Origin of the sequence: Sphingobacterium bambusae, assembly GCF_033955345.1 — a bacterium.
Classification (GTDB): Bacteria; Bacteroidota; Bacteroidia; order Sphingobacteriales; family Sphingobacteriaceae; genus Sphingobacterium; species Sphingobacterium bambusae.
Genome location: NZ_CP138332.1, coordinates 3689927 through 3805269 on the forward strand (window position 1 = coordinate 3689927; position 115343 = coordinate 3805269).

Sequence of the window (115343 nt, forward strand, 5' to 3'; positions counted from 1 at the left end):
TACCTTGCTTGCATTGGGAAAAATGACTGATGAGCTGCGCGGAATATTTTTAGATTCATTGGCCCGGCAATCGCTTGCTCAGCGCGAACAAGAAATGGCGCTGAAAAAAAGTGTACCTAGCGGGGCTGAAAAAAAGAGACCAATCGCAGAATATGCCGCTGTTCAACATACGCTACCCAATCAAAACACGGATCTACCGGCCTCTATTTTTTCGGATAGCCGATTTTATTTCAATAACCAAGATGCTTTGTTGTTGGGCGCCTCGGAGTTTAAAAGAAAATGGGGTAATAGGCAATTGAAAGATGATTGGCGCTTCGCTGGCGATCTCGCCCCACAGCAAATTGCCACGCAGCCGGTATACACGGATAATATCGTTCCTGCCGAGAAAAATGATGAGTGGGATGCTGAGGGATATCTGCTGCAATATCCCCAAAAATACCTTGACGCCATGCCGATTACCGAAGTTGATGTTACACGGCTGCAGCAGGGTATCCATGACCATATGATTGCGATTGGGAATATCTATCGAGCATATATCAGAGATGACGATAAAGCTATTGTTCTCTACGAAGAAATTTTAGAGCGTTTTCCTCATTCAGCAGAAGCACCGACCGTCCTGTATGCGTTGTTTCGAATGTATGAAGAGCGTGATCCACAAAAAAGTAGTTTATACAGGAATCGCTTGATCAAGGAGTTTCCGACCAACACGCTGGCCATGCTTGCACAAGATCCATACTATATGGATAAGGTTGCCCGTGATAAACGGACATTGGATAGGGCCTTTGAGCGTTTGTTTACCCTGTATGCTCAGGGCGATCATGTTGCGGTAATAAGACAGGCCGACGCGGATCTTCAAGGAGCGTTTCGCGAGCAAGCGATGGCTGCCCAGATTGCTTACTTAAGGGCATTGGCGATAGGGCGTGTGGGCTTGATCGACGCGTTCAAGACTGCTCTTGACGATATTATTGTAAGCTATCCCTCGGATAGTTTGGTTGTGCCCTTAGCACGTGCCAACAGGGCGTTTATGGACGAACATCCCGCTATGTTTGTTAACAGGGTAAATGCCTTGCAGGACAAGGATAACCTTCGTGTATCTTTTTTGGATGAACCTGATATGACGCCTTGGCCATCGTTACATATAAATGGCGATTACAGAACTGCGGTCGCGATATCGCAACCTCCAAAAAAGGAAGATCCACAACCTAAACAGGTGGAGCAAAAAACGGAGGAAGCAAAGCGGAATGAGGTAGTGGCATTGCTTGAACAACAAAAAGCGAAAGCTGCCAGCATTAAGGGACAAGTCTTGGACAAGAGACAGCAGGTTTTACCAACGGTTGCTGGCGGCGTGCTGTCGGCAAATATTCGTTCGTCTGGATTGGATTCGGCAGTGGTGGAAGAGTTGCTGGCAGAGGAGGAACGAGCGGTGCGGCATATTGATCCTGCCAACGGCTCTACTGCGGTGAAAACAGGACTGCAGCTTTCGAAAACAACAAGCTTGGAAGGTAGGAAGTTGGATGTAGGGGGGGCTACTATTGATTTCGGTGCAAATGACTATAGGGATAAAAAGTTGTTCCCCGATACAGCTACCTACTATTTTGCCATCAATGTGATGGATCCTCGCGTCAATCTAGCGCCAAGCCGATATGGTATTGGTCAGTTCAATAGATCACGCTATGCGCGGAACGCAATCAACCATCAGCTCAATTTGGTGAACGCCGAAAACCAGTTATTATTCGTTGGGCCCTTCGAAACTTTTGAAGAAGTTAAAACTTATGAAACGAGAATCTTACCTTTGTTACCTGAAATAATGAAAGTGCCACAAGAAGATTACAACAGCTTTATCATAACAAGAGAGGCAATTGGCACGTTAACTGATGGGATACAAATCAGAAATTACCATCAGGTATACAAAGAGCAATAAAATCGTATTTTAAAATACAATGAAGAGAGAATCAAAGCAAAGTAAATTGACCGCAGAAGATATCAAGCGATATACCTTCAATTTTTGGAAAATATTGGCTGTCGTGATCTTGGTGGGTGTGGTGTTTATCGCGAGTGTTCGTTTCGGTGTTTTTGGCAAGCTGCCTTCTTTTCAGGAGTTGGAGAACCCGAAGAGTAACCTTGCGTCGGAAATCCTTTCCGATGATCTTCAGGTTTTGGGGACTTACTACAGACACAATCGTTCCAACGTAAAATACAGTGAATTGTCGCCTTATTTGATCCAGGCACTGATCTCGACAGAAGATAAGCGCTTCTACGACCATTCAGGAATAGACTATTCGCGTACCATCACCTCGGTGTTCCATACCTTGTTTGGCAATAAGCAGGGAGGAAGTACGATTACCCAGCAGCTAGCGTTAAATCTGTTCTCCGAGCGCAGGGAGCGGAATACCTTTAAGCGGGTGATGCAGAAATTTCAGGAATGGATCACGGCAGTGCGTCTTGAAAGAAGCTACACCAAGGAAGAGATCATTACCATGTACTTTAATACAGTTGATTTCGGCTACAAAAACACCTACGGAATTAAGTCGGCAGCACGCACGTTTTTTAGCACTACTCCCGATAAATTGTCTCCAGAGGAGGCGGCTATCTTGGTGGGTATGTTGAAAGGCCCGTCGGTGTACTCTCCTGTGCGATTTCCTGATAATGCGATGTCGCGTAGAAATACGGTGTTGAACAATATGGCCGATCAGAATTTTCTTACGGCGGATCAATTAGCAAAAGCAAAAAGTAATCCCATTAACTTGAAGCTGAGTATATCCAGCTATGGCGAAGGATTAGCACCTTACTTTCGCGCTATGTTGAAAGACGAGATCAAAAAGGCATTTAAGGAACTCTCAATCACGAAAGCAGATGGCACGCCTTATGACTTAGATCGGGATGGCTTGCGTATATATACACCCATCAATTACGCCATGCAGCAATATGCGGAGCAGGCGCAAAAAGAATGGATGACGAAATTGCAACGGGATTTCGATCGGCAGTATAGAAATTCTGATCCCTTTCGTGGGGATAATGCGAAGTTGCTCGTGAAAGGTATGCGTAATTCTGATCGTTACCGTGCGCTTAAAGAGTCTGGTTTCTCCGAGGAGGATATTAAGAAGGAGTTTCAGAAGAAGGTGCCGATGACCATCTTTACCTACAGAGGTAATGTAGATACGGTGATGACACCGATGGATTCGATCCGTTACAACAAGCTTTTCTTACGAAATGCGGTAATGTCTATGGAACCGAAGACCGGCCATATTAAAGCTTGGGTGGGAGGAATAAATTTTGAGCATTTTAAATTTGATCATGTTAAACAAGCTCAACGACAAGTCGGCTCTACTGCGAAGCCTTTTACCTACGCTACGGCTATTGACAACGGCTATTCACCTTGTTTTACGGTGCCCAATCATATGCAGACCTATGGCAACTGGACGCCTCGTGGAACGACACAGGGAGGCGACCCTATTACGCTGAAAGATGCACTTAAGTATTCGCAAAACTTTGCCAGTGCATATGTGATTAACGAAGTGTCTGCGCAGAATGTAGCGATGCTGACTAAGAAAATGGGGATTACCTCAGAAGTTCCCAACTATCCTTCTATTGCCTTGGGATCATATGAGGCAAATGTTTTCGATATGGTAGGCGCCTATTCGGCGTTTGTCAACCAAGGTACGTGGATCGAGCCAACGATGATTTTGCGTATCGAAGATAAGAATGGTACAGTTATCTACGAGAAGATGCCAAAAGTAGTGAAAGCACTGAATAGCGAAACCGCTTACATCATGGTGAATATGCTTAAAGGAGTCGTTGATGGTGGAACAGGATCGCGGGTAAGAAGAGCGGAGTATGGCGGGCTGACTAATCCGATGGGCGGTAAGACGGGTACCACGAACGACAACTCGGATGCTTGGTTTATCGGTATCACCCCAGATTTGGTTACCGGCGTTTGGACCGGAGCGGAAGATCGCGGTATTCGATTCCATAGCATGGCCTCCGGCCAAGGTGCTGCGGCGGCATTGCCGATTTTTGGTTTGTATATGCGAAAGGTGTATAACGATAAGCAACTGCACTATACACAAGAGGATTTTCCGTTGCCACCAGGCGGATTAACGCGAGAACTAGATTGTAGCAAATATCAGCCTTTCCACGGAACATCCTCGGAAGAAGGTCAACTGGATGACGATAGGCTAGGTTTTTAATAATTGATATCATAGTTGCCGAACAATAAATTTTAACGAAATTTGTTGTTCGGCATTTTGTTTATATGGAGTTATTTGATTACAAAGAAGAGCTAAAGAGGATACCGCATAAGCCCGGTGTATATCAGTATTTTGATAAAAACAATGAGCTGATCTATGTGGGTAAAGCAAAGAATTTGCGTAATAGGGTAGGTTCTTATTTTGTGAATGATAACCAACTAAACAGCAAAACTAAGGTGTTGGTGCGTAAAATCAATCGTATCGCTTTTACGATCGTGGATACGGAGATTGATGCTTGGTTATTGGAAAATAACCTGATCAAAAAGCACAAACCGCGCTACAATGTGATGCTGAAGGATGACAAGACCTATCCTTGGATCGTGATTAAGCAAGAGCATTTTCCACGTGTCTTTTGGACGCGAAAGTACATCAAGGACGGCTCGCGCTACTATGGACCTTATGCTTCGGTGAGCATGATGCACATTATCTTGGATATGATCCGTGAATTGTTCCCTTTGCGCACCTGCAACCTAAATTTGGCGCCCGAGAACGTTGCAAAAGGGAAGTATAAGGTTTGCCTAGAGTATCAAATAGGGAATTGTAAAGGTCCTTGCGAGGGCTATCAGGCAGAGGAAGACTACAATCAGAATCTTTCCGATATCAAGGATATCCTCAATGGCAAGATTTCAGTGGTGACCAACCGGCTGAAAGCCCAAATGAACGATGCGGTAAGCGGATTGAATTTTGAGGCGGCACATATCTTTAAAGCCAAGCTGGATAAGCTCTCCAACTATCAAAGTAAATCTACGGTAGTGAGTTCTTCCATCACCAATGTAGATGTATTCAATATCGCCTCGGATGATAGTTATGCCTTTGTGAATTACTTGAAGGTGGCGCATGGTGTTGTTATCCAAACGCAAACACTCGAGATGAAAAAACGTCTGGACGAATCGGAGGAGGAACTGCTTGCCTTGGCGATCCCGGAGATCAGGAGTCGTTTCAAGAGCACGTCAAGAGAGATTATCGTGCCGTTTGATATGCATATTGAGGAAAGGGAAGATATGAAGTTTACCGTGCCTAAAATGGGCGATAAACGTAACCTATTGGATCTTTCCTATAAAAACGTTGCCTACTTTAAGAAGGAGCGTATGCTGCAGTATGAACGCCTGAATCCGGAAATAAAAACGGAACGTGTGTTGAAGCAGATGCAAAAAGATTTACGCATGAATGTTTTGCCTCGGCATATTGAGTGTTTCGATAACTCCAATATACAGGGGAACTTTCCCGTTTCGGCTATCGTTGTCTTCAAAGATGCGAAGCCCTCCAAGAAAGATTATCGACATTTTAACGTGAAAACCGTTGTTGGACCCAATGACTTTGCTACGATGGAAGAAGCTGTTTTCAGGCGCTACCGACGCTTGTTAGACGAGGATCAAACATTGCCGCAGCTGATCATCATTGATGGCGGTAAAGGTCAGTTGGGAGCGGCGTTAAAAAGTCTAAAGTTGCTAGGAATAGAAAAACAGGTAACGGTAATCGGTATTGCCAAAAGGCTGGAAGAACTTTATTATCCAGGCGACCAATATCCGCTCTATTTGGATAAAAAGTCGGAAACTTTACGCATTATTCAGCACCTTCGTGACGAGGCTCACCGTTTCGGGATCACCTTCCACCGTAACCAACGTAGTAAGAAGACCTTTGTTTCTGAATTGGAGAATATCCCAGGTATTGGGAAGACATCGGTAGAAAAGCTATTGAAGGCTTTTAAATCTGCCAAGAAGGTGCAAGAGGCAAGTGACGAAGATTTAGGAAAAGTGCTTAACCAAAAGCAGGTTAAAGCACTTCGCACCTATTTCAGTAGTTAATCGTCGTAACCAAATTTTTTCAGGTAGTTTTTCTTGCTTCTCCAGTCGGGGATCACTTTGACAAACATTTCTAGAAACACCTTGCCGCCGATAAATTCTTCCATATCTTGACGGGCGTATGTGCCTACTTTTTTAATCAGGGCACCAGCCTTGCCGATAATAATATTTTTCTGTGAATCGCGCTCGACTATAATTTCTGCCGCAATTCTAGTAAGGTTCTCTTCTTCCTTATAGGCGGTAACCACAACTTCTGTACTGTAAGGAATTTCCTTGTCATACAATTTAAAGATCTTTTCCCGAATCATTTCGGCAACGAAGAAACGCATGTTTTTATCCGTCAATTCATCTTTCTCGTAGTATGGCGCATGTTCAGGAAGCTTCTCCTTGATATATTGCATGATTCCTGTCACTCCATGATCTTTCAATGCTGAAATGGCGAAAATGGAATCCGGATTGAGCTTCTCTTGCCAAAAGTCTATCTTGCTTTTGACCTCTTCTTCGGAAGATTTGTCGATCTTGTTGATCAATACAGCCACAGGCGATGAGGTTTTTCGTAACTTCTCTATAACGTCGTTCTCATCATATTTCTCATGGATGTCGGTCACAAAAAGGATGATATCGGCATCGATCAATGATCCCTGCACGAAATTCATCATGGATTCTTGTAAGGAATAGTTCGGTTTTATGACCCCGGGAGTATCCGAGAACACAATTTGATGATTCTCATCATTCACGATTCCAATAATTCGGTGCCGCGTAGTTTGGGCTTTTGGTGTGATAATGGACATCTTCTCACCTACTAATGAGTTCATTAGGGTGGACTTGCCCGCATTGGGTTTTCCGATAATACTTACGAATCCTGCTTTGTGCGACATTTTATCTTTATTTTATTTGGAATACAAAGAAACAAATAATATCTTTGTACTCCAATTAAACGGAATGTTATCTTGCGCTAACGATACAAAAAAGCGCAATTTCAATAAAAAAACATAACGAGTTGGGACGTCGATATAACGTCGAAATCTACGATCTTTTAAGAGAGATTGTTGGAAACTGAAAAATTAAGCGCGATGCTTTATTGCTATAAGTGAAAAAAAGCCGGTAATCTTTGATAGTTCGTAATCGGTAACAAAATATATTGCGTGATGGAGCATTTGGTAGCTCGTCGGGTTCTTATCCGCCAGTTGGCGGACATCAGTTCGAGTCACTGAAGTATGATTAGGCGCGATGCTTGATTGATTAAAGAAATATTGCGGGGTGGAGCAGTTGGTAGCTCGTCGGGCTCATAACCCGAAGGTCATCAGTTCGAGTCTGGTCCCCGCTACTAAAGAGCTAGACGTAAAGTCTAGCTCGAAGAAATTAAATACGCTAAGCGCGATGCATAGCTGAACAAATAAAGAAATATTGCGGGGTGGAGCAGTTGGTAGCTCGTCGGGCTCATAACCCGAAGGTCATCAGTTCGAGTCTGGTCCCCGCTACTAAAGAGCTAGACGTAAAGTCTAGCTCGAAGAAATTAAAATTACATTGCGGGATGGAGCAGTTGGTAGCTCGTCGGGCTCATAACCCGAAGGTCATCAGTTCGAGTCTGGTTCCCGCTACATTAGAAGCCCTGAGGAAACTCGGGGCTTTGTATTTTTAGAACTTTTAGCTGCTGGTCGTGCTCATATCCGCCAGCTGGCGGACATCAGTTCGAGTCTTGTTCCCGCTACATTAGAAGCCCTGAGGAAATTTTTGTTTATATTTATTTAAAAATGCTTACCGAATTATAAACTACAGCAATTATGCTATTTACCGTTTATGTGCAATATGCTTCTGTTCATCATAAAATTTACATTGGGTACACTTCCAATTTAGCAGCGCGTCTGTTATCGCATAATAAATTAGCAACGAAAGGGTGGACAATAAGATTTAGACCTTGGAAAGTGATCTACAAAGAAGAATTTGATAGCAAAGTTGCAGCTATGGTACGAGAAAAGGAATTGAAAAGTGCGCGAGGACGTTTGTTTATAAAAACCTTGATCAACTGCTACGAATGATCGGAATGCATTTTGATAGTTCACAATTTTATGGATCTTTCGTAAAGAAAGGCGAAAAAAGCGCAATCGTTTGATTATGATTCCTATTTCGGGATGCGGATTTTCCTATTTAAGTTTATCGAAATAAACTTAAATATGTACACGAACATCTTCAAGAAAAGCCTAGGGCTGTTGATCTTTTTATTTATAGCATGTATATCTCTAGCTAATCAAGTTGGTGAAAAGCGTGTAGCTGACAGGTCGCATTATGCCGTTCCGCTGGCTGGTAATGCTTTTTTAACAAATAAACCAGCTGCTGCCACCGAGCAAATCAGAAATAATGGTCTTATCAACTGGAGCAACCCTTCGAGTATTGTCAGTGTGTATTTTCGCGTGAAGGATGCGAGGACGCTAAACCTCAAGCTGAGGGCAAAAGCTCCCTCAGCAAATAGCTCGAGTAGAATCAGAATTACTTTAGGCGGTACCTCCAAAGAGATCGAACTCTTTGGGGCGGAAGTAAAGGACTATGAAGTTGGTGTTTTCTCTGCGCAGTCGGGTTACGTGCAGGTTGATTTGCAGGGCATTTCAAAGACCGGACAATATTTCGGCGATGTATCACACCTTTTGATTGGGACGGAGCTTGATTCGAGCGATTTTTTGTATGCCAATGATCCCGCTTATTACTATTGGGCTAGAAGAGGCCCGTCTTGCCATATGGCATACACCATCCCTAGCAGTGATCCTATTGAGTACTATTATGGAGAACTTACAGTCCCACAAGGTCAAGATGCGATCGGCTCCTACTTTATGAGCAACGGCTTTTCGGAAGGCTACTTTGGTATCCAGGTGAACTCGGTCACAGAGCGAAGGATACTGTTTTCGGTGTGGAGCCCGTTCGCCACGGACAATCCTGCGGACATACCGGAGCATTTGCGCGTAACCCTTAATCGAAAAGGCGAGGGGGTGCATACTGGCGAGTTTGGGAATGAAGGCTCTGGTGGACAGAGTTTTTTACGGTACAATTGGACTGCCGGAAGCAGTTATCGGTTTTTGTTAAAGGGTAAACCAGACGGAAACGGTGCGACAGACTTTACCGCGTGGATCTACTTATCGGATCAGGACGGTTGGTCATTGATCGCTAGTTGGAAACGCCCCGAATTATCAAAAAACCTAACCGGATTCCATAGTTTCCTTGAAAACTTTGATCCGAACAATGGGCATTTAGGACGTAAAGTGTTGTTCTCCAATAGATGGGTTCGGACCGCGTCTGGTAACTGGCTGCCCATTCAGTCGGCGAAGTTTACTGTAGATGCTACCTATCATGCAAAACAACGTATAGATGCTATCGGCGGTGTGCTTAATGATGAATTTTACCTGCAAAATGGTGGTTTTTTCTCGACGATCGTTGCTCCCAATAGTGTTTTTTCTATTCCTGCTGCTCAGGATGCTCCCAAGATAAATTTCGACGCGTTACCGTAAGCTCTGATGGTGAATTTCGATCTTTAAATGGCCGGATCAATATAAAGTTGCTGAAAGTTGTTATGCAAACGTTTGTGTTATTTTGCGCAAACGATTTCGTTTCACCTAGGATTTATGTTTAGGTTACTTTAAGTTAACTTGGCACCAACTAGATTATGGTAATCTACTAGTTGAGCAAAAAACCTTAAAGTAATTTTATGAGAAAGAGATCTACAAATCCTTTGTTCATCGGTAAGAGTTTTCGGTTGGCTTCGATGTTGATGATCGGTACTTTGGTCCACTCGGGCTCGGTATGGGGAAGCAGCATGGGGTACTACGGAAATACGCTTTACCAACAAACGGTAACCGGTCAGGTTACGGCATCGAATGGGCCAGTGTCCGGCGTCACAATATCCGTACAAGGGAAGCCTACCTTAAAAACGTCGACAGACGAGCGCGGAAATTTCTCCATAGCAGCGGCCCAAGGAGATGTCCTTTTGTTTACAGCTATTGGCTTTGAACAGCATACGCAGGTTGTTGACGGGGCGGCTATACAGGTCTTGTTGAAGGCTGTTGACCAAGCTTTGGAGGAAGTGGTGGTTGTTGGTTACGGAGCACAGAAAAAAGAGAGCTTGACTGGAGCTTTAACATCCGTTAAAGGAGATGAGCTACGGGATATTACGACAGCCTCAGTAGAGAATATGCTGAATGCAAAGGCTCCAGGGGTTTATGTGGCTCCGGGGTCTGGTCAGCCCGGCGCGCGCGGTGCGGTAGTAATCCGAGGGCAGGCAACGCTTAGTGGTACCACGAGTCCTCTTTGGGTAATAGATGGGGTGATTATCGGGACATCTGCTGGTGATCTAAATCCCGATGATGTAGAGTCGATGACGGTACTTAAGGATGCCGCTTCCACAGCGATTTATGGATCGCAAGGTGCTAATGGTGTGGTTGTTGTTACCACTAAAGGAGCAAAGAGCGGAAAAACAACCATCGAACTGTCCACTAAAGTAGGCTTCAACCAGCTGACGAATGGGAACTTGGAGATGATGAATGGCGAAGAGCTCTACGACTATTATAGCTCGTTTGCAAATGCAAATACAATCGCCTTTCCCCGATGGAACGAAGAACTACGAAATACTAATTTCGATTGGTGGAAAATAGCGACGAGAAATGGATTTACCCAAAACCATAACGTTACGCTCCAAGGTGGTACAGAAAGCCTTCAATCCTTGCTATCGATTGGCTTGTATGATGAAAAAGGTGCTGTGAAGGGGTATGATTTTACACGATACAACGTCCGCTTCCGGCAGACTTATAAGCCATTTGAATGGCTGACGATAAAACCATCATTTGTTGGAGCGCGACGTGGTGTGGCGGATAGGCAATATTCTACAACAGCGATGTATTCGAATTTTCCTTGGGATAGCCCATTTGATAGCGATGGGAATTTGGTGCCACATCGTTACAGCGGCTGGGTGAATAGTGCAAGCACAAATTATCTTTACGATTTGCAGTGGAACAATTCTACAAATACAAATTATGAATTGATGGGGAATCTTGATTTTGATGTAAAGTTGACCAATTGGTTGACTTTCTCATCGGTCAACAACTATCGTTACAATAATTATTCTTCCAGCGGTTATGCAGATCCCCGTTCGAATGGAGGGGAGAGTGTAGGTGGAAGGCTAGCGGAATATCGAACTGAATTTGCGAGGCGGTATACTAGCCAAATTCTTCGTGCTAACAAAACTTGGGGTTTACACGCCTTAAATGGTGTGTTGGTATACGAATTCAATGACTACACGGCCAAAACGCTGGATGTGTACGGAACGGGATTTATTCCCGGTTTCCAAGTATTGGATGTCGTGAACAGACCGGAACGTACGCGTGGTAAGATTAACGAATGGGCGGTGCAGTCGCTGTTATCTAATATGCATTACTCCTATGATAATAGATACTTGGCACAAGTTTCTTTTCGTCGAGATGGAGCATCCAACTTTGGTGACAACGCAAAATATGGCAATTTCTTCTCGGTGAGTGCTGGTTGGAATGTAAACAATGAACAGTGGTTCAAGGCGGATTGGGTGGATGCCTTAAAGCTAAGGGCAGCATATGGTTCAGTAGGGAATCGTCCTAGCGCATTGTACCCACAGTATAATCTTTATTCCGTATCTGCGACGTCGGGGTATAATGAAAGTCCTGGGGCGCTCATCAGTCAAAAAGGAAATCCTGACCTCACTTGGGAAAAGACATATACTACGGGTGTCGGAGTTGATGCCTCGGTTTTAAATAATCGTGCTCGCGTGACGCTAGATTATTACATTAAGAATACGGATAATATCCTTTATCAAGTGCCTGTTACGGGTACTGTGGGTATCACGAGTATTTGGCGAAACATTGGTGAAATGCGAAATACAGGTTTAGAGCTAGCTATTGGTGGCGATATCGTTAGAAACACCGACTGGTTATGGAGTGTCGACTTGAATGTTGGCCACAATCGTAATCAGCTAACGCAGCTTTATCCGACGAAAGACGCCAGTGGTAATTTTGTTGTACGTCCAATTATTGTGGGCGATGGTTTGGGGATTGCGGGATCGTCGCAACGTATTCTTGAACCGGGGCTTCCTGTGGATACCTATTATCTAAAGGAATGGGCCGGAGTTAACCCCGAGAATGGAGCGCCCATGTGGTATAGGGTGCAACGGGATGCTGATGGAAATGAAACTTCCCGCACGACGACTTCAAATTATTCTGAAGCGACATTCGAAAAATTGGGCAATGCGGCGCCTAATATCTTTGGGGGATTTTCTACGGCATTACGCTATAAAAACATTGATTTAGGTGCTGTTTTCGGTTATTCTATCGGTGGTCAAATCTATAATTATGCTCGTCAAGAATATGATGCCGATGGAACGTATACGGATCGAAACCAAATGAAATTGATGCCTGATTGGAGTCGTTGGGAAAAGGAAGGAGACATTGCTACACATCCTATAGCAAAATACAACAATCGTGATGGTGGTAATCAAGCGTCTTCCCGTTTTATTGAAGACAGCGATTTCTTACGCCTACGTTCACTGACCGTAGGTTATAATTTTAAGTTGAGTCAATACAATATTAGAAATTTGCGTGTGTATTTTGCAGGTGAGAACTTGTTTGTCTTGACCAAATATTCAGGCGTAGATCCAGAATTGCCAATAAGAGAGGCTGATGAAGCAAGTTTAGGCGAACCTGTTGGCGCTTTACTTGGATCGACTGGGCCATCCGTTTATCCAGCTACACGTCGTTTCATGCTGGGCTTTAATCTTTCATTCTAAAATTACAAAACAGATGATGAAAAAAATATATATAGCACTGCTGACTTGTGCCAGTATTGCTTCTTGTGATATCGATCGTTTGCCTTATGGATCAATGGATACGGATCGTATAGAAAATGATCCAAACGCATATATTCAGTCTTTATTGAATGGTACTTACGCGCAATTAAAAGCATGGTCTGACCCGATGCATCGCTGTGGTGAATACGCTGGTGATAATATGATGATTCGAGGATCATCGACAGATGCTTTCTATGAATTTATATCTTTTTCCCGTACACCCAATAATGGTCGACTCAACCAATTTTGGAATGCGGGATATAAAGCTATTGCACAGGCATCTAATATCATTGATATGTTTGAAGAAGGGCAGAATGTCGAATTTGACAACAAATTGGGAGAGTGTTATTATATCCGCGGTCTCATGTATTTTTATTTAGTTCGCGCTTATGGAAGACCATTTTATCAAAATCCTAGTGTCAATTTGGGCGTTCCGATCGTTAATGGAACACCAGAAGACGTTGTGAATCTCGAATTGCCCGACAGAGCCACTGTACAGCAAACTTATGAACAGATTATTGCGGACTTGTTGAAAGCGGAAGAAATGTTGACGATCGACAATGGAGCAATATATGCTTCAAAAGGAGCTGCACAAGCCTTGCTTTCGCGAGTATATCTTTACATGAGTGGTACTTACGATTCTCCAAACTTGCAGTACGCACAGTTGGCGGTTGACTATGCGGACAAAGTGATTAATTCTGGGGATTATGCGCTGCTTCCTCGAGATCAATTTATGCGATATAACACCTATACCCCGGAGAATAATGCAGAAACTATTTTTGCAGTGAAACGCGTAGCATCTGAGTTTTCAGGCGATGATCATTTTTATGGTGTTGGCGGTATGTACGCAAATATTGGGGGAATGGGCTGGGGAGAGATGTATGCTAGTGCGAAATACATTGATTTGCTAAACGAAACCGGTCGCAATGATTGGCGCCCAGAGAAATACAGGATCGTAGATGCACGTGCTGCTTTTATCGAGCCGACCTATAGTCGAAACGCGAGCACAGGAGCTTTTACAGAAGTGTTCCGTTTTATTAAACAGGATGCCGCAAATGGGTTTAATTATGTTCAGGCACCGATCACGCGTAACGGTAATGTGATAACTTGTCGTGATGGAGATCAGACCTATACATTGTCTGCCGTTGACGCTGCACAGGAAATTTACAGCATCAACTATAATGATAACAGGACCTATACCGGAGTACTTGATAATTTTATTACGCTGAACAGAGTTTATCCACAATTTTACATCACCAAAGCTTCACGAGAGGGAGAAGATTCTCATTTACATTCACCCGTTATTAGCCGTTTGGGCGAGGTTTATCTAAACAGGGCGGAAGCGTATGCGAAACTTGGTAATTATAATGCCGCCCGTACAGATTTGAATCTTATCAGGACACGCTCTATCGTAGGTGGTGCTTATGCAACGCTAGATGCATCCAATGCTAGTGTACGGATCGACAAGGAACGTCAATTGGAACTGGCTTATCAAGCGGAGCGAAGTTATGATGTTTTTCGTAACGGCGGATCACTTAGTAGAGCTTATCCCGGTCCGCAGGTGCAAAATGAAAATATTGCGGCGAGTGATTTCCGGGTAATATATTTTATACCGCAGGACGCGATAAACTCCTATCCTGGAACATTAACGCAAAATCCGACACAATAGATCTTTACGGGATCACTGTCCGTCGATCAGCAACAGAAATGGCTTTGCAACACGGCAAAGCCATTTTTGTGTGAGCGCCTAAATAATCGGGTAATTTATTGTAACTTTGTGGGCTTGAATAAAAAGTAAGTTGCCGTGAGGTAACGTTTTTAACACCGAATATAGTTATGGCAAATATCGTTGCAATTGTTGGTCGCCCCAATGTGGGGAAGTCCACGTTATTTAATCGTTTAACAGAGAGTAGAAAAGCTATTGTTGATGACTTTAGCGGGGTTACTCGCGATCGTCATTATGAATCGGCGGAATGGATCGGTAAGAAATTCACCGTCATTGATACGGGTGGATTTGTTCACGGATCAGACGATATTTTTGAAGAGGCTATACGGGATCAAGTTCATATCGCTATTGAAGAAGCATCGGTTATCGTGTTTATGGTTGACGTAACCACAGGCATTACGGATTTAGACGACGAGATCGCTGATTTATTGCGTCGTAGCTCAAAGCCGGTGTATGTTGTTGCCAATAAGGTGGATCACGCTAAGCTTCACCATGAGTCGGCCGAGTTTTATGCCTTCGGTTTAGGAGAAGTGTTTAATATCTCGTCGGCTACCGGATCGGGTACCGGTGAACTTTTGGATGCGGTTGTTTCTCACTTCCCAGAGCAGGAAGAAGAGGAAGAGAACAGCTTGCCGAAGTTTACGATCGTGGGACGTCCCAATGTTGGTAAATCGTCCTTGACAAATGCGCTTCTCGGTGTCGATAGAAATATCGTTACTGATATTGCCGGAACGACTCGCGATTCTATTCGTATACATTATAACCAGTTTGGTCACGAATTTTTATTGATCGACACAGCGGGGTTGCGTCGTAAATCTAAGGTTAACGAAGATATCGAGTTTTATTCGGTGATGCGTACGATCAAGGCCTTGGAAGATTCGGACGTGGTTATCCTGATGTTAGATGCCAACGATGGTATCGAAGCACAAGATATTAATATCTTCCATCTTGCAGAGAAGAATAAGAAAGGTATTATGATTGTCGTGAACAAATGGGACACGATCGAGAAAGATCATAAAACGGCGAAGGAGTTTGAAGCGAGGATCAGAGAGAAGATTGCACCATTTACGGATGTGCCGATTGTGTTTACGTCCGTAACAGAGAAGCAGCGTATCTTCAAGGTAGTGGAGACGGCTATGGAGGTCTATCAAAATAAGACCAAAAAGATATCTACGTCCAAGTTGAACGATGTGATGCTTGAAATCATTGAAAACTATCCGCCGCCGGCAACGAAAGGAAAATACATTAAAATCAAATACGCAACACAGCTTGCAGGCAGATCACCCATGTTTGCCTTCTTCTGTAACTTGCCGCAATACATTAAGGATCCGTACAAACGTTTTGTGGAGAACAAGCTGCGCGACAACTTTGACTTTAAGGGCGTACCTATTCAAATATTCTTTAGACAAAAATAAGCTGTTTATTTAAACAAATTCATGGAAAACAATCTTGTCCTTTATAATACGTTAACCCGAACAAAAGAGAAGTTTGAACCTTTAAATGCGCCTTTCGTAGGGATGTATGTCTGTGGACCTACGGTGTACAGCGATGTGCATTTGGGGAATTGCCGTACCTTTGTTTCCTTCGATCTTATATTTCGTTATCTATTGCACTTAGGATTCAAGGTTCGCTATGTGCGTAACATAACCGATGCAGGGCATTTGGAAGGGGATCGCGATGAAGGGGATGACAAGTTTGCCAAAAAAGCCAAATTGGAACAATTGGAGCCGATGGAGATCGTACAAAAGTATACCTTAGGTTTTCATGATGTTTTACGCCTGTTTAATACCTTGCCGCCTAGTATCGAGCCTACGGCTACGGGACATATCTCGGAGCAGATCGAGATGGTCAAGCAAATCATCGATAATGGATTTGCTTATGAGGCGAACGGAACGGTGTATTTCGATGTGGAGAAGTATGTGCAGAACCATGATTATACCATATTGACCAACCGTAAGTTGGAAGATTTGCTCAATAATACGCGGGAACTGGGCGGACAAGATGAGAAACGTGGACGTTTGGATTTTGCGCTTTGGATTAAGGCTAAGCCCGAACATATCATGCGTTGGCCTGCTCCTTGGAGTGTCGGTTTTCCGGGATGGCATATCGAATGCTCGGCTATGAGCAGTAAGTATCTGGGAGCACAGTTTGATATTCATGGCGGCGGTATGGATCTTGCTGCGACTCACCATACGAACGAGATTGCGCAGTCAGAAGCTTGCAATCATGTGCACCCCGCAAAATACTGGATGCATACCAATATGCTAACGGTAAATGGCGCTCGAATGTCTAAATCTGCTGGAAACGGCTTTCTGCCACATGAATTGTTTACCGGTGAACATGCGCTGCTAGATCGCGGCTACTCGCCTATGTCTGTACGCTTCTTTATGATGCAAGCACATTACCGCAGTACTTTGGATTTTTCTAACGAGGCATTGGAAGCGGCGGACAAAGGCTATAAACGGCTGATGTCTGCTATCGCGTTGCTGGATAAGATAAAGGCGGCGGATGGCGTTGCGGTAGATTTTGATAGTAAAGCGGTAGAGGCACGATGTTATGCTGCAATGAACGATGATTTTAACAGTCCTGTGCTCATCGCGGAACTGTTTGAAGTGGTTCGTTTCATTAATGCTGCTTATGATGGAAAGGCGAAAATCAATGAGGAAACGCTTGCCGCAGTAAAATCGCTGATGCAGGTTTTCGTTTACGATATCTTGGGTTTGAAAGACGATTTGTTAGCGCAGGATACCGGTAACATGGACGAGTTGATGCAGATTATCATCAAAATCCGTAATGAAGCGAAGGCTAATAAGGATTTTACGACGTCCGATCGTATTCGTGAAGATCTTAATGCTGCAGGTATTCAGTTAAAAGATAGCAAGGACGGAACACTTTGGAATAAGATTTGATTGTAAGACGACAAAAATGCGTAAATGAAATTAAGTAAAGTTTATTCGCTTGTCGTGCTTAGTGCCCTTGTGGTATCGGCATCTTCTGTACAGGCGCAGCTTCCAGATAAGGTGGGCGGCTTGATACGTGCCGACCGTACGGCGGCGAATATCTCCAAGACCACTAGTCCGCACGAAGCGTTGATGTCTGTGGTGGACAAGGAATCAACCCTGTATGTGCCTTCACCGGTCAACGCCGTAAATTATCTGAACAATAGGCCAAATCTGCCGGATGTGTTGACTTGGCAACCGAATTTTGCATTGGTGTCCAAGAGTTTGGATTGGGGCGTTACATCGGGGCCGATGGAGTTTCAGAAAATTGGCGTGATCAAGCGTTATGGACAATACCTTACGGTGTGGCGTAGAGACAAAAAAGGAAATTGGAAAGTGCATGTTCGCGCAGAGGTAGAGAATTTCGGAAAAGGACCTAAATCCGATTTGGTGTTTTACGAGCCCGATGATTCTTGGTATTTGAAACACCGTTCCAAAGTGCGTCTGCAGCAACGTGAAGAGGTGGTTACGCAAAGTGACGAACTCTTTTCTACCATCCTGAAGGCAAATAATGAAGCGGCCTTTAACGAATTCCTTTCCGACGATGTGCGTTACTACTATCCTTGGGAGCCTGAAATAGAAGGCAAGAAAAATGTATTGGCATTCTTAAAGAAGAAACGTATCGAAATCACCACCGATCCTTCTGGCGTAGGAAGAGCCTATAGTGGAGAGTATGCCTATACTTCTGGTACTGCAAACGTGCGTTCAAAAGAGAAGGTAGTGAAGTTTAATTACATCCGTATTTGGCAATTGAAGGATGATTACCAATGGCGTGTACTTATTGAGATGATGTTCGAGCGTTAGTAGACCATATCTTGTCCAATGAAAAGATAAACTAAAAAGGTGTAATCAATTATGGTTACACCTTTTTTTGGTTGTGGACCAGACCAAAAAATCTATCTATCATGCTGCTCTGTTAGCGGTCGACGTGAGAAAGCGACGCTAACAAATCGTCTTTAAAACAAAGGGCTAATCACGTCGATGATTAGCCCTTTATGTATATTGTTGAATGACTCTTCTACTTCTTAGCTAAGCTTTCTTCGTTTGTTATCCACAGCTTTAGTTCGTCGCAGGTAAGGAAGTCTGGATTAATATCAATAAATGTATTGTCTTTACGCGCTTCGAACCACTCGCTCAGGCTCCGATTTACTTTATCCTGTTTTGCTGCTTCTTGGATTTTTGCAAAGTCCTGCTCAAGATTAGCCTTGTGTGGTGCAATACGGGATTTAAGATACATGAACTTGTAAATCTGATTTCCGGTGCGATCTTTAGATAGGAAAGACTTAGAATACTGCCCCACTTGTAAAGGGTCAATCGCCGTAAAGGTCTCCCGATCTAATTTGTCCATCGCAATTAAAGCCGAACGGTCTTCTTCATTGACCAACATACCACCCGTATATTTTGTTTCGTTGTTATCCGAGTATGTGGAAGCAGCGAGGTGAAAACCTAATTTTCCTTGCTCTACTTTATCATAGATGCTGTCTATTTTTGCTTTGGCGCGTTGCAAACTAGCGTTGGTCGGTTTGCTTTTGATAAGTACATGGCGCACATTGACTTCTTCGCCTCTGCGCTGAAGCACTTGCAGGAAGTGAAATCCGTACATGGTTTCAAATACGGGTGAGACCTCACCTTCCTTTAGTTTAAAGGCCATCGCAGAAAATTCTTTTACATAGCTGTCTCGTGTTGCAAAGCCCAACTCACCACCATAAGGTGCTGAGCCATCTTCAGAATAAAGCCTTGCCACGGTACCGAAATCAGATCCATTGATGACCTGCTGACGGTAGCCTTCCGCTTTTTGTCTGAATTGTTCTTTTTCCTCTTTCGTCAGCACTGGATTGATCACAATTTCACCGACCTCAACCTCTGTATTAAAGTAGGGGAGGCTATCTTGGTTTAATCCTGTGAAGTAGCTCTTCACTTCTTGCGGCGTTACGTTAATGGTCGTCACAATATTTTGCTGCATTTTTTGGGCTTTCAGCTGTTCGCTGATGCTTGGGCGCATCTCTTCCTTATACTGTAACAAAGAACGGTTTAGGAATTCTTCCAACCGCTCTTTACCACCAGCTTGGCGCACCATCATCTGCATTCTTCTGTTTAGATTGTCATCCACTTCCGATTCAGACACCTCAATCGAGTCAATGATCGCTTGTTGGGACAATAATTTTTGCGTAACAAGCTGTTGTAGTAAATAACATTTCATGTTGTCGTTCGGCTTTTCGCCCTGCGCGAGGTATTGTGCATATTGCATCTCGATATCGGATTGCAAGATAATACCGGAACCCACTGTGGCTACGACACGATCCACCAATCGGCTTTGTGCACTAACCGTTTGCAAACAACATACAGCAATAACGATTGCTCCTAGTAAATTTATGTATTTTTTAATCATAGAATCTCTGCCTTTACGCTGTGCAAAATTATCAGAAATTATGGGAATAACATGCTCTTTCTGTGATAATTTTGTCGCCACCTATACGCTTCAAATGTACTAAATCTTTGCGCGCTAAATTATTAAAAATGTACAAAAATCATTTTTCTTTAACCATATTTAACAGCTCGGTTGTTATTGTAATTGTGGTAATAATATGTAACTTGGAATATTTACTACATGTTGATCAAAAATGAGAACGTTAATCGCTGTTTTATTGAGTTGTTTTATGCTGGAATCTATCGCGCAGGAGATCCCCATGTTTGTTGGAACGTACACGAACAAGGGAAGTCAGGGAATTTATTTATACATGTTTAATACGGAGGATGGCGAGGCTACGCTTTATTCGGCTACGGCAGCGCAGGATCCTTCCTTTTTAGCGCGTTCAAAAAACGGAAAAATGCTCTATGCTGTTCGCGAGCAGGAGAAAGAAACGGCCGAAGTGTCCGCTTATACCTTTGACGGGGATTTACTTTCCTTTGTCAACAGTCAACCCACCGAGGGTGGAGCACCTTGCCATGTTGCAGTGGGGCAGAAGCAACCTTTAGCGCTTGTGTCCAATTACGGCGGTGGCTCGTTGGCAGTCTTTAAACTTGACGAAAATGGCGCGTTGGGCGAGAAGATCCAACTTATTCAGCAGGAAGGGCAAGGCCCCGATAAAGATCGCCAAGAAGCTTCCCATGTACATTCTGCATTTTTCAGTGCCGATGAGAAGCATGTCTTTGTACAGAATTTAGGAACCGACCGCGTGACGATTTACCGCGTAGCGCATGAGAAAGATCAGTATAAGCTCGTGGAGGAATCTGTTATATCCACGCCTGCGGCGGGAGGACCAAGACATTTGGTGTTGGATCAAAAAGAAAAAAACCTATACGTGCTGTTGGAGATGAAAGCGCAGATTGCGCATTATACAAAAGAGAAAGATACTTGGAAACTGATCGATACGCTCTCCATCAATGCTGATGGCTTCACGGGCGAGAATGGCGCTGCTGAGATCAAGTTCTCACCAGATCTCAAATTCCTCTATGCCAGCAACCGTGGCGAGGCAAATAGCATTGCCCTTTTCTCTGTAGATAAATCTGGGGCCTTGCTCAAAAAATCGGTGTATAGCACGGAGGGAAAAGGGCCTAGAAACTTCAATATCAGTCCTGATGGGCGTTTTTTATTGGTCGCCAATCAATCAACAGACGATATCGTCGTCTTCAAGCGCGACCTGAACAGCGGTGAGATAATTGATACCGGTAAAAAAATTGAGGTATCTACACCGGTGTGTATTATTTTTTAAAATCGTCGAAATTTCCGTTGTAGCGTACATGAATCTATAATATTGTGCGCTACTCGGTTTCTTCATCGGTTTTTGCAATGTTCGGCTTGGAGGAGTTTTCACTCTCGATCTCCTCTTCTTCACTTTCCAGTTCGTGTGTTTCCTCATTATACATGCCCTCGAGCTCATCAATAATGGTGTCCTTCCAAAGTGGGGTTCCTGTAAAATAGGCTGCCCGTCCGATCATATGTGCAGCTATGGGTGCCGTGATAATGAGAAAAAAGATGATGGCGATGGCTTTGGTCGTTACGGAAACATCCGGGAACATGATGGCAGCGCAGATAAGTAGAAGTCCAACGCCCAAGGTGGAAGCTTTCACAGTAACCGACAAGCGTAAATAGAAATCGGGCATGCGTAAGATGCCAATCGCTGCAAAGAGAATAGATAAAGCCCCTATTGTGCTAAGTATTGCTAAAATTATATCAATCATCATTCTGTTTTTCTATATAGTAAGCAAAAGCTACCGTTCCCAAGAAGGCAATCAGCGCAAGTATGATCGCCACATCCAAAAACACTTCTTGGTTAGAGCGGATACTGTAAACGGTAATAATACCGATCCCAGTGGTAATAATCAAATCCAACGATATCACGCGGTCAACCAATGAAGGACCCTTGAACAGCCGAATGAATACCAACATAACGGCGATGGCTAGGATTGGCAGAATAACGTAATCAAAGTATGTTTCAAGTGTAATCATCGTAAAATCGCTAATAATCTTCTTTCCAATCCAGTTTTGGTTTGCCTAACGAAGGTCTCGGGATCCGTTAAGTACATCACATGGATGTATATGGTTTTTTTGTCATCGCTGATATCCAAAATCAAGGTTCCAGGTGTGAGTGAGAGCATGGTCGTTAGCAGGTTGATTTCAAAATCTGTCGAGGCATTCAGCGGATATTTGACAATCCCAGGTTTGAAGAAATATCTAGGCGTCACCACGTCAAAAGCAACCTGCACATTGGCTTTGATCACTTCATAGAGAAAATAAAAGATAAAGCTGATGATCTTAGGGACGCGATAAAAATAGCGTTGATCCGTTTCATTTCTGTTCATGATCCACAACACAAAGAAACCAAGCATAAAACCGAATAGGAAATTGGTATAATACATGGATCCGGTGAGGGCTACCCAAATGCCTGACAACAGCAGGTTCATTAAAAAGTACTTAATCATATGCTAGTTCGTTTTGTCTCCCAATACCGCTTCAATATAGGCGGAGTTATCCATCAATTGGGATGATATTTTATCTGTTACGTTGATAATAGCTTCTGCATTTAAACCGATATAGAGCGTGACGACACCCAAGATCACGATCGGCAAAACCATCAACAATTTTCGGTAAGGAGGCATCGGCGCAAAGCGATCGTCAATGATATCCTCCTGTGGCGGGTTTTTCCAAAATACTTGCGACCACATTTTCGCAATAACATATAGCGTGATAAAGCTACCGATAACCAAGGCCGCGACGAAAAAGTATTGCTGCGTTGCAAAAGCGCCCTGAAAAAGGAATATTTTTGGCCAAAAGCCCGATAATGGTGGAATGCCGACCAACGAGAATAGCACTAACGCTATTAGCAGCGAAATCTTAGGATAGTCTCGATAGAGGCCTCCTAATTTCTCCATGTCAAGAGTGCCTCGCAGCTGCCGGATCAAACCGGCGATCAAAAACATATTGGTCTTGACCATGATATCGTGGATAAGGTAAAATACCGTACCCATCAACGCGACTTTGCTAAACATAGCGATACCGCCTACCATAAAGCCGATGTGGCAAACGATAAGGTAGGAAAACAATCGGCGTACGTTGGTTTTTATCAAGGCACCAAAGGCTCCAGTGATAATGGTCAGTACGGCAATGACCATCAACAAGGTTCGTGTAAAATCATCGGGAATGAAGATCAAGCTTAATACCCGTATAAGCGCGTAGATACCCACTTTGGTCAACAGACCGCCGAAGGTTGCTGCAACCGCAGATGGCGGCGTATGATAAGAAGATGGTAACCAGTAATACAAGGGGAAAACGGCCGATTTGATGCCAAAGCCGATAATGAAAAAGCAGGAGGTAATGCCCACTAATGTCTTGTTTTGTACCAATTGAATCTTCAAAGCCAAATCTGCCATGTTTAAGGTGCCGGTAATGCCGTACAGAATCCCAATGCCGGTTAAGAAGAACATGGATGCCAAAATGTTCATCGCCATGTATTTCACCGCTCCCTCCAGCTGTGCCTTGCGCCCACCTAGGGTCATCAGTACAAAGGAAGAAATGATGATCACCTCGAAATAAACATATAGATTAAAAATATCACCGGTGAGGAAAGCGCCCTGCAGTCCCATGATCAGGAAATGGAAGATCGGGAAATAGCCATAGAGCATGCGCTGCCGACTTAGGCTTACCGATGAAAACAGTGCAACCGCCACCGCGGCAATAGAGGTTAGGAGCACTAAAGTCACACTAAGCGCATCGGCCACGAAAACTATACCGAACGGAGCGTCCCAGTTGGCGGCATTCATGGTTAAAATCCCATCCGTTTGCACGCGGCTAAAGAGCCGAATGGCAACAAGTAAACCGATGATGCTTCCCCCCACACTTATAAAGCGCTGTGTCACCGTTTTTCGCCAAAACATCAGCTGTGCAATGGCCGTGAACAGCTGCACAAAAATAGGTGCAAGAATATGGTTGTCTATCATAAATCTTCTTCTTCAGGAGTGTTTAAATCGTCTAGATCGTCGGAGTCAACCAATGCATATACCCTTTTTAAAAGGACAATGGCAAAGGAAGTCAAGGCGAAGCTGATCACGATGGCAGTTAAAATTAGGGCTTGAGGTATGGGATCGGCATAGATATCCTGAAATACTTTATACGCTTCGTTGATCACGGGCGGACTTCCTTTGGTGATCTTCCCCAATAAGAAAATCAAAATGTTGGTACCATTACCCAAGAGCATGATGCCCAGAAGTAACTTCACCATGCTGCGACGAAGGATCAGGTACACACCGCCTGCATACAATAAGCCGATTACGATAACCAGTAGTAATTCCATATTATTCCTCCAATGCTATGGTAAACAAAATGGTCAAGACTACGCCGATGACCACCAAGTAAACACCCAAGTCAAAAAATAATGCCGATCCGATCATGCCAATTACCGGAATCGGCTCTTCAAACCATAGCCCAGTCATCGGAGGCAAACCTAGCAGGAGCGGTGCGACCACGCTCAACGTGGAAAGCGCTAAACCGATGGGGATGAGGGATAGTGGTTTATACCGTAAAATTTTCATTGTGCTGGCGGTGCCATTGGCGAAGCTGTGCAGCACGAAAGCGATGGAAGCCACCAAGCCTCCCACGAAGCCTCCTCCGGGATAATAATGCCCGCGAAGGAGCAAAAAAAACGAAAATAATAACAGGATCGGTAAAAGATACCGCGTCGCTGTTTGTAATATGGCACTCTTCATAAATTTTTTCTTTATAGCGCTGCTACGTAAATAGTGTATAGCACCTGTTTCTATTCTTTTTCAGATGATTTTAACCGCAACCGTATCAAGCTGTACACACCTATTGCGGCGATGGACAATACAACCGTTTCAAACATGGTATCAATACCTCGGAAGTCTACCAATATGGTATTTACCACATTCTTGCCTTTAGCCAATAAGTAGGAATTTTCGCCGTAGAAACTGCTTATTTCGGTGCCATTAGGCTCTTGTAAAACGCGCAGCGCAATAAGCGATAGTATAACGCCAAAACCCAAGGCTACAATTGCATCGCGGATCTGCAGCCATCGGCTGGTGATATTGATAAAACTTGGAAGTTTATACAACACCAATACGAAAAGAACGGTTGTAAGGGTGTCTATCGTAAACTGCGTCATGGCTAGATCTGGGGCGCTATAGAATACGAACATCAAACAGATGCAGTAGCCAATAACGCTGGTCGACACTACAGAGGTGAGTCGGGAGCGCGTCGTCACGATAATGTATAGTGCACCCAGAAGCATGGCAACGATGCCTACTTCGTACCAAGATAAGGGGGTTAAGCTTTCCCAGTTAATATGAATCGGCCCACTGATCCATAGTTTATAGCCCAAAAGAAGTTCCGCGAAAATAATGATCTTGATATGATAGGAGCGCAGGTAGCCATTGTGGAAGGTTTGCGTATACCAAGTGGACAGGCGCATCATGGATCGACCTATTTTCAGGAAGATCCGTTGCGGCGCAATACTGTTGAAGCGCTCAACGAAAGCTAGTTTCTGCTCACTAGGTTTATTGAGGAAATAAACAGCAACGCCAACGAGCAACGTGGCGACACTCAACAGCAATACGGTGTTTACACCGTGCCATATCTTAAGGTGCATCGCTGTGTCGCTTTGTGTTATCGCATTTGCCGCCTGATAATTGAAAATCCCGCCGACATAGCCCGGAAAAAGACCAAACAGTAAACCTAATATACCCAAGAGCAATGGCGGAATCCACATGGAAGGATAGGGCAGATGTACCTTTTCAAACGTTGGAGATATTTTCCCAACGAACGGCTTTAAGCCCGCCATGAAACCTGCCGCCACCAATCCAATATTGGTGACCACGGCTAAGGCCGTCAGCAAAGTAGCCCAATTGGGCTTATAATGTAAAGTCGCTTCGTATATAAGATCTTTACCGATAAATCCAAAAGTTGATGGCAGCCCAGCACTCGATAATGCTGCGAGCAGTGCGGCAATAAACACCGGGAAAAGAACTTTGCGTAGACCGCTGAGCTTCGTGATATCACGTGTATGCGTTTCATGGTCGATAATTCCAGTGACCATAAAGAGTGTTGCCTTATAAAGGGCATGCACCAAAATAAATACAGCCGCCGCAATAATAGCTTCCTGCGTGCCCAAGCCAAGTAGAAAAGTCAATATGCCTAAAGCCGAGATGGTCGAATAAGCTAGGATTCCTTTTAGGTCAACACGAAATAAGGAATGTATGGCTGCATAGAGCATCGTGAATCCACCCACAATAAGCAGGGTGTTGTTCCACAGTTCTGTATGTCCAAATACCGGCGTGAATCGTGCAAGGAGGTAGATCCCTGCTTTCACCATAGTGGCCGAGTGTAGGTATGCCGAAACCGGAGTAGGCGCCTTCATGGCGCCGGGCAACCAAAAGTGGAAGGGGAATTGAGCCGACTTCGTAAAAGCACCAATGAATATAAGTCCGGCAATTAGCGGATATAAAGGATGGCTAACGATCACATCATGCTTCGCAAAAAGCTCGCTGATGACGAAGGTGTCAGCGATATGCCCGGTAAGAATAAGCCCCGCCAATAAAAAGAAGCCACCTAGGCCGGTAATGCTCAAGGCTGTTAAGGCACTATCGCGCGATGCCTTGCTATCGTTATTAAACCCGATGAGAAAGAAAGAACTGATGCTGGTTAGTTCCCAAAAAACAAATAGTGTTAGGATATTGTTCGAAAGTACAACGCCCAACATAGCGCTCATAAAAAGAAAGAGGTAAGCAAAGAATCTGTCGAAGTAAGGATGTCCTTTCAAGTACGTTCTGCCATAGAAAAAGATAGCGGTACCAATCCCCGTGATGAGGAGGGCAAACAAGAGGGAGAGCCCGTCTAAGCGGAAGTCAAGGTTGACGCCTAAGCTCGGAACCCAATCCAAGTGCTGCACTAAATTTGTTCCCCCAGCGATGGTGGGAATATGTAGCAGGTAAAATATAAAAAGAAGTACAGGTATTAATGGTAGCAATAAACTCCATTTTGTCTTAATAAGCTTGCCAAAAGGAATGAGAAGGCTCGATGTTATTAATCCTGTTAAAACAGTAAATAGCATGCAGTCTTTAAATTGTAATTGTTGGAAATGTTATAAAAATAGTAAAAAATCGGGAGATTTCCGCGTTAATTTTAGACTTTGCTAAAAAAGGATTGTTGTTTTAGATGTAATCAAGACAGTAAATAAAAAATCGCGCTTAGCGCGATTTTTTATTTACGAAACTCCTCAGCTCCTTTGATGATGGATTCCACGACTGTAGGATCCTGTAGGGTAGAGGTGTCGCCTAAACTTTCTGTTTCACCTTCGGCTATTTTGCGTAGTATACGGCGCATAATTTTTCCGGAGCGTGTTTTTGGCAAATCCGCGACAAACTGAATAATATCTGGTTTTGCAATAGCGCCGATAATACGTGTGATCGTTTGTAGGATATCTTTACGCGTACTTTCTTCGTCGATATGGTGGTTGGCGATCACGTAGGCATATATTCCTTGTCCTTTAACCGGGTGCGGATAGCCTACGATGGCGGATTCAACCACATCAGAGTGCATGTTGATGGCATTTTCAACCTCTGCGGTACCTATACGGTGGCCGGAGACGTTCAATACATCATCTACGCGTCCTGTAATTCTGTAGTATCCTTCCGGGCTGCGGTAGCAACCATCACCCGTGAAATACTTATTTTCGTACGTCGAGAAATAGGTCTGCTTACAGCGCTCGTGGTCGCCCCACGTGGTGCGGAGCATGCCCGGCCAAGGGAATTTAATGCAAAGATTACCCGAAACGTCATTACCTTCGATTTCTTGTCCGTTTTCATCCATAAGGCACGGCTGCACGCCGGGTAGTGGCAGCATAGCATAACCGGGGATTGTAGGCGAAATGCCGGCCAATGGCGAGATCAAAATGCCTCCATTCTCGGTTTGCCACCAAGTGTCGGCTATTGGAGCCTCGCCTTTGCCCACTTTGTCGTGGTACCAATGCCAAGCTTCTTCGTTGATGGGCTCGCCCACGGAACCCAGCTTTTTGATGCTACTCAAATCTTTACCATCGATATATTCATCGCCGAAGGCCATCAACGAGCGTATAGCTGTTGGTGCGGTGTAAAGCGTATTGACTTTATATTTCTCCACGATATCCCATAGACGTCCTGCGTCGGGGTAAGTCGGGGTGCCTTCAAATAAAAGCGATGTTGCTCCTTGGGAAAGTGGACCATATACGATATAGCTATGCCCGGTGATCCACCCGATATCGGCTGTGCAGAAGTAGACCTCACCGGGTTGATATTGGAATACATTCGAGAAGGTATAGCCGGTGTACACCATGTAGCCGCCTGTGGTGTGAACCACGCCTTTGGGTTTTCCGGTAGATCCGGAAGTGTAGAGAATAAAAAGTGGATCTTCCGCATCCATCTCTTCTGCTGGGCAAGGTGGGTTTCCTTGTGTTTCCACTTTTTTGATTTCATCTTCCCACCACACGTCACGGCCTTTAATCATCGATACCGGTGTGCGTGTACGTGTCAATACGATCACGCGCTCCACTGATTTACACTGCATTAGAGCATCATCCACAATGGATTTCAGCTCCAATACTTTGCCGGCGCGGTAGCCGCCATCCGAGGTGACAACAAGCTTGCACTCAGCATCTCCGATGCGGTCGGCAATCGACTGCGCAGAAAATCCACCAAACACGACGGAATGTATGGCGCCAATGCGCGCACAGGCCAACACGGCGATAACAAGCTCCGGTACCATCGGTAGATAGATGCATACGCGGTCGCCTTTTACCACCTTATTATTTTTCAAAACGTTGGCAAAGGTTTCGACCTTATCTAATAGTTGTTTATACGTCAGGATTCGGTGTGCTTCATTCGGATCATTGGGCTCCCAGATAATGGCAGGTTTATCGCCGTTATTATAAATGTGACGATCCAAGCAGTTTTCTGTGATATTGACGCGAGCACCTTCAAACCATTTGATATTTGGCTCCGTAAAGTTCCAGTTCAGGACATTTGTCCATTTCCTTTTCCAAAAGAAGTGTTCCGCAATTTCTCCCCAAAATGCTTCTGGGTTTTCGACGCTATGCTTATAGGCGTCTTGATATTCCTCAAAACTTTTAATCTGTAGGTTCATGTTTTTTGGTAAAAATATTATCTCACTTATCCGATGCGGACATTTTTTTATTTGATGCTGTCTGTATCGAATACTCTTGAGCTAATTTAGTTTTTTTTGCCATTAATGTCAATCTTTTTAGCCGATAATTAAGGGAGGAGAAACAGAGGACAGGCAAAATTACTATCTTTAAAAGAAGATGAATCTATTGCGACAAGGCTACTACTTTTTGATCTATACGAACCTGCTAATCGCTGGCGCAGCGATGGCACAATGTGCCTTGACCTATATTTTCTTTCAGGCCGATTTTGATTATGCTATGATTGGAATTGAAGGAGCAGCCACGCTGTTGCTCTATAATTTTAGTCTCCTACTATCGCGCCCAAAATACCCGCAACAGTCAAAGTATAGAAGAACACGCTGGGTATTTAAAAATGAGTGGATATTATGGCTGAACAGTGGTCTTGCAGCCCTATTGCTTGCTTTCGCCATTTTTCAGATACATCTTTACAGCTTGTTGCTCTTGGCAGGGATAGGCCTATTCAGCGTAGCCTATTCTTTTCCTCTATTTCCCTATCGCGGGAAATTGGTGGGTTTGCGGCAGCTCCCGGCTGTTAAAATTTTCCATATCGCACTTGTGTGGACATTAAGCTCCGTGCTGCTACCTGCTTTTGAGCTGTATCTAGATGGCTCCGCTATCGATACGCATCGTTTGCTGGCGTTATTCTCCTTAAAGTTTATCTTCTTGCTGATTTGCACCTTGCCATTCGATATTCGGGACATAGAGCAAGACTCCTATTATCACTTGAAGACTATTCCCAATATGATTGGTGCGGAGCGAGCGATCACCCTATGTTATGTACTGCTCGCCTTACATAGCAGCTGTGTGCTCCTTGCCGCATTTCCTTGGGCTCTGAAGATCGGAATCCTTAGCACGAATTTGTTGATTGCCATCGTGTTGCGAACGGTTGTTTTTCGACATGCTAAGCGCTACCACAATGCCTATCTACTTGATTTTGCTTTAGTGATGCAGTTTCTCGTCGTACTTTTGTCTGTTAATCTTTTTCCCGCTCTGCGATAATCTTATCAGCCAACACAGCTGATAACTTATAGTAGCTTTCAAATGTCCAACCGGCAACGTGTGGGCTCAGCAATACGTTATCCCTGCTGATGAGGTCTTTATACCAATCTTGCTGTTCCAAGGCGGGAAACTTCTCGACAGGTAGTACGTCAAATGCGGCGCCTAATATCTTTCCCTGATCTAGGTAATGCAAAACAGCCGGAATATCGACAATGCCGCCGCGTGCACCCATGAGGAAGAAAATCGGTTTGCGGAAATGATAGAGGTATTCCTTGTCGACCATAGCTTTTGTTTCTCGGGTCAGCGGAATATGAAAGCTGAGTACATCGGCGTGCTTCACGACTTCTTCCATAGATACTTCACGGGCATACTGATCGGAAAAGCCTGTTTTGTATTTATCGTAAGCAATGACATTCACCTCAAATCCGGATAGCTTACGTGCCATAGCTTGTCCATTGTGGCCGTAACCAATAAGAGCCACTGTGCGTCCTTTAAGTTCATAACCTCGGTTCTTTTCGCGCAACCATTGCCCTGCGCTAATTTCTCGATGTCCACGGTTGAGGTTATTCATGAGGCTGAGTAACATGCCGATCATATGCTCGCCCACGGCATCGCGGTTGCCTTCATTCGCCGGCAGCAAGCGTATACCTTTGCTTAGGGCATAATCTTCATCAATATTGTCCATGCCAGCACCAGCCCTTGCAATAAACTTTAGGTGGGGCGCTTTATCGATAAAGTCTTGGTCTACCTGAAATTTGGAACGTATGATCAAGCCGGTATAGCCGGCGATGAGATCTTCCGCTTCGGCCCTATTTGATTTGGGTAAATAGGTAAAGGCAATTTCGGCCTCGCGCAGCTTTTCTAACAACACGTCATGAATGTCGTCAACAATTAAAATAGCCTCTTCCATTATTTCTTATTAATAGCCATAAAATCTTCGTTCAATAGTTTGCGCAGCTGCAGCTGCTTAATTTTCTCCGGCGTAATGCGCATCAACATATTTCGGATGGTGATTAGCAAAGGGTTTTCCCATTGTGAAACTCGACCAATCTGCCAAGATGTGTTGGTAATGTATCGTGTGCGTGCTAACCGGCGACGGTTAACCTGTTTAAAGGCTTCGCTAGGAGTAGGTGTTTCTCGAAGCGTATCTACCAAGACGGCGACGTCTTCAATAGCTTGGCAGGCCCCTTGTCCCAAATTGGGCGTGGTGGCATGCCCAGCGTCACCAATAAATAAAATACGACCATCGTGAAGGCGGGGCAAGGGCTTGATATCAATGATGTCATTCCATAGCAGCTCTTGATCCGTAGTTTGCGCTAATACCTGTTGGATAGTATCGTGGTAGCCTGAAAAATGCGCCTGCAAATCCTTGACACGAAAATCGCGATACAGCGGGTTATCCGCTTTAGAATTGATGCAGGCATACCAATAGATCTTGCTCCCTACCAATGGTGTCATCCCGAATCGTCCTTTTGCGCCCCATGTTTCGGATCCATGGCTAAGTTGTATGTCGCTGTTGTCTATTATGGCACGCCAGCAGGTATATCCCGCATAACGAGGCGAGGTATCAGGTAATAACTGTTGACGAAGACGGGATCTAACGCCATCTGCAACGATCAGTGCATGGGCTTCTATGCTGTTGCCATCGCTGAAATTTATCCGGACGAAGTCATCTTCCTGCTGTACATCAACTGCTTCTTTGCCGAGCACCACCGCCTCGTTGGGAAGTTGGCTCAATAAAAAGTTATGCAAGTCGCCACGATGTACGGCAAAATTTTTCTGCTGCAGGTTCGCCGCTATACTGTCTGTATCTGGTGCCGCGAGTACCACACCATATTGGTCAAGAATATTGTACGAGTTTAAAAAGTGGCCAATGCGTTCTACGCCCTCGCGCAGGCCGAGGTAATCGAAGGCCTGCATGGCATTTGCCGCCATACCGAAGCCGGCACCAATGCCGCGTAAAACAGGCGACCGCTCGTAGACGGTGGTATCTATCCCTATTTTCCGAAGACCAATTGCTGCCGTTAAACCGGCAACGCCACCGCCAATAATCGCAAATCGTGTCTTCATGATGATCGTTTACAGCGCTGCGCTTATTTCTCTTGTCAATAACTCGAAATCTTGCACCGATAGGCGTTCAGCACGCAGATCGTATAAGGGGTTTTCGCTCATCCGCTCTTTAGGAATTACGGCTGAAAGGGAGTTGCGTAATGTCTTGCGCCGTTGATTGAAGGAGGCTTTTACCACTCGCCAAAATAGCTTTTCGTCGCAGTCCAGCGTCACGCGTGCATTTCGGGTCATTTTCATCACACCGGATAACACTTTAGGTGGCGGGTTAAAGGCTCCTGCCTTGACCGTAAACAGATATTGTACATCATAGTAGGCCTGCAGAAAAACACTAAGGATACCATATTCTTTACTTCCGGGCTTAGCGACACAGCGCTCGGCAACTTCCTTTTGAAACATACCCGTCATCTGGACGACGCGATGGCGCTCGTCCAAGATCTTAAAAAGGATCTGCGAGGAGATGTTATAAGGGAAGTTTCCGATGATAGCCATCTTTTCTCCGAAGTGTTTCTCGAAGTCCAACGTTAGAAAATCACCGTGGATAAGTCGATGCTCCAATTGTGGATATTTATCCGCTAGATAAGCAATGGACTCATCATCCACATCGATCAACCAAGTTTCATAAGCTGTTTTCTCCAGTAAAAAATCAGATAAAACGCCCATTCCAGGCCCAACCTCCAAGACTTGGGTGAATCCGAGCGATGGATCTAATGCTTCGACGATCTTTTGGGCTGCATTTTTATCATTGAGAAAATGTTGTCCTAGATGTTTTTTTGCGCGTACTGTACTCATATCGGTGATTTATGCAAAGATAGTGTTTTTCGAATGTTATCGGTACACGGCTTGGAATGTGATGTGTAGCATCCGTAATTATGTCGACGTAGGGATCCTGAAACCGCATTTGCAGGATGGAGGAACGCTAATGTGCGCCGACGATACTTTATTTTTGCGCCAAATTTTGTATTTTTGGTGTAAAGCTTTGATAAAATGAGTGAAAAATTAAAAATAGGTATTAGCATCGGCGACGTCAATGGGATTGGCTTGGAAGTGATTATCAAGTCGTTGATGGACAATCGCGTTTTAGAATACTTTACGCCAATTGTTTATGGTAATACAAAGGTTGCCTCATTTCATCGCAAGGCTATAGGCATACAGGATTTTAGTTTCAATGTGATCAATAGTGCCGAGCAGGCAAATCCCAAACGTGCTAACATGATCAATTGTTGGCAGGAAGATGTTAAGATCACCTTAGGCGAGCAAAATGAAATAGGCGGTAAATATGCTTTTCTTTCGTTGGAGAAAGCGGTAGACGATCTCCGTGCCGGAATTATCGATGCTTTGGTGACAGCACCAATCAATAAACATAACATACAGCAGGAGGGTTTTAACTTTCCTGGACATACGGAGTTTTTACAAGCAAAAACGGAAGCAAAAGATGTGCTGATGTTTATGGTTGCCGATGAACTGCGCATCGGTGTTGTTACTGGGCATATCCCTGTTAAAGATATTGCTGGTTCGATCAGTAAAGAAGCTATCGTACAGAAGTTGAAAATGATGAATGATAGCTTGCGTAAGGATTTTTGGATACAGAAGCCAAAGATCGCCGTCTTGGGTTTGAATCCACATGCTGGCGATAATGGGCTTATCGGTACTGAGGATGAGGAAATTATTAAACCAGCCATACAACAGGCTGCTGAAGAAGGCGTTTTTTGTTTTGGCCCTTATCCGGCTGATGGTTTTTTTGCTGGCGACACCTACACTAAGTTTGACGGCGTATTGGCGATGTATCACGACCAAGGGCTGATCCCGTTTAAACATATAGCCTCGCGCAAAGGAATCAATTTTACGGCAGGTTTACCCATTGTTCGCACCTCACCAGATCATGGTACCGGTTACGATATTGCGGGGAAGAACGTCGCTTCGCACGATTCTTTTCTTGAAGCTATTTTTGCAGCCGTACATATCGTGGAACGTAGAAGGGAGCAGGCTGTACTCGCTGCCAATCCATTAGCATTCCGCCGTCTATCAAAAGATCGCGATTAGTCTGTTTCTATTCGCTTTCGCGTTAAGGATCTGTAAATAGGTTTTTATCAAGACATAGATTTGATCCGCACGGCGGATCTTTTTTTGTTTAAGAATAATTATGCCTGAACAGGATGAGGCGTTTATCTGTATCTCGAGAAGCTTAGTGAAGAAGATAATGGGGTAGATTTGAGTTTATTTGAATTTTTCGATCTCTTTGAGTGGAAGGCCAGTGATATCGGCAATCAGCTTGCTCTCTAAGCCGTTCTCTAGCATTTTTTTTGCCATTTCTATTTTTTCGGCGGCTGCTTTAAGACGGGCATTACGTTCTCCTTTAATGATGCCCTTTGCAATCCCCTCCTTGGTCGCTTTATCCAGTAGGTATTCCCGTGTTCCCATTGTGCTGTTTTTTCCTGTTTTATCTCTGACCTCTTCTTCAAAGATAGCAAAAAATGATTTGTTTTTAAAACTGATATAGCGCGATAGAAAATCGTAAATGCCTTGACGTACAGGTTTATCCATACTTCGTGTCATCATTTCGTCGTAGAGATCGTGCTTGATGTTCATAAGTTGTGCATCGCTTACATCGCCCTGCTGTATGGCTAGCAAGGCCGTTAGTACGACTACAGCAAATGGGTTCCTATCAGCTCGGAGTTTTGCTTCGTTTTGGTTAAGGATTTTGTAGCTATTGAACCAGTATAATAGGCCCGTACCCATAAATTCCAGTGTGTAGCTTGCTGGTTGGTACTGTATTTCTGTATCGGCCAGAATGGCTATGGCTGTGACAGGAACTTGATACCGATCTTTAATACGGTAGTAATATTGGAACATCCGTTTTGGAAGATCACCTTTCCCCTTGCTGGATTGTATCTCTATATGACAAAGTATAAATTGCGCATGGCCATTAAGGAGATAAACTTTAACAAGTTTGTCAACGAAGCGAACACCTTTATTATTAGGAGCAGGGGGAAAGAGTGTTTCGAATTCTTTATCCAAGTATTCGAAGCCACGAGCGAAATCGAAGACGTCTGCCGCCGTAGGGAACATGAAAGTAAGAAAATGGACAAAGGTCTGTTCAATGACACTTTTCCATAAAGGGTCATCGACGCGCGGATTAACTCGGGCCATAGCAGTTTGTTATAAATGGTTATCGCACTAAAGATAATAATTATAGCGAAAACCAGAGAGCCATTTGTAATACCCGTTCAACTTTATCCCCTCTTTTATTAAATAATCATTATTTTTGCCCTTTGATAGGCGAAAGCCTAGAGATGATTGCTATGCGAGAAAATTTACAACACCCCATATTTCAGATAATCAAAGATTTAGCGGATCGTGAGCAGATAGCATGTTATGTTATTGGTGGCTATGTTCGTGATCGGATAATGGGCAGACCGTTTAAAAACGATGTGGATATTGTCGTTGTAGGAAGCGGTATTGATTTCGCAAGTAAAGTTGGTGAAGTGCTACACACCAAAGTGGCGATCTATAAAAGTTTTGGTACGGCCATGTTGGTTCACGATAACATCAATATTGAGTTTGTTGGTGCACGCCGAGAGTCCTATCGCTCGAACTCTCGCAATCCTATCGTCGAAGATGGAACATTGGAAGACGATCAAAATCGACGCGATTTCACGATTAATGCAATGGCCTATGGCCTAAACTCCGAGAACTACGGCGAATTGGTAGATCCTTTCCAAGGCCTGCAAGATATTGAGCAACGCATTATTCGCACACCATTAGATCCAGATATTACCTTCTCAGATGATCCACTACGCATGATGCGTGCCATCCGTTTTGCATCTCAACTGGGCTTTAAAATAGACGCACGGGCCGTGACGTCAATTGCGGCTACGGCGGAACGCATCAAGATTATATCGAAGGAACGGGTTATCGACGAGTTGAACAAGATTATTCTTTCGCCGAAGCCTTCCGTCGGATTCCATTATCTTTTTGATACGGGGCTTTTAAAACTAATCTTCCCAGCCATGGAAAATCTGCATGGGGTGGATGTTATTGAAGGGCGAGCGCACAAAGATAATTTTTACCATACGTTGGAGGTGCTCGATAATGTTGCTGAAGATTCTGACGATCTATGGTTGCGGTGGGCAGCAATAATGCACGATATAGCTAAGCCGGCGACTAAAAGGTTCGATAAAAAGGTGGGATGGACTTTCCATGGGCATGAAGACCGTGGGGCCAAGATGGTACCCAAGCTTTTTGGAGAGTTGAAGCTTCCGCTAAATGAGAAGATGAAATTCGTCCAAAGGTTGGTGCAGCTGCACCTTCGTCCTATTGTTTTGGCACAAGATATCGTCACGGATTCTGCTGTAAGACGGCTGCTTTTCGATGCGGGAAATGACATTGACGCGTTGATGGCCTTATGCCATGCCGATGTGACCACCAAAAACGAGTACAAAAAACGCAAGTACCGAGATAACTTTGAGTTGGTCAAGCAAAAGCTACGGGATGTCGAGGAGCGTGATCAGATACGAAACTGGCAGCCTCCTGTGACGGGAGAAGACATTATGGAACTCTTCGATTTACGACCCGGACGTATCATTGGTAAGATAAAAAATGCTATGCGGGAAGCTATATTGGAAGGAGAAGTGGCAAATACAAGAGCAGATGCCTTGGAATTTGTTATTCAACAGGGTGAAAGCTTGGGACTTGTCCGTAAGAAAAACACTGCACTTTAATTTTTTTTAAATTTATTGTATTTTTATCCCTCGGTAAAAAACTAAACGATACAACAAAGAATGGCTATTTACAGATTTCGAGTGACTTTTGAGGATTATGAAGATATCTATCGTGAAATTGATATGCCCTCAAAAGGTACATTTTTAGAGCTTCACGAGGCTATCCATAGTTCAACAGGCTATAAAGCTGATGTTTCTTCCTCGTTTTATGTCAGCAATGACCAATGGAAAAAGGGAACAGAAATAGCGCTTCTTCCATCGTCTCGAAAAGCCGATGCGGGTGTTCTTCTTATGGAAACCATACGCCTGAGTAAGTTTATCGATGATCCACACCAAAAGTTCTATTACATCTACAATTTCGATCGTCCATACGATTTCCATGTGGAATTGGTCAAGATCCTTAAAGAAGAAGATGGGAAGGTGTATCCATTGGTGTCTCGGGTAGTAGGTGACGCTCCTAAAAATGCATCGGCGGCAAATTTCCCATTATCTACCGGAATTGATGATGAGGATGACGATGAAGAAGTAACCACAGACGAAACGGAATATGGCGTGGATGATGAGGAAGAATTCGATATGTTCGATGATGAGGAAAGTGAAAGTGGAGAGGAAAGCGAACAAAAATCAAGCGGATACGAAGATGAGTTTTAACCACTGATCGAAGTGGAACACGTTATACAAATACCTTAAGTTGATCGCTTAAGGTATTTTTTTCATTGTAACATGACAGGAAAGAAGAAGCGACTCCTTGTAGTGGTGGGGCCTACGGCGGTAGGAAAGACAGCATTGGCTATCCGACTAGCGCAGTATTTTAAAACGGAGGTACTGTCTGCCGATTCCCGACAGTTTTATCGGGAGATGACTATTGGAACAGCAAAACCCGACGCAGCGGAGCAGCAACAGGCTGTACATCATTTTATCGATTCACATTCCATCGCGGAAGAATACTCTGCCGGCGATTTTGAACGGGATGCCTTAAAGCTATTGGCTGATCTATTTCTTCATCACGACGATGTTGTGCTTGTTGGCGGATCGGGGCTTTTCGTTCGCGCCCTTTGTGAAGGTTTGGATAACTTGCCCAAGGCGCCCATAGAGGTTCGGGAGAAATTGAATAGGCTGTTGCAGGAGAAAGGATTGGAGGCGCTGCAGAAAAGGTTGCAGGAGGTCGATCCAGCCTATTATGCAACAGCAGATATCCAAAATCCACAGCGTGTTGTCCGCGCACTGGAGGTTTTTGAAGCAACGGGAAAACCTTTTTCATCCTTCCGCCAACAAGAGTTCCTAGAACGGCCCTTCGAGATTAGTACTATCGGTCTTAACATGGAACGACCAGAACTTTATGATAGGATAAATCGACGTGTAGACCATATGATGGATAGCGGCTTATTGGAAGAAGTGAAATCGTTATTGCCCTATCGCAACAAGCCGGCTCTACTTACCGTTGGTTATGCAGAAATATTCGATTACTTAGATGGTCAATGCAGCTTGGAGGAAGCAGTTGATCGAATTAAACAAAACTCTAGACGTTATGCCAAGCGACAGATAACCTGGTTTAAGAAACATGGAAATACGTGCTGGTTTTCACCAAATGCTTGGGACGAAATTTTAGCCTATATCGAGCAATAAAAAAGGGACTCTTTTAAAGTCCCTTTCATTATGTGTTATACAATAAAGTTCCATCCAAATGGATCTTCGATTTTACCGTAACGTAATTGATTTAAATAATCCAACACTTTGTTTGAGAACTCGCGACCTTCTACTGCAGGCAGCTCATAATCCTGTCCTTCGAATCCGATCTTGGAAATATGGGTAATCGTTGCTGCGGTTCCTGCGGCGAAAGCTTCTGTGACGCTACCATCTTTAATCCCGTCGATCAATTCTTGAACTGATACCTTGCGTTGCTCCGCTTTAAAGCCCCATTTTTCTGCGAGTTCCATTATTGTACGTCTTGTTACACCATGTAGAATTGTGTCACCATGTGGTGTGATAATGGTATCTCCAATGCGGAAAATTAGGTTGGCCGTGCCAGCTTCTTCAATGTATTTGTGCTCTGCGGCATCCGTCCACATGATTTGATCGTAACCTTCATCATTGGCCAACTGCGTAGGATAGAGCGACAACGCATAGTTGCCCGCATTTTTTGAGAAACCTACACCACCTTCTGCCGCACGTGTATAATGTGTTTCGACCTTCAAGCTGATGGGTTTGCTGTAGTAGGCCCCCACAGGGCAGGTAATAATAATGAATTTATAGGAAGCAGATGGGTGTACGCCCAACGCTGCTTCGGTAGCAAACATAAATGGTCGAATGTACAAGGAAGTTCCGTCGACGGAAGGTACCCAAGTTTGGTCTACTTGCAACAATTCCTTCAATCCACCCAAGAAGATTTCTTCAGGCACTTCCGGCATTTGTAAGCGTTTTGCTGATTTATTAAAGCGTTCCAAGTTTTTATCGGGACGGAATATACTCACTGTTCCATCTGCAAATTTATAACCTTTAATTCCTTCAAAGATAGATTGACCGTAATGCAAGGAAGACATGGAAGGGCTAATGCTCAGCTCGCCATAAGGCACAATGCTGACGTCTGTCCAGGTACCGTTATCATAGTTGGCAACCAGCATATGGTCAGACATGATTTGACCAAACTTCAAATTGTTGAAATCTACTTGCGAGAGTCTTGATTGTTTTGTCGGCTCTACGCGAATTGAATAGGTATTCGTCTCGCTCATCACATTAAAAATTAAGAATGTGCAATTTAGAAAAAAGAATCAATAGATTCTTACGTACATGCCGTAAATTGTCTATTGGTTCATCATTTTGAGGAGCTCGTCCAAGTAGGAGCGGTCATTGGCCAGTCGAGGAACTTTGTTTTGCCCGCCCAATTTTCCACGGGCACTCATCCATCGGTAGAAAAGATCTTTGGATGCGTTGTGCACGATCGGGAAGGATAAGGCCATATCTTTATAACGTTTGGCATCGTAATCCGAATTGATCTCACGTAAAGTATTGTCCAAGATTTCACAAAACTGTTGGAAATTTTCGGGTGCTCTTTCAAATTCAATGATCCACTCGTGAGCCCCGGCTTTGCCTTTGTCAAAATATACGGGGCCTGCCGTATAATCCTTAATTATGGCTTGGGTAACCTGACAGGCTCGCTGCAGCGCATGTTCGGCATTATCGACAATGACCTCCTCGCCGAAGGTATTAATGTAATGCTTGGTTCTGCCCGATATTTGGAATCGGTAGGGGGAGAGCGATGTAAAACGAATGGTGTCCCCAATTTTATATCGCCAAAGGCCCGCATTCGTAGAAATAATTAGTGCGTAGTTCTTGTGGAGTTCTACTTCATACAATCCCAACGTCTTAGGATGCTCGTCGTGCATACGTTCAACAGGTAGGAACTCGTAATAGATGCCATAGTCCAGCATGAGCAACAAATCTTCGGAATCCGATTGATCCTGCAAGCCAAAATAACCTTCTGAGGCGTTGTAATTCTCTAGGTAATACATGTTTTCAGAAGGAATCAGCTGCTTAAATTGTTCTCGGTAAGGTTTGAAGCTGACTCCTCCATGGCCGTAGAATTCCAAATTGGGCCAAACTTCCAGCAGGTTTTGCTTGCCGGTAATCTCAAGAACCCTCTTGGCCATGACGATATTCCATGTAGGCACGCCAGCGAGGCTGGTCACATTTTCTTTGATCGTGATCTCCGCAATCTGATCTATTTTCTTCTCGAAGTTAGGGTTTAGCGTCACCTCCAAGTTGGGTGTGCGTTTAAACTCGGCCCAAAAGGGTAGGTTTCGAATCAGGATGGAGGAAAGGTCGCCGTAATAAGAGTCGGGACTAAAGTTGTTTATCTGCGAGGAACCGCCGATCACCACCGACTTACCCGTAAAAACCTTGTTCTCCGGTTTGTTGTGGCAAAAGATCGAAAGCATGTCTTTTCCGCCTTGGTAATGACAATCTTCCAGCGCCTCCATACTTACAGGAATGAACTTGGAGCGGTCGGAGGTGGTTCCCGAAGATTTCGCAAACCATTTGACGTCGGTAGGCCACAAGAGGTTCTGTTCGCCTTTGATCATTCGCTCTACATAGCCTTTAACATCATCATAATCCTGGATAGGCACCCTATTTTTGTACTCTTCGGGAGTAAGAATACTCGTGTAGTCGTATTTTCTGCCCCATTCTGTTGCCTCGGCAGTAGCTATAAGGCTTTGAAACCACTCTTCTTGCACATCATGGGGATACTTCATGAAAAGCTCAATCTGATGAATGCGCTTTTTCATAATCCACGTGAAAAGAGAATTGAGTAATTCCATAGTTGTGTACTGTATGTAGACTTTAGGTTATAGCTTTTTTCTTCTTAACTCGAAATGACGTCCGAGGTAGAACTTGCGAGCAAGTTCATTGTCTGCAATTTCTTCTGGTGTGCCGGTAAGCATAATTTTCCCTTCGGTCAAAAGATAGGCTCTATCCGTGATGGAAAGCGTTTCCTGCACGTTATGGTCGGTAATGAGCACGCCAATGTTCTTACGCTTCAATTTCGAGACAATGGTTTGGATCTCTTCCACAGCTATGGGGTCAACACCAGCGAAGGGTTCATCCAACAGGATAAAATGCGGGTTGGCAGCCAGTGCACGTGCAATCTCCGTTCTTCTGCGTTCTCCCCCTGAGAGAAGATCTCCACGGTTTTTACGCACCCTGTTCAGACTAAATTCAGCCAGCAGTTCTTCCAACTTTTCTAAGCGTTCCTGCTTGTTTGGGTAGTGAATTTCCAACACCGCTAGGATGTTATTCTCTACCGAGAGTTTGCGGAATACCGAGGCTTCCTGTGCCAGATAGCCGATACCTTTTTGTGCACGCTGAAACATAGCATCCTGCGTGATCTCCTGATCATCCAGAAATACATGGCCGTCGTTCGGCTTGATCAAGCCCACGATCATATAAAATGAAGTGGTCTTTCCAGCTCCATTAGGGCCGAGCAATCCAACGATTTCTCCCTGTTCCACATGAAAAGATACGTCGTTAACAACAGTACGTTGTTTGTATTTTTTGATTAAATGTTCGGCCTTTAATATCATCTACTCCTTAATCGTTTGATTACAAATATATTTTAATATCGAATTGCTTTGATATTTAATTGTAAATTCTTTTTGCCTCTCCAGTTGTTCTCTTCGATCGTGTAACACATATCAAAAGGCTTTCCCGCATTGATGTGATCGATGGCACTAGCCAAGCCAAAGCCGATACACTCAAAACTAAAGCCCCCTTCTTGGCGTACCGTGATCTTAATATGGTTGCTGCCCACAATATAGCCGCTTCCAAATACTTTACTGGTCAATAGTATAGGGGCCTCATTGTGTGGCCCGAAGGGCTCAAATTGACGGAGCAAACGGTAGAACTTAGCATCGATATCTTTGAAGCCCAATTCGGCCTCTATGAGTACTTCCTGTTGCAGCATCTCCGGTTTTATGCTGCTGCTCACTACCTGTTCAAATTTTTCTTGAAAGGCTGGCACGTTTTCCAAGCTCATGGTTAAGCCGGCAGCGTATTTGTGTCCACCATACTGCTCCAGCAAATCACTACATTCGCTAAGCGCTTCATACAGGTCGAAGCCGATCACCGATCGTGCTGACCCTGCAATATGTCCATTGGTTTGTGTTAAGATGATCGTCGGGCGGTAGTATTTTTCCGTTAAACGGGATGCTACGATGCCAATTACCCCTTTGTGCCAATCTTCCTTAAACAAGACCGTGGATTTTCTAGCTTTTAATATTTCATCGTTATTGATGATGTCCAGCGCTTCCTCGGTTATCTTTAGGTCGAAGTCCTTACGCAGATTGTTTTGATCATCAACCGTAACGGAATAGTCCTTCGCCTCTTGCAATGATTTCGAAATCAGTAATTTTACGGCATCTTTGGCGTGTTCAATTCTGCCGGCGGCGTTTATGCGTGGTCCGATCTGGAAAACAATATCGTTCACCGAAAACTGCCCCGTTTTATTGGAGGAAAGATTGATCAATGCCTGCAGGCCACAATTAGGGTTGGTATTCAGCTTTTTTAGTCCGAAATGCGTAAGGATGCGGTTTTCACCGGTTATGGGCACAATGTCGGACGCTATGCTCACGGCAACAAGATCCAAGTATTGGTAGGCCAACTGCATGTCCATCGCGTTCTTTTGGATAAATGCCTGGATAATCTTGAAGCCAATCCCACATCCAGAAAGCTCTTTGTAAGGGTAGGAGCAATCCACACGCTTCGGATCAAGTACGGCAACGGCATCCGGAATGGATTCACCGGGCAAATGGTGATCGCCAATGATGAAGTCGATCCCTTTCGCTTGTGCATAGTTGACTTTATCGATCGCCTTGATGCCACAGTCCAACGCAATGATCAATGTAAATCCGTGTGCTGCGGCGTAGTCGATACCAGCGTTTGATATCCCGTAGCCTTCCAAATATCGATCGGGAATATAAAATTCTAACCCCGAATGAAAATCCCGAAAGAAACTGTAGACAACGGATACGGCTGTAGTTCCATCAACGTCATAATCGCCGTAGATCAGTATTTTTTCCTTATTGCCAATAGCACGTTCGATTCGGGATATCGCTTGGTCCATATCTTTCATGAGAAAAGGATCATGCAAGCTATCCAGCATCGGTCTGAAAAAATACTTGGCGGCGTCAAAGCTCTCGATGCCCCGGTTTAAGAGCAACTCTGCGATAATCGGACTTACACCCAGTTCGTCACGCAGTTTGTTCGTTTTTTTGACATCATTTTTTGGCTTTACTACCCACCTTTTTTGCATATCTTTGCGGCTGTATTAACGTGTAAATATACGTTTTGTAAATTGGTTTACCTAATAGATGCCCCGTGGGCAGGGGGAAGGCCTTGTGGCTTACCGCATTACAAAAAAATAAAAAATGATTCAAGCATACTCTCTGTACGAAGGCTCTTTTTCTGTCGACGCTTCAAAAGAATTTGTTCCCTTTGACTCCCGAAAAGATGATCCATTAAGCCGTAAAGGCTCCATTTTTGTTCATGTTCATCCCTTTCTAATCGTTGCTGATGATGGACTTATCCTTTGTGATACAGGTCTGGGCTTCACGGACGAGCAAGGTGAGCTGTTGCTTCATCAGCACATTCGACAGTTGGGCTATGAGCCGGAGGATGTAAAATATGTGTTGATGTCTCATCTGCATAAGGATCATACCGGAGGGATGGTTGATTTCAAAGGTGGTAAGGCGCGTATCGCCTTTCCCAATGCGGAATATTATGTGCAGCGTGGTGAATGGGAGTATGCTTTTAGTGGCGAAAACCCTTCCTACAAAACTGAGATTTTCGATGTGATTCAACGCAGCGGTAATTTGGTTCTGTTGGATGGTGAAGGGCAGATCAATCACCAGATTGCATACGAAGTTAATGGTGCACATACACCTTTTCATCAAGCGTTCCATATGCATGTTGGCGGCGAGCATTATTTCTTTGGCGGTGATGTATTGCCTGAGCCCGAGGAGATCTTTAAGAATTTTATCGCCAAGTATGATTACGATGGACGTGCTGCGCGCGACTTGAGGAAACAATACTGGGAGGAAGGAAGAGCTGACAATTGGACTTATCTTTTTTATCATTCTAAAAGTATTGCTATCGGCAAAGGAGAACAACGTGAGGATGGATCCTTCAGGATTGTCGATGTTTCCGTCAAGTAGTTTATCATAAAAACAAAAAAGCGATTCTGTCCAGAATCGCTTTTTTTGTGGGTATAGTGTCGTTACTTCACAGCTTTGATCTTCACATCTAACGTGAATTCATCTTCGATGGCACGATTGCCTAAGTCGGAGAAAAAGCTTGCCGAGCGATACTTGATGTCAAAGTCAAGGCGGTTGATCTTTATGCCTATGGCTTCAGCCTCTAAGCCGTTAGCCGTTGCGTTTGTCACCTTCACGGGAAAGGAGATCGCTTTTGTTTTGTCTTTGATGGTCAGGTTGCCCGTGATTACCGGATTAGCCTTGCTGTTGTCCACCTTGGTAATGACAAGCTTTGCTGTTCCGTATTGAGGTACGTTGAAAAAATCTTCGTTTTTCAAATGGTCTGTTAGTTTTGGAGCGTCGGGGCACAGCATGGAATTCATGTCGATAACGAATTCTCCGCCAGTAATCTTGTTTTTTTCGGTCTGTAACGTTCCATTTTTGATGTTGATGGTGCCTTCATGTCCACCGACAACTTTTTTTGCTACCCATTTTATGCTGGATGCTTTGCTATCGATTTTAAGTGTTGTCTTTTGCGCGAATACGGATGTTATGGCGAAAATTAGAGCCAAAAATAGAATTGGTTTTTTCATTATGCTAAATTTTATAACCAAACTTAGGGAAAATTTATATGCAATTATAACGCTACGATGATAAAAAAATAAATATAGCTATGTAGTTTTATAGTGCTATGTTTTCGTTACATGCGGCGCTCTAAACTGGTTGTTGCGCAGCTGTAGCGGCTTTCCATGTTTCTGTAATATTTTTAGTAATTTTGTGCCTAATATTTGTGGGATTATAATCTACAAAATCAACTAAATTTTTTTGCTATGTCTATAGTTAGAGAAAGTGACTTGATTGGTATCGGGAAAAAGTACCAAATCGAGACGGAAGCAGGCGATAACATGGTCGTTGTGATTCATGATGACGGAAGACGCGAGCTTTATCGTTCGGAAGATGATGACAGTGAAACGCATTGTGTGATGACCCTGTCAGACGAAGAATCTCGTCAGGTTGCCGGAATAATTGGCGGACTATCCTACAAACCCAAAGCTTTGGAAACCATGGAGGTCGCTTTAGACGATCTGCGTATAGAATGGTATAAAGTAGGGGCTTCCAGTGATGGTGTGCACAAGACTATCGGTGAGTTGGGCGTTCGTCAGCGTACTGGCGCTTCTATTATTGCCGCTATACGAGAAGAAGAAACGATCATCAACCCAGGTCCAGAATATGTGATTACGCCGGACACAACCTTAGTTGTCGCCGGGAAAAAAGCAAATATTAAACTGTTAAAGGAAATTCTAATTTAATTATATGTTGTCACCTACCTTAGTATTGGAAGTCGGTATTGCTGTGTTTTTGGTTGCCGTGGTTGGCCTATTGGCCAATCGGTTACGCTTTTCGGTGATTCCGTTTTTCATTATTATCGGTATGGTGGTGGGGCAGCATGCTCCACAGTTTTGGCATATCGACCTCACTTTCACCGAAAGCAAGCCCTTCATTGATTTTATGGGTCGTTTGGGTGTCCTTTTCCTCTTGTTCTACTTGGGCTTGGAATTCTCCGTTGGTCGTCTGATGAAGTCTGGCAAGGCGATCGTGACAGGTGGGTCAATCTATGTAGCGCTCAATTTCGTGTCCGGACTGTTGATCGGTTGGTTGATGGATCTGCCCTTTAAGGAAATTATGGTGCTTTGTGGGGTGATGACTAGCTCTTCGACGGCTATTGTAGCCAAGGTTTTGACAGACTTGAAACGGACCGCGAATCCAGAGACGGAGATCATCATGGGGATGATCATGTTTGATGATTTATTTATCGCCATGCATATTTCCTTTCTGTCGGGGTTGATCTTGACTGGAGGAACGTCCTTTTGGTCGGTGTTGGGAACCTCGCTGATGGCCTTGGGTTTTATCCTCGCCTTTCTTGTGCTGGGTAGAAAACTTGTGCCCGCAATAGACAAGCTACTGCAGGATAAGTCTTCCGAGTTATTTATATTGATTGTGTTCAGTCTTTTGTTCATCATTGCGGGCTTTTCCGAGACGATTCACGTGGCGGAGGCTATTGGCGCATTGATGGCTGGACTGGTCTTTGCCGACTCCAAGTACATCAAGAAGATCGAAGGTATGATTGCGCCTTATAGAGATTTCTTTGGCGCGATGTTCTTTTTTAGCTTCGGGTTGTCTATTGATATGTACACTTTAGGCGGTGCCGTGGGGTGGGCTGCTTTGGCGGCTGTCATCACCATCTTCGGAAACTTAGCCTCTGGCTACTTCGCCGCGAAATTTTCGGGCAGGAAACCTAAGGCCTCTTTTGATATTGGCTTTACCTTGTCAGCGCGCGGAGAATTCTCGATTATCATGGCTAATATAGGCAAAGCAGGTGCTTTGATGCCTATTATACAGTCTTTTGTGGTGGTGTATGTATTGATCTTGTCTATTGTCTCCCCCTTGTTAACAAAGGAATCGAGAAATCTGTGGCATCTGCTATTCGGAAAAGACCAAGCACCTGTTAAGGTCAAAAAGACACTCGAACAATTGGAAGAATCTGTCAAAAGATCTTCTTAGAAATTTAATCGATACCTAGGTTTGAAAATTTTATAATGGTGAAGCACCGTATTGCTAATGCAACCGTTGTGGCTCACCATCAGTATTACATCGAAAATTGATCCGCATCTTTTAGAAAAGGCAATTGCTCGCGCGATTTTATCAGATCGGCAGGATTCAGTGTAAATGTATATAGATCCTCATCTTCTGGTTTGTAATACACCACATCACCCATGGGGGAGATACACATGGATCCGCCAGAGTAATAGATTTCGTTGCCATCATATCCTACACGGTTCACGCCAATCACATAAGCTTGGTTTTCTATGGCTCGCGCAGGGATTAGCGATCGCCAATGGGACGAGCGTTTATCTGGCCAGCTAGCCGTATACACTAAAAGATCGTAGGCTGCTCCCAAATTGCGGGACCAAACGGGGAAGCGTAGATCGTAACAAATCATTGGACATACCTTCCAGCCTTTGAGGTTCAGCACAATGCGTGATGTTCCCGCCGTAAAAACTTTATCCTCATTGGCCATGCCAAAGAGATGCCGCTTGTCATAATGCACAAAGCTACCGTCGGGCGACATCCAGATGAAGCGATTGTAATAATGGCCTTGTTCTTCAATGATGAGCGTCCCTGCAATAACGCAGTCGTAAGACTTTGCGTGTTCATATAACCAGTGCATGGTGCGCCCATTCATGGTTTCGGCACACTTTTCGACATTCATGGTGAAGCCCGTGTTAAACATTTCCGGTAAGATAATTAAATCCGTCTTCTCCTTCAACCCCGACAAACGTAGTGATAAATTCTGCAGATTCTTCTCTACGTTTTCCCAAAATAAATATGCTTGAAATGTTGTAATCTTTATCGGTTCCATACCTGCCATGCGCAATCGCTCTAATATTTAAACTTGTTGTTTTGACAATTTACTAAAAAACTAGTATCTAAGCAATGATTAGTCCAAATTACTATTGCTTACGATTCATTAACGCATCTGCCAAAGCAAAAAGAGTTGTTTTCTTGGCCTCATCTACTCCAATAGCCCTTAATTGCTCGTAAGCCACGGCTGTAAATTTTTCTTTTAATGCTTCAGCAAAGTCTCGGATATCGTGTTTCGCATAAAGCGCTTTCATTTTTTCAACTTTATCGGGTTCCTGCTCCACATCGCTGCCCAATAGGTGCTCGAAAAGCTGTTTGTCGCTATCTTGCAGCCGTTCCCGTAGCTGGATGAACAAGATAGTCTTCTTGTTGGAAAGAATATCTCCACCAACCTGCTTGCCAAAAGTTTCGGGATCACCGTAAACGTCGAGCAGGTCATCTTGTAATTGGAAAGCAATACCCAAATTTACACCAAAAGCGTAGAGCTGCTGCTGTGCTGCGATGTCTGCACCGCCGATTATGGCCCCCATCTGTAATGCACAGCCGAGGAGGACGGAGGTCTTCAAGCGGATCATATCGATATATTCATCTTGGCTGACATCGGCACGCAATTCGAAGTCCATGTCATACTGTTGACCCTCGCATACCTCCAGCGCTGTTTGGTTAAACAGGCGTAGCAGCGGGACTATCTTATCGCTGGGGCATTTTGCTAGCTCTTCATAGGCTTTGACCAGTAGAGCATCGCCAGATAGGATGGCTACACTCTCGTTCCATTTCTGGTGTACAGTTTCCTTACCGCGGCGTAGCGGAGCTTTGTCCATGATATCGTCATGAATAAGCGAAAAGTTGTGAAAAAACTCGATGGCCGTGGAAGCCGGTAGGGATGCTTCCAACACAGCTTCGTCAAACAAGGCGGCGCCCAAGGTCACCAACAGCGGTCTGATACGTTTGCCCGATAGGGAAAGGATATATCGGATGGGGTCGTACAGGTTGGCTGGAGCCGTGGGAAATTCGGATTGCTCGATATAGTCTTGGAAAACTTTTGCGTGTACTAGATTTTGGAACATAGCTAAAAAATGTTAGGCGAAGATACGTATTCTCGCTTAAATAGTATCTTTGTAGAAAGCCTTAGCTTCATGCGTATTTTTGTAATTCACAATTTTTATCAACATGCCGGTGGCGAAGATCAGGTTTTCGAACAGGAGGTACGTGAGCTGTCGAAAGAGCATGACGTACGGGTGTATACGAGTAGAAATGTGAAAGGTGTTAAAGGATTGCTGCAGTACTTGAGCTACCCTACCAATTTGGGGGAAGCGCAGCGCATCTTGCAACAGGTGCGGGCTTTCTCTCCCGATATTGTACATATCCATAACTTGCATTATGGCATTGGTCCTTGGGTGGTTAGGCGACTGCGCCGCGCGGGCATTCCGGTGCTGATGACCTTGCATAACTTCCGGCTGCTGTGCCCTTCGGCAAGCCTTTTTGTTGGTGGAAAGATTTTCACGGCAAGTCTGCACGAAGATTTTCCTTGGACGGCCGTTAGGCAAGGTGTTTTGGATCGTTCCGTGCTGAAAACCTTGCTTACCGGATTCACATATTGGCTACACCGAAAGCTAGGTACCTGGAATAGCGTGAACCGTTTCATGGTGCTGTCGGATTTTGCGAAGCATCTTTTTCAAAGCAGTAGCTTTCCGGTAGCTGGGGATCGTTTTGTTGTACGCCCAAATAGCATCGATTTGCAGCCTGCGGAACTAAGAAAAGTGGGGCGACTATTGTATATCGGAAGGCTAGCAGAAGAGAAAGGCATCCTTCCTCTGCTTGACGGCCTTGTAGATATGGATGTTCCCTTGGATATTTATGGCACGGGGCCGCAGTTGGAGCAAGTGCAGCAGCGGATTGCCAAGCAGCCGCAAATTCGGTATATGGGTTATCAATCCCGCGAGGTGTTGACAAAAGCTATTGCGGAGGCAGATGCCTTGGTTGTTCCTTCGGTTTGTTATGAAGGTATGCCCATGACGATTATAGAAGCTTTTGCACAAGGTACGCCTGTCTTGGCGAGTGCTGTTGGTATTTTAGAAGAAATGGTGGTACCTTTGTATACGGGTATGCATTTCAATCCGTTTGAAAAGCAAAGTATACAAAATAGTATCAGCCAATGGATGGCACTTGATGAAGCCGAGAAGAAGCGCATGGGAGAGCACTGTAAGCATGAATACGAGGAACATTATACCCTGAAAAAAAATATGGAGCTTTTGCTATCGATTTACGAAGAGGCAATAGCAGATAATAGGAAATAGACGTATGAGTATAATCATTATGGATGCATTGAATCTTGCAGACAAGATTCAGGAACAGCTAGAGACAGTGTATGACCCGGAACTTCGGCCGGCAAACATTGTAGATTTAGGTCTCGTGTACGAGATTATTACCAAGCAGGGGGGCACAGCTAAAATCGTGATGACCTTGACGGCGCCGGGATGCCCTGTTGCTGGCGAAATCATGAACGAGGTGCAGGAAAAAGTTGCGGCTATCGACGGTGTTAGTGAAGCCTTGGTGGAATTGACGTTTGACCCACCGTGGACGAAAGATATGATGACCGAAGAGGCTAAATTGGAGCTTGGTTTTCTTTAAAAAAACGCTTAAAAGCGTTTTGCTATCTTTTCCTTAGCTCTCTTTAACAAGAGGGCAAGGAGATTTGAAGAACTTAATCTTTATAAGGTCTTTCCAGTATAACCGATTGAATAACGGCCTGGCGCAAATCAAAATGTAGCGCCGGCTCGGGAAGAACCTCTACTTGAGGTGTTACCAATACTTTTCTGCGCTCCTGCGTTTCTTTTTTCTTATTTCTAAGCTTTTCCACTTCGGTAGGTACCGCTTCGCGGATCACTTGTTTTGGAAGAGGTGGTATAGGCTTCGATACGGTGGGTATCGGGTTCGACTTCCGCTGTGTGGCAACAGGCGCAGGGACAGGAACCGCTGGAGGGACTGGTCTGTTGGGTTGTCTTTTACGTGCTTTTTCCTGTTCCTTTTGGAATTCGGTGTATATCTTATAGACCACACCAGCAATAATCAGCAATACAGGTAAAAAGCTCTCCATGTTGGAAAAATATATAAAAAACACATAAATGTCAAATTTAATTTGCTTTATAGTTCGTTTTTTATTTTGTTTGTATAGACAACTAACCTAAATATTGTCCAATATGGCTGGAAATTTTGAACACGCAGATGAATTTTTTTCATTTTTGACCGGTAAAGCCACCGCCGCACTAGCGAGAAGGCTACAACGCAATTTAAAAGAAGAGGGGATCAACGTCACATCGGAGCAGTGGTCGCTGCTGTATTACCTGTGGATCGAAGAGGGACGAACGCAACAGGAGCTCGCTTGCCTGACATTTCGGGATAAGCCTAGCGTTTCGCGTTTGATCAATAACTTAGAGAAGATCAAATTGGTGATGCGCGTCAACGACAAGCAGGATAAGCGCTCCAATCTTATTTTTTTAACGAAACAGGGGCGACAATTGCGGGAAGCATGTATGCGTCAAGCAAAACGTACTATCGGCCAAGCATTTGATGGGTTGCCTTATGAGGAGATGCTCAGTGCAAAAAATACATTGGATGTATTGTATACAAACTTGAAGTAAACAGAGGAGACAAGCCTGTTGTTTTATACTTGTCTCCTGTAGGTGTTAAAATTCTTGTGCTTCGAAGGCGCTGTGACTGTTGACAAGCTTTCCGGTATCCCTGAAATAGATATCTTGAAAGCTGAGTGTGTTTATGGTATCCACTTTCCGGAAGAATTTATCAGCAGATACATCATCTAAGGTTTTAAAGCCGCAGGCTTCCATGATTTCTACGGTTGCACGTAAGGTGTTGCGGTGGAATTGTGCTACGCGCACGTATTTGTCTTGGACATCCAGTGCTTTGTAAAGCTGTGGGCGTTGTGTCGCTACACCGACGGGGCAAACATCTTCATTACATTTTAAGGCCTGTATACAACCGAGGGCAAACATCATACCGCGTGCACTGTAGCATGCGTCGGCACCCAATGCAATGACTTTGAGTAAATCGAAGCCGGTAATGATACGGCTGGACACAATCAGTTTGATGTGTTTTTTGACACCGAATTTGATAAGTGTAGTCGTTACGAAGGTTAAAGCGTCGTAAAGCGGCATACCCAAGTTATCGGTAAATTCTAGTGGCGCTGCACCGGTACCACCTTCAGATCCGTCGATGGCGATAAAGTCCGGAAAGATCTGCGTGCTTAGCATGGCGTTACAGATGTCGATAAACTCTTGCTTGTCGCCGATACACATCTTAAAACCAACAGGTTTGTAGCCCGACAGCTCACGCAATTGCTGGATGAAATGCATCATTTCCTCTGCAGAACGGAAAGCACTATGTGCTGGTGGTGACATCACGTCTGTGCCAGGCACCACGTGGCGTATTGCTGCTACTTCGGGTGTATTTTTTGCCGCTGGAAGAATACCTCCATGCCCCGGTTTTGCGCCTTGGGAAAGTTTGATCTCGATCATTTTGACATAGGGACGTGTAGCCTTCTCGGTAAAGAGTTCCGCATCGAACATCCCCATCTCATTGCGGCATCCGAAATAGCCTGTACCAATTTGCCATATCAAATCGCCACCGCTGATATGATAAGGGCTTATTCCTCCCTCGCCAGTGTTGTGCGCAAAATTCTGTAGGGCAGCACCTTTGTTCAGCGCACGAATAGCGGTTTTACTTAGGGCGCCGTAACTCATTGCGGAGATATTGAACACACTAAGGCTGTAGGGTTGCTTGCACAGGTGGTTGCCAACTGTGGTACGTAGGTCGTGGTTTTCTATGTGACACGGAAATACCGAATGCGCCACCCATTCGTTGCCGATGGCCTGTGGATCGGATTGCATACCGAAGGCAACAGTTTCGCGCTCGTTTTTCGCACGCTGATAAACAATGGATCGTTGCCGACGATTGAAAGGTCTGCCATCGGTGTCCGATTCCCAAAAATACTGACGCATCTCTGGACGTATGCTCTCAAAGAAAAATCGGAAATAACCGACTACAGGATAGTTGCGAAGAATTGCATGCTTCGTTTGTGTGCTGTTGATGACGGCTAAGATTAACAAAGGAAACGGAACCAAAAGGAGCCAAAACCAACTCGGGGTAAATATAATTCCAAAGGAGACAATGATCAGGTTGATGAGAACTATTGTTCCAAGAATTAGTTTTCTAAGTGCCATATATAAAAATGTTGTCTAATCTATCCGCTGTTATAATCCCATTGCATATACTACGCTACTTAAAGCTAGCAAAAGACGAGCCAGTAGCCATTCTCCATGCTGCATATACCGTTACCATAATCTTGCGGTCGATGCAAAATTAGGAACTAATTACATCATTAAGAAAAAAGAACGTTGTTCGGTGAAGATTTGTTTATTTGATAATATATTGGTTACTTATCCTTTTTACTGCTGATTTCTTCGGTTAGTTGTTGATATATTTTAACCCAATTTGGCATTTCGCTAATAAACTGTAAATGTTTTTCTATTGTCAATTTATCACCACGCTGTGCTGGTCCCGTTTGGACGCTCCGTGGTTCCTGCTGCAGGGCTTTTTGTACGGTCTCCAGCATAATAGGATGGATCAGATCGAAGGGTAGGCCCTGCGCTTGCAGGAGCTCAAAGCTGATTTGGAAGAGGCTGTTGGTGAAATTATTGGCAAAGACTGCTGCGACATGCAGCGCTAGGCGCTGCTGGCTATTGCAGGAGAAAGATTTCGGTGCAATCTTTTGCATCAGCTGCAGGAGTATATTTCCCGTTGCAAGGGGATATCCCTCAACGCCAAAGGGGATTGCTGAGACGGCGCTATCATTTTCTTTTCGAAGGCTTTGTGGTGGATAGATCACCCCATACTGTTGAAAATGAGCTAGGGATTCTATGGAGGTGGCGCCCGAACAATGCACGACAATGCCACGTAGACTTTGCGGAAGTGCAGCGGCTATCGAGCCGATTGCTTGATCGCTTACCGCAAGCAGATACAGATCAGCATCTGTTTGTATCATCTCTAGGCTGTTGACTGCGGTGGCGTCTAATAGCAAGGCCAATGCTTGCGCATTGGCCAAATTTCTGCTGTATACCTGTTGGATGCGATGGCCAGCCTTTAGGAAAGCTTTTCCAAGATGCGTAGCGACATTGCCGCTGCCTAAAATCGTGATCTTCATCGAACTCCAAAAATTTAAGTACCAGAATTTACATGCTAACTACTCCCTGCTATATGCTAGCTGAATTTACCATCTTTCAAGCGACGGTAGATGGACATTCCAAAGCCGATCGTCATGATGATGGTTCCGGCCCAGAAGAAATTGATAAATGGAAACTTGATGGCCTTAAACACCACCCATTTTTTCTCCGGAAGGGGTTTCTGATACAGCATGATTTCCAATTTATCTTCTTTCGGAAGGATATTGGTGAAACGGAAACGTAAGCCTTGTTCGGCAACGTCTTTGTTGAAATCGTAGCTGTTACCATCCTTAATTACAAATACGGGCTCTACGGGATAGGTTTTGTTATCTGCGGTCACAACCTTGATCTTCAGTCCTACAATAATGTCGTCTGGTCCTTTCGGAATATTGTTGAGTTTGGCATCCCTATTAACGCCTTCGATAACGTAATAGCCACTACGGTAGCGTAGCGTATCGCCAATATTGACTTGGTAGGTTGCAGGTTCATCATAATCTTCATAACCTGTTTTCTCTTCTTCTGGCACGCCAGCGGCTTTTGCTTGAGAGTCTGATGCCGCCGCTGTAATCAGCGTATAGATGTCATGTGTTATGCTATGGTGAGTGCCCGGTGTCCCGATTAAACCACCCATATCCGGATTGTTTTGTGCGAAAGGACGTAAGATAAACGACTCTTTTACTTTGCCGCTTTCTTCATCCAGTTGCTCATATTTTATCTTGTAATATACATTGGGAGGAGCAACGCTGTCGCCAATATAGGTGACGCGGTAATCCCCCATTTGTACGGGCTCGTCTTGTGTCAAGAAAAGGTTTTCTCCCGGATCGGAGAACTTATCGCCTTCTTTTCCGAAGTTCTGAACGGCAATATATTTGCTTTCGTTGACCGACATGACTTCATTCGTCGCCGCAGCGATCAACGCGCCCAATAGTAATAGGGCAAAGCCAATGTGTGCTACTGCAGATCCCGCCAATCGCCATTTACCCTTGAATGCATCCCCAAGTACACGCAGGTTGGCCAACAAACAGAATACACAGGTAAGCGTTAAGAGGATATACATCACGTTGCTGTATACTTTTGCAAAGTATACGATCAAGCCTGCGATAATCAAAGCCATCACGAACGATGCCAAGGTCGCTGCCCAAAATTTACGGCTATCCGTCTTCTTGTATTTGAGGAATTGGGTAAAGGCCGTCAGCAACATCACGACAACGGCAAAGGCACCTTGATATTTATTGTAGTGTGGTATAGGATCTATAGGCGGCGCTACTTTCGTCCCGAATATCGCATTGAATACGGGGATGGACGTTGTCGCAATCATTTGCACACACGCTACAGTCAGCACTAATCCGCCGATAAACAGCCAAAATTCCCTGGAATAAATGTCTTCTTCTTTTTGGGTTGAGGGCATTTCTTTATTGCGCAGTACTAAAAACAGGATGGTCACGAGCAGAAAGGTCACATTGAAAGTGATGAGCTGTCCCTGCATTCCCAAACTCGTGAAAGAGTGTACAGAGGTTTCGCCCAAGACGCCGCTTCGTGTTAAGTAGGAAGCGTAGATCACTAGCACAAAGCTGATCAAGGCGAGGAAGGTCGCCGTAAAAAATCCGTGTCCGGAGTTTTTGTAAGCTACCATAACGTGCACCGCAGCGATCAGTGTCAACCAAGGGATAATGGAAACATTTTCCACGGGATCCCAAGCCCAAAAGCCACCGAAGTTAAGGGCTTCATAGGCCCAGAACGAGCCCATAATAATACCGGCTCCGAGCACCATCACGGCAAAAAGCGCCCAAGGTAAGCCCGGCGTGATCCATTCTTTGAATCGTTTTGTCCATAAACCTGCCGCAGCGTAAGCGAAGGGGACAATCATGGATGCAAAGCCCAAAAATAGGGTGGGTGGGTGAATTACCATCCAATAGTTCTGTAGGGTAGCATTCAATCCACTTCCATCGGCAATCATCGATAGGTAGTTGGGATCTTTAAAGATCGGTGCAGCTAGCGCATCCCGTAAAAGAATAAAAGGCGAACTACCAATTCTTGATCCGAAAACCTCGATGCCGATCAGCATGGAAGCCAGAAAGGATTGGCTTAGCATCACGAAAGTCATCACAGGCGACTCCCAGCTTTTGGCTTTAAATAGCAATACCGAGCCTAGAACCACCTGCCAAAACATCCAAAGCCAAAAACTACCTTCTTGTCCTTCCCAAAAGGAGGAAATGATAAAATGTGTGGGCAAGGACCGCGAAGAGTGAGCCCAAGCGTAATGATATTCGAAAAAGTGGTTGTAAATAATGTAAAAGAGCAGGGAACCAATCGAAACCACCGATAGGAGATTGGTCCAAAAACCGATACGTCCCATGGTGCGCCAAGCGCTGTTCTCAGGCTCTTGTGTAGCGAAAAAGTAACTGATACAAGATAGAATAGCAGAACCAAAGGCCAGAATCACAAAGAATTGCCCTATTTGTCCCGGTAGAAGATGCTCGCCAACGTAATTAACGTCCATTATTTAAATTAAAAAGTAAAAATTAAAAAGTAAAAATGCGATAGTGCCATTGTTGCTACGTGCACAAATGGATGCTCCATCGCTGTGCTACAAAGAGGCTGTGGTCTCGATCACCTCGACTTGATCTTTGTTATATTTTGAAGGACATTTCATCAAGATCTTACTCGCATGGAAAATGTTCCCGTCCATCCTTCCGGTCAATACGATCTGCTCCGAGCGTTCGATATCTTGCGGCTTGGAACCGTTAAATACGACCTGACATTCTGTGCTATCGTTGTCGTACATAAAAAACGAAAAATGATTAGCATCCTTCACCGGATCATAATGTAAGGCCTTCTCTTTATTCAATACCCCTACCACATAAAGCTCGGTTTGCTTCTCTTTTGCTTCTGTAAAAGTGGAATACGTACTCGAGTCTGTATAGATCACCAATATCATGGAAATCGCTACGGCAATAATAACAATTAAGATAATTGAGCTTTTCTTCATAGTGCACTATCTCTAAATAAAATACAAAATTACGAAATGCTTTCACAAGGAAGGAATTTGCCAAATTTTGCTTATTATTTAGAATTGTTCTATAGAGTGCGGCACTCTTGTTTTAAGTCGTTGTTTACGAGGTTTTTGTTTCTTTTGCTGTGGCGAACTTCTCGTATAGTTCAGGTTGTGGATATCAAAATTACACAAGGCTAACAATATCAGCTTATTTCTTGAGGTTGGAAAGGCTCTTTGGAGAGCCGTGTAACGAGCATGGCCGCGACGGTATCGCCTGTTGCATTCAGGATTGTTGCCAGTGGATCTACTAAGGTACCGATGATCATTACCGCCGGAATGGCTTCCGTTGGCAATCCATAGACGGAAATCATAAGCATCTCGCCCATGTAACCACCGTTGGGGATGCCTCCGGCCACAATGGTAACCAGCACCGTGATGCCTATTGCGGTGATGATTGTGCCCCATTCAAAGAAGTTCCATCCCAGCATGGCAAAAGCGACATAAATCTTGAGTATCGACGAGATAGCCGAGCCATTTTTATAGAGCGTATTTCCCAAGGGAATCACCACATTGGCAATGGCTGCTGGAATACCGATCTTCTTGGCGGCACTTAAGTTGGCGGGCATTGTGGCTAGGCTGCTGCAGGTACTCAATGCGGTTAGGGAAGGCACGATGTTGTTTTTCCAAAAGATTGCAGGGCCTTTTTTTCCGTAGGCCAAAAAAGCATAAAGACTAAAGAACAGCAGAAAGAACAGCGTGCCGAAGCTGTAGTAAAGGGCCATGGGCTTAGCATAGAAGCCGAAAAGTTGTGGACCAATGGTCTTTACCTGGAAGGCGAAGTAGGCGCCCAAGCCTACTGGGGCAGCCTTCATCAGCAGCAACAGCAGCTGCTTCATTACTTCATTCCCCGCTTGCAGGAAATTTACGAATGCGTTAGCGGCAGTGCCGGCGCGTCGAGCAGAAATACCAACAAGGAAAGCGAATATCACAAAGGCCAACATGCTTTGTCGCGATAGCAGATCGTTGAACTCGGATACGGTTAGAAAACTTACGATACGGTCGCCCCAACTGCTGTTGTCGGCCATGGGATTTTCCACCCCGCCTGCTGGTGCGATGCCTGCATTAACCGGAAATAAGTACAGTGCGACAATGGTTGCGATCGACGCTAAAACGATCGTCACCAAAAAAACGACACTCATTAATCCGATGATCTTACCTAGTTTTTGTTCGCCCTGTATATTGGCTACCGACGAGGAGATTGCGAAAAACAACAGCGGAATAATGGATACGAATAGTAGGTTCAGGAAAATGTCACCTAGTGGTTTGATGTAGTCGACCACGTTTGGAATCCATAACCCGACAATGCTCCCTAAGCTAATACCTAAAAGAAGGAGGAGTATACTTCCGTAATTTTCTAGAATCTTACCCATGCTCAGGCTAAAATACTTGTTTTTTATTTAGTTTTGTGATAAAAAAATCTGCAAGTATGGAATTCGTTATTACGGGAGATGGGTCGTCTACGCTCTACCATCCAGAGGTAGGGGAGCATTACCATTCTAAGCATGGGGCGCTGCAGGAAAGTCGTCATGTGTTTTTGGAGACAGGACTGGCTTTTTTCTTGCAAAAGGAGGATATCAAGGAGGCTGCCGTGCTGGAAGTGGGTTTTGGTACAGGATTGAATTTCCTGCTGACGGCAGATTACGCCGCTAAAGCGGAGGTTGCTATCAACTACTGCGGTATTGAAGCTTTTCCTTTAGAAGAAGCGCTAATTTTCGCAACAGGCTACGATCAATTCGTGCATGCAGACCTGTGGCACACATTCACCGAACAGTATGGACCCGCTTTACAGCAGAAGGTGATGGTATCACCACAGGTACAGTTGCATATTGCCCATGAAAAGTTGTTGAATTTTACAAGTGACGATAAATTTGACGTTATTTATTTTGATGCCTTTGCGGCTATTCATCAGCCCGAAATGTGGACAGATGAAGCGCTGGCCAAGGTTTGTTCCTTTTTGAAAGTCGGTGGTGTATTCGTCACCTATGCAATTACTGGCAATTTGAAGCGTTCCATGAAAGCGCTTGGCTTTGCTGTGGAGAAAGCTCCCGGCGCACCTGGAAAACGGGAAATGTTGCGTGCAATAAAAATGTAATAGTCAACGAGGGATGGAGGGGCAAGGTGACTATCGCCATATTGGTAAAAAGACGAGGTGACAAAAAATATTTTTTGTCACCTCGTCACTTTAGGTACTTTATATCTATTCGTGTCCTGAGTGGCCATCAGCACCATGCGCATGTCCATGTGCCAATTCTTCTTCTGTTGCAGGACGTACTGCTAGAACTTCAATATCAAAATTTAACGTTTTACCAGCCATCGGGTGGTTTAAGTCGGCGATAACAGCTTCAGGAGTTACCTCGATAACCACAGCACGGAACTGATTGCCTTGGTTGTCTTGCAAAGGCAATACTTCACCTACTGGAGGAAGTCCGGTTTCGTTGAACATATCTGCAGGAAGTTGTGCTACTGCGCGATCGTCTTTCTCGCCATAAGCATCAATAGCTTCAAGCGTGAAAGATGTTTTGTCGCCTTCACCCAAGCCAGCGATATTTTCCTCAAACTTAGGCAACATCATACCTACGCCATATAGAAAAGTTAAAGGGTTTTCATTTGTCGTTTCTTCCACAAAAGTTTTTTCTCCGTTTTCTTCGATTGTGTGAAGTTTGTAATTCAACGTGACTACGTTGTTGTTTTCTATTGCCATTTTGCTTAATTTATTTGGGATGAATCCCAGTTATCATTTAATAACTGCAGCAGGTCTACCACAGATGTTTGCGGTAAGCTACAGGTCTTATTTCGACAAAGGTATGCTTTTGATTGCAAACCTTCTTTATCCTTTAACAAAGGTAGGCTACTTTTTGTTCCTCCCATGGTGATTTTATTAGGAATATAGCTTTTGTCCAGTGTTTTGCGCCAGGTAAGCGCTTCCTCGCCGGTGAGTGCAATCTCATTGTTGCCATACACATGCTCCAGCAGCTGTATGGCCCAATTTGAATAGGCGGAGCCGTATTGTTTGATGTGCGGAAATACATTTGCGAAAACCTGATCGGCGATGGCGAGGTAATCATCCTTATCCCACATCTCCGCAAGGCGATAGAGGTTGCGCACCATCGTGGAAGAAGAGGCAGGGATCACATTATCCATGATCTCGCTTTTGCGACTGATCAACTGTTCGCTGGCGGCTGTAGAGGTGTAATAAAAGGTAGCTTCGTCACGATCGTAAAAAAGGTTTATAGCCTGATCGCTGAGGCGAAGGGTGTCGTGTAGCCATTGCTCGTCGAAGGTTGCTTCGTAAAGGGCAATAAAAGCTTCGATGGTGAAAGCATAGTCGTCTAGAAAGGCCGTAATTTCACGGTTTTGATCAGCAGGCTGATGGAGCAAAATGTCTGCCGCAAAACAGTGGTTGCGAATAAAATTAGCCGTTTGTTGGGCAAGCAGCAGATAATCGTCTATTTGGAACACGCGATAGGCATCGACGAAGCCTTTCAAGAGCAAGGCATTCCAACTGGTCAATTGTTTATGGTCCAGTCCCGGTCTAATTCGTTTTTCACGATATTCGTACAGCTTCTGCTTAGTTTCTTGAAGATAAGCCTCCCATTCAACTTCGCTAAAGCCACTTTCCAAGGCGAGGCGGTCTGCATCCATGCTACAGTTTAAGACGTTGGTGCTTTCTTCTTCCCAATTGCCCGCTTCGCTGATGTTATAGTACGCAATAAACAATGCCGCGTCGTCGCCCAATACTTCTTCGAGTTCTGCCTGTTGGAAACTGTAGTATTTGCCCTCAACGCCTTCGCTATCGGCATCTAGGGCCGCGTAAAATCCGCCATTTGCTGCTTGCATTTCGCGTTTTGCCCATCTGATCGTTTCGGCCACCACGCGTTGATACTTTGCGTTGGGGCGTTGCTGATGAGCCTCGGCATAGAGCGATAGCAACTGCCCATTGTCATAAAGCATTTTTTCAAAATGAGGGATGTGCCATTTCCCGTCTACAGAATAGCGAGCAAAGCCACCACCGATATGGTCGTAGATACCACCGTTGGCAATTTTTTCCAAAGTGAAATGTACATGCTGTAGGATATCATCGTCTTTCGCCAGCACGCCATAGCGCAAGAAAAATGACCAATTGTTCGGTAAGGGAAATTTAGGAACACGATTGTATCCAGCATCCTCTCTGTCAAATTGTGCTTTCCATGGCGCAACGACCGCTTCTAGGTCATCTGTTGTGTAAGCTGCGGGAATACGGGCTATCGGAAGGCGTTCGGCTTTGTGAATGCCTTCGGTGAGGCGTGCCGCGTAGTCTATGGCTACCTCTGGCGTATCTTCCCACATTTGGGCGATTTGCAATAAAACCTGCTGCCAGTCGTGCGGCCGGAAGTAGGTGCCTCCGTAAATTGGTCGCCCATCAGGCAAGCAAATGCAGTTCAACGGCCATCCACCAGCATTGGTCATCAACTGCACGGCAATCATGTAGATCTGATCGATATCAGGTCGCTCTTCGCGATCGATCTTGATAGATACATAAAATCGATTCATCGTCTCGGCAATAGCCTCATTTTCGAAACTCTCCCGCTCCATAACATGGCACCAATGGCAGGCCGAATAACCGATACTTACGATGATCAGTTTGTTTTCGTCCTTGGCCTTTTGTAGTGCTTCCGATCCCCAGGGCATCCATTCTACTGGGTTTTCCGCATGTTGCTGTAGATAAGGGGAGTTTTCTTGTTGAAGTTTATTTGCCATAGCAACGAAGGTACGTAAATTTTAAAAACTAGGAATTACAGCTATCGCCTCCAACTAATACGCTCGTGTACAAGATTAGATCGACTCGTCAACAATCGCATCCAAATGAGCGGTATTTGCGGATAATGTCGAGTAGTCAAGTCCTTCTTCTAAGGTCAAGCAGGCAACATGAGCCGTCTTTAGGTTGATATAGTCGTCGGCAATATAATCAACCAAATCGGAGAGCCCCGGATTATGTCCGAACAACAATACGCGATCATATTGTGCTGGTATATCATTTAGTCGTTTTAAGATTAAGAGATAATGGGCCTCATAGATGGATGGCTCCCACATGATCCTGTCTTCGGGATAGCCGAGCGTGCGTGCAAAGATTAGGGCGGTTTGCGCTGCACGGTTGGCCGTAGATGAAATAATTAACGTACGCTCATCCGCAAGGGAGATTTTCTTCTTTATCTTTTCTGATACCAAATGAGATCGTGCAATTCCTTTTTCTACGAGATCACGGCTAAAATCATCCTTCGTAAAAGAATGTTCTTCTGCCGTTCCATGTCGGATGATATAGAGTGATTTTGTTTCCATAGCTAAATATAAGGAAGTACACTATTTAATGCCAAATTTTAATTATCACTAGCTGATTACGCTTCGTTTAAATATCTTTAAAATGTTATAAATGAGGGTAGGATTAACCCTGACGTGTCTACCGAATCGTCATTTACCCATTTTTTAGGTGATATAACAATCTTATCTGGGCTAGCTTGCAACCAAGCCCCCCACCAGCTAAAACTACTGTTCGCTATAATGAAATGTTTGCACATGCTCATCAATTGCATGTCAATGTAGCTGTCGCGCCCCGTATTCCAATCGACAAATACGGCGTTTAGATTTCCAAATTGTTCCTTGCACCAAGCAATATCATTCGAAAAAATAACGAAAAGGGGGGATTCCACTTGTTCATTGATGTAATCAATACTTTTCTTATAGTATTCCTCGTCGCAAAGCCCCCCTAAGATCGGATGTTGTATATAATCTCCTCTGCGGACGTGTAATGCTACGCTGCTGTTTTCCTTTATACGTTTTGCTAAAGAAATATTTTTCTCATCGCTCATTTCTGGAAAACGAAAGGCGGCTCGAATGTCTTTTTCTATTGCTTGGAAGTAATTGATATGTTGCCAGTATCCCCAGTAATATTTGCTTTTTGTTTCTTCGAGCACCTGTTTGTGGAATACAAATTGAGGGAATTCTTCCCAATAAGCATCTTTTGCATTATATAAACGTCGAAGCTTTCGCCATATCCATTTTCGATTTTCTGGGAGTAACAATCGTAGGTCGAACGTTGATGCAGGCTTTAGATGAATGTTGAATATTTTCTCCAATTCAAAACCATTGTGTAGGGCGTAGGATTCAAAATCACTTAGATCCGCTTTTACATTTTTAAAATGTTTTTCAAGCGATAGGTAAAATGCGTATTGGAACATCTGGTTTCCTAATCCACCGAGAAACTTTACAACTTTCATTTTTTGAAGATACTTTTTAGCGATTTTTTAAAGGTTTTTCTGAACTGCTTGAAGGTCGAGTACTTCCAGCTAAACATGGGTTTAGATAGGAAAAGCCCAAATGATTTCTCTTTTCCTAATTGAAACACAACATCGTACCATTTATTAAAGATATATTCTTCCAATAATTCCTCATTAAATCGTGTAATTCTCTTGTTTTGATTTAGTATTTTAGCATATAAATCTTTATACTTTTCCACGGATACTTCCTGCCATATATAGGGCAAGGTCATTATTTTTTGATAATCACTATCAGCCGGGAGTCCCATGCTTGTCAATAGCTTGCCTTTGATTGGCAACAGACGGTTTATAATTTCTACGCCTTTTTTACTCGATACATTTTGTCCATGCGTCCGATAAGAAACCAGAAATGAGGATGAGTTGGCAACATGGTATTTATTTGAAATCCTTAAAAAGAGATCATAATCTTCCGCAAAGGGTTCTTGATATCCACCCATTTCTCTAAAGACAGCTGTTCGCATCATAACGGAGGAGTGTACGAATGTGTTATGAAAGAGCAATCGAATCTTTAAAAGATCGGGATTAGTCTCTGTTTCGTGTATTGCCCCTATCACATTGTTCTTTTCATCAATAACCTTTGCCTGACCGCCATAGAGTGCAAGGGCAGGATTGTTATCGAACGCTGCTACTTGTAGAGCTAGCCTATCATGAGAAGCTATATCGTCACTGTCCATTATAGCCAGCAATTCACCCTTGGCTTCTAAAAGTGCTCTATTTCTTGTATAAATTAAGCCCTTGTTATCGCCATTATCAATTGTTCTGATTCTATTGTCGGTAAAAGCAGCAACGATCTTCGCTGTTGTATCTGTGGAACCATCGTTGACAATAAGTAGTTCAAAATTAGCATACGTTTGGTTTAAAATACTGTTAATAGCCTCTTCGATATGTTCACTGGCGTTATATGCTGCCATAAAAACGGTTACCCGCGGCGAGTTTTCCTCCATTTAATCTTTATTATAATAAAAAACATTTTTGAATAAAATGTCTTTCTTTTTTGATTAATCAAAGATAGCAAAATAAGCTCTTTTAGAATCTTTAAAAAAAGGTTAGATTTGAATTTTTAAAAATTTTATTTGAATAACGGTCTTCAAAGGGCTTTTTTAGATTTCAAAAACGAATATTTTTTCAAAATTTTTCCGGTAATTTTTATCTCTCGATAGATAGTGAATATACCATTGATTTTATTTTAGTAGCGATGACAAAACGGAAATATATTGCATTTAGTCTTTGGGGGAATTCAGCCTTATATACAATTGGGGCTATTCGAAATGCACAATTGTTACCTTCGATTTATCCAGATTGGAAAATGGTGGTTTACCACGATGATACTGTACCCAAGGAGATACTACTTGAATTACGGGAGAACAATGTCGAACTAATATGCATAGAAGATAAAAATGTTCATCCACTTTTTTTGCGTTTTTTCATAGCTGATAGAGGCGATTGTGGAGTAGCTATTTTTCGGGATGCAGACTCGAGAATTACGCTACGGGAGGCCTTGGCCGTTAAAGAGTGGATTGAGGAGGATACTGTATTGCATGTTATGCGTGATCATCCGTATCATCAAATTCCATTTGGAGCTGTGAAGACGGGCATACTCGGGGGTATGTGGGGAATTAAAGGAGGTACGCTGAAGATGGAAGAATCGATTAGAGCGTTTGTTGCTGATAAACGAGAGCAGGCGTACGGGATAGATCAGGCTTTTCTTGCTTCTGTTTATGAACAATATCAAAAAAATAGCACTACACATGATGAGTTTTTTTCAACAAAGAAATTTCCGATTCCGCGTGACGGAGAGCAGTTTGTCGGCGAGCGAATAGATGAACATGAAGAACCTGTTGGTGATGATCGCGCGGTAATTGCTGAATATTATAAACAGCACAGTAGCGTCTTTTTCACCATTATTATCCCTGCTTATTGCGCTGAAAAAACTATTGAGCGCTGTGTGAATAGTATTTTAATGCAGTCGTTTTCAGATTTTGAGATCATTATTCAAGATGGAAATTCTAGTGATCGAACTGTTGACGTTATAAAGCAGCTTAAAGACACACGGATTAAAATTTTTAGCGAGGCAGATAGTGGTGTCTACGATGCGATGAATAAAGCCCTTGATCGAAGCGGTGGCGAATGGATTTATTTCTTGGGTAGTGATGATCTACTGTTTGACGGTGATGTGCTTAAAGAGATGAATAACCAACTTGTAGGTAACCAAGCTAAACTTGTTTACGGTGATGTGTTAATGTTGGACAGAAATGTCGAGGCTGATAAAGGCTATGTGTATATGGGGGCAGTGAGTAAGGCGATGTTGATCGAAAAGAATATTTGTCACCAATCTATATTTTATCACAAGAGTATCTTCGAGTCTGGCTATCGATACAACACGAAATATCGAATCTTTGCGGATTATGATGCCAACCTTTATCTATCGTCGCGCTATGAAACAAAGTATGTACCGCTGACGGTAGCTAAATTCTATCTTGGCGGTCTCAGCAGCACCGAGCAGGATGTTGATTTCGATCGGGACAAGTGGAGAAATATAATTCGGTATTATGGTTCGCAGCTACGTTCGAAGGCGTTCAGAAAATATAGATATCAAATAAAGGAAGCAGCTGTTGAATTTCTAAAAAAAGGTCAACTAAGTTATTTCTTTTTGGCTTATCTAATCTTCGTCGATTTGAAACTTTTCAAAAAACGTTAAGTTTCGGAATACCTAGTCTGCATTTTTTGTAGCAAAAGGCAATGCAGGATCCTTTGCAAAACTTCGGATCTGTTCGATAACTATATCTTGATTTGTTTTGGACGGGAACAGCAAGTTCGATAGAATTTGATGCCTGATTTTGTTGCTGGAAATTAATTTCCTTAGTGGCGTTAACAGTTTTAAACGAAGGATGCCAAACGCGGAGTAAGAAAGGCTTCCAAAAAGTTTTGTTGCTAGATTTAGCTTTTCTATAATGATGAAAGCGCCTTCAATTTGTCTGTTAAGTTTGTTGTTGTATTCGGCACTTAGACGATCCGTCGGTACGTAATGTTGCAGTAGCAAAGTTTCATCATAATGAAGTTTATAGCCGCGCAAAATTAGCCGTAGACAGTACTCCGTGTCTTCCGCTACAAAGTGTCCTTTTTCATTATCGGATTGTAGTAAGAATGCCGATGGATACTTGCTATAGAATGATTGATAAAGTAATGTGCGAGAGCCCATGCCTGCACCCCACAGTTGCTTTCTGTAGGTCACGTCGCCAGTTTTCTCCCCTTGGCCTCCTATTGCATACCGTTGTCGGTCTTGAAGAAACCAAGTAGGTACAGTCGGGTTTTCCGTTTGGAAAGTGGCAATAGATTTTCCACCTATAGCTCCAATTGTTGGGTGCTCTGATAACGTTGAAAATACACGTTTCGCATAATCCTTGTTCAGCCAATTATCATCATCACAAATGATAAAGCAGTTGAATTTTGCTTTCGCTAATGCAGCATCAAGTGCGAAATATTTACCGGGTGTAGATTCTTCAATAATGGTTAATTGAATGTGTGCCGGTTTTAAGTTGGACCATGTTTCACGAACAATTTCTAGCGATTGATCCGTCGAGCCATTGTCCACATACAGTAGTTCAAGTTGTCCCTTTTCAATAGGTTCTTGCGCGGCAATGTGTTCTAACGTTGGAATAAGTTTATGACCACCATTAAAGCTACAGATGACAATAGAAACGCCCGGAGATAATTTAGAAGATGAGATCATTTTGATTTGAAGGATTTCCAGACTGCGCTCGATACACATTTCAGAAAAAAGCTCTTGGAAGAAGGTGCCGTTTGGAATAGTCGCTCAATTTCTAGCTGTCGTTCTCTGGCGAACTGCGATTTGATTGGCCAATATTCTTTGATATTTTTCTTCACAGAGAGTTTGAATTTTCGTTCATCAATCAGCTTGTTGTCTGCACAATGTTGTAAGATAGACATGCCCTCCACAAAGTTTAAACCAGTTTGGTAAGAACCGGTACTTACATCATTCCCATGTTTTCGGAAATAGTTCAACAGTCGACCATTGATTGAGACCTTGCCTGTCTTAGCTAGCTCTATCCAGAATAACCAATCGCCACTGAAGCTATAGTTCAGGAAATCTTTAGCAATGAGAGCAAAATTACGTTTCCTCCAAATAGCCATGCTGGCATTGAAAATTGCCGGATTGGGTGTTAAATATTCCGCTATATATTTGTCGCCATCAACAGTTTCGATCAATTGATTATGATTGGATTGCCATTTAATGTCATTGTCGATAACACAGTAGGATTGACAGTAGCTAACGGCTACCTCTGGATCTGCTAGCATGGAAGGAAGAACATGTTCTAAGAACGTTGGCTCACACCAGTCGTCACTTTCTGCAAGCCAAATAATTTCTCCCCTTGCTTTTTCGATTCCTTTAACCCATTGCTTAAAAGGACTGCCTGTGTTGATTTCGTTATAAATTATCTCGGCAATGCGTGATTCACTACGATACTGTTCAATCACAGCTCTACTGTTGTCCGTGGAGCAATCGTCTAGGATAATAACCTCCATCTTTTGGTAGGTCTGAGACAAAACACTCTCTATACGATCCGCTAGGTAGCTGCCGTGATTGTAATTTGGTATAATGACCGATACTAAGACGTTATGCTCAATCATTTAATTATATACCGGCCACTTCATGAAAGCCTGGAGAACGATGCCACATTTTATTGTCCACGGTTTCGCGGTAGATCATTTCGTTGGGTTTAAAGTTTGACCTGGAAGAAAGAGGGTGGAAGATATGGTATCCAATGGCGGCCCATTTTAAGCGTTTTTTCTTTATGCCAGAGTTGATCAAGCGTTCCGCAAATTCGTAATCCTCCCAGCCCCAACCGGTGAAACCATTGAAATAGCCGTTTATACGAACATAATCATCTAGCCAAAAGGCTAAGTTGCAGCCCTTCACATTGTGTGAACTGTAGGGGTTTGTTTTAAAGATGCCGGAAAACAATGGAAAACGAATGGCGTTAAACCGAGTCGTCATTCCGTTTGTCAGGCAAGAAAATGACATTTTCTTATCACGGAGCACTTTTTCGGAGAGCTGTTCGCCAATCATGGCACGACTGCCCTGTACAAAGAAGCCTTTCTCGGCGGAGGCAATATGGTCTTTTATAAAATGCTTGTGCAGGATAATGTCACCATCTATTTCGATGATATAATCGGTTTTACAAACTTTCAAGGCTTTGTTTAAGATTAACGTCTTTTGAAATCCTTGATCTTCATGCCATACATGCTCGATAGGGAGGTCATTGCTGAACCGTTCTATCATGGCGGCCGTCCGCTCATCCGAGCCATCATCTGCAATCACGATCTGATCGGGTAATACACTCTGTTTAGCTACACTTAAGAGAACCAATTCTAGAGCCTCGGGCCAATTGTATGTGGATATAATCAGACTGACAGTCATATATTGTTTTACCTTTATTTTGTTCTCCTATATAACGTTAGCAATCACAAAAACGTTACACATTTTTACAAAAATAAATAAAATACATGAGTAATGAACTTTTCTTTGAATTCAAAAAGCTTCTAAATAATAGCTGCACCGCTATTTGATTGGCTAAATCGAAATATTAGATTTTTAGTGCGAGTTTATGCTTGCGCTCTTCCCGTTTCAGCGAGAGAAAGGTTTCGTGCACACTGAGGCTTTGTAAATAGCATAGCTGAAAACCACGTTTTCCATCCAAAATACCCAGATCGATAAAGTAAGCTTTGGAAAAACGGAATAAAACTTTGGCGACATGCATAACAGCGAGGTAGCCTTCGTTTTTAAGGTAGCGTTCCTGCCCTTTGAGGGTCCCGTAGTGAATCATTTTGTCGCGATAGGAGTCGTAATCCGCAAAAGAGTAATGGAGGATCTTATGCTTTAGAATGCCGATAGAGCCATCAACTACGAGTGTTTCATGCACTTTCTTTTTGCCGTCATAAACTGCTTTGCTCTTTCGGAATAGCCGGAAGTTCTTGTCGTTCTGCGTGCCCGAAAAGCGGATCTTCTCACCACAGAAATAGAATAGCCGATACATATAATAGGCATCTTTAGCGGCAGGATTATGTATGGTTTTGAGGATTTCTTGCTTTGATGCTTGCGTTAAGCGTTCGTCCGCATCCAAAAAGATAATCCAGTCGTTATTAGCGTAGGAGAGAGCAAGGTTGCGTTGTTTGGTGAAGTCCTCAAAATGATGTTGATATACTTTCACTTTCGGCTGGCTCAAAGCTAGCTGAACCGTGTCATCCGTACTGAAGGAATCGACGATAATGATCTCGTCCGCAAAATCAAGGCACGCTAGGGCATCGCAAATATTGTTTGCCTCATTATAGGTAATGATCAATGCCGTTAGTTTTTGATTCACGTTCAATACATTTATTAAGGTATGCTCTTTTTAAGCTAACTTATCCCTCGGTCTAATCAAGCTGTCGCAGCAGCAAAATGAACATAGATTTATTCGATTCTTGCAGCGTCACACCCAATCCGGTGAAAAGTTCTGCAAAAATAAAATTTATCGATGGCTTTATATGTATCCCAAATGTAAAATATATTTTAAATATTTAATAAGCAAGTTTTTACAAAAGTGGATTTTTTGTTGATAAACGCGGAATTTCGGGATATTGCTTGACGTAGCTTCAAGCAATGCCGTATATTTGAGCTGCCATTAACAGGAATGTGGCTACTATGAATTTTAAGCAAATCTTTTTAAGAAATAAAAACAATAAGTTCTTCTATTATCTAGGAGCAGTGTCGCGTGCTCTTATTCCCGCTGCTTGGGCAAGGCGCTCGTTGGCGGATAAGCTACGCGCCGATTGGGGCGCCGATCAAGGTTATATAGAGGAACGGGTCAACTATTATAATAAATTGAGCAGACCAAAGCCGCTCTCGACGGATGCTATTGCCATAGCGGAATACAAAATACCGGAGCGGATTCGGGTCTATTATTTTGACAGTATGGAATATTTGCGTTTTTTTGATCCTGCTTATCGTTTTCAACTTATTCCTGGGGATGTTACTCATATTCCCGATTTTCCGGCTTTGGTTAAAAGCCGACCCATTGCTGGAGATAATGAAAATTCGGTGCTACTCAAGCTGGATAAGTCTCGTCATTTTAACTTTATCAAGGACAACATTCGCTTCGAAGATAAAAAAGATAAATTGGTAGGACGTAGCGGCTTCAGTCAGTCGCATCGGCAGCGCTTCTTTGATCGGTATGCAGGGCACCCCTTATGCGATTTGGCGAAAGCAACAAAATCTTCCCATCCCAACTTTTTAAGTATTGCCGAACACTTGGATTACAAGTTTATTTTGGCCTTGGAGGGCAATGATGTCGCGACCAACCTCAAGTGGATAATGTCTTCCAGCTCCATCGCCGTAATGCCCAAGCCGACCTATGAAACTTGGTTTATGGAGGGATGCCTGATTCCAGATGTGCATTACATCTGTATCAGCGATGATTTTAGCGATCTGGAATCGAAATTAAACTACTATATTGCCCATCAGGATGCTGCGTTACGTATCGTGAAGGAAGCGAACGCTTACATGGAGCAGTTTAAAAATAAAAAGCGAGAAGACGCCATCTCCTTGCTGTTGTTGGAGAAATATTTTAGATTAACGCATTGATTGCTGTGGCTATACCAAAAGTAATTTACCAGACGTTCAAGACGAACAAGATCCCCTTACTCACGCGGTTCTATATTTGGCGCTTTCTGAGAAGGAACAAAGGCTATCGTCACGCTTTTTACGATGATGAGCAGGTTGATGCCTTTGTTAAGCAAGCTTTTGATACGCGCACATATCGTGCCTATGCACGCTTGCAGATCGGTGCTGCCAAAGCGGATTTCTTCCGTTACGCCATTCTATACAAGCAGGGAGGAATCTATTTGGATCTTGATAGCGACTTGGTGGGGCGGTTAGACGATGTTTTATTGCCGACGGATGTTGCAGTTGTGGCACATGAAGGAAATTTTCAACAGTTTTTCTCCCAATGGGCGTTGATTTACGATAAAGGACACCCTTTTATGGAGGAGACCATTAAGCTTATTGTAGAAAATATTGAGCAAAATAAATACCCACATGATGTGCATGCCATGACTGGTCCGACAGTCTATGCTCAAGCCATTAACAACGTGATGCAACGGCAGCCCGACGTGGCCTATCGTGTTTTTGAAGACGATTACCGTGGATTGATGAAATTTAAATACAAGCTGGGGAAGATATTGATCTACGGCGATCGATCCAAACATTGGAAGAAACTACAACAAGTGATTCCTGTAGTCCGCCCGGAGGATCAGGTCGACAATAAAGATTGATAGCAGTTTACCCATTGTTGCGCCAGTACATCGTCGCTAAATTGCTGCGCAAACTGAAGCCCTTTATTCATCATATCCCGCTGCGTATTGCTGGACGATAGTATGGCGTCGGTAGCATAGCGGATTTCATCAATGTTTTTAGGGTCAATAAAGTAAGAAAAAGGACCAGCCGCCTCGGGAAATACGCCGGTATTGGTGGTTATCACCGGTGTGCCCGAATAAAGGGCTTCGATAATCGGGATGCCAAAGCCTTCATAAGTCGAAGGATAAATAAAAAGTTTCGCCAGGCTGTAGATCGCCGCCAAGTCGTCCATGCTTTGTACTTTTCGAAACAAAACTTTCTTTTCCAGTTTTTGTGCCGCCACATACCGCTTGATCTCCTCCGCATAGCCTGTCTCCTTTCCGATAATCACCAGTGGTACATCCAATGTTTCCAATGCTTTGACAATCTGAAAGGCGTTTTTTCGAGGTTCAATAGAACCCACATTCAAGACGAAATCTTGCGGGAGGGCGTATTGAGTTCGCACAGCTTGGAGAAGCTCACTTGATTTTTCTGTTTTAAAAGCGGGGTGGCAACCTTGGTAGATCACGTCAACTTGTTCATCAGCCAGGCTGAAAAAGTGCATTAGATCCAACTTGGTCTGCTTGCTGATGGCGACAACCTTGTCGGCATGTAGGACAGCGTGTTTAAACTTCTTGCTGTAGATGAAACGGTCGATGGGTTTGTAGAGTTCCGGATGGCGCAGAAAGATCAAATCATGGATGGTTACGACAGATTTGATACCCTGCTTGGCGAGGTTCATCGGAATTTCGCCCGACAGGCCATGGAAAATTTCGATTTCATCTTTTTGTAGATCCTTAACAATGCCGCGACTACGCCATAGCGAAGGGAGGAAGGAGTTAAGTATACCCTTTTTTGGAAAGCGAACGTTTAGATCTTGCCTCTTATTATCTGCAGGTTTTTTTGTGGTGTACAAGAGGTAATCATTTTCCGGATGATGCGTCTGTAATATCCGAATAAGGTCGCGACTATAGTTGCCCAAGCCCGATCGGTTCTGAAAATATCGCTTTGCATCATATCCTATTCGCATATCCTCTTTTGTGTTCAAGTAAATTTAAAAAAGTTGAAAAGATAAAAATCGACAAAATGCTCGGTTTTGTCAAAAGGTTTCGGTATTTACATGTTACTCTTCGCTTAGCGCGTGGCTTGCTTTAATTTGCTGATGACCATCTCTGGGGTTACCATATCAATGGCTTCCACGCCGTCGCACAAACATGATTTGTTGCCATAGATCGAGCTGGGGCGATTGGGATGTTCTACCTGAATGCAGTCTTGAATGGATTGTCCGTAACCCAAAAAGCCTGCGTATGGATGCGTTGCCCCCCAAATGGATAAGCACCTGCTTCCTACTAAGGATGCCATATGCATGCCCGAGGAATCCATGCTCATCATCAGGTCGAGATGGCTGATCAGGTTTAGTTCGCCTTGCACGCCCAAGCTGCTACCAATGGTGCTGTGCACGTTGGCAAAGTGCTGGCTCCAATTGGCTGCGGTCTCTTGTTCTTGCCGGCCACCTCCGAAGATAAAAAAGCGATATCTGGGAAAACTACGGAATACTTGCTCCCAATTATCCAGTTTCCATACCTTATATGGATGTTGAGCAAAAGGAGCTACACCAATGTTTTTTTCAAATAAAGGCAGTATGCCAGCATAGTTTAAGGGAATAGGCCGATCTTTCTTCTTCAATTTGTTATCCAGCTTTATGCTGAACCCCAAACTACGAAATACATCCGCATAGCGCTCTATGGTAGGGCGTAGTGGGGTAAACACTTTGTTCCGACGTCGTATCAGGTCTTTCTTATGCTGCCTTCCTTTATCCAAGATGGCTAAACGATATCCGGCAGTTTTAAAGAAGAGCGTTAAGATTTTTGATCGTATATTATTGTGCAGATCGGCAACGTAATCGATCTTGTATTTTTTTAGCTCCTGAAATAGCCGCCATAGTCCTTTAGGACCTTTGTGCTGCTCCTCAGGAAATATAGGGTGGAAGATGAGGTTGGGGATATCTTCGAAGAAGGCAGCGAAATGGAGCCTGCTGACCATCACAATCTCTAGGCCGCGGTGTTGTGCCTGCAGCTCACGCAATAGCGAAGCCACCATGGCTACATCGCCCATGGCCGAAAAGCGTGTGACCAACACCCGAACTTTCTTCATTGTACTATGTTATTTTTGCTGGCTGTACAAAACAGGATTTAACGAAGGGTCATTGTACATTTTCATCTGTTTGTACACCTTCATGTATTTTTCGCCTGCGGCGATGTCGTTCAACAGTTCGTCGATACTTTGGGAAAGGTCTTTGCGTTGTTCCAAAAGTACCGCGAGCTTCGTGCTGCAAGCTTGGATGTGTGCGTCGTCGGCATCCGATCGTAAGGTTTCCTGTTGCATGTGGTAGATCTTCAACGCGAGAATGGATAAACGATCGATTGCCCAAGCAGGGCTCTCGGTATTTATACGCGCATCAGCCTTTGGGCTTACCGAAGCAAATAGCTGCAAATAGTAACTGTCAATATATTCTACGGTATCGGTACGCACTTGATTGGATTCGTCGATGCGTCGTTTCCAATACAAACCATCTTTCGGATCTATGCTCGGTTCCCGAACAACATCTTCCATATGCCATTGGACGGTGTCTATCCAACATTTCAGATAGAGGAGATGCTCAAGGCTGGCATGTTCGTACGGATTTTCCAAGGGATGGTCGATCCTATCAAACTGATGGTATCGATCAATAGCTTGCTGAAATATGGTATTGGCAATTTCGCTGATCATAGGCGCAAAGATAATAATAAATTTATTTGTCCTGCAAAAGATCGTTTCGTAGGCTAGCAGCTAAGCAAGCAGGTTTAACAACAATTGCGGAAATAAACCCAATAACAAGACTAGGAATGCTAAACCATAGCCAACAAACAGCATGAGTTTGGATGGAGCGGGCTGCAGCTGTGTAGGATCATCTGTCTTCCTGATGAAGGCATACAATGGAATGCGGAAATAGAAGAATAGCGATATGACAGCCGTTAGGGCGCCGACGACGAGCAGCATTAGGACACCTGTATTTTCCGATGCTTGAAAAATATCGAAAACAGCCGAAAAAACCATCAGCTTACCAATAAAACCAATGGTTGGCGGAAGCCCGATAAGGGAAATACCGACTAAAGTGAAGGCTGTAAATAACACGGGTAATTTGCGGCCTAAGCCTTGGTAAGATTTTAGTGCAGTAGAACCGGTCATCCGTTCGAGGTAATCGATGAAGATAAACGCGGCCAAATTCATCAGTACATAGGCAATCAGGTAAAATAGCAGGTAATGGAAGGTATCCTGATAAGCGAAGATAGCCATCATCAGGAAGCCGGTATGTCCGATGGCGGAATAGGCCATCAATCGTTTGATATCTTGCTGTCGTAAGGCTGCGAGATTACCAATCAACATACTCGCTAAGGCGACAGCAATGATGATCCAAGTGCTTAGCTCGGAGAAATAAAATGCCGTCGAAGACCAAGCTTGGTACACACGCGTAAAGAGGATAAGTGCACCAACTTTAGGAACCGTGGACAGAAAAGCGGTAATGGCTGTGGGCGATCCTTGATACACATCGGGGCTCCATACATGCAGGGGCACGAAGCCCAGTTTAAATCCAACGCCGACCAAAACAAATAACAAGGCTAAGGTGACGACGGGCTCGGGAGCGGTCATCAACCCCTGCAGATGCTGAGGCGACTGGAAATCTAGATTGCCAGTCAAGCCATACATCAGCGATAGTCCATACAACATCACCGCGGCACAAACGGACCCAAACAAGGCATATTTCATGGCTGCTTCTGACTGGGCTTTGTTTTGCGAGAAATAGCCAACCATAATATAAGAGGCGATGGACACCATCTCTATGCCGATAAAGGCGACCAGCCAGTTGCTACTGTTGCAAAGTACATGCATGCCCAGTGTAGCGGCGAGTAATATACTATAGATATCACCGTTGTTTTCCTTTCTATGCCGTTGCTGTATAAAGAGCGCGATAATTAACGTTGTAACCGCTATGATTAGGCGGGCATATGTACCCAGCTTATCGACTAGCCACATGTCCGAAAAACCTGTTGCGGCAATAGGAACCTGAAGGCAGAGGTAATAAATTGATGCGGCTATGCTGAGGAGAGCAACGGTAAAGGTTGTGTTTTTTAAATGTTTCTCAAAAAATAGCGCGGCCACTATCGACAGGATGAAACCGACGATAAGAGAAAACTCCGGCTTAAAAAGCGGCAGCGACGCAATGATTTGATCGAGTATGTCGGTGATGGAGACGTTCACTTTTTATGTTTTATGCCTACAGATAGGGCTGTATCAAATCGATTAATTGAAGCACAGATGCATTGAGCTTGCCGAAGATCAGTGACGGCATGATACCCAAAACCAAGGCTAGTGCCAATGCTGGAAATAAGATCAGTTGTTCGCGGGTATCGAGATCCGTCAAAGCCACATGCCAAGCCTGACCTCCTTGCAAACGCGTTTGCCCGAAAAACATCCGTTGTAGCGTCCATAGAAAATAAGCCGCACTAAGCAGGATACCAATGGATCCGCTAATAGCCATCCAGCGCGGCACTCCTGTAACCATGCTTTCGGCATTGAATGCGCCGATAATGACAAAGGCTTCGCCAATAAAAGCGGAGAACCCCGGCAAGCCTAGGGATGCGAAGAAAGCCAAGGCAATATAGACGGTGTATTTAGGCATGATGCTCGCCAAGCCGCGGAAATGATAAATATATCGATCGTGCACGCGATCGTATAGCACGCCTACCAAAAAGAATAAAGCGGCACTTAAAAAACCGTGGGAGATCATCTGAAACATGGCTCCTGATAAGCCTTCGGCAGTCAACGATGCAATGCCCAAAAGCACAAAGCCCATGTGCGAAACCGAGGAATAGGCAATCATACGTTTCAGGTCTTTCTGTGCGAGTGCATTAAGTGCGCCGTAAAGTATGGATATCACGCCGATCAGCGCTAACCAGTAGTTACTATCTGCTGCGATATCGGGGAAAATGCTGTAGCAGACGCGAATGATGCCGTAGCCACCGATCTTCAGTAGTATACCGGCTAAAATGATGGAAACGGGCGTAGGAGCTTCAACGTGTGCGTCGGGCAGCCAAGTGTGCAATGGGACAATTGGAACCTTTATCGCAAAGGCAAAGAATAGCACCGCAAATCCGATCCATCGCGCCGGAGCACCGAAGATCTCGTGGTAATTACCTATGAAGCCAAAAAAGGATCCATCGACGTAGTTGCTGGGGTTCATCATTAATAGCATATTGAAGCTGTGCGCTCCAGTAGCTGGATTGATAACCGAGAAATAAAGTCCGACAATCACCAGTAGCATGAGTACCGAACCCAATAAGGTATAAATGAAAAACTTAATGGCTGCATACTCGCGCCGCTCGCCTCCCCATATCCCGATGAGGAAGTACAACGGAAGTAACATCACCTCGTAGAAAACGTAAAAAAGGAAGAAATCCAGTGCAGAAAAGATGCCCATCACCGCGGTATTGAGCACCATTAAAAGGGCAAAATATCCTTTTGTGCTTTTCTGCACATTCCAAGATGCACCAATGCCCATCAACATCACCAATGTACTTAACACCAACAAGGGGAGAGAGACACCGTCAATGCCAATAAAATAGTCGATTTCCAATTTTCCAATGGCACCAAGATCTAAGCGTATCCAAGGGAGTTGTTCTAAAAACTGATATCCTTCAACACGGTTGATACCGCCCAAAGACGCGTCAAACTGTCCATACATGTAGCCAGACAAGATAAATTGCAAGACGGTAAATCCTAGTGCGATGTATTTGTAGCTTGCGCGAGCGGAGCCTGGCAAAGCCAAAATCACGCATGTAGCAAGCAAAGGTAGAAATATGAGGATGGATAAAAGGCCCATTTCTATTTAATTATCAAGTAAAGAATTCCTAAAACAACAGCTGTAAGCGCAAAACCAAGGTAGCCCTGCAGCTGCCCATTTTGCACATGTCTGACCAAGTGTCCTATATAATAGGTTCCATTTGCAGCCAGATTCACGATACCGTCGATAACATTTTTGTCAAACCAGTGGATAAACAGCGAAAGTTGTTGTGTAGCCCCGGTAAATAGTTTGGTGGCGCCATCGACAACATAGCGATCAAAGGTATAAAGTAGCCGGCTTAGCCAAGTCGTCCCTTTAACAAATATAAGATCATTGAATTCGTTAAGATAACCTTGCCGTGTTGCAAAGCGTACCCAGCGGTTTTGAGGGGATAGGGGATACCGGTTCTTTACGTACCAATACCATCCCATCAACAAAGCGAGCAAAGCGCCCACGGTTAGAACGATGGGAATGATCAAGTGCGCCGCTTCCTGTTCAGCGAACCCGACCTTGACATGAAAGGTGTGCATGATCCATGTATGGTGATACTCCAAGGGATGTAAACCAAACACAGGGAAGAAACAGCACAACGTCAAGAAAAACATAGGCCACAACATTGTCGTTGGTGCTTCATGCAGTTTGTTGTGGTCATTCACCTGCCCTTGTAGTGCAAAGGATCCAAAAAATGCTTTAAAAATCAATCGGCCGATATAAAACGCCGTTAACATGCTAACGAGAATCAAGGTAACAGGCACAATATAATGGGCGCCGCCGCCGGCTGATGCCCACTCGTAAGCACTGATCACAATGCTATCTTTGGAGAGATGTCCGGAAGTAAGCGGAAAACCTGCCAATGCCAGTGATGCAATGCTCATGCATAAAAAAGTTTTGGGCATATATTTTCGTAGTCCGCCCATATTGCGTAAATCCTGCGGATCAAAATCCATTGCTGTATGCGCTTTGAAATGTGCCATCTCGTGTATCACGGCACCTGCAGATAGAAACAGGAGACACTTGAAAAAGGCGTGCGTAGCCAAGTGGAACAGCGCGCTGTCCCATGTTCCGATTCCAACGCCCACCATCATGAATCCCAGCTGGGAAACCGTGGAAAAAGCCAATATTTTTTTGATGTCGTATTGTCCCAAAGCAAATATTGCTGCCGACAGCGCCGTCAAACAACCAATAGTCGTGATGACAAGTAAGACCGTTTCATTAAAGAGCGGAAAAACCGTGCACAATAGGAATACACCAGCTGCAACCATCGTCGCAGCGTGAATGAGTGATGATACCGAAGTTGGTCCTTCCATGGCGTCGGGTAGCCAAACATGTAAGGGAAATTGTGCGGATTTGGCCATTGCACCCAAGAAAAAGGCGAGGCCAGCGTAGGTTACCCAAAGGCTATCTTTGTTGACCACCTGTAAGGATCCATCCAGCACTATACCTTTCAGGAATGCTCCAGAATGATCAAAAAGAGCAACAAGGTCTAAGGTTCCTACATGCGCATAAACCAAAGCGATGCCAATTAGGAAACCAATATCACCAATTCTATTGATCAAGAACGCTTTTTTGTTCGCTTGAACTGCAGCCTCTCTAGTAAACCAAAAGCCGATTAGTAAGTAAGAAGCAAAACCCACCAGCTCCCAGAAAATATAGAGTTGCAGCAGGTTTATTGAAACCGTTAAGCCTAGCATGGCAAAGCAAAATAAGCTGAGATACATCCAATAGCGGTGTATGCCGGGGTCCCCTTTCATATACGATCGGGAATAGATATGTACAGGTAACGCAATGACGCAAACAATAAACTGCATCAAAACGGTTAGGTTATTTAGTAATAAACCTATTTCAAAGGTATGGTGACCTATGGTAAACCAACTCATCCTTTCGGTAAGCACTTGATTGTTCCAGACTGGTAGGAATACGCCAACAAAGCTGATGATGCTGCTCAAGATGATGGCGATCAGACTAATATTCCCCGATGTGGACTTCCGACCCGACAGTGCCTGGAATAAGAAGGCAGCGAAGGGGAGGAGTACCACAAGTAGGCTAGCGGCAGTAGGCGATATGTTCCAGAACTCGTTCACGTCAGTCTTTTAGTTCATTGATGTTTTTCGGATTTATTGTTTTATAGTGTCGGTACACATTAAGAATAATCGCCAAACCTACTGCGACGGCCGCAGCAGCAAGTACGATCGCAAAAAGAGCAAACATTTGCCCTGCGTAATTGATTTTATCGTAACGTGCGAAAGCGACGAAGTTCAAGATCGACGCATTGATCATGAGCTCGATGCCTACAAGGATCATAATAGCATTTCGTTTGGCGACGACGGCGTAAATGCCGATACAGAAAATGATCGCGCTGACGACCAAGAAATGGGTTATGCTTATCATACTCGCTCTCCCTTTCTCGATAGGTGGGCTGCGCCGATCAGTGCCATCATCAGAAAAATGGAGATGATTTCAAAAGGCAGCACATACTGTGTCACGAACTTAAAACCTAAGACTTTAATATTGTTGTCGGTGGGCATGATCAGGTTGCCCGTTGCTTCCGCCGTTGCCATCCACTCGGGCATATTATCGGTCCAAGAGGAAAGTGCATAGATCAAAATCGATAGAAAGGCCAACGAAAGAAGCAGCGATTGTATGTTGGGAAGAGCGATAAAGCGATGTGAAACAGCTTGTATGTCATCCAGTATTGCTTTGTTGGATAGCATAAAGGCAAATATCAGCAGGATGAGGACACCGCCCACGTACACCAAGATTTGGGTGATGGCGACGAAATCGGCCAATGCGAAGAGATATAAGCCGGCCATAGCAAAGAGAACGATGAACAAGAGGAAAAGCGCACGCGCGGTATTGCGGATCGTCACCAGCAATAGTGCGGCTCCAATAGCCATAGCGGAAAAAGCGTAAAAAAGAATAAGGTCTATGCTCATTACTTCTTTTTTGCCGCCTCCTTTTCAGCTTGAAATTTTGTCCACTCTTCTTTGCGTTGTTGCACTTCGTTGTCCGACATATCCGAAAATCCGTAAATCAGATCTGTTAGCTGTTGGGTGCTGCGGTCATACTGGTTGGTCATCGTAATACATTCCGTAGGGCATACCACCGTACAAAGGCCACAATACATACACTTGGCCATGTCGATATCAAATTTTGCCGGATACAAGCGTTTTACGCTGCCATCGGATGTCTTGCCAATCGCCTCTGGCGACTTGATCGACTGAATGTCTATACAGTCTACAGGGCAAGCTTTCGCGCAGAGATCGCAGACGATGCAATCATCAATCTCTACTTCCAGTTGGTAGCGTGCCACCTCTGGGATCGGCATTTTCTGTTTCGGATATTGCACGGTCGTTACGCCGTCCTGCTGTTTGAAGTAGTTTTCGTCACGTATGTCGAGCGTGGTGCGAGCTTTGCGCGCCGCAAAAAGATGCCTGACCGTTAGAAATAATCCCTTAACAGCGGTTAAAAATCCTTGTATGGTTGTCTTTATTACCAAAATCTACAACATTATCATTATGCGCCACAATCCCGAAATAGCCATACACACAAAAGCTAGTGGAATCAAGACTTTCCAACATAAGGTCATTAATTGATCGGCCCGAAAGCGGGGGAGCGTCCATCGTATCCACATTTGAATGCCTACCACGGTGAACGACTTGAGCAAGGTCCAACATAGGCCCCAACCTAAACCTGTGGTCCAGTCGGCTAGACGCAGACTGCCGATGTTTGGTAGCGGGCTATTCCATCCGCCAAGAAAAATCACTACGCCAAGTATGGCTACCAAGAACATCATCGCATATTCTGCAAGGAAGAGGAAGGCAAACTTGATACCACCATATTCCGTGTGGAAACCGCCGATAAGTTCGGATTCGGCTTCTGGAATATCAAAGGGCGCTCGGTTACACTCGGCTAACGAAGCAATGAAAAAGATGACGTAGACCAGCAAGAGGTGCGGAGCTTGAAAAACATGCCAAGCAAAGAAGCCTCCGATATTACTTACCTCCCAAAATCCCATAAAATAAATAGGTTCGGGAGATTGTATTCCCTGTAGGTATGCAATATCGTTCAGATTCAGCGTTTGGGTAATCATGACGGCGGCAATCAGCGAGAGCCCTACTGGTATTTCATAGGATACCATCTGTGCAATTGCTCGAATGGCACCTAGTAGCGAATATTTGTTGTTCGAACCCCACCCTGCCATCAGGATACCTATGGCATCGATGGATACAACGGCCATAATAAAAAAGAGACCGGTGTTGGTGTCTGCCGGAATAAAATCTGGTGCCCAAGGAATGACACTGAAACCGATAAATACAGCGGCAAAGATGACCACGGGAGCCATCACAAACAAGATCTTGTCCGCAGCGGCAGGTGTGATAAACTCTTTTTGTAATAGTTTTAAGATGTCGGCAATGGTCTGTATCAAGCCATACTTGCCCGTTTCCATAGGTCCCAACCGATCCTGTACAAAACCGGCGATCTTGCGCTCAGCATATACAGCAAACAAGGTGAAGGCGGCAATAAAGCTAAATATCGCCACGGGAACTAAAATATGAACAATCAGGTCGGCCAAAATGACTTTTTTAGAATAATTCTTAATTGGATGCAAACATACATAAAACGTTGCAAAAGCCCATAAAAATAGCTAAAATATACTAAAGTAGTAGATAATAAACCTTCGGTTTGACAGAAAGATGATTTGCCTGTTTTGAATGGGATGGCAGAGGAGCTATCGTACGGTTGGAATGCGAAATTTGTCGCGATCTTTGCAAACCTTTCGTTTTATGTTTTGTATAATAATTAACATAGATAATAGATATGAGATTTTCAAACGTAGTTGTTTTTGCTGCAATGGTAGTTTTGGTGTCGGTGGCTGGTTGCGCGGCGCGTAGGTCGGGAGTTAAGGTGTCTTCTGCAGAATCAGGGCTGATCGGTCCTCGTTGGCAACTGGTTGAGTTAAATGGTAAACCTGTGCCAGCAACAGTAAACGGAAAGATGCCTTATTTGGAATTTTCAGAGGAAGGAAATCGCTATGGATCCACAGGTGGATGCAACGGTGTGGGCGGCGAGTACGAATTGAGTGAAAATAACGGGATCAAGTTCGGAAAAGGTATGTCGACCATGATGTACTGCGATGATATGAGTATAGAGAATGGTTTGAAACAGCTCTTTGAACAGGTTGATAGCTACCGTATTGCAGAGGGAAGCCTTACGCTGTCAAAAGGTAAAGGAGCGGCGTTAGCTAAATTTGTGGCGTTGAAAGATCAAAGTGCGGGAATGGCAGGCACATGGGAACTGGATTATGTCATGGAGCCCGGCGTCTCTTTTGAATCACTTTATGCTGATCGGAAACCAACTATCAATTTCGATACATCAACCAAGAAGGTGAACGGTAATAGCAGTTGTAATAATTTTTCGGGTACGTTTTCGCTAGACGGTAATGATATTCATTTTGGACCATTGATGTCTACAAAAATGGGTTGTCCAGGGAACGGTGAGCAGGTGTTTTTCAAAAATTTGGAAAAGGTCAATCACGTAGATGTGCAAGAAGATGTGCTAACCATGATTATGGGTGATATCGTCGTGATGCGTTGGAAGAGGAAGTAGTGTTCTTTATTGGACATAAAAAAAGCTCAGATCGACTTCGGTCTGAGCTTTTTTATGTTTTTAATCGCTACTAACGATTGTTGATGTCTACATATTCGCGGGTTGTAGCACCGGTGTACACTTGGCGTGGACGGCCGATAGGCTCTTTATTGTCACGCATTTCTTTCCATTGTGCGATCCAACCTGGAAGACGACCCAAAGCAAATAAAACCGTAAACATATCAGACTCGAAACCTAAAGCGCGGTAGATGATGCCGGAATAGAAGTCTACGTTCGGGTAAAGCTTACGATCGATAAAGTACTGGTCGTTCAACGCCGCTTCTTCTAAACGTTTGGCGATATCCAATACAGGATCATTAACACCAAGCTTCTCTAGAATATCGTCACATGCTTTTTTGATGATCTTAGCGCGTGGATCAAAATTCTTGTAAACGCGGTGCCCAAAACCCATTAAACGGAAAGGATCATTTTTATCTTTTGCTTTAGCAAGATATTTCTCCGCATCACCACCATCGTTTTTGATAGCTTCAAGCATCTCAATTACCGCTTGGTTGGCGCCACCATGCAATGGCCCCCAAAGTGCGTTGATCCCTGCTGAAATAGATGCATAAAGATTCGCATTCGATGATCCGACGATACGTACTGTCGATGTTGAACAGTTTTGCTCATGGTCGGCATGTAAGATAAGCAGCTTGTGCATAGCGCTGATAACAACAGGATCGAAAGTTGTTTCGCCCGTTACCTCGCCAAAGATCATGTGTAAGAAGTTCTCGATGTAACCTAAATTGTTTTTAGGATAAACGACCGGTTGGCCTAATGATTTCTTCTGAATCCAAGAAACGATGGTTGGCATTTTTGCCAATAAATTGATGATCGTTTTGTCTTCCTCTTCATCTGTTGGATTAGGATTCAATGACTCTGGGTAGAATGCGGATAAGGCACCCACCAAACAAGACAACTGCCCCATAGGGTGAGATTTCGATGGAAAACCGGTGAAGAAGTTTTTCATATCTTCGTGGATCAACATCTGTTTTCTAATATCCGCGCGGAACTGTTCCAGTACCGCTTTGCTAGGGAGCTCTCCGTAGATCAATAAATAGGCGACTTCGATGAAGGTTGACTTTTCAGCTAATTGTTCGATAGGATACCCACGGTAGCGTAACACTCCTTCTTCACCATCCAAAAAAGTAATAGCGCTTTTTGTAGCGCCCGTATTTTTGAAGCCTGGGTCTAGAGTGATATATCCCGACTGGTCTCTAAGTTTCGAGATATCAACAGCTTTTTCGTTTTCAGTACCAATAATAACTGGCAACTCGTAGGATGCACCGTCTAAATTTATTGTTGCTTTATCCGACATATTTAATAATCTAGTTTCTTACAAATGTATAAAAATCAGTGATAAATTCGCTTACGCGCTGAAATTAAAATGACACAAACACGTCATTTTAGGCTTTTTTATTCTGGAACTGTCCTCTTTTTCGGTCGTTATAACTGCTCGTGTTTTACACAGGAATCACTTTTAGCTGTTTGAACATGGGCTTGCTAGCTGTGACTACTTTTCCAGCTGATTTTAGCATGTTCATGAGTTCGGATCTTTCATAAAGGATCGACGAAAAAAAGCTACGATTATTTTTGGTTATTACGAAATTTTCGTAATATTGTGATGAGTTAGTATTTTGATTATGGAAAAGTTAACGATACAAGAAGAAGAAGCAATGTTGTCCATCTGGCAATTGAATGGTGGTTTTGTGAAAGAAGTTTTGGACAATTTAAAAGGGGAGAAGCCGCCCTACACTACATTGGCTTCAACGATAAAGAACTTGGAGAAGAAGGGTTATGTGCGTGCGGTAAAATATGCGAACGCAAAGCGCTATGAGCCGGTTATATCGGAAGAGGAATATAAGGGCAAGTTCATGAATGGCTTTGTAGGCGATTACTTCCGGAACTCCTATAAAGAAATGGTTTCTTTTTTTGTGAAGGAAGAGAAACTCTCTTCGCGGGAGCTAGAAGAGATAATGGACATGATCAAGAACAATAAATCATAAGGTTATGCAGTCTATACTCGCTTACATTCTACAGGTTAACATATTGCTTGCTATTGTATATTTAGGCTATATCCTGTTGTTGAAAAACCTAACCTTTTATCAGTTAAATAGAGGGTATTTTTTGTCGGGGGTATTATTTGCCCTGATTTATCCTTTTTTGGATATTCGATCGCTTTTTCAACAACATATCGAGCCGGTGGGCGAGTTGATTGCATTTATGCCAGATCTTTCGTTAGCAGAGAAGCAGCAGGGCATCTACACCTTAGAAAACTTGCTGTATGGGATCATTTCCCTTGGGCTACTTTGGTTTGCTGTACGGCTTTGTATACAGCTCTTTAGCTTGCTGCGTATACACTTCCATTCTGTTGAAACAGCATGGAAGAACTACCTCTACCGGAACGTATTATTCCCCATCGTTCCGTTCTCGTTTCTGAACAAAATCTATGTAAATAAGGAGCAGCATCAAGAGTTGGAGCTCCGCGATATTTTTGAACATGAAGATATTCATGTGAAAGGCCTTCACAGCTTGGATATCTTATGTTTCGAAATCCTACTGATCGTTTGTTGGTATAACCCCTTTGTATGGCTTATGCGCAGAGCTGTACGTCAAAATTTAGAGTTCCTGACTGATCAACAGGTGCTTAATAAGGGTGTCGACCGGCAGACCTATCAGTATTCATTGTTGCATGTATCGAAGCAGGGTGCTTCGGTAGCTATTAGCAATCAATTTAATTTTAAACTTTTAAAAAAGCGCATTATGATGATGAACAAAAAACGATCATCGAAGCTCCAATTGAGCAATTATGCTTTCCTGCTACCGATCATTATCTTCTCGGCAGGTGCATTTACGGTGACAAAAGCGGATGACCACATTATTGAGGTGGTTAACATTGCCAAGGAGACGGATGTTTCCGAGCTGGGGCAGGTATTGCATAATGACGGTTCCACGTTAACCGATACCGTAAAAGTGACGGATGAGAAACGGCTGGATACGTTGAAGATTGTTGAATTTAAAGCAGATTCGGAAGATTTCTCTGAAATTGCTGGGAAAGTTACGGGCGTCTCTGTCTTTTCGGATACGACTAAAACAACTACAAAAACGGTCATTTTTCGCGGTTCTGACGGGACGATGAAAGCACCACTTATTTTAGTGGACGGTGTGAAGCAGGTTTTGGGCTATGATCTAAATACCATGGATCCTAATAGTATTGGTTCGATAGAAGTGTTGCGAGATGGTGCTTCTGCTGCTGCTTTCGGCGAAGAGGGTAAAAATGGCGTTGTAAAAATTTTTACCAAGAAGTCGGATGTTCCCGCGGTCGTTAATTTAAAGGGTAGTAAAGCAGATACCGTTAGACATGGTAAAAATCAAGATGTTGTTGTTAAAGGGTATGCGAAAGGGTTCAAACTAGACACGGTTAATTTAACCTTGAGAGGGGTAAATGCTGATGGAAAGCAACCTTTGGTCATTGTCGATGGGCTTGAGAAGGCTGACCAAAGTATTCATGGTATTAATCCCAATGATATAGAAAGTATCTCGATATTAAAAGATGCCAGTGCTAAAGCTTTATATGGTGAAAAGGCGACGAATGGCGTGATCTTGGTAACCACCAAGGTGAAGGGTGTAGCTATTAAAAAAGCGGATACTGTATATACCGATGACGATGTCTTTTTTATCGATGGCAAGCCTGTTTCTAAAAATGAATTTAATGCGGTGCCAAAGACCGCTATCAAAACGACGGAGGTAAAAGGCGAACGGGATAAGTCTGGTCGCCGAGTCGAAATAAAAACCAAATAAAAAAGAGCGGGTCCATGTGGCCGTTAGTTGTCCTTGTGTTTCGATCTATCTTGATAATGGATTCCCCTAGATCGATCGCAAGTAGGCTCTCGTATGCCTAAAATACGCCAAAAAAGAGTTGTTTAGTTAGTAATATAGTGAGATGAAATACCGTCGATGTCCCGCATCAGACGGTATTCGTTTTTACTTGCTATTAAGGTTCGTCATCGTCAGTTCAATGCCGATGTTTACAAAGCTTTGTATCATTTTCACCGAGTGGTCTATCAGTCCGGGGAGATCTTTTTGCTCTTCCTTATCGAAAGGTCCTAAAACGTAGTCTACCTGTCTGCCCTTAGGATAGTTGTCTCCAATGCCAAAGCGCAGGCGGGGATAGTTTTGTCCACCGCAGGTCGCCTCAATGGAGCGAAGTCCATTGTGCCCCGCAGCAGATCCTTTAGGTTTTATCCGGAGCGATCCAAAGGGTATAGCGAGGTCATCAACGACGACTAATACATTTTCTAAAGGAACTTTCAGTTGTTGCATCCAATAGTTCATTGCTTTTCCGCTCAGGTTCATAAAGGTCGTCGGCTTGATCATGTATACATTTTTGCCGCGTTGCTTAAAGTCGGTGTAATAGGCCAGCTTTAAAAGTGACCACGTAGCACCGGCCTGTTTGGCAGCTTCATCGACCACCATAAAACCAATATTGTGGCGTGTATCCTCATACTCCTTACCAATATTGCCTAAACCAACGATTAAATAGTTCATGCCTGCAAAAATAGAAAATAGATGTTAGATAACGCACAGTAGATCGCGAATAGCAAATATTCTTATCGGCATCTCGTCCTGCTTTACTGTGTCACTAGCAAAAGAAAAAAGGCATCGATTGCTCGATGCCTTTTACATAACCATGGAGGTCGAAATTATTTTTTACCGCCTTTTGCTGCTTTCGCTGCTTCTTGCTCTGCTTGACGTAAAGCACGAGACATGATTACAGAAACGATAGTATCGTCAGAGTTGTTCAATACTTTAGCATCTTGCAACGCAATTTGTCTTACACGTACTGATTTACCAACTTCCAAAGATTCCATAGGAACCTCGATCTCTTGAGGCAGGTTGTTTGGCAAAGCTTTTACACGAAGCGTACGTAGTTTTTGTACCAATTTACCCCCCATTTTAACACCTGGAGAAGTACCTGTCAATTTGATTGGAATGTTTACGGAAACTTCTTTATCGTCAAATAACTCTAGGAAGTCGATGTGCGTAACCAAGTCAGTCAATGGGTGGAATTGCGCATCTTGAACGATAGCTCTTGTTTTTTTGCCATCTAAATCCAATTCTACGAATACTACATCAGGAGTATAAAGAACCGGTTTTAAATCAGCTGCGGATACCGAAAGGTGAGTTTGTTCTTTACCACCGTAAAGAACTGCAGGAACTTGTCCTTCATAACGCAACTCTTTCGAATCTCTTTTCCCTACGCCCTGTCTTACAGAGCCGCTAATAGCAATTGATTTCATTGTTTTTATATTAATTTGAGGTGCAAAATTACGCTAATTTTTTTATATATAAAACATTAGCAAAAAAAATAAGGACGGATAGTGATTTATCCGCCCTTATACGATAGCCGAGGCCGTTGGTTAAGCTTATTTGATATCGAACAAATCGGAAATTGAACCGTGTTCGTTTACATTTTTAATAGCACTTGCAAAAAGATCTGCCGTGGACAATACTTTAATTTTGCCACATTTTTTAGCCTTCTCGTTATCCAATTGGATGGTGTCGGATACGATCATCTCCGTTAAGACGGAATTTTCGATGGTGTCATAGGCTTTTCCAGACAATACAGCATGCGTACATACGGCACGAACGGAGTTTGCTCCATTCTCCATGATCAAAGCTGCGGCTTTTGATAAGGTACCTGCAGTATCACAGATGTCATCGATCAATACGACGTCTTGGCCTTTTACCTCACCTATGATAGACATGGATTCGATTTCGTTGGCACGTTTACGACGTTTGTCACAGATAATAACCTCGGCATTGAAGAACTTGGCGAAGGTGCGCGCGCGGTAAGAACCGCCCATATCTGGAGATGCGATCGTTAAGTTCGTTAGATTCAATGACTTGATGTAGGGGACGAAGATGATGGAACCATCCAAGTGATCCATCGGAATATCGAAAAATCCCTGTATCTGTGCAGCATGTAAATCCATGGTCATGATACGGTGCGCGCCGGCAGCAGTAATTAGGTTGGCCATCAACTTGGCTCCAATAGCAACACGCGGTTTGTCTTTACGATCTTGACGGGCAAAGCCAAAGTAAGGAACTACTGCGGTGATGTAGTGTGCAGAAGCCCTTTTAGCGGCGTCTATCATCAATAAAAGCTCGAAAAGATTGTCGGTAGGTTGGTTGGTGGATTGGATAAGGAAAACGTCGCTTCCGCGGACAGATTCATTGTAAAATGGTTGAATTTCTCCGTCACTAAATTTGGACAAGGTCTTGTCGCCAAGAGGTTTGCCATAAGATTTGGAGATTTTTTCTGCTAACTCCACTGTTCCCGACCCTGCGAACAGCTTCACCGTGTTAAATTGCAAAGGCATTATGCGTGATTTTATGTTGACTAACTCAATATTTCACTCTAACTCCCAAATAATGATCGAGTAAGTTGTCCGACCTGGATTCGAACCAAGACTAAATGAACCAAAATCACTTGTACTACCCTTATACTATCGGACAAAATTTTTACAAAGACCCTTCTTTGTTATGGGGGACAAAGTTAGATAAATGTTTGTGAAAACAAAATACTTTTTACGATGAGAAGAATGTTGATTATGAAAGGTTTAGATATGAAAAAAGGAGAGCGTTTAATGCTCTCCTTTTTGTTGTCCGACCTGGATTCGAACCAAGACTAAATGAACCAAAATCACTTGTACTACCCTTATACTATCGGACAATCATTTGTCAAGACTAACGTTGTTTTGTTTTGACGATGCAAATATACGGCTGTTTTCATTAGTTCCAAAACTTTTTTTGCTAATGCGGCTATCTGAGCTGATTTTCAGTGCGATATTTTTTACGATGAAGTTTGGTTAGGCTACGGTAGCTCGGGCACTGTAGGGTTTCAATTGTAAAAACTTTCGTTAAAATGTGTAAATAATATTTAATACTCGCTTAGTATTCCTTAATTTCGAGCCATAAAATAGGATAACCTTATCAATATAGAATGAATTACAAGAAGATTAACAATCTGCTAGGCTGGATCTGTGCATTAATTGCAACGATTGTCTATGTGATGACCGTGGAACGCACCGTGAGCTGGTGGGACTGTGGTGAGTTTATTGCATCTGCTTTCAAGATGCAAATTGTCCACCAGCCAGGGGCACCCCTGTTTTTAATGCTGGAGAATGTATTCTCCAATCTAGCAATGGGTGATGGATCCAAGATCGCCTTTTGGATGAACATCGGATCAGCCGTGTGCAGTGGGTTAACCATTCTCTTTCTTTTTTGGACGATCACTGCACTAGCAAGGAAAATATTCGTTGGCTATTCCAATACGGCTGCGTTAAATGCGCCACAGTTGTTTTTGGTAATGGCCTCAGGTGTTGTTGGTGCTTTGGCTTATGCTTTTACGGATACCTTTTGGTTTTCTGCTGTGGAAGCCGAAGTATATGCAATGTCGTCGCTGTGTACCGCGGTCGTATTTTGGGGTATTCTGAAGTGGGAGGCAAGGGCAGAGGAAGCACATGCCGATAAATGGCTGATCTTTATTGCTTACGTGATGGGACTTTCTATTGGGGTACACTTGTTGAACTTACTGGTAATTCCTGCAATAGCCTTGGTGATATACTTCCGTAAAACGAAGGAGAGCACGAGTGCGGGCATTCTGAAAGCTTTAGGTATTGGTGTCGTAGTCTTAGCGGTCATTCTTTGGGGCGTGATTCAGTTCTCCATAAAATTTGCGGCCTACTTTGACTTGTTTTTTGTGAACTCACTGGGCATGGGCTTCGGCACCGGAGCTGCATTTTTCGCATTGCTGCTTGTTGCAGGCCTTGTGTATGGTATTATCTATTCGATAAAGAAGGCAAAACCTTTGTTGAATATTGCATTAATCAGCACGGTGTTCATTCTTTTGGGCTACAGTTCTTTCGCTATGATCATGATTCGCGCTAAGGCTAACCCTACGTTGAATAACAGTGATCCTGATAACGTCTTTTCATTCTTGAGCTACTTGAACCGGGAGCAATATGGTGACGAACCATTGTTTAAAGGACGCTTTTTTGATTCCCGCCCTACAGGGATGGAAGAAGGTAAAAAGGTGTACCGTAAAGATGGTGACAAGTATGTGGTAGCCAAACGTAATCCGGTTTACACCTACGATAAGGAAACGATTTTTCCACGTATATACAGCGATAAAGGAGGTCATCCGGACTATTACCGCGAGTATCTAGGTCTTGGTCCTAATGAGGCTCCGACATTTGCTGATAATATTAAGTTCTTCTTTGGTTATCAGATTGGTCAGATGTATGGGCGTTATTTCCTTTGGAATTTTGCCGGAAGACAAAATGATCAACAAGGACATGGCTCTTATACTGAAGGTAACTGGATAAGTGGTATTACGCCAATCGATAATGCATTGCTGGGAGGGCAGGATAAGTTGCCTACTTCAGCAAAGACAGATCCGTCTCGCAATACGTATTTCTTTTTGCCGCTCATCATTGGTTTGCTTGGAGCCTTTTGGCATTTTGGCAAAAGGCAGCGCGATGCCGGTGTGGTTGGTTTACTATTCTTCTTTACGGGTATTGCCATCGTGCTCTACCTTAACCAAACACCTTTGCAGCCGCGCGAGCGCGATTACGCATACGCAGGATCCTTCTATGCATTCAGTATCTGGATTGGTCTAGGTGTATTGGCTATCGCCGATTACATCGGTAGGAAAGCCAACGCGAAGGTTGCGGGCTATACCGCTGCGGTGATCGGTATTTTGGCAGGTCCTGTTATTCTTATCGCTAAGAACTACGATGATCACAATCGTTCGGAGAAGACTTTGGCGAGGGGTATGGCACGAAACTACCTAGAATCCTGTGCGCCAAATGCGATCTTGTTCAGTTATGGAGATAACGATACCTATCCGTTATGGTATGTGCAGGAAGTTGAAGGCTTCCGTACAGATGTTCGTGTGGTGAACTTAAGCTTGCTGAGCGCTGATTGGTATATGAAGCAGATGATGGATAAGGTGAACGATGCAGATGCTTTGCCGATCAATATCGATCCTGAACTGATTAAAGATGGTGTGCGTGACGTGATCTATTACCAAGATTATAATATCCCCGGACATGTGCCTGTACAGGACTTGGTGAAGGTTATGTTGTCAGACAATCCACAGAATAAAGCGCAGTTGCAGAGCGGTGAGTTTGTGAATTTGCTGCCAACAAAGAAGATGCAGCTTGCTGTAGATAAACAGGCTGTTATTGCCAACAAGGTTGTGCCTAAGGATTGGGAATCGGCCATTGTGGATACTATGCATTGGAACTACAGTTTGAACTATGTAAGCCGTGCGGAATTGTCTATGTTGTCCATTCTGGCTAATAATAACTGGAAGCGTCCCGTTTATTTTACTATTACAACGCCTGAGGAAAACTATATGGGTCTTGACCGTTACTTGGTGAGTGAAGGCTTTGCATATCGACTGATGCCAGTTGATTTTGGACTTAAAGAAGGCGATCCGAGCTCGGTAGAGAATGTCGATCAAACCTATGATAACATCATGAACAAGTTTACTTGGGGCAATTTGGGTAAAGCTTCTTATATAGATCCTGACTCTTACCGTTACATCAGCATGTATGTTGGTACGATATACGGCGAGACAGCGCAACAGTTGTTGGCTGCTGGTGAGGTGGATAAAGCGAAAAAGCTGGTTGTGAACGCTTATGAGAATATGCCGAAGCGAGCCTACCTGATGTCCGAGGTGATGAGCTATGTCGGTCTACTGGAGGTGATGTATAAGGTTGGTGAAACTGCTAAAGCGAATGAGATTGCCAAACGTAATCTGCAATTCATACGCGAGAATATGGCTTATTACGAGTCGGTTTCGGAGGCTAAATCAAACTTAGAATATCGAAATATGCGTTTTGGATTGGCTTCTATCCAACGGTACAAGCAGTTGCTTGATCAGGTTAATCAACCAGAGCTTAAAAAGCAATCTGATGAGTTGTTTAATGTGTACAAACATTATTTTGAGCAGGCAACACAATAGTATTAACGCGAGGCAATCAAATCTGATTGCCTCTTTTATTTGCGATGTATCCTGCCTGAATTGACAGCAAACGCATTTACAAATTCAGTACTCATGATTCAAGGGCGGCTCCTATATGGGAGTATTAGCTTTCTCGGATTCTCGAGGCACCTTGATGTCCATGTTTTATATGACCTTGTCTCAAATGATGATCCGTAAACCTGCTTAATTATTGTTGTTATTCTACGGCAAACATATAGCAGGTTTAAAAAAAATACCGTAAGTTTGCCCAAACATTCCCATAATGAAACAATCGATTTTATTAGAAGGAGCCAAATTCCAGATCACAATCAAAAGACTATGTCAACAGTTGATTGAGAATCATGGCGATTTTTCCAATGCCGTATTAATCGGAATTCAACCACGAGGTACTTATTTAGCTAAGCGCATTCAGAAGGAGATAGCAAACATCACCGGACATCAAGTGCAACTTGGTGTGTTGGATATTACCTTCTACCGTGATGATTTCCGCATGAAAGGAGCTAGTCCGTTGGCTGCAAACAGTACGGTCATTGATTTTATCGTAGATAATAAAGATGTCGTCCTTATTGATGATGTCCTTTGGACGGGGCGGACTATTCGCTCGGCGATGGATGCGATGCAAGCTTTCGGTCGATCAGGAAAGATGGAGCTTCTGGTTTTGGTGGATCGCCGCTTTTCGAGACAGATTCCCATTCAACCCGACTATATTGGTATACAGGTGGATTCCATTGATTCGCAAAAAGTAATCGTTAGTTGGGAAGAGGTAGACGCAGATGATAGTATTGTACTCGTGACCGAGAAAAAGCCTGTTTAAAGGCTTTTGTTTCGACAGAGCCTTTGCGGCCAAATCTCCCGTTCCGAAAGGAAAGCTTTTATCAGTAAAACAGAGCGCTAGAAATTTAACATAACATGTCAACAACAACCGAGCAGCTTAGCACAAGACACCTTTTAGGTATAAAAGACCTGAATGAAAATGATATTCAACTTATTTTAGATACAGCGGCCAATTTCAAGGAGGTTCTAAATAGACCAATAAAAAAGGTGCCTTCTCTGAGGGATATCACCATTGCGAATGTGTTTTTTGAGAATTCCACGCGTACGCGTTTATCGTTCGAGCTGGCAGAGAAACGCCTTTCTGCAGACATCGTGAACTTTGCCGCATCATCTTCATCGGTGAGCAAAGGGGAGACCTTGATCGATACGGTCAACAACATTTTGGCCATGAAGGTAGATATGATCGTGATGCGTCACCCATATGCTGGTGCAGGCGTATTTCTAAGTAAGCATGTAAATGCACAGATCGTGAACGCTGGAGACGGTGCGCATGAACATCCCACGCAGGCTTTATTGGACTCTTTTTCTATCCGCGAGCGACATGGCGACATGGCTGGACGTAAAGTGGCCATCATCGGGGATATTCTACATTCGCGCGTAGCATTGTCTAATATTTTGTGTTTGCAAAAGCAAGGTGCGGAAGTGATGGTTTGTGGCCCCACAACACTCATTCCAAAGTACATCGGTTCTTTGGGGGTAAAAGTGGAGCACGACCTTCGTACAGCGCTAAACTGGTGTGATGTGGCCAATATGCTGCGGATACAGTTAGAACGTCAAGATATTGCCTATTTCCCTTCACTGCGCGAATACTCGATGTTGTACGGGTTGAACAAAGAAATCTTGGACTCGTTGGATAAAGAAATCACCATCATGCACCCCGGCCCGATCAACAGAGGAGTGGAAATTACGTCGGATGTAGCCGACAGTAAACATTCTATTATTCTTGATCAGGTAGAAAATGGTGTCGCCGTTCGTATGGCTGTACTTTATCTGCTGGCAGGACAACGCGGATAACCGCCGGCAGGCCAGTGCAATAGCATTTTTATGCCCGACTTTTTAAAGTGGGGCATATTTTTTGGGTAATATTTACGTTATATAGGGCAGTTACCAACAGATGTTAAGAACTTTTGAGGAATACGTGGAACTTTAGTTCTAATTTAGTATCCTGAAGGTGTATGCCTTTGAGGGTAGGCCACTTTTGTAATGCGAAGATTTAGTTGTTGAATAATTCATCAGTATGAATAAGAAAATTTATGGTGTAGGTGTAGCATTGAGTTTAATGAGCTCGGTAGCGTTTGGGCAACAAACGGCTTGGCAACAGATTAACAATGCGTACAAGTCTGGAATGGAGTTGTTTGAACGGGGAAAGTACAGCTCGGCCGCCAAGCAGTTTGATCGGGTAGAGGATATTCGCACGAAGTCTACCTTACAGTTGGATGAGACGGAGGAGCTAACGTTGATCAAGGAGAATGTTCGCTTTTATCAAGCTATCTGTGCCTTGGAGTTGGGCGATTCAGATGCCGAAGCTCGCTTTTTAAAGTACATCAAGGATTATCCAGCAAGTGCCAACTCAAAAGCAGCATATTTCCAGATTGGTAAGTCTTATTATGCTAAGAAAGATTATACCAAAGCTATCGAATGGTTTCAAAAAATTGATAGCAAGAATTTAGCTGGAGCGGAAAATACGGAGTATCGTTTTAAGTTGGCGTATGCCCAATTTATGACGGACGATTTCACTTCCGCTAAGCCGCTTTTTGAAAAGTTGAAAGATGAGAAAGGTCAATATCAAGAGGCATCTATCTATTACTACGCTTACCTGTCTTATTTGGACGCCGAATATAAAACGGCGCTTAACGAATTCGAAAGGTTGGATGGTTCGAAAACCTACGAGAACAGTTATCCCTATTATATCACAGCGCTTTATTTCTTAGATAAACGCTACGACGATGTGTTGAGCTATGCGCTACCTATATTGGAGCGTACGAAGCAGGAGCACGAAACGGAAATATTCCGAATTGTAGCCGCCACATACTTTATCAAGGGCGACCTGCAGAAATCAAAAAACTACTACGATAAATTCCAGGCTCAAGATCAAGGGAAAACACAAAACAATCAGGATAGCTACCAAATTGGGTATATAGCCTACAAACTTGGTGATTATGAGAAGGCGATAAAGGAATTGGAAAAACTTAGCGAGCCTGATGCATATTACCAAAGTGCGATGATCACACTGGGAGATTCTTTTTTAAAAACCGGTAATAAGCAGAGCGCGAGAAATGCTTTTTTTAGAGCCTCCAAATTGGATTTTGATGCACAGTTGAAAGAAGAGGGTTTGTTCAATTACGCAAAACTATCTTACGAGTTGGAGTTCCATCAAGTAGCCTTGGAAGCTACCCAAGAATACCTAGAGACCTATCCCCGCTCGACACGTCTCGAAGAAGCCAAAACACTATTGGCAGAGGTGCTCTTGAGTACCAAGAACTACCGTGCTGCGGTTGATATCTTGGAAGGAATCGGTAAACGTGGGCGCGAAGCAAATGCGGCCTACCAAAAAGTGACCTATTACCGCGGGTTAGAGTTTTACAACGAAAGGGCCTTTGAAAATGCCATTTCAATGTTTATGCGCTCGGAAGCGAACCGCTACGATGAGGAGATCTATGCGCTGTCCACCTACTGGAAGGCGGAGGCCATGTATGAAGTTCGCAAGTATGGTGAGTCGGTGACGAACTTTAACAAGTTCTTACAGCTACCTGCGGCGCGGAAAACGGATGTATATAGTTATGCCAATTATGCGTTGGCCTACGCTGCGTTCCGTAACGATCGCTACAATACGGCCGCCAATTACTTTGAGCGCTTTTTGGCAACGGGTGGTAAGGATGGTATAGAAATCAATACACGTAATGATGCTGTTGCCCGTTTAGCAGATTCCTATTTTGGGATGAAGAATTATGGACGTGCCTTGGAGTACTACAACCGTTTGATCAGTGCAAAGGCGCCTAGCCAAGATTACGCTCTGTTTCAACGTGGTATTATCCAAGGGTTGCAAGGAGACAATAACGGTAAGATAGCCACGCTCAATTCCGTGGTGCAACAATTTCCAAAATCCAACTATGCGGATGACGTAGCTTTCGAAGTGCCTTACACGTATTTCCTGATGGGCGATTACAATACGGCAATATCCGGATTACAGGCTATGGTCGAGCAATATCCACGAAGTAGTTACGTTCCACGTGCGTTGGTAACAATCGGCTTGGTGCAATATAACAAAGACGATAACGATGCCGCACTAGCGACCTTTCAACGTGTGGTCGATCAATATGCCACAACAGACGAAGCAAAGCAGGCTTTATTATCCATTGAGAATATTTATTTAGATAAAGGTGATGCAACAGGATATATCCGTTACGCGACAAGTACGAATATCGGTGATTTAAGTACGGCACAACAAGATGCGCACACCTTCGGCGTGGCAAAGACACTTTTCGATCGTGGCAATTACCAAGGCGCGGTGGAGGCCATCAACGCCTACTTCGATAAGTTTCCAAAACCGATACAGGAGAAGCATGCGCGCTTTATCCGCGGCGAGAGTTATGCGCAGCTGCACAAGGATAAAGAAGCCATTCATGATTTTAATATTATCATGAACGACTGGACGAGCGCCTACACCGAGCAAACCCTGATCAGTGTAGCGAAACTGCACTTGCGTAATAAGGCCTATAATGAAGCTGTACAGGTATTGCGCAAATTAGAGCTTACCTCGGAGTACAAATCCAATTATGGCTTTGCTATCAATAACCTGTTGATGAGTTTCTTCAACATCGGCGATTACGTGGAAACGCTGAATTACGCCAAGTTGGTGAAGAACTATGAAAAATCGTCTGAAGAGGATATAGCCTTGGCGCATCTGTATGCGGGTAAGGCCTATGCCGCAACAAACAAAGCCGCTGATGCGCTGAAGGAATTTAATTTGGCGGCTCTAAAAAGTAAAACCGTAACCGGTGCAGAAGCGCGTTACCGGGTTGGTGAACAACAGTTGAAGGCAAAGCAGTATGATAAGGCGATCGAATCCGCCTTCGATATTTCCAATTCGTTTTCTTCGTACGACTATTGGGTGGCCAAAGGTTTTATCATGATGGCTGACGCTTATTTGGGTAAAGGCGATAAATTCCAAGCGAAATCGACGTTGGAAAGTGTGATCGAGAATTACGATAACGATAAAGATGATGTGCTAAAAGAGGCTAACGCTCGTTTAGGAAAATTGAAATAACAAGAATAGGATAGCATGATGAAATTGCATAAAACAGTATTTAAGAATTACGCAGCTGTAGCGTTTTTGCTTGGTTTAAGTGTTGGGGGATATGCACAAACGGATCCTCAGAAGCCGGTAACTATCGATTCTTTTGATGTCGTACGTGACTATAAACCTATTCTTGCGGACGCGGTTAAGATACGCCGCAGTCCTGATATGACCAACAAACGGAGCTATATGCCCAAGCTTTCCTACGGGAATATAGCCGATAAGAAGTTGGATATCAATACCGGATTGAAGGAATTGGACGTGCAGGAAACGCCGTTTTCCCAAGCGCAGGATCAGCGGAGTAACTATGTGAAATTTGGGCTGGGAAACTTCAACACAATTTTAGGTGAAGGCTATTTTTCCTACGATGAATATGAAGATATGCGCGTGGGTGGTTTTGTGAAGCACCTGAGCCAAAAAGGAAGCCTTGAGGGGCAGCGTTTCTCCAGACAAGAGGTGGGCGTTTTCGGACGGCGCATCCTGCCTATGTTCACTGTGGATGGTACCTTGGGTTACAACCGCTTTGGGACGAATTTTTACGGTATCCCGCTAGGTAACGATGGCGTTACGACGTTAAACCCTACACCAGAGAAGCAGGTTTTCAATGACATTTACTTTACTGGCGAGCTTACCAGCAATTACGATCCACAGAACGAAGATGCGTTTAGTTATTCCGCAAAGCTCGATGCCTATTCTTTTAGCGACCGCTTCGATGCCAAAGAAACCTCATTTGCCGTTTCGGCCTACTTCAATAAGCGTGTACGTGCCTTTAACATTGGTGCAAATCTAAGCGTAGATGTGAATAACGTAGATGGAACACCCAATAGCGGTGTAGCAGGGCAGACGAACAACTCCTTGGCTACGTTGAATCCTTATATCCGCTTTAAGGGTGATAACTATGCCATCACCTTGGGCGCTAATTTTGTTCCTGAGTTTGGGGATAGTACCAGTTTCAATATCTTCCCTGCTGCCGAAATCGACTTCGCTTTGGCGCCGGAATATTTCCATATTTTTGGTGGGGTAAACGGAGGTGTCAAGAAGGCTTCTTACCGTGACTTTGCTCGTCAGAACCCATTTATTGGCCCTAATCTGGGTATACAGAATATGGTGGAGCGCCTGAATTTCTTCGGTGGTATCAAAGGTAATGCAGGAGCTACCTTTGGTTATAAGGTGAAAGCCATTTATCGCCAACTAGAAGGTCTCCCTCTTTTTGTCAATAATATGGAAACACCATTCCAGTTTGATGCGGTGTATGATGGTAATGGCGATAAGTCTGTTCGACATGTGGGTTTGGAGGGTGAAATCAACGTACGCCTGTCGAAGTTGGTTAACCTCGGTGGTCGCTTGAACATCGATCAGTATACCGCGGCGCAGCAAGATGAGGTGTGGCACACGCCGAAAATGCGGTTGAATGCCAATGCCCGATTTAATATATCAGAGAAATTGTATATCGACGCGGAAGCTTTGTTCCATGGGCTATCTTATGCGAGAGCATATGACTATGACGCTAGCACAGGAGCTGTGATTACCTCAATTCCCTACGAACGCAGAGAGGTGCCGTCATTCTTTGATCTAAGTGCAGGTGCGGAATACAAAGCGACCAAGCAATTGGGATTGTTCGTGAAAGCCAATAATATTTTCAATGCAGAATATCAAACATACTTGTATTACCCGAAATTAGGTTTTAACGTACTGGGCGGTTTAAATTTTTCGTTTTAAGCGAAGAAGATCATAACTTTGCAGTTTAGTATAACATAGGATGAATTTAGGAAAGAACGTAAATAATCTGTTAAAAAGACAACCTGAGGTTTATATCAAGGGGTTGGGCGCCTTTAAGCGGAACCATACGCCAGCGACGTATGATGAAAAGCGGAATGTCTATCTTCCCCCGATCAGTTATATAGATTTCGACCAAACGAGTAATCGCGGCTACGATTTCATCCAATATATTGCCCAGTTGGATGCCATCGATACCAAGGATGCTGAAGCACAGATCGCCACCGTAGTGGGGGCCTTACTTAAGGAAATTAGGGAAGAAGGACAGGCGAAGCTGGATGATTTAGGTTATTTGGTTAGTTACGGTGAAGGATATGTGTTTAAAGCTTTGGATCTTTCGGGATTCCACTATGAACCTATCGCTGCGACATTGCCGCCAACGAGCAGTGTACCTGCGGTTGATACAGCTGCGGAGACAACCCCCGTTTCTTCGTCCGAAAAAACAGAGATACCTACACCAGTGGCTCCTGTAGAGCAACAACCGGTATCGGCGGAAATTTTGGAACCATTTTTTGAAAATAACAGCATGGGAGCCAAGAATACGCGAAGCAATACCCTATGGTATATTTTGATTGCGTTATTGGCCTTGGGTACCATTGCTGCACTTTATTACTTTAATAAGCGTGCCGGGCGTATAGCCAATCCGGTGGTGGTGGTGGAACCGCAAGCAACAGAGCCAGATACGCTCGACGCTTTCAGTCCTGTGGATAGCTTGAATAATGCAGATTCCCTTGCAGAAAGTTTGGTGGATACCTCGCAGACCGAGATTGCCGCGACAGAAACACCCGACGTCCCGGCAGAAGTTCCTGATCAATGGCAGATCGTGATTGGGATTCATCCGACCATGGCTAAGGCTAACGAGCATGCCGTAGCGATGCGGAAGAAAGGGTATACCAGCGTTCGTGCTGTGCCTAGCAAAATGGTCAAAAACAATAAAAAAGTAATTTGGGATACCTATGCCACGAAGGAGGAAATGGAAACTGCCCTACAATATGTCCGAAAAAATATAGAGAAGGACGCTTGGCCGGATAAGATAAATTGATAAAATAAACCTAATAATAAAAAATACACAAGAAAGACTATGTCATTAATGCAAGAGAATTTAACAGCGATGGATTCTGTGAACTCGGTTCAACAGCAAGCGGTACAGTTGGCAACAGCGGATGAGAACTTAAATCTTATCCAACTGTTGATGAAGGGAGGTTGGATTATGATTCCAATTATTTTCCTGTTGTTTTTAGCCTTGGTTATCTTTTTTGAACGATACATCACCATCCGAAAGGCATCGAAAACCGACTCGGGTTTAATGTCGCAGATCAAGAGCAATGTTATGTCTGGTCGTTTAGATGCGGCTATTGCGGTTTGTCGCTCCAGCAATTCTGCTTTGGCGCGTATGCTGCAGAAAGGTCTTTCGCGCGTAGGACGCCCGATAAAAGATATAGAAGGAGCGATAGAAAACGCTGGTAAGCTGGAAGTATCTAAATTAGAGAAGAACATCAATATCTTAGGTATCGTTGCTGGTATTGCGCCGATGCTTGGTTTCGTTGGAACTATCTTTGGGGTAATCCAAATTTTTCGTGATGTGGAAGTAGCAGGTGGTATCGATATCGGATCGGTGTCTGGAGGTTTGTATGTGAAGATGATTGCTTCTGCAAGTGGACTTACCGTTGGTATTTTGGCCTATATTGGTTACCATGTATTGAACATGATGGTGGAGCGCGTTATTTTACGCATGGAGACCGATTCGGTAGAATTTATCGATCTATTGGACGAGCCTGGTGTTTAGTATAGCGTTAGCAGTTGACGTTATTTTTGACTTTTCAGTTTAAACGATGAACTTAAGAAATAGAAGACATAAGCCTACAGCGGAGGTACACACAGCGGCATTGAACGATATCATGTTTTTCTTGATGTTGTTTTTCCTGTTGGCGTCTGCGGTGGCAAATCCGCAAGTCGTGAAATTGTTGTTGCCTAAATCGAGCGCCGGCGAGCAGTCAGTTGCTAAGAAAACGATGACGGTGTCTATTACGGCAGATTTAAACTATCACGTGGACAAACAAACGGTTAGCTTGGACCAATTGGAACCATTGATTCAAAGCCAAATTGTTAACGGCGAGGAATTGACGATCATGTTGTATGCCGATAGTTCGGTGCCTATTCAAAATGTGATCTCTGTGATGGATGTTGCAAACAAGAATAGAGTAAAATTGGTGCTGGCGACGGAGCCGAAGAAAGATTAAAGAAGGATGGTGTATCAGGTCGTAGGTATTGCGATACAACGACAGGTGATACGGCGAGATAGCATATCTATTAGACTATCGCTGTTTGACTTTTTAATTTTGACTTTTTAATTTGAAAGAAGATGTATTACCAATCGCAAGAGGAAAATAATCTGCCGAAAGCCTTGGGCTTATCAACGGCAGTGATGGGGATATTGGTGTTGATTGCGTTTTTCGTGGTTTTTGGAGGTGATGTACCACGCTATGGTATGGGTGGTATTGTGGTGAATTATGGAACCTCGGAAGAAGGAATGGGCGACGACTACATGAGCGTTGATGAACCTTCCATGGATGAGAATGCGAATAATGTGAAGCCCGATAAAATTGATCCTGTTTCTACACCGGTACCTACACCGTCGCAGCAGGTAGCGGATAAAGTAGTGGCTACGCAAGATGTCGAGGACGCACCTGCAGTACCAAAAAACGAAAAGCCAGTCAAACCGAATGCTGATGTGGCGACAGCTGAAAAGAAGGATGCGAAGCCAGCTGTTAATCCGAATGCGCTGTATAAAGGCAAAAAGAACAACGCCACCGGAACAGGTGATGGTACAGGAACTACGGCGGGCAACCAAGGTAGCAATCTTGGCGATCCATTGGCGAGCAACTATGGAGAAGGTGGTTCGGGAGATGGAAATATGATGTTGACCATCGCTAACCGCCGTTTTGAAGTGCCACCTAGAATTCAGGATGATGGACAGCAGGCCGGACGTGTAGCCGTAGAATTTAAAGTGAATAAAAGTGGCGTAGTAACCTATGCGCGCGCTGGTGTACGAGGTACAACGATTTCCAACCGTAGCTTGTTGGAGAAGTGTGAACGCGCTGTGATGGGGGCTCGTCTTAACCAACTACCCAACGCTCCCGATTCTCAAACGGGTGTTATTGTATTCAATTTCAAGTTAAGATAACTTTTCATGATGAAGACATATGATGAGGTAATCGAGTATCTTTATGCTCGATTACCCATGTTTACACGTGATGGAGCTAGCGCCATCAAGAAAGATGTAAACAACACCCTTCGTTTCTGTGCAGCGCTGGATAATCCCCATCAAAAATTTAAGTCTGTTCATGTTGCAGGTACCAATGGGAAGGGCTCTACCTCCCATATGCTGGCGTCGATTTTTGCTTCGGCAGGATACAAAACGGGCTTATACACCTCACCCCACTTGGTCGATTTCCGAGAACGTATACGTGTCAACGGACAGATGATTTCAGAAGCGGAGGTACTCGCGTTTGTCAATCAACATTTGCCAACAATCACAGAAATATCGCCTTCGTTTTTCGAGGTAACGGTAGCTATGGCATTTGATTACTTCGCGCGGGAGCAAGTAGATATTGCCATTATCGAAGTAGGACTTGGAGGTCGATTGGATAGCACAAACATTATTCTACCGGAGCTAGCTGTCATCACGAATATTGGGATGGATCATATGAATCTTTTGGGCGATACCTTACAGGAGATTGCTGGCGAGAAGGCAGGTATTATAAAGAAAGATATTCCCGTGGTTGTCTCCGAGAGGGATGAACGGGTGGCTCATGTATTTGAGGAATATGCGCAAAAGGTAGGCGCTCCATTGAAATTTGCGACTGCTGATTTACAGGTCTTGGCTGCCGATCGTAAGGAGTCGGGGCTGCAGGTGGAAGTGCTCAACAAGCAAACTGGCGTTCGGCAGGTTTGGGAGATGGCGCTTGCGGGCTCGTACCAGCAAAAAAATCTGTTAGGCGTATTGACTGCAGTTGCATCCCTACAGAAGAAGGGATGGGTTGTGAAAGAGGAGTATATCCGTGCAGGCTTGTTGGAAGTGCAAAGGCAAACAGGGCTTCAAGGACGATGGCAAACGCTGTCGACTGATCCTTATATCATTTGCGACACCGGGCATAATGAGGACGGTATCCGTGAAGTAGTGCAGAACCTAAAGCAGACCACATATAAGCAATTACATATGGTGATTGGTGCTATGCGCGATAAAGATTTGAGCCATATGCTACCGCTTCTGCCTGCAGAAGCAAAATATTACTTCTGTAGCCCAGACATGCCACGCGCATTGCCTGCCAAAGAATTGCGTGAAGCAGCTACTTCTTGGAAGCTGAAGGGGGAGGATTTTGTTACTGTGGAGGAGGCTTTACGGGCTGCGAAAGACAATTTCCGCACCGGCGATTTCATTTTTGTTGGAGGAAGCACCTTTGTTGTGGCGGAAGTGCTGACCGCAGAAAAAAGTAAAGAGCAATCATGAGTTTGATTGCTCTTTACTTTTTCAAATAGTGTTGGCGTTATTTCGCCAAATACCCACCATCTACCGGATAGTAACTTCCGGTCACGAAACTCGCCTCGTCGGAGGCTAGCCATAGGGTTAAGGCAGCTACCTCTTCGGGTTTTCCCAAGCGCTGCATAGCATGCTGCTCGGCCAAATATTTTTGTGTCGCTTGATCCAAATGGTCATCAATCAGCGGCGTTGCGATAAAGCCCGGACCGACGGCATTGATGCGCACACCACGTGTGCCATATTCCCAAGCGGCAGATTTCGTTAAACCTACAACGCCATGTTTTGCCGCTACATAGGCTGATGATTGGGCAAAGCCAACGCTACCTAAAATGGAAGCCATATTAATAATGGATCCGCCCACTTTTTCGATTTCTGGAAGTTGGTAATGCATACCATAGAAAACACCATTTAAGTTGATATCGATGACTTTGTTCCAAGCATCCAAGGCATAATCGCCGACGGTAGCTGCAGGACCGCCAATACCCGCGTTGTTGACGGCGATGTGCAGAGCTCCAAAATTTTCTATGGCGACGTCCACAATTTTCTTGTTATCCTCGGGAGATGATGAATCTGCTTTTACAAAGAGGATGCGACCATCTTTATCGGCATTCACCAACTCATGACCCAACTTTTCATTTAAGTCGGAAACGACCACTTTAGCACCGGCTTTTACAAAGGCCTCGACAATCGCTTTCCCAATGCCAGAGACACCTCCAGTGACTATAGCTACTTTATTTTCTAGTTGTTTCATATTACATCGATATATAGTAACAATTTACGAAAAAGGTATTCAGCTTTTTCAGCATCTACTGCGACACCTATCGAAGATGATTATTAAACAACAAAAGCATAGCGTTGTGACACTACCTTGATGATTCGCTTCCCTCAATCGTTCTGAAGGTAAGGTTGATGCGAGGAGTAGTGACTTTTGTCGTAGGAGGTAATCGGTGCAGCCAATGATCCTGCGTTTGATCCCGCATGATCAGCAAACTACCATGCTCGAGTTCCACATATACGGTCTTCTTATTCAATTTATGTTTAAATCCAAATTTGCGTTGGGCACCGAAGGTCACTGACGCAATGGCGCCATGTTTCTTAAGATCTTTTTCGCCGTCGCTATGCCAGGCCATTCCTTCCGATCCATCGTGGTAGAGGTTGCATAAGCATGAATTGAACCGTGCGCCGCAAAGTTCTTCGATTTGCTGTTTGATACTTTGCAGCGGAGCCACCCAAGGCAATGCTCTTTTCAATATTCCAGAATAGGTATATTCAAATGTCTGATCGCCATACCAAGCTACCTTACGTTTAGTGCTGATATGCTTGCCAAATATAACTGCCTGATCGTGCTCCCAAGCGAGTTGCTCAAGCAGCTGCTGGTAATAAAGGTTGGCTTCATCATGTTTAAATACCGCTCCATAATACTGTACCATACCATCTTGTGGTAGCAGATTTCTTTGGGGCGCGGCGGAGTCGTCAAATAGTGTCATCATTGTTGTGCGGTTTTTAGTGCGCTTTCCCAAGCAATAATCGCAGTCTTACGATGCAGTCCCCAACGGTAACCGCCCAATAATCCTGAAGTTTGTATCACCCGGTGGCAGGGAATCAAATAAGCGATAGGGTTGCTGCCGATAGCTGTGCCGACGGCCCGAGATGCGGAGGGATTTCCAATTTCTTCGGCCACTTGGCGGTAGCTCGCCAGCTGGCCGGCGGGAATTTTTAAGAGCGCCGCCCATACATGTAATTGAAAAGGCGTCCCTCGAAGATGTAGTTTCACGGCTTGTAGATTCGACCAGTCGCGATTGAAAAATGCTAATACTGCCTTTTGATATGGACTATTTTCCAATACGAATGTTGCATTTGGATAGCTGTTGAAAAGTGTTTCGCACACGCCGTTTGCTTCGTCTTCGAAGGCCACGTAACAAACTCCCTTGTCGGTCGAAGCGATAAGCACATTGCCGAAGCGAGAAGCATGATAAGCATAGCGGATGGTGAGTTGTCGACCACCTTGTTTGTATTCTGCGGGCGTCATGCCCTCGATTTGTATAAAAAGATCGTGCAGGCGGCTGGTGCTAGACAGCCCTGTTTCAAATGAAGCATGGAAAAGGTTCTTTTGCTGTCCAGCCAGCAGTTGTTTTGCATGCTGTATGCTGGTGTATTGTAGAAATTTTTTTGGACTTGTGCCTGCCCATTCCTGAAAGAGACGTTGAAAATGATCGGGGCTCATATGCACATGTGCCGCGATCTCCGCTAGCGAAGGTTGCGCCTTAAAGTTGTCCTGCAAAAATGCAATGGCCTTGGCGATACGTTCGAAGTTTATGAGATCCTGTTGCTTTTCCATATTCAAATGTCCTCATTTTTGTGCGACAAAAAAATCCGTTTCTTGCGTATGTAGCTTTTAAGAACCTTCCTGTGTTTTATCTGCTGCGCTGGACTCCGGAGGTGGCAGCTGCAAAGGCAAAGGCTCGCGAACGATACCTTTACCATATTCGTGGCTGTAAACTTTCATCAATAAGCCTATTGAAGAGAGAATAAGCGGCCCGAAAATCAAGCCCAGCATACCAAATAGATTTAAACCCAGCAATACCCCGAAAACCGTGATCATTGGCGGTACATCGCCAATGGTTTTCAAAATGGTAAAGCGCAGTACATTATCTATACCACCGACTAAGATGAAACAGTAAATGGATAGTCCGATAGCGTTGGCGGTCTCCCCGCCGGCTAACGTAATGGCACAGATCGGGACATAGATGGTCATTGTGCCCAAGATAGGTACAATCGATGATATACCGGTCAGAAGTCCCAACAGCACGAAATTATCGATGCCGAATATCCAGTAGCCCAGCATGGCTACCAAGCCTTGGCAAAAGCCCAAGATGGGAATGCCGATGGCGTTAGAACGGACCATCACGTTAACCTCGTTCCAAATATCCCTTTTGCTCTCTTTACTAAAAGGAATAGAGCGGTAGAGGGTAGATTCCATTTTTTTCGCATTTACCTGCATAAAGTAGAGCACAAAAAGGGTAACAACAATGTTCACACCAACCTCAGCGACCGAGTTTAGTATATTCGGGACATAGCGGGTCAGCCGCTGTAAAAAATTCAAGAGTGCTGTATCCGACATGTCAATGTCTTTCAGGAATGGCTTATCACTCATAAATGTTTTCAGTGTGTTGAATTTCTCGACAATCTGTTGTTGGTTGCTGAAGAAATGGTTGACCTGTGGCACCAGATAATCGATAATAGCCCAAATAGGGAGGATGATAAAAATGATGGATAGCAAGATGAAAAGTGCACTGGCAAGTGACTTTTTCCAACGGTAATGCTCGGTTAACTTAAAATAGGGCGTGCGAAAGAGTATGTAAAGCGTGATCGCTCCTAAGAAACCGGGAAGGTAATACATCAGGTTTTTAAAAACCAAAATGGATATTAAAATAATGATGATGATCAACATCACCTGGTTGATCGAGTTGTTGTTTATCTGTTTATACTTCATCGTTCAGGGCGATTGGAATTGTATTCATCATCGGCCGCAGCCGTAGTTCTGTGCTACTACTAATGTAAGGTTTATTGTGTAAAAGTAGTCTGCGATGAGTAGCTAATCTTTATATAGTAAATACTTATATGCGACTTGCGCATAAATAAATTGCTGTACAATTCGTTTTCGAACTTATTTCTATGTGAAATTTTGCGCAATCGATTGTTTGATTTTGATTTTTTTTATCTACGGAAATATAATTATACTTGAAATGAAATACCTTGTAAATCACTACAATTATGATGAAACGAAATTCAATTCTCGTTGTGGCTGCCTTTTTCGCGATGTTGCCGGTTTCTTGCAAGCGCACGCTGCTGAGCGAAACCGTGGTCGAGCAAGCCGATAGCTTATTCATTGCTTTTGATAGTATCCAAACCTTTCAAGAAAAGCCTTCTGGGCAGCGAGAGGCACGTCGATTAGGACAGTCCAATCCGGCATCGGATTTTACATCCACGGGTTTGTTTGTGCCGCCCAATACCGATCTTGTACTCTATGTAGAGCAACTAGAACCGGGAAGTGGTATCCCTAGACTTCTTATTGGTTCCTACTCACGCTATCAAGCGCGTTGGGATCCTCGATCGGTCAACCTGACAACAGGACTACAAACTATCACAGGCGATGCGCTTGGTGGCCTGTTGTTTATTCGTTACCCTGCCAACGATAACAGTGCCATATCGGGGCGTATTCGCATAGAATTCCGACAAGGACATCAACCGGTTCCCCATTTTGTACTGGGAAAGACCAGCAATGCGCAATGGCAATCCATGTTGGATAATTGGACGACAGCACCTGATGTATTGCTTGAAAATGGCACGAACATCATTGTATCCTCGCGCGCGAAAGCTCTAGCTTACCGATCGGAAGATCAGCAGGAGCTTATGCAGCTGCTCGAGCAGGTGTCGGATGCGGAGTACGCAATCAGCGGTATCGACAACTCGTCGCCACAGCATGCGCGAAATACCCACAAGATCATTATGACGGAAACCGATATGGCAGATACCTATATGGCCGCCACTTGGTATCGTACGTGGTACCATACTGATGTGATGAATACTATTTTGACAGTGAATGGCATCCGTAATGATGGCTGGGGACCTTGGCACGAACTGGGGCATATGCACCAACAAGGCGCATGGACTTGGGATGGTTTAGGTGAAGTGACGGTGAATATTTATTCTCTGGCTGCGGAACGTAAAATGGGAATCCCTACATCAAGGCTGACCCGCGATGGGGTATGGAATGCAGCGATGGACTACCTCGGAATACCTTATGCGGAGAAGAGCTTTAATGCGGAAACCACTGATCTTTTTGTCCGCTTAGCGATGTTTCAGCAACTTTGGCTAGGCTTTGGCGACAGTTTCTACCAGCGGTTGCATAAGGAAACTCGGGAAGATCAAGTATCCTTGTCTACCACAGAACAGAAAATGCGCTATTTTATGCTAAAGGCTTGTACGATCTCGGGTAAAAACCTGACAGAATTTTTCCGAAAGTGGGGTCTTAAGGTCAATGAATCCGTGTATTTAGAAATCGCCGCTTTGGGGCTACCTGCGCCCACAGAAGACCTAACGACAAAGACCGATGATCCGGATTGGGAGAACAAGTGGCTCGTGGTGGGGTATAGCTCGCAGGAGACTGCTGGTGAGAATGGCCGTGCGTCCAATCTCGTGGATGGCAATGCTGCAACATACTGGCACTCGCGTTGGTCGACGAATCCAGACACATATCCGCACTTTGTAAGCGTAGACATGAAGGAAAGCAAGTTGATCAATGGTTTTGCACTCACACAACGCAACGGATCACGCAAAGTGAAAGATATAGAGATTCAGGTCAGCGGTGATAATCTCAATTGGTCAAGCGTTGGCGATTACGCGCTGACGGAGAGCACAACGGCACAGCAACTGACATTGGGCTCTGCGGTCTCCTCGCGTTACTTCAAGCTCATCTTTAAAAGTGGTTTTGACGAAACTGGCTTTGCGGCGATGGCTGAGGTAAGCATCTTCTAAGTGTACATAAGCTGCTCACTGCGACTGATGTATTTTTAATTTTTTCGCTAGCCGCCTTCCAGAGAAGGCGGCTAGTTTGTCGTACACACTGAAATTTTTGTACTAAAGGGCAATCGATAATTTTTAGATTATAGCGTTATTCTCTAAACTCGATCGTTAGCTTGGTTTCCTTATCTAACCGACCATGTTCCCATTTCGGACCATCTTTTAGCACTTGTATCGCTTTGGCCTCGTGGGCTGCACTGGTAGATTTTTCGATGCGGATATGCGTAGGGTTACCTGTCGCATCTAAGTCAAAGCGGAGGGTTACCGATCCCGATGTAAGGTCACTCGCTTTTGCAGCTTTTTTGATATAGGCATCAAAAGCTCGCCAGCCACCAATAGGCGTTGGTTTTTTCGGCATCGACGTTTTTTTGCTGTACCCAGAAACAACGACTTCCTCTAGGCTGTTTTGCATAGGATCTAGCCGAATTTCAAGTTCGGAGGTACCGGCAAGCAACTGCTTTGGTTCGTAGCCTATATAGCTTAGCGCTAAGTTGACCTGATTCGAATCGGAGACGATCACGAATCTTCCTAGGCTGTCTGCTTTAGTCGTTTTATTGGATATAAGATCCTTGATGACAATATCGGCTAATGGTGTATTGGTTTCACTGTCCAGCACTTTTCCAAAGACCACGGTTTGGTCTGCTTTACTAGATGTCAGACTACTCGATCCTCGGATCAATATCTGCGGCGTACTACCTGCGACCGATTGCTTACGATGGGCTTGTGCGGCTTTGACCTCCACGGCTTCCAATTGTTTGCTGGGGGCTTGTGCGAGCACAATGGCATTACTGTCCAAAAAGAGGTCTGCCGGTAGTTCGGTCTCTTCTCGTGTTGGCCGAGGCTTTTCTTCGACGATAGGTGGCGCGGGCTTAGCGGTTGTTGCAGCAATCTGCTGCTCCGAGCTATCGTCACGCTGCTCTTGTGTTGCACCTAGGCTATTCGTATCCGCTAAAGGGAGATGCTCTTGCTTTTGGTCGGAAGAGTGATCCGTTTCTGCTGTTGCTATCTTCTGTTCATGTTGAGAAGGCGGAGACCATAGTAGGAAATATGCGGAAACCCCGATAACGGCAAGAAGTGAAGCTGCAGCTCCAAGGAATTTCCAGGGTAGTATTTTTCGGTCGCTTTTAGGGTAGGCGCGGGTTTCGATACGTTGTTGTAGATCAATGGTCGGCAATGGAAGCTTCTTGGCGTATTCTGTTTCTACGCCCAGAATAAGATCCATAAGCATTTCATCGGCCTCTGCGGCACGCTCGAGCTCATGCATCTCCTTTGGAGAAAGATCGCCCTGCACGTAACGACGTATATACGCTATGTCAAATTTCCTATTCTGCATTTTTCTCCATACAAATTTTCAAGTTTCTTTTTCCGTTCTGGATAAAGCTCTTTACTTCATTTAAATTGTATCCGCTCAGTTCGGCGACTTCCTTGTAACACTTTTCTTGTAAGAAAAAGAGGTCTACCGTAACCTTCTGCTTGGCAGGTAGCTTGTCCATGCAATTTTCCAACAGCGATAACCGTTCCTCTTTTTCCGCATAGTTTTCATCTTGATGCAGGTTTACCGAAAATTCCACAAAATTATCGACAGGAATAATAAACTGTTGCTTGTTCGCCCGCAATGCCATTAAACAATGGTTTTTGGCAACTACATACAGCCATTTTGGAAAATCTTTTATCGCCTGTTTAGGAATCTTATGGACAAGCTCTTCAAAGAGCTGCATGACGGCATCCTTGCTGCGCTCACTCTCCTTGAAATAACGTAAGCATACATAGTAGACCATTTCGCTATGTCGGGTGTATAGCACTGCTAGCGTAGCCAAATCACGCGTTTCGCCGTAGCGAGCAAGTAATTCCTCATCGGATAGAGTTTGTTCTGACGACCTATGGAGCTTCATATTTCGAAGGCAAAATAATTTTTTTTTCTCGCTTATGGAAATTAATATTTTCCTGCATCCATCTCCAAAAAATAGATAAGCTATGAAAAAGAGAACATTTTTATCTGCACTATGTGCGATCTTGATTGGGATTGGCACCTGCTTGGGCGCGGAGATAAGCGGTTGGGTGATGGAATCCGGAACGGGCCAAGCAATTGCTGGTGCTTCTGTATCGAACCCACGCACCCAAGTAATGATACAGACCGATAAACACGGTGCTTTCAGCATCGAAGCTTCGGTAGGCGATAGTTTGGAAGTTAAGATGATCGGATTTGAAACCAAGTTTGTCAAGCTTGGTAAAAAGAACAGAATCAAGATCATGTTGAAACCTGAAGTGATGTTCATGGAAGAAGTAGTTGTAACAGCATATGCTGGACGTGCGAAACAATCATCGAATGCGGTCATGATACGAGGCATGGCAATAGCTTCTCCAGCACAGGCACCGCAGGAGAGCTATGCTCAGATTAAAGAGAATACATTTATCAATCCGCGGAAAGAACCGCTTTCTACCTTCGCTGCGGACGTGGATGCCGCCTCGTACAGCAACGTACGCCGGATGTTGAAGATGGGGACGGTTCCGCCGAAAGATGCGGTGCGTGTAGAAGAAATGCTCAACTATTTTCAGTATGACTTGGAGGCGCCCAGCAATGGCGATCCGGTGTCGATAAAGACCGAGTTAACCGTGGCACCGTGGAATAAGGAAAACCGGTTGTTGCGTATTGCGCTTAAAGCTAAAGATGTGCCTAAAGAGCAGCTGCCCGCTTCCAATTTCGTTTTCTTGATCGACGTATCTGGTTCTATGTATGATGCCAATAAATTGCCGTTGGTAAAATCTTCGCTGAAGATGCTGGTGGATCAATTGCGAACAAACGATCGGGTAGCAATTGTGACCTATGCTGGATCCGCAGGGGTGAAGTTGGAAAGTACATCGGGGAGCGAAAAAATGAAGATTAAGGACGCTATTGATGCCTTGGAGGCCGGAGGTTCTACTGCTGGTGCAGCCGGCATTATCAAGGCTTACCAGATTGCACGATCCAATTTCATCAAGAACGGGAACAACCGTATCATCATGGCTACCGATGGAGATTTCAACGTAGGAGCGTCCAGTGATGAGGATATGGAGGCACTGATCGAGAAGCAGCGTGAAAGTGGTATCAATATTTCACTCTTGGGCTATGGTATGGGAAATTATAAAGATAGCAAGATGGAGATCCTCGCAGACAAGGGCCGTGGAAACTATGCGTATATCGACAATATTTCGGAAGCCCGCAAAGCGATTATCACTGAATTTGGTGGTACATTGTTCAGCGTAGCAAAAGATGTCAAGATTCAAGTCGAATTTAATCCTGCACAGGTGCAGGCCTACCGGCTTGTGGGCTACGAAAATCGCTTATTGGAAGCACAAGACTTTAATAACGATACCAAGATTGGTGGCGATATGGGCGTAGGCCATACGGTGACTGCACTATATGAGATCGTACCGGTAGGCACAAAATCATCCATTATTGGTACGGTAGATCCGTTGAAATACCAACAAGCATCTACCCCAGAAGGCGGACCACTCGTTGGCGAAGTGGCAACGGTAAAATTTCGCTACAAAGACCCCAATTCGGATAGCTCGAAACTAAAGCAGGCCACAGTTAGCAATAAGATAACTCCATTGGATGACGTATCGACAGACTTTAGATTTGCTTCGGCTGTTGCCGAGTTTGGCATGCTTTTACGCCATTCAGACTATAGGCAGCAAGCCAGCTTTCCGTCATTGATAGCCAGAGCACGGGCAGCTAGTGGCGCCGATATCGAGGGGTACCGGATGGAGTTTGTCCGCTTAGCGGAAGACGCTGAAGCGCTGCTCACGGCACAACAAGCTGATTAGGTATATAAGAAGATTCTCACGCGTAGTGTTATTGCATACTTGGCTTATTCATCTGCAGTTTGCTCGTCAGCCAATACGGCAGCGGGTGAACTGCGGATTGAAGAACCATCGTCTTTGTTCGCTACGTTGTATCGATATTCATAATAGCCCACGTCTCCTGCCTCATTGAAGGCTTCGATGATAACTGTTGTTTCGCCAAGGTTATCGCCGTTGTAATAATCCACGAAAGTTTTCCCTTCCTTGTCGGTCAAGACATCGGGAAGCCAGTGTAGCAAAGTACGCCAATCGGGCTTAGCGGCATCCTCTGCAGACATCGATGCGTAACGTGGAGCATAAAACTCAACAACGGGCGAATACACCGGAACAGCCGCCTGCATAATGCCTGGCGATCGACGAACATTGTACACGCCTTGCCCTGCATGGGTGTAGATAGCAACTACGTGTCCTACGATAGGGATGTTCATAGGTGAAGCCTCGGGGTAGGTTTGCATATACAAATTGGCGAAGTTCTTTGCAAAACGAATAACTTCGAACCTCTTGACTTCACTAGGCGGGAAATTAGGGATGATGTCGTAGGAGTGGCCCGGTACAGGGATCCCGTCAACAACAACCAATGTGGGATCTCGACCGGGTACTTTGGCTACCAAGTATCCTCC

The 115343-nt window shown here is 44.2% G+C and carries 98 protein-coding genes and 3 tRNA genes (2 of these 101 running past the window's edge); 44 read left to right on the top strand and 57 right to left on the bottom strand.

Going from position 1 to position 115343, the window contains the following annotated elements; genetic code table 11:
* From porW to uvrC, 3 genes are all read left to right on the top strand, one after another.
* Nucleotides 1–1921, top strand: the 3' portion of a protein-coding gene (porW, locus tag SCB77_RS15320; RefSeq protein ID WP_452654012.1) for a type IX secretion system periplasmic lipoprotein PorW/SprE. The gene continues 1241 nt to the left of window position 1, outside the view; the window shows 1921 of its 3162 coding nt (coding positions 1242–3162); its start codon lies off the left edge, out of view; it ends in the stop codon at nt 1919–1921.
* A gap of 19 nt (nt 1922–1940) precedes the next feature.
* Nucleotides 1941–4187: a penicillin-binding protein 1A gene (locus SCB77_RS15325; RefSeq protein ID WP_320182872.1), complete on the top strand. Its 2247-nt coding sequence runs from the start codon at nt 1941–1943 to the stop codon at nt 4185–4187.
* 65 nt (nt 4188–4252) lie between these two features.
* The gene (uvrC, locus tag SCB77_RS15330; protein WP_320182873.1) at nt 4253–6052 is read left to right on the top strand and encodes an excinuclease ABC subunit UvrC; all 1800 of its coding nucleotides are present in this window, start codon (nt 4253–4255) and stop codon (nt 6050–6052) included.
* On the opposite strand, the gene era is transcribed toward uvrC, so the two are convergent.
* The gene (era, locus tag SCB77_RS15335; RefSeq protein WP_320182874.1) at nt 6049–6927 is read right to left on the bottom strand and encodes a GTPase Era; all 879 of its coding nucleotides are present in this window, start codon (nt 6925–6927) and stop codon (nt 6049–6051) included. The two genes, uvrC and era, sit on opposite strands and share 4 nt — an antisense overlap.
* A gap of 376 nt (nt 6928–7303) precedes the next feature.
* Here era and SCB77_RS15340 point away from each other — a divergent pair.
* The 10 genes from SCB77_RS15340 (at nt 7304) to SCB77_RS15385 (ending at nt 18431) form a co-directional block, all read left to right on the top strand.
* Nucleotides 7304–7376: transfer RNA gene (locus tag SCB77_RS15340), tRNA-Met, on the top strand.
* 81 nt (nt 7377–7457) lie between these two features.
* A tRNA-Met gene (locus SCB77_RS15345) sits at nt 7458–7530 on the top strand.
* A 47-nt stretch (nt 7531–7577) separates the two neighbouring features.
* Nucleotides 7578–7650: transfer RNA gene (locus SCB77_RS15350), tRNA-Met, on the top strand.
* 183 nt (nt 7651–7833) lie between these two features.
* Complete coding sequence (locus SCB77_RS15355) at nt 7834–8088, top strand: GIY-YIG nuclease family protein (protein WP_320182875.1); 255 nt, start codon at nt 7834–7836, stop codon at nt 8086–8088.
* Nucleotides 8089–8223: 135 nt separating this feature from the next.
* Nucleotides 8224–9546: a DUF3472 domain-containing protein gene (locus SCB77_RS15360; RefSeq protein WP_320182876.1), complete on the top strand. Its 1323-nt coding sequence runs from the start codon at nt 8224–8226 to the stop codon at nt 9544–9546.
* Between the two features lie 197 nt (nt 9547–9743).
* Nucleotides 9744–12842, top strand: coding sequence for a SusC/RagA family TonB-linked outer membrane protein (locus SCB77_RS15365; RefSeq protein ID WP_320182877.1), 3099 nt, complete (start codon nt 9744–9746; stop codon nt 12840–12842).
* 13 nt (nt 12843–12855) lie between these two features.
* Nucleotides 12856–14571 (top strand): RagB/SusD family nutrient uptake outer membrane protein, encoded by a 1716-nt coding sequence (locus tag SCB77_RS15370; RefSeq protein WP_320182878.1) that lies wholly within the window; start codon nt 12856–12858, stop codon nt 14569–14571.
* Between the two features lie 167 nt (nt 14572–14738).
* A complete protein-coding gene (der, locus tag SCB77_RS15375) occupies nt 14739–16043 on the top strand; it encodes a ribosome biogenesis GTPase Der (RefSeq protein ID WP_320182879.1) in 1305 nt (434 codons plus the stop codon).
* Nucleotides 16044–16064: 21 nt separating this feature from the next.
* A complete protein-coding gene (cysS, locus tag SCB77_RS15380; protein ID WP_320182880.1) occupies nt 16065–17537 on the top strand; it encodes a cysteine--tRNA ligase in 1473 nt (490 codons plus the stop codon).
* A gap of 24 nt (nt 17538–17561) precedes the next feature.
* Nucleotides 17562–18431, top strand: a complete 870-nt coding sequence (locus tag SCB77_RS15385; RefSeq protein ID WP_320182881.1) for a DUF4440 domain-containing protein — start codon at nt 17562–17564, stop codon at nt 18429–18431.
* A gap of 214 nt (nt 18432–18645) precedes the next feature.
* Here the strand turns inward: SCB77_RS15385 and SCB77_RS15390 are convergent, their stop codons facing one another.
* Nucleotides 18646–20097, bottom strand: coding sequence for a peptidylprolyl isomerase (locus SCB77_RS15390; RefSeq protein WP_320182882.1), 1452 nt, complete (start codon nt 20095–20097; stop codon nt 18646–18648).
* 151 nt (nt 20098–20248) lie between these two features.
* Between SCB77_RS15390 and SCB77_RS15395 the strand changes: the two genes are divergently transcribed.
* Nucleotides 20249–21340 carry a lactonase family protein gene (locus tag SCB77_RS15395; RefSeq protein ID WP_320182883.1) on the top strand — a complete coding sequence of 364 codons (1092 nt, stop codon included), beginning with the start codon at nt 20249–20251 and terminating at the stop codon, nt 21338–21340.
* 49 nt (nt 21341–21389) lie between these two features.
* Here SCB77_RS15395 and mnhG read toward each other — a convergent pair whose 3' ends face one another.
* From mnhG to acs, 8 genes are all read right to left on the bottom strand, one after another.
* Nucleotides 21390–21812, bottom strand: a complete 423-nt coding sequence (mnhG, locus tag SCB77_RS15400; protein WP_320182884.1) for a monovalent cation/H(+) antiporter subunit G — start codon at nt 21810–21812, stop codon at nt 21390–21392.
* Complete coding sequence (locus tag SCB77_RS15405; protein WP_320182885.1) at nt 21802–22077, bottom strand: monovalent cation/H+ antiporter complex subunit F; 276 nt, start codon at nt 22075–22077, stop codon at nt 21802–21804. Before SCB77_RS15405 ends, mnhG begins: the two co-directional genes overlap by 11 nt.
* Complete coding sequence (locus tag SCB77_RS15410) at nt 22074–22550, bottom strand: Na+/H+ antiporter subunit E (protein ID WP_320182886.1); 477 nt, start codon at nt 22548–22550, stop codon at nt 22074–22076. The genes SCB77_RS15405 and SCB77_RS15410 overlap by 4 nt, the downstream gene beginning before the upstream one ends.
* Before the next feature lie 3 nt (nt 22551–22553).
* On the bottom strand, nt 22554–24065 hold the full coding sequence (locus SCB77_RS15415) for a proton-conducting transporter transmembrane domain-containing protein (protein WP_320182887.1): 1512 nt from the start codon (nt 24063–24065) through the stop codon (nt 22554–22556).
* Complete coding sequence (locus tag SCB77_RS15420; RefSeq protein ID WP_320182888.1) at nt 24062–24418, bottom strand: Na+/H+ antiporter subunit C; 357 nt, start codon at nt 24416–24418, stop codon at nt 24062–24064. The genes SCB77_RS15415 and SCB77_RS15420 overlap by 4 nt, the downstream gene beginning before the upstream one ends.
* 1 nt (nt 24419) lies before the next feature.
* Nucleotides 24420–24830: a Na+/H+ antiporter subunit B gene (locus tag SCB77_RS15425; RefSeq protein ID WP_320182889.1), complete on the bottom strand. Its 411-nt coding sequence runs from the start codon at nt 24828–24830 to the stop codon at nt 24420–24422.
* Between the two features lie 50 nt (nt 24831–24880).
* Entirely contained in the window at nt 24881–27190 is a 2310-nt protein-coding gene (locus tag SCB77_RS15430; RefSeq protein WP_320182890.1) for a putative monovalent cation/H+ antiporter subunit A, read from the bottom strand.
* 149 nt (nt 27191–27339) lie between these two features.
* Nucleotides 27340–29256, bottom strand: a complete 1917-nt coding sequence (gene acs / locus SCB77_RS15435; RefSeq protein ID WP_320182891.1) for an acetate--CoA ligase — start codon at nt 29254–29256, stop codon at nt 27340–27342.
* A 178-nt stretch (nt 29257–29434) separates the two neighbouring features.
* Between acs and SCB77_RS15440 the strand changes: the two genes are divergently transcribed.
* Nucleotides 29435–30316 carry a UbiA prenyltransferase family protein gene (locus tag SCB77_RS15440; protein WP_320182892.1) on the top strand — a complete coding sequence of 294 codons (882 nt, stop codon included), beginning with the start codon at nt 29435–29437 and terminating at the stop codon, nt 30314–30316.
* On the opposite strand, the gene SCB77_RS15445 is transcribed toward SCB77_RS15440, so the two are convergent.
* Genes SCB77_RS15445 through rsmA form a run of 3 tightly spaced genes read right to left on the bottom strand, consistent with a single transcriptional unit; the run spans nt 30291 to nt 33175 of the window.
* A complete protein-coding gene (locus SCB77_RS15445) occupies nt 30291–31226 on the bottom strand; it encodes an NAD(P)-dependent oxidoreductase (protein ID WP_320182893.1) in 936 nt (311 codons plus the stop codon). The two genes, SCB77_RS15440 and SCB77_RS15445, sit on opposite strands and share 26 nt — an antisense overlap.
* Nucleotides 31226–32386: an FAD-dependent monooxygenase gene (locus SCB77_RS15450; RefSeq protein ID WP_320182894.1), complete on the bottom strand. Its 1161-nt coding sequence runs from the start codon at nt 32384–32386 to the stop codon at nt 31226–31228. The genes SCB77_RS15445 and SCB77_RS15450 overlap by 1 nt, the downstream gene beginning before the upstream one ends.
* A 9-nt stretch (nt 32387–32395) precedes the next feature.
* Nucleotides 32396–33175 (bottom strand): 16S rRNA (adenine(1518)-N(6)/adenine(1519)-N(6))-dimethyltransferase RsmA, encoded by a 780-nt coding sequence (rsmA, locus tag SCB77_RS15455; RefSeq protein WP_320182895.1) that lies wholly within the window; start codon nt 33173–33175, stop codon nt 32396–32398.
* A 195-nt stretch (nt 33176–33370) separates the two neighbouring features.
* Here rsmA and pdxA point away from each other — a divergent pair, with 195 nt between their 5' ends.
* Complete coding sequence (gene pdxA, locus SCB77_RS15460; RefSeq protein ID WP_320182896.1) at nt 33371–34426, top strand: 4-hydroxythreonine-4-phosphate dehydrogenase PdxA; 1056 nt, start codon at nt 33371–33373, stop codon at nt 34424–34426.
* Between the two features lie 174 nt (nt 34427–34600).
* On the opposite strand, the gene SCB77_RS15465 is transcribed toward pdxA, so the two are convergent.
* Nucleotides 34601–35533, bottom strand: a complete 933-nt coding sequence (locus tag SCB77_RS15465; protein ID WP_320182897.1) for an RpnC/YadD family protein — start codon at nt 35531–35533, stop codon at nt 34601–34603.
* Between the two features lie 152 nt (nt 35534–35685).
* Here SCB77_RS15465 and SCB77_RS15470 point away from each other — a divergent pair, with 152 nt between their 5' ends.
* The 3 genes from SCB77_RS15470 (at nt 35686) to miaA (ending at nt 38730) form a co-directional block, all read left to right on the top strand.
* The gene (locus tag SCB77_RS15470; protein WP_320182898.1) at nt 35686–37104 is read left to right on the top strand and encodes a CCA tRNA nucleotidyltransferase; all 1419 of its coding nucleotides are present in this window, start codon (nt 35686–35688) and stop codon (nt 37102–37104) included.
* A gap of 60 nt (nt 37105–37164) precedes the next feature.
* Nucleotides 37165–37755, top strand: coding sequence for an IS1096 element passenger TnpR family protein (locus SCB77_RS15475; protein WP_320182899.1), 591 nt, complete (start codon nt 37165–37167; stop codon nt 37753–37755).
* A 72-nt stretch (nt 37756–37827) separates the two neighbouring features.
* Complete coding sequence (miaA, locus tag SCB77_RS15480) at nt 37828–38730, top strand: tRNA (adenosine(37)-N6)-dimethylallyltransferase MiaA (protein ID WP_320182900.1); 903 nt, start codon at nt 37828–37830, stop codon at nt 38728–38730.
* A gap of 35 nt (nt 38731–38765) precedes the next feature.
* On the opposite strand, the gene SCB77_RS15485 is transcribed toward miaA, so the two are convergent.
* The 4 genes from SCB77_RS15485 to recJ all read right to left on the bottom strand — a co-directional run bounded on the left by SCB77_RS15485 (nt 38766) and on the right by recJ (nt 43909).
* Nucleotides 38766–39833 (bottom strand): branched-chain amino acid aminotransferase, encoded by a 1068-nt coding sequence (locus tag SCB77_RS15485; RefSeq protein WP_320182901.1) that lies wholly within the window; start codon nt 39831–39833, stop codon nt 38766–38768.
* A gap of 72 nt (nt 39834–39905) precedes the next feature.
* Complete coding sequence (locus SCB77_RS15490) at nt 39906–41420, bottom strand: GH3 auxin-responsive promoter family protein (RefSeq protein WP_320182902.1); 1515 nt, start codon at nt 41418–41420, stop codon at nt 39906–39908.
* A 27-nt stretch (nt 41421–41447) separates the two neighbouring features.
* Complete coding sequence (gene lptB / locus SCB77_RS15495; RefSeq protein WP_320182903.1) at nt 41448–42182, bottom strand: LPS export ABC transporter ATP-binding protein; 735 nt, start codon at nt 42180–42182, stop codon at nt 41448–41450.
* 32 nt (nt 42183–42214) lie between these two features.
* On the bottom strand, nt 42215–43909 hold the full coding sequence (gene recJ / locus SCB77_RS15500; RefSeq protein WP_320182904.1) for a single-stranded-DNA-specific exonuclease RecJ: 1695 nt from the start codon (nt 43907–43909) through the stop codon (nt 42215–42217).
* A gap of 115 nt (nt 43910–44024) precedes the next feature.
* On the opposite strand from recJ, the gene SCB77_RS15505 reads away from it, so the two are divergent.
* On the top strand, nt 44025–44810 hold the full coding sequence (locus tag SCB77_RS15505) for an MBL fold metallo-hydrolase (RefSeq protein WP_320182905.1): 786 nt from the start codon (nt 44025–44027) through the stop codon (nt 44808–44810).
* A gap of 62 nt (nt 44811–44872) precedes the next feature.
* Here the strand turns inward: SCB77_RS15505 and SCB77_RS15510 are convergent, their stop codons facing one another.
* Nucleotides 44873–45442 carry a YceI family protein gene (locus tag SCB77_RS15510; RefSeq protein ID WP_320182906.1) on the bottom strand — a complete coding sequence of 190 codons (570 nt, stop codon included), beginning with the start codon at nt 45440–45442 and terminating at the stop codon, nt 44873–44875.
* Nucleotides 45443–45679: 237 nt separating this feature from the next.
* Here SCB77_RS15510 and SCB77_RS15515 point away from each other — a divergent pair, with 237 nt between their 5' ends.
* Both SCB77_RS15515 and SCB77_RS15520 read left to right on the top strand, forming a co-directional pair.
* Nucleotides 45680–46159 (top strand): cation:proton antiporter regulatory subunit, encoded by a 480-nt coding sequence (locus SCB77_RS15515; RefSeq protein WP_320182907.1) that lies wholly within the window; start codon nt 45680–45682, stop codon nt 46157–46159.
* A 4-nt stretch (nt 46160–46163) separates the two neighbouring features.
* Nucleotides 46164–47411: a cation:proton antiporter gene (locus SCB77_RS15520; protein WP_320182908.1), complete on the top strand. Its 1248-nt coding sequence runs from the start codon at nt 46164–46166 to the stop codon at nt 47409–47411.
* 85 nt (nt 47412–47496) lie between these two features.
* On the opposite strand, the gene SCB77_RS15525 is transcribed toward SCB77_RS15520, so the two are convergent.
* Nucleotides 47497–48270, bottom strand: a complete 774-nt coding sequence (locus SCB77_RS15525) for an amidohydrolase (RefSeq protein ID WP_320186633.1) — start codon at nt 48268–48270, stop codon at nt 47497–47499.
* Nucleotides 48271–48361: 91 nt separating this feature from the next.
* Entirely contained in the window at nt 48362–49339 is a 978-nt protein-coding gene (locus SCB77_RS15530; RefSeq protein WP_320182909.1) for a polyprenyl synthetase family protein, read from the bottom strand.
* Nucleotides 49340–49408: 69 nt separating this feature from the next.
* On the opposite strand from SCB77_RS15530, the gene SCB77_RS15535 reads away from it, so the two are divergent.
* Both SCB77_RS15535 and SCB77_RS15540 read left to right on the top strand, forming a co-directional pair.
* A complete protein-coding gene (locus SCB77_RS15535; RefSeq protein WP_320182910.1) occupies nt 49409–50569 on the top strand; it encodes a glycosyltransferase family 4 protein in 1161 nt (386 codons plus the stop codon).
* 4 nt (nt 50570–50573) lie between these two features.
* Entirely contained in the window at nt 50574–50903 is a 330-nt protein-coding gene (locus SCB77_RS15540) for a metal-sulfur cluster assembly factor (protein ID WP_320182911.1), read from the top strand.
* A gap of 73 nt (nt 50904–50976) precedes the next feature.
* Here the strand turns inward: SCB77_RS15540 and SCB77_RS15545 are convergent, their stop codons facing one another.
* Complete coding sequence (locus SCB77_RS15545; protein WP_320182912.1) at nt 50977–51369, bottom strand: hypothetical protein; 393 nt, start codon at nt 51367–51369, stop codon at nt 50977–50979.
* 103 nt (nt 51370–51472) lie between these two features.
* On the opposite strand from SCB77_RS15545, the gene SCB77_RS15550 reads away from it, so the two are divergent.
* Nucleotides 51473–51913, top strand: a complete 441-nt coding sequence (locus SCB77_RS15550) for a MarR family winged helix-turn-helix transcriptional regulator (protein WP_320182913.1) — start codon at nt 51473–51475, stop codon at nt 51911–51913.
* 45 nt (nt 51914–51958) lie between these two features.
* Here SCB77_RS15550 and SCB77_RS15555 read toward each other — a convergent pair whose 3' ends face one another.
* From SCB77_RS15555 to SCB77_RS15575, 5 genes are all read right to left on the bottom strand, one after another.
* The gene (locus SCB77_RS15555; RefSeq protein WP_320182914.1) at nt 51959–53509 is read right to left on the bottom strand and encodes an FMN-binding glutamate synthase family protein; all 1551 of its coding nucleotides are present in this window, start codon (nt 53507–53509) and stop codon (nt 51959–51961) included.
* A 212-nt stretch (nt 53510–53721) separates the two neighbouring features.
* Nucleotides 53722–54489, bottom strand: coding sequence for a Rossmann-like and DUF2520 domain-containing protein (locus SCB77_RS15560; protein WP_320182915.1), 768 nt, complete (start codon nt 54487–54489; stop codon nt 53722–53724).
* 56 nt (nt 54490–54545) lie between these two features.
* Nucleotides 54546–57008, bottom strand: a complete 2463-nt coding sequence (ccsA, locus tag SCB77_RS15565; RefSeq protein ID WP_320182916.1) for a cytochrome c biogenesis protein CcsA — start codon at nt 57006–57008, stop codon at nt 54546–54548.
* An 87-nt stretch (nt 57009–57095) separates the two neighbouring features.
* Nucleotides 57096–57497, bottom strand: coding sequence for a cytochrome c maturation protein CcmE domain-containing protein (locus SCB77_RS15570; RefSeq protein WP_320182917.1), 402 nt, complete (start codon nt 57495–57497; stop codon nt 57096–57098).
* 209 nt (nt 57498–57706) lie between these two features.
* Nucleotides 57707–58933: a dicarboxylate/amino acid:cation symporter gene (locus SCB77_RS15575; RefSeq protein WP_320182918.1), complete on the bottom strand. Its 1227-nt coding sequence runs from the start codon at nt 58931–58933 to the stop codon at nt 57707–57709.
* Between the two features lie 56 nt (nt 58934–58989).
* Here SCB77_RS15575 and mnmD point away from each other — a divergent pair, with 56 nt between their 5' ends.
* Complete coding sequence (mnmD, locus tag SCB77_RS15580; protein ID WP_320182919.1) at nt 58990–59655, top strand: tRNA (5-methylaminomethyl-2-thiouridine)(34)-methyltransferase MnmD; 666 nt, start codon at nt 58990–58992, stop codon at nt 59653–59655.
* A gap of 105 nt (nt 59656–59760) precedes the next feature.
* Here the strand turns inward: mnmD and SCB77_RS15585 are convergent, their stop codons facing one another.
* The 5 genes from SCB77_RS15585 to SCB77_RS15605 all read right to left on the bottom strand — a co-directional run bounded on the left by SCB77_RS15585 (nt 59761) and on the right by SCB77_RS15605 (nt 64818).
* Complete coding sequence (locus tag SCB77_RS15585; RefSeq protein ID WP_320182920.1) at nt 59761–60264, bottom strand: FKBP-type peptidyl-prolyl cis-trans isomerase; 504 nt, start codon at nt 60262–60264, stop codon at nt 59761–59763.
* Nucleotides 60265–60269: 5 nt separating this feature from the next.
* The gene (locus tag SCB77_RS15590; RefSeq protein ID WP_320182921.1) at nt 60270–62300 is read right to left on the bottom strand and encodes a thioredoxin domain-containing protein; all 2031 of its coding nucleotides are present in this window, start codon (nt 62298–62300) and stop codon (nt 60270–60272) included.
* 75 nt (nt 62301–62375) lie between these two features.
* A complete protein-coding gene (locus SCB77_RS15595; protein ID WP_320182922.1) occupies nt 62376–62879 on the bottom strand; it encodes a SixA phosphatase family protein in 504 nt (167 codons plus the stop codon).
* Nucleotides 62880–62956: 77 nt separating this feature from the next.
* Complete coding sequence (locus SCB77_RS15600; RefSeq protein ID WP_320182923.1) at nt 62957–63814, bottom strand: alpha-1,2-fucosyltransferase; 858 nt, start codon at nt 63812–63814, stop codon at nt 62957–62959.
* Nucleotides 63811–64818 carry a glycosyltransferase family 2 protein gene (locus tag SCB77_RS15605; protein WP_320182924.1) on the bottom strand — a complete coding sequence of 336 codons (1008 nt, stop codon included), beginning with the start codon at nt 64816–64818 and terminating at the stop codon, nt 63811–63813. The genes SCB77_RS15600 and SCB77_RS15605 overlap by 4 nt, the downstream gene beginning before the upstream one ends.
* A gap of 251 nt (nt 64819–65069) precedes the next feature.
* Here SCB77_RS15605 and SCB77_RS15610 point away from each other — a divergent pair, with 251 nt between their 5' ends.
* Nucleotides 65070–66572 carry a glycosyltransferase family 2 protein gene (locus SCB77_RS15610; RefSeq protein WP_320182925.1) on the top strand — a complete coding sequence of 501 codons (1503 nt, stop codon included), beginning with the start codon at nt 65070–65072 and terminating at the stop codon, nt 66570–66572.
* Nucleotides 66573–66584: 12 nt separating this feature from the next.
* On the opposite strand, the gene SCB77_RS15615 is transcribed toward SCB77_RS15610, so the two are convergent.
* The 4 genes from SCB77_RS15615 to SCB77_RS15630 form a co-directional block, all read right to left on the bottom strand.
* Nucleotides 66585–67604 carry a glycosyltransferase family 2 protein gene (locus SCB77_RS15615; RefSeq protein ID WP_320182926.1) on the bottom strand — a complete coding sequence of 340 codons (1020 nt, stop codon included), beginning with the start codon at nt 67602–67604 and terminating at the stop codon, nt 66585–66587.
* Complete coding sequence (locus SCB77_RS15620) at nt 67601–68524, bottom strand: glycosyltransferase family 2 protein (protein WP_320182927.1); 924 nt, start codon at nt 68522–68524, stop codon at nt 67601–67603. Before SCB77_RS15620 ends, SCB77_RS15615 begins: the two co-directional genes overlap by 4 nt.
* Nucleotides 68525–68528: 4 nt before the next feature.
* Nucleotides 68529–69314: a glycosyltransferase family 2 protein gene (locus SCB77_RS15625; RefSeq protein ID WP_320182928.1), complete on the bottom strand. Its 786-nt coding sequence runs from the start codon at nt 69312–69314 to the stop codon at nt 68529–68531.
* Between the two features lie 166 nt (nt 69315–69480).
* Nucleotides 69481–70257: a glycosyltransferase family 2 protein gene (locus tag SCB77_RS15630; RefSeq protein WP_320182929.1), complete on the bottom strand. Its 777-nt coding sequence runs from the start codon at nt 70255–70257 to the stop codon at nt 69481–69483.
* Between the two features lie 320 nt (nt 70258–70577).
* Here SCB77_RS15630 and SCB77_RS15635 point away from each other — a divergent pair, with 320 nt between their 5' ends.
* Nucleotides 70578–71516 (top strand): glycosyl transferase family 90, encoded by a 939-nt coding sequence (locus tag SCB77_RS15635; RefSeq protein ID WP_320182930.1) that lies wholly within the window; start codon nt 70578–70580, stop codon nt 71514–71516.
* Between the two features lie 5 nt (nt 71517–71521).
* Nucleotides 71522–72205, top strand: coding sequence for a glycosyltransferase family 32 protein (locus SCB77_RS15640; protein WP_320182931.1), 684 nt, complete (start codon nt 71522–71524; stop codon nt 72203–72205).
* On the opposite strand, the gene SCB77_RS15645 is transcribed toward SCB77_RS15640, so the two are convergent.
* From SCB77_RS15645 to nuoH, 10 genes are all read right to left on the bottom strand, one after another.
* Nucleotides 72184–73296 carry a glycosyltransferase family 4 protein gene (locus SCB77_RS15645; protein ID WP_320182932.1) on the bottom strand — a complete coding sequence of 371 codons (1113 nt, stop codon included), beginning with the start codon at nt 73294–73296 and terminating at the stop codon, nt 72184–72186. The genes SCB77_RS15640 and SCB77_RS15645 overlap by 22 nt on opposite strands.
* A gap of 104 nt (nt 73297–73400) precedes the next feature.
* Nucleotides 73401–74420, bottom strand: coding sequence for a glycosyltransferase family 9 protein (locus SCB77_RS15650; RefSeq protein ID WP_320182933.1), 1020 nt, complete (start codon nt 74418–74420; stop codon nt 73401–73403).
* 9 nt (nt 74421–74429) lie between these two features.
* A complete protein-coding gene (locus tag SCB77_RS15655; RefSeq protein WP_320182934.1) occupies nt 74430–75035 on the bottom strand; it encodes a DUF4254 domain-containing protein in 606 nt (201 codons plus the stop codon).
* 60 nt (nt 75036–75095) lie between these two features.
* Nucleotides 75096–76565, bottom strand: coding sequence for an NADH-quinone oxidoreductase subunit N (locus SCB77_RS15660; protein ID WP_320182935.1), 1470 nt, complete (start codon nt 76563–76565; stop codon nt 75096–75098).
* Nucleotides 76566–76581: 16 nt separating this feature from the next.
* On the bottom strand, nt 76582–78186 hold the full coding sequence (locus tag SCB77_RS15665; RefSeq protein WP_320182936.1) for a complex I subunit 4 family protein: 1605 nt from the start codon (nt 78184–78186) through the stop codon (nt 76582–76584).
* 2 nt (nt 78187–78188) lie between these two features.
* Nucleotides 78189–80228, bottom strand: a complete 2040-nt coding sequence (locus tag SCB77_RS15670) for an NADH-quinone oxidoreductase subunit 5 family protein (RefSeq protein ID WP_320182937.1) — start codon at nt 80226–80228, stop codon at nt 78189–78191.
* A 1-nt stretch (nt 80229) separates the two neighbouring features.
* The gene (gene nuoK / locus SCB77_RS15675) at nt 80230–80535 is read right to left on the bottom strand and encodes an NADH-quinone oxidoreductase subunit NuoK (RefSeq protein ID WP_320182938.1); all 306 of its coding nucleotides are present in this window, start codon (nt 80533–80535) and stop codon (nt 80230–80232) included.
* Nucleotides 80532–81080: an NADH-quinone oxidoreductase subunit J family protein gene (locus SCB77_RS15680; protein ID WP_320182939.1), complete on the bottom strand. Its 549-nt coding sequence runs from the start codon at nt 81078–81080 to the stop codon at nt 80532–80534. Before SCB77_RS15680 ends, nuoK begins: the two co-directional genes overlap by 4 nt.
* Complete coding sequence (locus SCB77_RS15685) at nt 81080–81646, bottom strand: 4Fe-4S binding protein (protein ID WP_320186634.1); 567 nt, start codon at nt 81644–81646, stop codon at nt 81080–81082. Before SCB77_RS15685 ends, SCB77_RS15680 begins: the two co-directional genes overlap by 1 nt.
* Nucleotides 81647–82720, bottom strand: a complete 1074-nt coding sequence (gene nuoH / locus SCB77_RS15690) for an NADH-quinone oxidoreductase subunit NuoH (RefSeq protein WP_320182940.1) — start codon at nt 82718–82720, stop codon at nt 81647–81649.
* A 245-nt stretch (nt 82721–82965) separates the two neighbouring features.
* Here nuoH and SCB77_RS15695 point away from each other — a divergent pair, with 245 nt between their 5' ends.
* Nucleotides 82966–83754 (top strand): META domain-containing protein, encoded by a 789-nt coding sequence (locus SCB77_RS15695; RefSeq protein WP_320182941.1) that lies wholly within the window; start codon nt 82966–82968, stop codon nt 83752–83754.
* Between the two features lie 70 nt (nt 83755–83824).
* Here the strand turns inward: SCB77_RS15695 and SCB77_RS15700 are convergent, their stop codons facing one another.
* Nucleotides 83825–85111, bottom strand: a complete 1287-nt coding sequence (locus SCB77_RS15700; RefSeq protein ID WP_320182942.1) for a citrate synthase — start codon at nt 85109–85111, stop codon at nt 83825–83827.
* Nucleotides 85112–85436: 325 nt separating this feature from the next.
* On the opposite strand from SCB77_RS15700, the gene SCB77_RS15705 reads away from it, so the two are divergent.
* Nucleotides 85437–85799 carry a BlaI/MecI/CopY family transcriptional regulator gene (locus tag SCB77_RS15705; protein WP_320182943.1) on the top strand — a complete coding sequence of 121 codons (363 nt, stop codon included), beginning with the start codon at nt 85437–85439 and terminating at the stop codon, nt 85797–85799.
* Between the two features lie 4 nt (nt 85800–85803).
* Nucleotides 85804–87594, top strand: a complete 1791-nt coding sequence (locus tag SCB77_RS15710) for a TonB-dependent receptor plug domain-containing protein (protein ID WP_320182944.1) — start codon at nt 85804–85806, stop codon at nt 87592–87594.
* A 183-nt stretch (nt 87595–87777) separates the two neighbouring features.
* Here the strand turns inward: SCB77_RS15710 and pth are convergent, their stop codons facing one another.
* The 3 genes from pth to SCB77_RS15725 all read right to left on the bottom strand — a co-directional run bounded on the left by pth (nt 87778) and on the right by SCB77_RS15725 (nt 90176).
* Complete coding sequence (pth, locus tag SCB77_RS15715) at nt 87778–88341, bottom strand: aminoacyl-tRNA hydrolase (protein WP_320182945.1); 564 nt, start codon at nt 88339–88341, stop codon at nt 87778–87780.
* Nucleotides 88342–88496: 155 nt separating this feature from the next.
* Nucleotides 88497–89093, bottom strand: a complete 597-nt coding sequence (locus SCB77_RS15720; protein WP_320182946.1) for a 50S ribosomal protein L25/general stress protein Ctc — start codon at nt 89091–89093, stop codon at nt 88497–88499.
* Nucleotides 89094–89219: 126 nt separating this feature from the next.
* Complete coding sequence (locus tag SCB77_RS15725) at nt 89220–90176, bottom strand: ribose-phosphate pyrophosphokinase (protein ID WP_320182947.1); 957 nt, start codon at nt 90174–90176, stop codon at nt 89220–89222.
* A 623-nt stretch (nt 90177–90799) separates the two neighbouring features.
* On the opposite strand from SCB77_RS15725, the gene SCB77_RS15730 reads away from it, so the two are divergent.
* The 10 genes from SCB77_RS15730 to SCB77_RS15775 all read left to right on the top strand — a co-directional run bounded on the left by SCB77_RS15730 (nt 90800) and on the right by SCB77_RS15775 (nt 105267).
* Complete coding sequence (locus SCB77_RS15730) at nt 90800–93829, top strand: DUF2723 domain-containing protein (RefSeq protein ID WP_320182948.1); 3030 nt, start codon at nt 90800–90802, stop codon at nt 93827–93829.
* 283 nt (nt 93830–94112) lie between these two features.
* A complete protein-coding gene (gene pyrR, locus SCB77_RS15735) occupies nt 94113–94664 on the top strand; it encodes a bifunctional pyr operon transcriptional regulator/uracil phosphoribosyltransferase PyrR (protein ID WP_320182949.1) in 552 nt (183 codons plus the stop codon).
* A gap of 95 nt (nt 94665–94759) precedes the next feature.
* Nucleotides 94760–95698, top strand: coding sequence for an aspartate carbamoyltransferase catalytic subunit (locus SCB77_RS15740; RefSeq protein ID WP_320182950.1), 939 nt, complete (start codon nt 94760–94762; stop codon nt 95696–95698).
* A gap of 223 nt (nt 95699–95921) precedes the next feature.
* Nucleotides 95922–98951 (top strand): tetratricopeptide repeat protein, encoded by a 3030-nt coding sequence (locus SCB77_RS15745; protein WP_320182951.1) that lies wholly within the window; start codon nt 95922–95924, stop codon nt 98949–98951.
* Between the two features lie 15 nt (nt 98952–98966).
* A complete protein-coding gene (locus SCB77_RS15750; protein ID WP_320182952.1) occupies nt 98967–100700 on the top strand; it encodes a porin family protein in 1734 nt (577 codons plus the stop codon).
* 40 nt (nt 100701–100740) lie between these two features.
* Nucleotides 100741–101799 (top strand): HU domain-containing protein, encoded by a 1059-nt coding sequence (locus SCB77_RS15755; protein WP_320182953.1) that lies wholly within the window; start codon nt 100741–100743, stop codon nt 101797–101799.
* A 39-nt stretch (nt 101800–101838) separates the two neighbouring features.
* A complete protein-coding gene (locus SCB77_RS15760) occupies nt 101839–102543 on the top strand; it encodes a MotA/TolQ/ExbB proton channel family protein (RefSeq protein WP_320182954.1) in 705 nt (234 codons plus the stop codon).
* A gap of 46 nt (nt 102544–102589) precedes the next feature.
* The gene (locus SCB77_RS15765) at nt 102590–102997 is read left to right on the top strand and encodes an ExbD/TolR family protein (protein ID WP_320182955.1); all 408 of its coding nucleotides are present in this window, start codon (nt 102590–102592) and stop codon (nt 102995–102997) included.
* Between the two features lie 122 nt (nt 102998–103119).
* Nucleotides 103120–103941, top strand: coding sequence for an energy transducer TonB (locus tag SCB77_RS15770; RefSeq protein WP_320182956.1), 822 nt, complete (start codon nt 103120–103122; stop codon nt 103939–103941).
* A 6-nt stretch (nt 103942–103947) separates the two neighbouring features.
* Complete coding sequence (locus tag SCB77_RS15775) at nt 103948–105267, top strand: bifunctional folylpolyglutamate synthase/dihydrofolate synthase (protein ID WP_320182957.1); 1320 nt, start codon at nt 103948–103950, stop codon at nt 105265–105267.
* A gap of 37 nt (nt 105268–105304) precedes the next feature.
* Here the strand turns inward: SCB77_RS15775 and SCB77_RS15780 are convergent, their stop codons facing one another.
* The 4 genes from SCB77_RS15780 to SCB77_RS15795 all read right to left on the bottom strand — a co-directional run bounded on the left by SCB77_RS15780 (nt 105305) and on the right by SCB77_RS15795 (nt 108790).
* Nucleotides 105305–106048, bottom strand: coding sequence for an SDR family NAD(P)-dependent oxidoreductase (locus SCB77_RS15780; RefSeq protein WP_320182958.1), 744 nt, complete (start codon nt 106046–106048; stop codon nt 105305–105307).
* A gap of 112 nt (nt 106049–106160) precedes the next feature.
* Complete coding sequence (locus tag SCB77_RS15785; RefSeq protein ID WP_320182959.1) at nt 106161–106787, bottom strand: alpha-ketoglutarate-dependent dioxygenase AlkB family protein; 627 nt, start codon at nt 106785–106787, stop codon at nt 106161–106163.
* Entirely contained in the window at nt 106784–107635 is an 852-nt protein-coding gene (locus SCB77_RS15790; protein ID WP_320182960.1) for a methylated-DNA--[protein]-cysteine S-methyltransferase, read from the bottom strand. Before SCB77_RS15790 ends, SCB77_RS15785 begins: the two co-directional genes overlap by 4 nt.
* 57 nt (nt 107636–107692) lie before the next feature.
* A complete protein-coding gene (locus SCB77_RS15795) occupies nt 107693–108790 on the bottom strand; it encodes an AI-2E family transporter (protein WP_320182961.1) in 1098 nt (365 codons plus the stop codon).
* Between the two features lie 281 nt (nt 108791–109071).
* On the opposite strand from SCB77_RS15795, the gene SCB77_RS15800 reads away from it, so the two are divergent.
* Nucleotides 109072–110835, top strand: coding sequence for a M60 family metallopeptidase (locus SCB77_RS15800; protein WP_320182962.1), 1764 nt, complete (start codon nt 109072–109074; stop codon nt 110833–110835).
* A 136-nt stretch (nt 110836–110971) separates the two neighbouring features.
* Here the strand turns inward: SCB77_RS15800 and SCB77_RS15805 are convergent, their stop codons facing one another.
* Nucleotides 110972–112213 (bottom strand): carboxypeptidase-like regulatory domain-containing protein, encoded by a 1242-nt coding sequence (locus SCB77_RS15805; protein ID WP_320182963.1) that lies wholly within the window; start codon nt 112211–112213, stop codon nt 110972–110974.
* Nucleotides 112203–112772 carry an RNA polymerase sigma factor gene (locus SCB77_RS15810; RefSeq protein WP_320182964.1) on the bottom strand — a complete coding sequence of 190 codons (570 nt, stop codon included), beginning with the start codon at nt 112770–112772 and terminating at the stop codon, nt 112203–112205. The genes SCB77_RS15805 and SCB77_RS15810 overlap by 11 nt, the downstream gene beginning before the upstream one ends.
* Nucleotides 112773–112854: 82 nt before the next feature.
* Between SCB77_RS15810 and SCB77_RS15815 the strand changes: the two genes are divergently transcribed.
* Nucleotides 112855–114687, top strand: coding sequence for a vWA domain-containing protein (locus SCB77_RS15815; protein ID WP_320182965.1), 1833 nt, complete (start codon nt 112855–112857; stop codon nt 114685–114687).
* Between the two features lie 44 nt (nt 114688–114731).
* Here the strand turns inward: SCB77_RS15815 and SCB77_RS15820 are convergent, their stop codons facing one another.
* A protein-coding gene (locus SCB77_RS15820; RefSeq protein ID WP_320182966.1) for a hypothetical protein crosses the window boundary here: on the bottom strand, nt 114732–115343 show its final stretch. The gene runs 2193 nt beyond the window's last position; the window shows 612 of its 2805 coding nt (coding positions 2194–2805); the start codon falls outside the window, past its right edge — the gene reads right to left on this strand; it ends in the stop codon at nt 114732–114734.

What these genes read in the sequence shown, in the direction of transcription:
- SCB77_RS15470 (WP_320182898.1), top strand. Translation starts at nt 35,686, where the DNA reads ATGCGAGAAAATTTACAACACCCCATATTTCAGATAATCAAAGATTTA.
- SCB77_RS15515 (WP_320182907.1), top strand. Translation starts at nt 45,680, where the DNA reads ATGTCTATAGTTAGAGAAAGTGACTTGATTGGTATCGGGAAAAAGTAC.
- SCB77_RS15540 (WP_320182911.1), top strand. Translation starts at nt 50,574, where the DNA reads ATGAGTATAATCATTATGGATGCATTGAATCTTGCAGACAAGATTCAG.
- SCB77_RS15355 (WP_320182875.1), top strand. Translation starts at nt 7,834, where the DNA reads ATGCTATTTACCGTTTATGTGCAATATGCTTCTGTTCATCATAAAATT.
- SCB77_RS15525 (WP_320186633.1), bottom strand. Translation starts at nt 48,270, where the DNA reads ATGGAACCGATAAAGATTACAACATTTCAAGCATATTTATTTTGGGAA.
- SCB77_RS15650 (WP_320182933.1), bottom strand. Translation starts at nt 74,420, where the DNA reads ATGAAGAAAGTTCGGGTGTTGGTCACACGCTTTTCGGCCATGGGCGAT.
- mnmD (WP_320182919.1), top strand. Translation starts at nt 58,990, where the DNA reads ATGGAATTCGTTATTACGGGAGATGGGTCGTCTACGCTCTACCATCCA.
- SCB77_RS15760 (WP_320182954.1), top strand. Translation starts at nt 101,839, where the DNA reads ATGTCATTAATGCAAGAGAATTTAACAGCGATGGATTCTGTGAACTCG.
- SCB77_RS15645 (WP_320182932.1), bottom strand. Translation starts at nt 73,296, where the DNA reads ATGCGAATAGGATATGATGCAAAGCGATATTTTCAGAACCGATCGGGC.
- SCB77_RS15780 (WP_320182958.1), bottom strand. Translation starts at nt 106,048, where the DNA reads ATGAAACAACTAGAAAATAAAGTAGCTATAGTCACTGGAGGTGTCTCT.
- SCB77_RS15615 (WP_320182926.1), bottom strand. Translation starts at nt 67,604, where the DNA reads ATGATCTCATCTTCTAAATTATCTCCGGGCGTTTCTATTGTCATCTGT.
- SCB77_RS15405 (WP_320182885.1), bottom strand. Translation starts at nt 22,077, where the DNA reads ATGATTACACTTGAAACATACTTTGATTACGTTATTCTGCCAATCCTA.
- SCB77_RS15790 (WP_320182960.1), bottom strand. Translation starts at nt 107,635, where the DNA reads ATGGAAAAGCAACAGGATCTCATAAACTTCGAACGTATCGCCAAGGCC.
- der (WP_320182879.1), top strand. Translation starts at nt 14,739, where the DNA reads ATGGCAAATATCGTTGCAATTGTTGGTCGCCCCAATGTGGGGAAGTCC.
- SCB77_RS15560 (WP_320182915.1), bottom strand. Translation starts at nt 54,489, where the DNA reads ATGAAGATCACGATTTTAGGCAGCGGCAATGTCGCTACGCATCTTGGA.
- miaA (WP_320182900.1), top strand. Translation starts at nt 37,828, where the DNA reads ATGACAGGAAAGAAGAAGCGACTCCTTGTAGTGGTGGGGCCTACGGCG.
- SCB77_RS15420 (WP_320182888.1), bottom strand. Translation starts at nt 24,418, where the DNA reads ATGGAATTACTACTGGTTATCGTAATCGGCTTATTGTATGCAGGCGGT.
- SCB77_RS15570 (WP_320182917.1), bottom strand. Translation starts at nt 57,497, where the DNA reads ATGAAGAAAAGCTCAATTATCTTAATTGTTATTATTGCCGTAGCGATT.
- uvrC (WP_320182873.1), top strand. Translation starts at nt 4,253, where the DNA reads ATGGAGTTATTTGATTACAAAGAAGAGCTAAAGAGGATACCGCATAAG.
- SCB77_RS15810 (WP_320182964.1), bottom strand. Translation starts at nt 112,772, where the DNA reads ATGAAGCTCCATAGGTCGTCAGAACAAACTCTATCCGATGAGGAATTA.
- pyrR (WP_320182949.1), top strand. Translation starts at nt 94,113, where the DNA reads ATGAAACAATCGATTTTATTAGAAGGAGCCAAATTCCAGATCACAATC.
- SCB77_RS15510 (WP_320182906.1), bottom strand. Translation starts at nt 45,442, where the DNA reads ATGAAAAAACCAATTCTATTTTTGGCTCTAATTTTCGCCATAACATCC.
- SCB77_RS15725 (WP_320182947.1), bottom strand. Translation starts at nt 90,176, where the DNA reads ATGCCTTTGCAATTTAACACGGTGAAGCTGTTCGCAGGGTCGGGAACA.
- SCB77_RS15730 (WP_320182948.1), top strand. Translation starts at nt 90,800, where the DNA reads ATGAATTACAAGAAGATTAACAATCTGCTAGGCTGGATCTGTGCATTA.
- SCB77_RS15620 (WP_320182927.1), bottom strand. Translation starts at nt 68,524, where the DNA reads ATGATTGAGCATAACGTCTTAGTATCGGTCATTATACCAAATTACAAT.
- SCB77_RS15595 (WP_320182922.1), bottom strand. Translation starts at nt 62,879, where the DNA reads ATGGAAACAAAATCACTCTATATCATCCGACATGGAACGGCAGAAGAA.
- SCB77_RS15545 (WP_320182912.1), bottom strand. Translation starts at nt 51,369, where the DNA reads ATGGAGAGCTTTTTACCTGTATTGCTGATTATTGCTGGTGTGGTCTAT.
- SCB77_RS15605 (WP_320182924.1), bottom strand. Translation starts at nt 64,818, where the DNA reads ATGGAGGAAAACTCGCCGCGGGTAACCGTTTTTATGGCAGCATATAAC.
- SCB77_RS15585 (WP_320182920.1), bottom strand. Translation starts at nt 60,264, where the DNA reads ATGGCAATAGAAAACAACAACGTAGTCACGTTGAATTACAAACTTCAC.
- SCB77_RS15475 (WP_320182899.1), top strand. Translation starts at nt 37,165, where the DNA reads ATGGCTATTTACAGATTTCGAGTGACTTTTGAGGATTATGAAGATATC.
- pth (WP_320182945.1), bottom strand. Translation starts at nt 88,341, where the DNA reads ATGAACTATTTAATCGTTGGTTTAGGCAATATTGGTAAGGAGTATGAG.
- SCB77_RS15590 (WP_320182921.1), bottom strand. Translation starts at nt 62,300, where the DNA reads ATGGCAAATAAACTTCAACAAGAAAACTCCCCTTATCTACAGCAACAT.
- SCB77_RS15555 (WP_320182914.1), bottom strand. Translation starts at nt 53,509, where the DNA reads ATGGCACTTAGAAAACTAATTCTTGGAACAATAGTTCTCATCAACCTG.
- SCB77_RS15700 (WP_320182942.1), bottom strand. Translation starts at nt 85,111, where the DNA reads ATGTCGGATAAAGCAACAATAAATTTAGACGGTGCATCCTACGAGTTG.
- SCB77_RS15395 (WP_320182883.1), top strand. Translation starts at nt 20,249, where the DNA reads ATGAGAACGTTAATCGCTGTTTTATTGAGTTGTTTTATGCTGGAATCT.
- rsmA (WP_320182895.1), bottom strand. Translation starts at nt 33,175, where the DNA reads ATGAGTACAGTACGCGCAAAAAAACATCTAGGACAACATTTTCTCAAT.
- SCB77_RS15445 (WP_320182893.1), bottom strand. Translation starts at nt 31,226, where the DNA reads ATGGAAGAGGCTATTTTAATTGTTGACGACATTCATGACGTGTTGTTA.
- SCB77_RS15795 (WP_320182961.1), bottom strand. Translation starts at nt 108,790, where the DNA reads ATGAAGTATAAACAGATAAACAACAACTCGATCAACCAGGTGATGTTG.
- SCB77_RS15520 (WP_320182908.1), top strand. Translation starts at nt 46,164, where the DNA reads ATGTTGTCACCTACCTTAGTATTGGAAGTCGGTATTGCTGTGTTTTTG.
- SCB77_RS15755 (WP_320182953.1), top strand. Translation starts at nt 100,741, where the DNA reads ATGAATTTAGGAAAGAACGTAAATAATCTGTTAAAAAGACAACCTGAG.
- SCB77_RS15740 (WP_320182950.1), top strand. Translation starts at nt 94,760, where the DNA reads ATGTCAACAACAACCGAGCAGCTTAGCACAAGACACCTTTTAGGTATA.
- SCB77_RS15775 (WP_320182957.1), top strand. Translation starts at nt 103,948, where the DNA reads ATGATGAAGACATATGATGAGGTAATCGAGTATCTTTATGCTCGATTA.
- SCB77_RS15750 (WP_320182952.1), top strand. Translation starts at nt 98,967, where the DNA reads ATGATGAAATTGCATAAAACAGTATTTAAGAATTACGCAGCTGTAGCG.
- mnhG (WP_320182884.1), bottom strand. Translation starts at nt 21,812, where the DNA reads ATGATGATTGATATAATTTTAGCAATACTTAGCACAATAGGGGCTTTA.
- SCB77_RS15600 (WP_320182923.1), bottom strand. Translation starts at nt 63,814, where the DNA reads ATGAAAGTTGTAAAGTTTCTCGGTGGATTAGGAAACCAGATGTTCCAA.
- SCB77_RS15815 (WP_320182965.1), top strand. Translation starts at nt 112,855, where the DNA reads ATGAAAAAGAGAACATTTTTATCTGCACTATGTGCGATCTTGATTGGG.
- recJ (WP_320182904.1), bottom strand. Translation starts at nt 43,909, where the DNA reads ATGCAAAAAAGGTGGGTAGTAAAGCCAAAAAATGATGTCAAAAAAACG.
- SCB77_RS15745 (WP_320182951.1), top strand. Translation starts at nt 95,922, where the DNA reads ATGAATAAGAAAATTTATGGTGTAGGTGTAGCATTGAGTTTAATGAGC.
- SCB77_RS15485 (WP_320182901.1), bottom strand. Translation starts at nt 39,833, where the DNA reads ATGAGCGAGACGAATACCTATTCAATTCGCGTAGAGCCGACAAAACAA.
- era (WP_320182874.1), bottom strand. Translation starts at nt 6,927, where the DNA reads ATGTCGCACAAAGCAGGATTCGTAAGTATTATCGGAAAACCCAATGCG.
- SCB77_RS15610 (WP_320182925.1), top strand. Translation starts at nt 65,070, where the DNA reads ATGACAAAACGGAAATATATTGCATTTAGTCTTTGGGGGAATTCAGCC.
- SCB77_RS15370 (WP_320182878.1), top strand. Translation starts at nt 12,856, where the DNA reads ATGATGAAAAAAATATATATAGCACTGCTGACTTGTGCCAGTATTGCT.
- acs (WP_320182891.1), bottom strand. Translation starts at nt 29,256, where the DNA reads ATGAACCTACAGATTAAAAGTTTTGAGGAATATCAAGACGCCTATAAG.
- SCB77_RS15530 (WP_320182909.1), bottom strand. Translation starts at nt 49,339, where the DNA reads ATGTTCCAAAATCTAGTACACGCAAAAGTTTTCCAAGACTATATCGAG.
- SCB77_RS15385 (WP_320182881.1), top strand. Translation starts at nt 17,562, where the DNA reads ATGAAATTAAGTAAAGTTTATTCGCTTGTCGTGCTTAGTGCCCTTGTG.
- SCB77_RS15665 (WP_320182936.1), bottom strand. Translation starts at nt 78,186, where the DNA reads ATGGGCCTTTTATCCATCCTCATATTTCTACCTTTGCTTGCTACATGC.
- SCB77_RS15785 (WP_320182959.1), bottom strand. Translation starts at nt 106,787, where the DNA reads ATGATGACACTATTTGACGACTCCGCCGCGCCCCAAAGAAATCTGCTA.
- SCB77_RS15505 (WP_320182905.1), top strand. Translation starts at nt 44,025, where the DNA reads ATGATTCAAGCATACTCTCTGTACGAAGGCTCTTTTTCTGTCGACGCT.
- SCB77_RS15550 (WP_320182913.1), top strand. Translation starts at nt 51,473, where the DNA reads ATGGCTGGAAATTTTGAACACGCAGATGAATTTTTTTCATTTTTGACC.
- SCB77_RS15415 (WP_320182887.1), bottom strand. Translation starts at nt 24,065, where the DNA reads ATGATAGACAACCATATTCTTGCACCTATTTTTGTGCAGCTGTTCACG.
- SCB77_RS15325 (WP_320182872.1), top strand. Translation starts at nt 1,941, where the DNA reads ATGAAGAGAGAATCAAAGCAAAGTAAATTGACCGCAGAAGATATCAAG.
- SCB77_RS15635 (WP_320182930.1), top strand. Translation starts at nt 70,578, where the DNA reads ATGAATTTTAAGCAAATCTTTTTAAGAAATAAAAACAATAAGTTCTTC.
- SCB77_RS15575 (WP_320182918.1), bottom strand. Translation starts at nt 58,933, where the DNA reads ATGGGTAAGATTCTAGAAAATTACGGAAGTATACTCCTCCTTCTTTTA.
- SCB77_RS15450 (WP_320182894.1), bottom strand. Translation starts at nt 32,386, where the DNA reads ATGAAGACACGATTTGCGATTATTGGCGGTGGCGTTGCCGGTTTAACG.
- SCB77_RS15695 (WP_320182941.1), top strand. Translation starts at nt 82,966, where the DNA reads ATGAGATTTTCAAACGTAGTTGTTTTTGCTGCAATGGTAGTTTTGGTG.
- SCB77_RS15800 (WP_320182962.1), top strand. Translation starts at nt 109,072, where the DNA reads ATGATGAAACGAAATTCAATTCTCGTTGTGGCTGCCTTTTTCGCGATG.
- SCB77_RS15705 (WP_320182943.1), top strand. Translation starts at nt 85,437, where the DNA reads ATGGAAAAGTTAACGATACAAGAAGAAGAAGCAATGTTGTCCATCTGG.
- SCB77_RS15535 (WP_320182910.1), top strand. Translation starts at nt 49,409, where the DNA reads ATGCGTATTTTTGTAATTCACAATTTTTATCAACATGCCGGTGGCGAA.
- SCB77_RS15365 (WP_320182877.1), top strand. Translation starts at nt 9,744, where the DNA reads ATGAGAAAGAGATCTACAAATCCTTTGTTCATCGGTAAGAGTTTTCGG.
- pdxA (WP_320182896.1), top strand. Translation starts at nt 33,371, where the DNA reads ATGAGTGAAAAATTAAAAATAGGTATTAGCATCGGCGACGTCAATGGG.
- SCB77_RS15465 (WP_320182897.1), bottom strand. Translation starts at nt 35,533, where the DNA reads ATGGCCCGAGTTAATCCGCGCGTCGATGACCCTTTATGGAAAAGTGTC.
- SCB77_RS15765 (WP_320182955.1), top strand. Translation starts at nt 102,590, where the DNA reads ATGAACTTAAGAAATAGAAGACATAAGCCTACAGCGGAGGTACACACA.
- SCB77_RS15720 (WP_320182946.1), bottom strand. Translation starts at nt 89,093, where the DNA reads ATGAAATCAATTGCTATTAGCGGCTCTGTAAGACAGGGCGTAGGGAAA.
- ccsA (WP_320182916.1), bottom strand. Translation starts at nt 57,008, where the DNA reads ATGGACGTTAATTACGTTGGCGAGCATCTTCTACCGGGACAAATAGGG.
- lptB (WP_320182903.1), bottom strand. Translation starts at nt 42,182, where the DNA reads ATGATATTAAAGGCCGAACATTTAATCAAAAAATACAAACAACGTACT.
- SCB77_RS15440 (WP_320182892.1), top strand. Translation starts at nt 29,435, where the DNA reads ATGAATCTATTGCGACAAGGCTACTACTTTTTGATCTATACGAACCTG.
- cysS (WP_320182880.1), top strand. Translation starts at nt 16,065, where the DNA reads ATGGAAAACAATCTTGTCCTTTATAATACGTTAACCCGAACAAAAGAG.
- SCB77_RS15430 (WP_320182890.1), bottom strand. Translation starts at nt 27,190, where the DNA reads ATGCTATTTACTGTTTTAACAGGATTAATAACATCGAGCCTTCTCATT.
- SCB77_RS15655 (WP_320182934.1), bottom strand. Translation starts at nt 75,035, where the DNA reads ATGATCAGCGAAATTGCCAATACCATATTTCAGCAAGCTATTGATCGA.
- SCB77_RS15360 (WP_320182876.1), top strand. Translation starts at nt 8,224, where the DNA reads ATGTACACGAACATCTTCAAGAAAAGCCTAGGGCTGTTGATCTTTTTA.
- SCB77_RS15490 (WP_320182902.1), bottom strand. Translation starts at nt 41,420, where the DNA reads ATGGAATTACTCAATTCTCTTTTCACGTGGATTATGAAAAAGCGCATT.
- SCB77_RS15680 (WP_320182939.1), bottom strand. Translation starts at nt 81,080, where the DNA reads ATGAGCATAGACCTTATTCTTTTTTACGCTTTTTCCGCTATGGCTATT.
- SCB77_RS15410 (WP_320182886.1), bottom strand. Translation starts at nt 22,550, where the DNA reads ATGATTAAGTACTTTTTAATGAACCTGCTGTTGTCAGGCATTTGGGTA.
- SCB77_RS15710 (WP_320182944.1), top strand. Translation starts at nt 85,804, where the DNA reads ATGCAGTCTATACTCGCTTACATTCTACAGGTTAACATATTGCTTGCT.
- SCB77_RS15425 (WP_320182889.1), bottom strand. Translation starts at nt 24,830, where the DNA reads ATGAAGAGTGCCATATTACAAACAGCGACGCGGTATCTTTTACCGATC.
- SCB77_RS15805 (WP_320182963.1), bottom strand. Translation starts at nt 112,213, where the DNA reads ATGCAGAATAGGAAATTTGACATAGCGTATATACGTCGTTACGTGCAG.
- nuoK (WP_320182938.1), bottom strand. Translation starts at nt 80,535, where the DNA reads ATGATAAGCATAACCCATTTCTTGGTCGTCAGCGCGATCATTTTCTGT.
- SCB77_RS15625 (WP_320182928.1), bottom strand. Translation starts at nt 69,314, where the DNA reads ATGACTGTCAGTCTGATTATATCCACATACAATTGGCCCGAGGCTCTA.
- SCB77_RS15770 (WP_320182956.1), top strand. Translation starts at nt 103,120, where the DNA reads ATGTATTACCAATCGCAAGAGGAAAATAATCTGCCGAAAGCCTTGGGC.